The following is a 111,726-nucleotide window of genomic DNA, read 5'->3' as shown; positions in this document are numbered from 1 at the left end:
CTTGAGCTTCGCGTCGCGCGCGACGAGCCATGCCTTGATCGCTTCGCGGGCGGCGGCGTTGAGGGGCGCGAGCCGTTCCTTGCCGCCCTTGCCGCGCACGATCAGATAGGCGGGGTCGCGCCGAACGGCCTCGACTTTGAGCCCCAACAGTTCGGACACCCGCAGGCCGGAGGCGTAGGCCATCTCGACCAGAGCGACCAGGCGCAGGCCCGCCGCCGCGTCGCGTGCGGTCGAGGCGGCCAGCAGGGCGTCGATCTCGGCGCGGCTCAACACCTTGGGCAGGGACCGGCCCTGTTTGGGGGCGTCGAGGCGGCGCGAAGGGTCGCCGGTGCGCCACCCCTCGGCCAGGGCGAAGCGGTAGAACTGGCGCGTGGACGAGCGGCGACGGGCTGCGGTGGCCGCCGACAGGCCGCGCCGCGACAGGTCCGCGAACCAGGCCTCGACCGCTTCGGCGTCGGCCTTCATCAATCCGCCGGCGTCCGACAACGCCATCTCCGCGTCCGCCAGATCGCGGCCATAGGCGGACAGCGTATGGGGCGAGGCGTCGCGTTCGACCGCCATCATCTCCAGAAAGGCCTCGATCTGGGGCGTCATGCGGCGATCCGCAGCCTGAACGACTGGCGCAAGGTCAGGCTTGGTGTAGAGGTTTTCTGGATCATGCCTGCCCGCGCCGCCGCCTTCGCCTTCCTCTCGACCGACCGTTCCGCCGGAGCCGCCGGATGAGGCGGCGCGCGAATCCGGGTCCGACCCGCACCATAGCCCTGGTCGGCCTGATGGGGGTGGGCAAATCGTCGGTCGGGCGTCGGCTGGCCAATCGGCTGCGGCTGCCGTTTGCGGATGGGGATGTGGAGATCGAATCGGCGGCCGGGATGACGGTGTCCGAAATCTTCGCCGCCCTGGGCGAGGCCGAGTTCCGCGCGGGCGAGGCGCGGGTGATCCGCCGCCTGTTGGAGGGCCCGCCCATCGTGCTGGCGACCGGCGGCGGGGCGATGATGAACCCGGAGACGCGGGCGCTGTTGAAGGCCAAGGCCGACACCGTCTGGCTGAGGGCCGATCTGGCGGTCATCGCGGAGCGGGTGGCGCGGCGCGACACGCGGCCCCTGCTGCGCGGCAAGGATCCGCTGGAGGTGCTGACCGGCCTGGCCGAAGCCCGCTATCCCATTTACGGCGAAGCCGATGTGACTGTGGACGTCGGGCAGGGCTCGCACGGCCAGGCCGTGGACGCCATTCACAAGAATCTGCGCCGACACTGGCGCCAGAGACGACGCACGGAGACCCCGCAATGACGATCATTCCGGTCAGCGGCGGGGCCTTTGCAGCCTATGACGTCGTGGTGGGACGCGGGTTGCTGGCGCAGGCCGGCGCACACATCGCGCCGCTGGCCAAGGGGCGGACGGTCATCGTCACTGACGAGACGGTTGCGGGCATCCACGCCCAGGCCCTGACCGCGTCGCTGACGGCGGCGGGCGTGACCAGCGAGATCGTGGCGGTGCCGGCAGGCGAGGGCTCCAAGTCCTTCGCCGAGCTGGAGCGCGTGCTGGACCGGCTGCTGGAGATCGGGCTGGACCGCAAGGATGTGGTGATCGCCTTGGGCGGCGGGGTCGTCGGCGATCTGGCCGGCCTGGCGGCGGCCCTGTTCATGCGCGGCATCGATTTCGTGCAGATTCCGACGACTTTGCTGGCCCAGGTCGACTCGTCCGTCGGCGGCAAGACGGCCATCGACACGCCGCGCGGAAAGAACTTGGTCGGCGCCTTTCATCAGCCGCGTCTGGTGCTGGCGGATATCGACGTGCTGGCCACGCTGCCGGAACGCCAGGTAAGGTCCGGCTGGGCCGAGGTGCTGAAGCACGGGCTGATCTGCGACGCGGCCTTCATCGACTGGCTGGCAGGCGAGGGGGCTGCGGGCGCCAGGGGCGATCCGGCGGCGCTGGAACGGGCGGTGATCCGCTCGGTGGAGATCAAGAGCGCGGTGGTCGGCGAGGACGAGAAGGAGGCGGGGCGACGCGCCCTGCTGAACCTGGGTCACACCTTCGGCCATGCGATCGAGACCGAGGTCGGCTTCGACGAAGGCGCGCTGGCGCACGGCGAGGCGGTGGCGCTCGGCTGCTGCATGGCCTTCCGCTATTCGGCGGGTGAGGACCTGTGTTCGGCGGACGACGTGGCGCGGGTCGAGACGGTGGTCGCGGCGGCTAGACTGCCGACGCGGCTGGATCAGGCGGGATCATTTGCAGCCGATCGTCTGCTGGCCTTGATGGCGGGAGACAAGAAGGCCGAGGGCGGGGCGCTGACCCTGATCCTGGCGCGCGGCATCGGCCAGGCCTTCGTCGCCAAGGGCGTGGATGCGGCCAAGGTGCGGGCCTTCCTGATCGAGGAAGGCGCGACCGCGTGATGCGAATCGGCATGGGGCCGCTGGAGGATCGGTTCGTGCGGCTGGAGCCGTTCGAGGACGGGTTGAAAGCCGAGGTCCGCGCGGCTCTGGATTGCGATCCCGACGCCTGGGAGATCATGGTGGCGCCCGCCTATGGCGATCATTTCGAGGCGTGGTGGAAGGCTGCGCTGGCGGCGATGCAGGCGCAGACGCGGATCGCCTATGCGGTGCGGCGGCCCTCGGACGGGGCGGTGGTCGGGACGACGAGCCTGTATGAGATCAACCCCGCCTATCGCCGCTGCGAGATCGGCTCGACCTTCTATCGGCCCGAGGCCCGGGGCGGGGCGATCAACCCGGCCTGCAAACGGCTGTTGATGGGGCATGCCTTCGACGCGGGCGCGGTGCGGGTCGAGATCATCACTGACGCCGTCAACGCCCAGAGCCAGGCCGCGATCCTGAAGCTGGGCGCCAAGGCCGAGGGCGTGCTGAGGAAGCACAAAATCAACCTGGACCGGCCGGGCGCGCGACACCGCCATGTTCGCCGTCATTGACGACGACTGGCCCGAGGTGCGCCGGGCGCTGGACCGACGGTTAGGGGCCTTGGCTTAGTCGACCGCGCGGCATTCCGTCGGCTGGCGACCTTCGACGGACCAGGTGGCGAGGACGCCCTTGCCGCGCAGTTCGACGTTGGAGGCGCGGTACCAGATGCCGTCGGCGGCGCGTTCCTGATACAGGTCGATGGCCTCACCGGACGAATTGCGGATTGTGGCCATCTGGCGCGGGTTGTCGAAATCGACCGACAGGCGCTCGCCGTTGTCGCACAGATAGACGGTGTGGACGACGCGGTTCAGGGTGCGGTCTTGGATTTCGGCGCCGGTGCGCTGGCGGGCGGTCTGGGCCTGGATGGCGCGTTCCTTGACCTCGTCGCCGGTGCGCGGAGCCTTGTCGGGATCGGCGCCGCAGGCGGTGAGGAGGGCCAAGGCGGCTAGGCCGCTGAACACGATCGACTGCGGCAGATCCGGCTTGAACAAGGTCTTTTCCCTCCACGGCCCCGCCCAACGGCGCAGCTTTTCGCGGCGTTCTAACGTGCGCCGCCTGTCGCCGTTCCCCGTCTTTGACGGAAGAAGGATTTGAGCAGCGACGACGCCTCGTCCGCCAGAAGGCCTGAGTCCGTAGTCGGGCGCCAGTGGCAGGTGGGTTGTTCGAACAGACGCGGGCCGTGGATGACGGCGCCGCCCTTGGGATCGTCGGCGGCCCAGACCACGCGGCCGATGCGGGCGTGGCTGATGGCCCCGGCGCACATGGCGCAGGGCTCCAGCGTCACATAGAGGGTCAGGCCGGTCAGGCGATAGTTGTCCAGCGCCGTCGCCGCGCGCCGCATGGCGACGATCTCGGCATGGGCGGTGGGGTCGTGGGCCGCAATCGGACCATTGGCGCCGGTCGAAATTACCTCACCTGAAGCAGGATCGACAAGAATTGCGCCTACGGGCACCTCTCCTGCGTCCGCCGCCGCTTGCGCTTGGTCCAGCGCCATGCGCATGAACCGCTCATCATGGTCCGCCATACAGACGACAACGACAAGAAGCCCCGCGCCCGTCAAGACGAACGGTCGCCCCGGCTCTTTAAATCCTCCGGTCCCCGCAAGAGCGGCGACGGGACGAGATCATTCGGCGACAAGCCGCGCGGCCCTCGCGAAGACGGCGCCAAGCGGTTCGGCGACAAGGCCGACCGCCCCCGCAGCGACAAGCCCCGCAGCGACCGGCCCCGCACCGACAAGCCGCGCAGCGAAGGGGGCGGCAAGGACGGCAAGTCCAAGACGACGGACACGCCTCTGCGCGCCGAGCGAATCGCCAAGACCATGGCCCGCGCCGGCATCGCCTCGCGCCGCGAGGTCGAACGGCTGATCGGTCTGGGCAAGGTGGCGGTCAACGGCCGCATCCTGGACACGCCCGCGACCCTGGTGACGCGCGACGACGTGATCACCGTGGACGGCAAGCCGATCGGTTCGACCCAGGCGACGCGCGTCTGGCGCTATCACAAGCCGGCGGGCCTTTTGACCAGCCACAGCGATCCGACGGGACGACCGACGGTGTTCGACGCCCTGCCGGCCGGTCTGCCGCGCGTGATTTCGGTCGGACGGCTCGACCTGGCGACCGAAGGCCTGCTTCTGCTGACCAACGATGGCGAGCTGAGCCGGGCGCTGGAGCTGCCATCGACCTCGCTTGTGCGTCAGTACCGGGCGCGGGCGCGGGGCAAGATCACCCAGGAGCAGTTGGACGCGCTGAAGGACGGCGTGGTCGTGGACGGCGTCTCTTATGGTCCCATCGAGGCCAAGCTGGACAAGGCCAAGGAGTCCAAGTCCGAGGACGGCAAGGCGCCGGCGAACCTGTGGATCTCGGTGTCGATCACCGAGGGCAAGAACCGCGAAGTCAGGAAGGTGCTGGAGTCTGTCGGCCTGACGGTCAATCGGCTGATCCGCCTGGCCTACGGCCCGTTCCGCCTGGACGTGCTGCCGGTCGGGTCGGTGGAAGAGGTCGGGCCGCGCGTGATCCGCGAGCTGCTGGCCGACTACATCCGGCCCGAGAACCTGCCGACCGGCAATACGGTCGAAACGCCCGCGCCCATCCCCGGCCGTCGGGTCTCGACGCCCATCGTCAAGGGCCGGTCGGGTTCGGCCATGTCGGACCCGTCGCGCAAGCCCAGCCGCGTCCGCGCCGCCGAGACGGCCCAGGCCGATGCGGTGGAACGCCGCGAGCGTCCGCCCAAGAAGGAAGGCTGGGCCAAGGCCGCGCCTAGGTTCGAGCATTCCAAGAGCTTCAAGCCGCGCGAACGCACCGCGCCCGCCGGCGACCGCCCGGCGCGTGAGGATGGCGACCGGCCCAAGCGCGCCTTCAAGCCGCGCGACGACCAGTTCATCGACGACCGGCGCGGCAAGCCCGGCGCCAAGCCGGCGGGACGCGCCGGTTCCGGCCCCCGCGCAGGCGGTCCCGGCGGAAAGCCGACCGGCGGCCGCGACTTCAAGCCTCGCACGGGCGGCGGCGGCAAGCCGGCCGGTCCGTCTGGAACGAGCGGACGCGGGCCAGGCGGCAAGCCGCGCACGCCCCGCTGAGGATCGCCGCCGGGGACTGAGCAATGACGATCTCGACAGGGCGCTGCCTGTGCGGCGCCGTCACCTTCACCGCGACGCCGAACGGCGGGATGCACGCCTGCCACTGCTCGACCTGTCGGCGGCAGTCGGGCGGCATCCTGTTCAGCGTCGATTGCGGCGACAGCGTGGAGGTCACGGGCGAGGTGGCGACCTATGTGTCGTCCGAATGGGCGACGCGGCAGTTCTGTCCCGCCTGCGGGACGGGCCTGTTCTGGCGATCCAACGACGGGGCGATCACCATGGTTTCGGCCCAGGCGTTCGACGATCCGTCGGTCTTCGCCCTTGAGGACGAGTTCTGCATCGAGAGCAAGCCGGCGACCTATGCGCTGGCGGGCGAACGGCCGCGCCTGACGACGGATGAGTTGTGGGCGCAGTTCGCGCCGCCGCAGGATTGACGACAAGGGTTGCGACAGGGGGAATGGCGATGACGACGACAGCGGACCTGAGCCCGGCGAAGGGCGATCACAGCCTGGAACGGCTGCTGCTGTTTTCGGACGGGGTGTTCGCCATCGCCATCACCCTGCTGGCCATCGAACTGCATGTGCCAGAAGGCTGGAACGGACAGTGGGCCAGCCTGTGGGCCGAGCGGTGGCCGATGTTCACCGCCTTTGCGCTGAGCTTCGCCATCATCGGCGTCTTCTGGAACACGCACCGGCGAGTGTTCGCCCGCATGGTTGGTTTCAGCAACGGGGTCATGATCTTCAACATGCTGGCCTTGGCCGGGGTGGTGCTGATGCCGTTCGCCACGACCCTGCTCTACGAACAGCCGCGCGACGGCGAGGGAGCCTGGATCTATCTGAGCCTGGTGGCGCTGGTCGGCGTGATGCACGCCGGCGCCTATGGCTGGGCCGCCTTCGTGACCGACGCGATCCGGCCGCGACCGCATTGGGCGGTGCGCGCCACGGTGATCGTGACCCATGCCCTGATGCCGGGACTGGCCTGCGCGCTGAGCTTCTTCCTGATGGCGCGGGGCGTCGGGCTGCTGGCGGCCGCGACGGCGCTGGCGTTGGGGCTGCTGATCGCCGGCCGGGTCTGGGTCGGTCGGTGCTTTGGCGGAGCCGCCTGATGCGGATCGTCGCCGGAAGCCTGAAGGGCCGGGCCATCGTCGCGCCGGAGGGGCACGGCACGCGCCCGACCTCGGACCGCGCGCGCCAGGCTGTGTTCAACGTGCTGGAACACGCTGCCTGGGGCGAGAGCCTGCAAGGCTTGCGGGTCATCGACCTGTACGCCGGCTCGGGCGCCCTGGGGTTCGAGGCAATCAGCCGGGGGGCGGGCTTCTGCCTGTTCGTCGAGACGGACGACGGGGCGCGGGGCGCGATCCGCGAGAACGCCGACGCCTATGGGCTGATGGGACGCACGCGGGTGCATCGCAGGAGCGCGACGGACCTGGGCGTGCGGCCCGGTCCGATCGCCGAGGCGTTCGACCTGGCGTTTCTGGACCCGCCCTACGGCAAGGGACTGGGGGAGCAGACGCTGGCGCGGCTGATCGAGGGAAACTGGCTCAAGCCCGGCGCCCTGGTGGTGTTCGAGCGCGGGTCGGACGAGCCGCAGATCGACACCCCTGGCTATCAGCGTCTGGACGCGCGCGACTATGGCGCAGCCAGAGTGCTGTTCCTGAAGGTTTCGCCGACATCAGAGTGAGGCGAAGCTGCCCGTCTCCCAACGGGAGAGGGGAGGGTTACAGTTTGGCGACCAGGCCGCGTGCGGCCGCCGTCACCTCGGCCCAGGTGATCTCGAACCCGTCGTCGTCGCCGAAATAGGGGTCGGCGACGGCCTGACCCTCGCGGCCGGGGACGTGGTCGAGCAGCAGGCTGAGCTCGGCGGTCGCATCGTCGGGCCGCAGACGGCGCAGGTTTTTCAGGTTCTCGTGGTCCAGGGCGATCACATGGGTGAAGCGGCGAAAGTCCGCCTGCGTCACCTGCCGCGCCTTCAACCCCGAAATCTCGACCCCATGCCGCCGCGCCGTCGCCTGCGCCCTCGGGTCCGGCGGCTCGCCCGCATGCCAGTCCCCGGTCCCGGCGGAATCGACGATCAGGTCGAGCCGGAGCCGCTCCGCCTCGGCGCGCAGAGCGGCCTCGGCGAGGGGCGAGCGACAGATGTTGCCGAGGCAGACGAAGAGGATGGAGGGCATGGGGTAATCTGAAGGTCCACTAAGTCGTTAGGGCATTGCAATCCAAAATTTGCATTTGCACACTTCAAGGATGTCCGATTCTAACTCCTTGCCGATCAATCCTTATGCTGAAATCTGGGCAGGCGATCTGTTTTCTCGCCAGAAGGATGCGACCATGCTGGCTGCTTACATCGAGAGCATTGCTGGTCGTCCCAACCTTCGCGAAGATCACAAAGGCTTCACAATCTCCGTTGATGCAGAATATGGAACAGGGAAATCATACTTCCTAAAACGTCTTTCGCGGCATCTCAGCGTGAAGCATCCGGTGGCATTTGTGGATGCTTGGGCTGACGATTTAGCTGATGATCCACTGACCGCTATTGCTGCCACGCTTTCAAAGGCATTAGGCCCGCTGACCGCCAAAGACCAAATGGTTGCGAACTCTATGGAGATCGTTACCGGAAAAGTTGGAACGATTGCGAAAATAGTCGGTAAAGGAATTGTAAAAAAAGCTGTAGCGCTCGCACTTACAGAATCTGTGTCTAACGAATTATTTGACGTTGTAAGTCCTGACGACGCGGAAAAATTTGAAGATACGCTGAAAGATGCGGGTAACATCATCGGTGACGGTTTAGTCGATGGTATTACGCAGAAGTCATCGACTAAATTGATGACTGAAAAAATTGCAAATTTTAAGGCAGGTCAAGGCGCTGTAGTCGAACTTAAGATAAGTTTAGAAGATCTTGTAAGATCAATAGACAAAACAAATTTGACCGCTCCAATAGTTGTTATAATTGATGAGTTAGATCGGTGCCGCCCGCCTTACGCCATAAAACTTCTTGAAGAGCTGAAGCATCTTTTCGATGTTTCTGGTATAGTCTTTGTTCTGGGGTTGAATTCCAGCCAACTCTCCAAAGCTATAAAGGCTGCGTATGGACCTGAATTTGACGGAGTGTCATATCTTCGTCGATTTATTGATCGTCAGTATACATTGGGAATGCCTGACCTTAAGCCGCTTGTGGCCCATGTTACACGCGAACTTTCATTAGACTCTTCTAGGCTTGAATGCTTGCAAACTAAAGAGCGCGGCAAGGTCGAAAGGCATGACGATCCTTCGCGGATGATTGCCCGGTACATGGAAATGTATGGCGTCAATGCCAGTTCAACATTCTCTGTCGGAGATATACTTCAGACTTGCCTTGCTGTGACTGCGCCCAATGAACTGTTTATGCCGGTTCTAATGCCGCACGTGATTGCAAAATCGCTCCACTTAAACCCCAGGCAACTGACAGTAGGTCCTGTTCCAAATTGGAATTATATTCTTTATTCTGAAGATTATGACAATAAATATGACGAAATGAGTCCAGAATCTTATTTCACTCAGGCAACAAAAATAGTCGGATCAAGTCAAAATGAAATGATGCATCTCATTAATAGTGGGAACCGAGTGGCCAGATCGTTGAGCAATTACATTTTCAATAAAAGCGCTCACGATTTATCTCATCCTGCAAATTATGCCAACCTCATGGAAGCGGTAGCCCGCTTCTCTTAACCAAATTCGCTTCACCGCCGCCCGAACAGCTTCTCCAGATCGTGCAGCTTCAGCTCCACATAGGTCGGACGGCCGTGGTTGCATTGGCCGGAGTGGGGGGTGGCTTCCATTTGGCGCAGCAGGGCGTTCATCTCCGGCGCCGAGAGGACGCGGCCTGAGCGGACGCTGCCGTGGCAGGCCATGGTGCCGCAGATGGCGGCGAGGCGTTCCTTGAGCGACAGGGCCTGGCCGTGTTCGGACAGATCGTCGGCGATGTCGCGGATCAGGCCCTGAACGTCCGTGTCGCCCAGCATGGCCGGGGTCTCGCGCACCAGGACGGCGCCGGCGCCGAAGGCCTCGACGATGAGGCCCATCTCGGCCAGTTCCTCGGCCCGCCCCGCGACGCGCTCGGCCTCGGCGGGGTCCAGATCGACCACCTCGGGCGTCAGCAAGGCCTGACGGGTCACGGCCCCCTCGGCCATCTGGGCCTTCATCCGCTCATAGACCAGCCGTTCATGCGCCGCATGCTGATCGACGATGACCAGGCCATCGCGGGTCTGGGCGACGATATAGTTGGCGTGGAGCTGACCCCGCGCGGCGCCCAGGGGGTAGTCGAGGGGGTCGTGCGGCTGAGTGGCGAGTGGCGAGTGGTGAGTGGCGAGGTCGCTGTCTTGGGCGGGTTGCGACGGCCATGAGGGGCCGTCCCATGACGGTTCGACGCGGGCGCTGCGTTCGTTGAGGCCGGGCAGGATCTGGGCGGCGGCGGCGGGCTGGGACCAGCCGGTCCAGCCGCTGAAGCCTTGCGCCGACGGGGCGCCGGGGCTGTAGGCGGGGCCGGATGCGACGCCGGTGTGGGGCTGGAAGCCGGACAGGGCGTCGGCGGCGACGGTCGTGCTGGCGCGGTGGCCGGCGGCGTGGAGCGCGTGCCGCAGGGCGCCGACGATCAGCCCGCGCACCAGCGCCGGATCGCGGAACCGGACCTCGGCCTTGGCCGGGTGGACGTTGACGTCGACATAGAGTGGGTCGATGTCGAGGAAGAGGACGGCGGCCGGATGCCGGTCGCGCGCCAGGAAGTCGGCGTAGGCGCCGCGCAGGGCCCCTTGCAGCAGCCGGTCCTTCACCGGGCGGCCGTTGACGAACAGATACTGATGCGCCGCATTGCCGCGCGAATAGGTGGGCAGGCCGGCGTATCCCGACAGGCGCACGCCGTCGCGCTCCTGATCGATCAACAGGGCGTTGGCCTCGAAGTCGCGGCCCAGCAGGGCGGACAGCCGCTTTAGACGGCCTTCGTCGCCCGGATGTTCGGCGGGCAGGCGCAGGGTGACCTTGCCGTCCAGCGACAGGGTGAAGGCGACGGCCTCGTGCGCCATGGCCTGGCGCTTGATCTCTTCGGAGATGGCCATGGCCTCGGACCGCTCGGACTTCATGAACTTGAGCCGGGCGGGGGTGGCGTAGAAGAGGTCGCGCACCTCGACCCGCGCGCCGTGCGGGCCGGGGAAGGGGGCGGGGGCCAAGGGCCGGGTCTCGCCGCCCTCGACCGTGATGGCCCAGGCGTCGGTCGCGTCACGCGAGCGGGTGGTGATCGACAGGCGGGCGACCGAGCCGATGGAGGGAAGAGCCTCGCCCCGGAAGCCCAGGGTGTGGATGCGCAGCAGGTCCACGTCGCCGGCGTCGTCAGGCTCAAGCTTGGATGTGGCGTGGCGTTCGATGGCCAGCGGCAGTTCCGCCCTGGGAATGCCCTTTCCGTCGTCGGCGATCAGGATGCGCGACAGGCCGCCGCCGTCGGCCTGGATCTCGATATTGCGGCCGCCGGCGTCCAGGGCGTTCTCCACCAGTTCCTTGATGGCGCTGGCCGGCCGCTCGACCACCTCGCCGGCGGCGATGCGGTTGACGGTTTCGGGGGAAAGGCGGCGGATGGGCATGAGCAGGCGAAGATAGGGCGCGGGGGGGATTCGCGCCATGAGGCTTCGTCTCCTCCCTACGCCACGGGGAGGAGACGTTGAACGTCAGTCTTCGGTCTTGGACTTGGCGGCCTTCTTCGCCGGAGCCTTCTTGGCGGCCGGTTTCTTGGCGGCGGCCTTTTTCGGGGCGGCGGCCTTCTTGGCGGGCGCTTTCTTCTTGGGCGCGGCGCCGGCCTTGGCGGCGAGAAGCGGCAGGGCGTCTTCCAGGGTCAGGTCTTCGGGCGCCGTGCCCTTCGGCAGGGTGGCGTTGATCTTGCCGGACTTGACGTAGGGCCCAAAGCGACCGGCCATAACGTGGATCGGCTCGCCCGTTTCCGGGTGGGCCCCCAGGTCCTTGAGCGGGGCCGTGGCGGCGCCACGACCGGGACGACCGGCGCGCTTCTCGGCCAGCAGGGCCACGGCGCGGTTCAGGCCGACCTCGAACACCTCGTCGATGTCCGAGACATTGGCGTAGGTGCCGGCGTGCAGGACGAAGGGTCCGTAACGACCCAGGCCCGCCGTGATCATCTTGCCGTCCTCGGGGTGGACCCCGACCTCGCGCGGCAGGGCCAGCAGGCGCAGCGCCTGGTCCAGCGTCAGGGAGGCCGGTGACCAGCCCTTGGGCAGGGACGAGCGTTTGGGCTTGTCGCCCTCGGGCGGCGTGATTTCGACGTAGGGGCCAAAACGGCCGATCTTCAGCTGGACCGGCTGGCCCGTTTCCGGATCGACGCCCAGTTCGCGGTCGCCGCTCTCGGCCGAGCCGTCCTCAGCCGACGGGCTGGCGACGGGGCGGGTGTATTTGCACTCGGGATAGCGGTCGCAGCCGATGAAGGCGCCGAAACGGCTGGTCTTCAGGCTGAGCTGGCCCTGGTGGCACAGGGGGCACTCGCGCGGATCGGTCCCATCCCCCTTGTCCGGGAAGATGTGGGCGCCGAGGCTTTCGTTAAGGGCGTCCAGGATCGCCGTGGTGCGCAGCTCGCCGGCGGCTTGCGTCGCGGCGTGGAAGTCCTGCCAGAAGTTACGCAGCAGCACCTTCCAGTCCAGCTGGCCGGCCGAGACCTCATCGAGCTGGGTCTCCAGCGCGGCGGTGAAGTCGTACTCGACCCACTTCCTGAAGAACTGCTCCAGGAAGGCCGTGACCAGCCGTCCCTTATCCTCGGGATAGAAGCGGTTCTTGTCGACGCGGACGTATTCGCGGTCGCGCAGGGTCGACAGGGTCGAGGCGTAGGTCGAGGGGCGGCCGATGCCCAGCTCTTCCAGCTTCTTGACCAGGGTGGCTTCCGAATAGCGCGGAGGCGGTTCGGTGAAATGCTGATCGGTGCGGATGGCGTCGACCTTGGCCTTGGCGCCTTCCTTGAGGGCGGGAAGGCGGCTGGTGTCGTCGCTCTCGTCGTCTTCGGCGCCCTTCTGCTTTTCGTCGCGGCCTTCCTCATAGACGGCGAGGAAGCCGTCGAAGGTGACGACCTGGCCGGTGGCGCGCAGACCCGTCTGGCCGTCGGCGGTCTCAATGTCGACGGTGGTGCGGTCCATCCGGGCCGCCTCCATCTGCGAGGCGACCATCCGCTTCCAGATCAGTTCATACAGGCGCTGAAGATCGGATTCGAGGCGCAGACTATCGGGATGGCGGGCGATGTTGGTCGGCCGGATGGCTTCGTGCGCTTCCTGAGCATTCTTGGCCTTGGTCTTGTAATAGCGCGCTTCTTGCGGGACGAAGGCCGGGCCGAACGCCTGGCTGATGACCTCGCGCGCCTGGGCGATGCCCTCGGGCGTGGTCTGGACACCGTCGGTCCGCATATAGGTGATCAGGCCGCCGGTCTCGTCGACTCCCTCATACAATTTCTGCGCCGCCTGCATGGTGCGTTGGGCCGAGAAGCCGAGCTTGCGCGCCGCCTCCTGTTGCAGGGTCGAGGTGGTGAAGGGCGGGGCCGGATTGCGGCGGACGGGCTTCTTCTCGACCGCATTGATGGTGAAGTCGCCGGCGGCGATGGCCGCGCGGGCGGCGGAAGCCGTGGCCTCGTCCTTGATGTCCAGACGCTGGATGCGCTTGCCGGCGTGCTTGACCAGGCGCGCGGTAAAGGGCGGGCTGTCGGCGTTCAGGTCGGCCTCGATGGACCAGTATTCCTGAGCCTTGAACTTCTCGATCTCCATCTCGCGATCGACGACGATGCGCAGCGCCACGGATTGGACCCGGCCGGCCGAACGCGCGCCCGGCAGCTTGCGCCACAGGACCGGCGAGAGGGTGAAGCCAACGAGGTAGTCCAGCGCGCGGCGGGCCAGATAGGCCTCGACCAGCTCCATGTCGATCTGACGCGGATTGGCCATGGCCTCGAGCACGGCGGACTTGGTGATGGCGTTGAAGGTGACGCGTTCGACGTGGGTGTCCTTCAGCGCCTTCTTCTTGTTCAGCACTTCCAGCACGTGCCAGCTGATGGCTTCCCCTTCGCGGTCGGGGTCGGTCGCCAGGATGACGCGGTCGGCGCGCTTGGCGGCCTCGGCGATTTCGGACAGGCGTTTGGCGCCCTTGGCGTCGGCCTCCCAATGCATGGAGAAGTCGTCGTCGGGCAGGACCGAGCCATCCTTGGACGGCAGATCGCGGACGTGGCCGTACGAGGCCAGGACCTCATAGTCCGAGCCCAGATACTTATTGATGGTCTTGGCCTTTGCGGGGCTCTCGACGATGACGAGGTTCATAACGGTCCGGTCTCGGGAAGGGGCGCGAACGTGGTTGGAGCGGAGCCGTGAGTCAATCGCACCTGTCGTCTTACACCCTAGGGTAGTTGTGTTTTAGTGTGGCCCGGTTAGATTGTGGTCCTGGCAACGGAGACGATCATGGCGACGGCGCAACCTCAATCGGCCTGCGAAACGGATCGCCAGGCGCATATCGAAGCGGCGGCCTTTCCGACGCGGGAATATATCGGCGCCATGGCGCTGGAAATGGCGCGGCTGGCGCGAGACGAGGGCGACGTGCGCCTGGCCGGCTTGCTGGAACAGGCGGCGAGCGTTGCAGGACATCCGCCAGCCTAGAGCGAAGCCAAGCCGCCGGGCAGGAGGTCGGCGCGGCCGGTCAGGCTAAGCTCCAGCAGAGCGGCGGCTACCTGGGACACCGGGGCATTCAGGGCGCGGGCGATCTCGTCGCGCGGCGTCGGGGTCGGCGACAGCAGTGCGGCCACGCGGTCGAGGAAGGCGTCGTCGATATCGCCGTCGAATCGCATCGGATCGGCAGGCGGCTCGCGCAGGGTTCGCAGGGTGTTGAAGGCGCGGTCAATATCCTCGATCCCCTCGCACAGGATGGCTCCCTGACGCAGCAGTTCGTTCGGCCCGCGCGCGCGGGGATCCAGAGGCGATCCGGGTACGGCGAACACATCGCGGCCCTGTTCGGCGGCGAGACGGGCGGTGATCAGGGAACCGGACCGGACCTCGGCCTCCACCACCACGACGCCGCGCGACAGGCCCGAGATGATGCGGTTGCGGCGTGGGAAGTCGCGCGCCTGGGCGCGAGCGCCGACCGGGCTTTCGGACACGACGCAGCCTTGTTCGGTCAGGCGGGCGTAGAGGTCGGCGTGTTCTGACGGATAGATGTCGTTCACTCCACCGCCCAGGACCGCGACAGTCCCGGTCGCCAGGGCGCCTTCGTGGGCGGCGGCGTCGATACCGCGCGCCATGCCCGAGACGACGACATGACCGGCCTGACCGAGTTGCTGCGCCAAACCGCGTGCGATCCGCTGACCGCCCGCCGAGGCGATGCGGGCGCCGACGACGGCGACCGAGGGCTGGTTCAGCAGATCGACGCGGCCGCGCGTCCACAGGATCGGCGGCGGCGGATCGAGCGCGGCCAGCATCTCGGGATAGTCGGGATCGCCCAGCACCAGCAGGCGGGCGCCGATGGCCTCGCCGGCGGCGATCTCGCGTTCGACCGTCTCTACGGGGGGCGGAACGGAGGCGGAGCCGGATTTGCGCACCAGATCGGGCAGGGCGTCCAGCGCACTGAGGGCCGAGCCGTAGCGGCCGATCAGTTGAGCGAAGGCGACGGGGCCGATGCGGTCGGTGCGGGCGAGCCGCAGCCGGGCGAAGCGTTCGGCCGGGTCCAGGCTCACGCCTTCTTGGCCCCGATGCGCGGTTCCTCGCCCTTCAGCAGCCGGGCGATGTTCTGGTGATGTCGAACCCAGATCAGAACGGCGGCGAAGACGGTCAGGGCGAGGATGGGAAGGCTGACCGGCAGGCCGACGACGGCGAGCGGCAGAAGCGCCAGCAGAGGCGCGGTCGCTGATGAGATGAGCGCCGCCAGCGACGAATAGCGGAACAGGAAGGCGCAGAGCAGCCAGACCGCGCCCGCCATCAGGCCCAGCGGCCAGGCGGCGGCCAGCAGCAGGCCGTAGAAGGTGGCGACGCCCTTGCCGCCCTTGAAGCCCAGCCAGACGGGAAACAGGTGGCCCAGGAAGGCCGCGCCGCCGGCGATGGCGCCGGCCAGTTCGCTGCTGAACAGATGACGGGCGATCAGCAGGGCGACCGCGCCCTTGCCGGCGTCCAGCAGCAGGGTGGCCAGGGCCAAATCCTTGCGGCCGGTGCGCAGGACGTTTGTCGCGCCGATATTGCCCGAGCCGATGTTGCGCACGTCGCCGGCGCCGGCTGCACGCGTGATCACCACGCCGAACGGAATCGAGCCGAGCAGATAGCCGCCCAGCGCCACCAGCGCCAAGGTCCCGAGAGCCGGGGCCACTAGATCCTGCACGTTGATTCGCTCCCCGCGTGTCGTTGCGGCAAAATGCGTCGCGGGGCGGCCGGGAGCAAGGGCGATCCGACCTCTTGACCCGATGATCGGCGCAGCGTTTGGTCCGCGCGTCTTTCCGGAGCCGATCCATGACCCGTATTTCCGCCGCCGCTGCGACCCTGCTGCTGCTTTCGACGACAGGTTGCGTGGGTGCGCCGCCGATGGCGCCTGCGCCGTCATCGGGGCCGGCGATGGCGTCCTATTTCGACTGCGTGCGGGACGGCGGCGTGGCGATCTCGGCGCACCGGGCGGTTTCAGCGCTGGACCAGCCCGAGAATTCCATCGCCGCCATCGAGGCGACAGGCCGAGCGATCCCCAATGCGATCCTGGAACTGGACGCCGTCCTGACCAAGGACCGGCAATTGGTTCTGATGCACGACGACACCATGGACCGGACGACCACGGGGCGCGGGCGGGTCGCGGACCTGACGCTGGCCCAGGTGAAACAGGCGCGGCTGAAGGCGTCGGACGGCGCCCTGACGCGCGCCGCGCCGCCGACGCTGGGCGAGGCGCTGGACGCCGCCGGACGCGTGGGGGCCATCGCCAGCATCGACCTGAAGCCCGCCGACGGCGAGACCACCGTCGATCTGGCGCGGGCGGTGATCGATCAGGTGCGACGGTCACGGGCCGGAAACCGGGTGATCCTGATCACCTATAATGACGCCGATGCGCGGGCGGTGGCGGCCATGGCGCCGGAGATGATGATCTCAGCCGGGCTAAGCGGTGTGGAGGATCTGAGCGGGCTGAACCCGGCGCAGATCCTGGCCTGGACCGGCACGCGCGAGGAGCGTCCTGCGCTTTGGCGCGCCCTGCGCGAGGCCGGCGTCGAGGTTCAGTTCGGCACACTGGGCGCCGAGGGCGTGCGCCGTGACGACCGCTACGCCGCCGACGGGGACGTATCGGAATACCGCGATCTGGTGCGCCAGGGCGTCACCGTGATCGCCACCGATACGCCGCTGGCCGTCAAATCGGTGCTGGGCGCCGAGGTGGCCAAGGCCGCGACGTGCGCGCGGCCGCGCTGATCTGTGCCTTAGAAGACCTTGCGACCGCCCACCCAGGTTCCGATCAGCTTGCCCTGAAGCCGGCGGCCGTCGAAGGGTGAGTTCTTGGATTTGGAGTGAAGGGCGTCGGCGTCGATGATGACGGGGGCCCCGGCGTCGAACAGGATGACGTCGGCCGGCGCGCCCTCGGCCAGGACGCCCGCGTCGAGGCCGAGCAGGGCGGCGGGGCCTTGGGTCAAGGGACGCAGGACGTCGAGCAGGTCCAGACCGTCTTCGTGATGCAGGGTCAGGGCGGCGGGCAGCAGGGTCTCCAAGCCGATGGCGCCGGGCGCGGCCTCGGCGAAGGGCCGGCGCTTGTCCTCGGCTGGGGCGGGGGCGTGTGCGGAGGTGATGACGTCGATCAGGCCTTCGCGCACGGCTTCGATCAGGGCCTGGCGGTCGGCCTCCGAGCGCAGCGGCGGGTCCAGCAGGTAGAAGGTGCGGTAATCGCCGATGTCCACCTCGTTGAAGCACAGGTGGTTGATCGAGACGCTGACGGCGACCTCCAGCCCCTTGGCGCGGGCGCGGGCCAGGGTGTCCAAGGCGCCCTCGGTCGAAATCTGATCCACCAGGAACCGCGCGCCGGTCTGTTCGACCAGGGCCAGGTCGCGCTCCAGCCCGATCCGCTCGGCGATGGCGGGGCTGCCGGACAGGCCCAGGCGCGTGGCCAGTTCGCCGGAGGCGGCGACCGCGCCTTCCGTCAGCCAGGGGTCGGCCGGGCGGCACGCGATCAGGGCGTTGAAGGCGGCGGCGTAGCTCATCACCCGTTGCAGGGTCCGGCTGTTGACGATGACCTTGTCGCCGTCGGTGAAATAAAGGGCGCCGGCCTCGTCCATCAGGCCGATCTCGGCCATGCGCTGGCCGTCCAGAGCCTTGGTCGCGGCGCCGGCGGCGCGGACGTTGACGAGGTTCAGGGCCGCGCCGCGCCGCTGGATGAAGTCGATCATGGCCGGGTCGTCGACGGCGGGATCGGTGTCGGGTTGGACCACGATGGTGGTCACGCCCCCAGCGGCGGCGGCCAGGCTGGCGGACTTCAGCGTCTCCTTGGGCTCGGCGCCGGGTTCGCCGGTCTTGACACGAATGTCGATCAGGCCGGGCGCGAGGCACAGCCCGTCGGCGTCGATGATCTGATCCGCCGCCAGGTCCGGCGTCGGGCCGTGGATCACGCGGCTGATGCGACCGTCTTGGATCAGCAGGCCGCCGGGGCCGTCGTAGTCCGTACCGGGGTCAAGCAGACGGGCGTTGATGATGGCGATGGTGGTCATCGAGCGTCTCCCCAACGGGCGGAGAGGGAGGCCAACACGGCCATACGGGCGGCGACGCCCATCTCGACCTGATCCTGGATCAGCGAGACGTCCAGGTCGTCGGCCACGTCGGAATCGATCTCGACGCCGCGGTTCATGGGCCCAGGATGCATGACCCGGGCGCCGGGATTGGCCCAGGCCAGCTTCTCGCGATCCAGGCCCCAGAAGCGGAAATATTCGCGCGTCGAGGGGACCAGGGCGCCGGCCATCCGCTCCAGCTGAAGCCGCAGCATCATGACCACGTCGCAGCCTTTCAGGCCCTCGCGCATGTCATGGAAGACCTCACAGCCCCAGCGGTCGGCGTCGCCGGGCACAAGGGTTGGCGGTCCGATCAGGCGGACGCGCGCCCCCATCATCTGCAACAGGGCGACGTTGGAGCGCGCCACGCGGCTGTGAGTGATGTCGCCACAGATGGCGACGGTCAGGCTGGTCACATCGCCGAATGCGCGGCGCATGGACAGCAAATCCAGCAAGGCCTGGGTCGGGTGTTCGTGGCGGCCGTCCCCGGCGTTGACGACGGCGCAGCCGACCTTCTGGCTCAGCAGTTCGGCCGCGCCCGAGGCCGAGTGGCGGATCACCAGGATGTCGGGCTTCATGGCGTTAAGGGTGACCGCCGTGTCGATCAGGGTCTCGCCCTTCTTCACCGAGGAGGCGGCGACCGGCATGGTGACGACGTCGGCGCCCAGCCGCTTGGCGGCGATCTCGAAAGAGGAGGAGGTTCGGGTCGAGTTCTCGAAGAACAGGTTCACGACCGTGCGCCCGTGCAGCAGGTCCAGGGCCTTGGACGACTGACGATTGAAATCGACGAAGGCGTCGCCCAGGTCCAGCAACTGCGGCGTCACATACGGATCGAGGTCCGATGCGGCCAGGAAGTGCGGTTTGGGGAACGGAACCAGCCGGTCGCGGATGGTCTGATCGGTGACTTGAGCGGGCTGGGTCATCGAGACGCGGCTATAGGCGTGACTCGCCCTGAACGCCAGTCAGGTGAAGTGGAACAGGGCCAGCAGGATAGGGATGACCACGGCGCTGCCCACGGTGGTCAGGGCGATGACGCCGGCGATCAGGGGCGCGTCGCCGCCCATTTGACGCGCCAAGATGTAGGAGGCGGCCGAGCCGGGCGCGGCGCCGCAGATCAAGGCGATGCCCTGCGCCAGGCTGTCGCCGCCCAGGGCCCAGGCGATGAACCACATAAGCGGCGGCATGACGCCCAGCTTGACCAGGCTGACAGCGGCGATGGTGGTGCGGCGGCGTTTGACCTCGGCGAAGGACAGACCCGCCCCGGCGACGATCAGGCCCAAGGGCAGGGCGGCGGCGCCCAGCAGGTCCATCGCATCCGACAGGCCAGGGATCAGCGGCACGCGCAACAGGTTAAGCGCCAGGCCGAGTAGGCAGGCCAGCAGGATCGGATTGGCCAGCATCGACTTGATCAGGCCGACGACCGACGGCTCGCGCCGCAGCGAACCCCATTTCGCCAGCACGGCGACGCAGGCGATGTTGGTGACGGGAATGATGAAGGCGATGGCGACCGCGGCCAGCGCCGTGCCTTCCGAACCATAGACCGACTGGATCACCGGCACGAAGACGAAGCTGTTCCAACGGATCACGCCCTGAAAGACGCTGGTGTAAGCCGGGCCGTCCAGGGTAATCAGGGGCTTGGACGCCAGGGTCGCGGCCGCCACGATCAGGGTCGCGCCCACCGCCGCAGCACCCGCCACGGTCGCGCCGCCGCCGGCGAGGTCGGCGTGCCAGATCGCGGGGATCAGGAAGCTGGGATAGAAGATATTGATCGACAGCTTCTCGATCGGCCGCCAGGCCTCGTCAGGCAGGAAGCCGGACTTTCGCAAGCCGTAGCCCAGGGCGATCATCAGAAAGACCGGCAGGACGCCGGCGATCAGGGCCGTCAAACCCAGGTCGCCTGATCCCGAACCCGGTCCAGCGCCCCTTGCAAAATCCAGGCGGCGGCGGTGCGGTCCACGACCTGGGCGCGGCGTTTGCGGTTCAGGTCCAGATCCTCAATCAGGAAGCGCTCGACGGCGCTGGTGGACAGCCGCTCGTCCCAGAAGGCGATGTTGACGGGCCGCAGCCGCTGCAGATTGCGGGCGAAGGCGCGGCACGACTGGGCGCGCGGGCCTTCAGTGCCGTCCATATTGGCGGGCAGGCCGATGACCAGGGCCGAAACCTTGCGATGCGCCATCAGCTTGAACAGGTGTTCGGCTTCCTGCGTGAACTTGGACTTGCGGATCAGCTCCAGCGGCGAGGCGATCAGCCGCGTGGAATCTGACACGGCGACGCCGATGGTCTTCTCACCCAGATCCAACCCCATCCACGGCGTGTCGGGCGGGCAAGCGGCGGGCAGATCGAGGAGGTCGAGGACGGGCACGGCCTGCGGTTAGGACTGGCGCGGGCCGAAGTCAAAGGCGATGGTGACGACGATCGACAGGAAGGACGATGACATGCGCACGGCGACAGCGGCGATGACGGCTTTTGGGCTTGTGCTGAGTGGGTGCGGACAGTCCGATGCGCCGGAGAAGAGCCAGACCGCGCAGGATACTCAGACCGCGGCAGCCGCGCCGACGCCGAGCGCGATCACGCGTGCGGCCACGCCACCGATCACCAAGTCGGTGGGGCCTGCCGAACGGCGCGCGGCTGCTGCACGCGAAGAGATCGGCACGGCGGCCGACGTGTCGCAGTTGCAGGCCCTGCCGGACCAGAACGCCAAGGTCTTCAGTCTGTCGGGAGGCGACCCGGCGGTGAATGGTCTGGTGACCTATTTCGCCCTGTTCGGCGGCCCGGCCGAGGGCTGGCGCGCCTATCCTTTGGGCGACTACGCCGAATGGAAGGTCGTCGAGGCGAGGGCTGGGCGCGTGGTCCTGGCGGTGCGTCAGGATACGGCGGGGGCGAACGGCGACATCCTGAAGGTGGAGCGCACGGTGCAGATCGACTTCCCCTCAAGCGGCGAGACGCCGCCGGACGCGGTGTCCGTCAGCACGTCGCAGTGAGATCAAGCCTGACGAGGGGCGGCTGATCCTTGTGAATCCCAGTGCGGGCGGCTAATCCGACCGCTTCGTTTTCATTTTGTGTGTTGGAGGGCCGCATGGCCATCGACGCTGCGACGGTGCGCAAGGTTGCGCATCTCGCCCGCATCAAGACCCCCGAGGACCGACTGGAGCCGCTGGCGAAGGAGCTGAACGGCATCCTGGCCTGGATCGAGCAGTTGGATCAGGTGGATGTCGAAGGCGTGGAGCCGATGACCTCGAACGTCGCCCAGCCGCTGCGCCTGCGCGACGACGTCGTCACCGACGGCGCCAAGGTCGATGCGGTGCTGTCGAATGCGCCCAAGTCGGCGGACGGCTTCTTCGTCGTGCCCAAGGTGGTCGAATAGTCATGAGCGACCTGACCAAACTGACCCTGAAGGGCGCCGTCGATGGGCTGAAGGCCAAGGACTTCACCTCGGCCGAAATCACCCAAGCCTTCCTGACCAATATCGAAGCCGCGAACCCCACGCTGAACGCCTATGTCGAGGTGACGGCGGACAAGGCCATGGACATGGCCCGCGCGTCCGACGCCCGCATCGCCTCCGGCCAGGGCGGGGCGCTGGAAGGCGCGCCGCTGGGGATCAAGGACCTGTTCTGCACCGAGGGCGTGCAGACCACGGCCGGGTCCAACATGCTGCGCGGCTTCGTGCCGCCCTATGAATCGACCGTGACCGCCAATCTCTGGCGCGATGGGGCGGTCATGCTGGGCAAGCTGAACATGGACGAGTTCGCCATGGGCTCGTCCAACGAGACCTCGGCCTTTGGCCCGGTGAAGAACCCGTGGAAGTCGACCGGCTCCAACGCAGATCTGACGCCGGGCGGATCGTCAGGCGGTTCCGCCTCGGCCGTGGCGGCCGACCTGTGCCTGGCCGCCACCGCATCGGACACCGGCGGTTCGATCCGCCAGCCCGCCGCCTTCACCGGCACGGTCGGGATCAAGCCCACCTATGGCCGCGCCAGCCGCTTCGGCATGGTGGCCTTTGCCTCGTCGCTGGACCAGGCCGGGCCGATCACCAAGACGGTCGAGGACGCGGCCCTGCTGCTGCAATCCATGTGCTCGTTCGACGCCAAGGATTCGACCAGTCTGGACATCGCCACGCCCGACTGGACCCAGTCGGTCGGCAAGTCGGTCAAGGGTCTGCGCATCGGCGTGCCGCGCGAATATGTCGTGGACGGAATGCCGGCCGAGATCCAGGCCCTGTGGGATCAAGGCGTGGCCTGGCTGAAGGACGCCGGCTGTGAGATCGTCGAGATCAGCCTGCCGCACACCAAATACGCCCTGCCGACCTACTATATCGTGGCGCCTGCCGAGGCCTCGTCGAACCTGGCTCGCTACGACGGGATGCGGTTCGGGCATCGGGCGGAGGACTTCAAGTCGCTGGACGACCTGTACGCGACCTCGCGCGCCGAGGGCTTCGGAAAGGAAGTCCAGCGTCGCCTGACCATCGGCGCCTATGTGCTGTCGGCCGGCTTCTACGACGCCTACTACGTCAAGGCGCTGAAGGTGCGTCGCCGCATCGCCGAGGACTTCGACAACGTCTGGGGCCAGGTGGACGCCATCCTGACGCCGTCGACGCCGTCGGCTGCGTTCGCGCTGGGCGACAAGCAGATCGACCCGCTGACCATGTATCTGAACGACGTCTTCACGGTGACGACCAACCTGGCCGGCCTACCGGGCATTTCGGTGCCGGCGGGCGTGGACGCCGGCGGTCTGCCGCTGGGTCTGCAGGTCATCGGCAAGGCGCTGGACGAGGCGACGGTCTTCCAGGTCGGCGCCGCGCTGGAACGGGCGGCGGGCTTCACGGCCAAGCCGGGCAAGTGGTGGTGAGGTGACGGACGACCATCCGAGGTTTCCTGAAACCCCGAGCCTTCATTCTACTTTGGGTTTCTGGTCACAGTTGACGAGAACAAGTCGACAGCGGGTGAAGCTGAAAGCGACGTACAAACCGGAAGAAAAATCTTACGATACGCTCGATGCCTATCTGTTCTTTTTCCTGTGTTTTTTCTCGCTAAGAGACTGGCTGGAAGCATACACGCCAGAAGCATTTGCCCTCTGGAAGGCGCGTTTTGAAGGGACATTAGAATGACGCATCTGTCGAGATGTCGCCAATAGTTTTAAACACTTGAAGCTGACGCAATCGTCCCTTGATGCTCCGCTAAAACTCATCAGAGAGTTCCATGCGGACGACGCCCATCGCGTGTCGATAATCGCCGAAGGCAGAATCATTCCGCTGTCCGAAATCGCGAATAAGCTGTGGAGCGAGTGTTGCAACTTTGTTCGAGAGGCAGAACCTCTTCTTCCGCCGCGCGGGCGCGGCGTCTCAGATGAACTTTCCGGCTGATGGAGCTTAAGTATTACAATGACCGACACCACGAACGCGTCCGCCAAAACCATCAAAGGCCGCACCGGCGATTGGGAAATCGTCATGGGCCTGGAAATCCACGCCCAGGTGGCGTCGAAGGCCAAGCTGTTTTCGGGCGCGGCCGTCGGCTTCGGCGCGGGACCGAACGAGCAGGTGTCGCTGGTCGATGCGGGCTTTCCCGGCATGCTGCCGACGCTGAACAAACACTGCGTCGAACAGGCGGTGAAGACGGGTCTGGGCCTGCGCGCGCAGATCAACCGCCGCAGCCAGTTCGACCGCAAGAACTACTTCTATCCCGACCTGCCGACCGGCTATCAGATCAGCCAGCTCTATTATCCCATCGTGGGGGAAGGCGTGGTCGAGGTGGAGGCCGAGGACGGCAGCTTCTTCAACGTCGGCATCGAGCGGCTGCACCTGGAGCAGGATGCGGGCAAGCTGATCCACGACCTGTCGCCGACCGAAAGCTACGTCGACCTGAACCGAGCCGGCACGGCGCTGATGGAGATCGTCTCGCGTCCCGACCTGCGCACGCCGGACGAGGCGGTGGCCTATGTGAAGAAGATCCGGACCATCCTGATCTATCTGGGCACCTGCGACGGCGACATGGAGAAGGGCAATCTGCGGGCCGATGTGAACGTGTCGGTTTGCCGGGCCGGAAACTACGACAAGTTCAAAGAGACGGGCGACTTCAGCTATCTGGGGACGCGCTGCGAGATCAAGAACGTCAACAGCTTCCGCTTCATTTCTCAGGCGATCCAGTATGAGGCGCGCCGCCAGATCGAAATTCTGGAGGACGGCGGTTCGATCACCCAGGAGACGCGCCTGTACGACCCGACAGCCGGCGAGACGCGCTCGATGCGGTCCAAGGAGGAGGCGCAGGACTATCGCTACTTCCCCGATCCCGACCTGCTGCCGCTGGACCTGGAAGAGGCCTGGATCGCCGAGATCAAGGCGTCACTGCCCGAGCTGCCGGACGACAAGCGCAAGCGTCTGATGGCCGACTATGGCCTGTCGCAATACGACGCCATCGTGCTGATCTCGGAACAGGCGAAGGCCGACTACTTCGAAGCCGCAGCCAAGGGTCGGGACGCCAAACTGGTCTCCAACTGGGTCACCAACGAGGTTTCGGCGCGCCTGGCGGCCGAGGGCAAGGACTTCAGCGAGAATACGCTGCCGGCAGCGCACGTCGCGCAGCTGGTGGAGTTGATCGAGACGAATGTCATTTCGTCCAAGATCGCCAAAGAGGTTTTCGATCACGTCTGGAACGGCGAAGGCTCGCCAGCCGAGGTGGTCGAGAAGCACGGCCTGAAACAGGTCACGGACACCGGCGCCATCGAAAAGGCCGTGGACGAAATCATCGCCGCGAACCCGGACAAGGCGGCGGCCGTGGCTGAAAAGCCCCAGGCCATCGGCTGGTTCGTGGGTCAGGTCATGAAGGCCACGGGCGGCAAGGCCAATCCGGCGGCGGTCAACGACATCCTGAAGGCCAAGCTGGGCCTGTAAGGCGAGGCGTCGGACGAAAAGCAAAGGCCCTGCGGATCGCTCCGCAGGGCCTTTTCAATTCTGTGTTTAGGCTGACGGCGCCGGCGGTGCAGGGGGAGCCGGAGGCGCAGGCGGGACGGGGGCGTCCGGGTCGGTCGGCGCTGGCGGAGCGGGCGGGGCAGGCGGCGGGGGCGGCGCAGACTCATCGACAGGAGGCGGCGCCGGGGGCGCAGGCACGGCGGGATCGACCGGCGGCGGGGCCGGGTGGTGCGGAGTCTGATGATCGACAGGCGGGGGCGGCGGAGGCGGCGCGCTGGGCGCTTGCTGGGCGGTTGCGGCGCCGGCCAGCAGCATTGAGGCGGCCAAGGCGGTCAGTGCGATCTTCATCGGGACATGTCCTTCGGTTGAAACGCCATCCGGAAACACTTCCGGACGTCATCGTGAATGGCGACGAAGACCAGCGTCGGAGCGCATCGCGGCCGATTTTCGTCCGGCGGGTCTCAAGTCGTTTCAAGCGCTGATTGCTGAAGCTGATCTCGGCTAAGCGGCGTTTGTGGCGCAGCTGAGGGCTTCGAATACCTGGCGATCGAGTGATGCCTGAAAAGATGTCGCATCAGGCCAAGGTCGCGCGAGGGTCACGGTTCGTAGTCCTTCAGCGAAGCGGAGTAATAAAAAAGCCCGACGGCGCGGGACCGTCGGGCGAAAGTTCAAAAACGTCAGGCCGCTACCAGCGCCAGGCGTCACGAATGACGTCGATAATATAGCCGTCGTATTCGTCGATCAGGTACAGGGTGTTGTCGACGGAAACCCAGCGCGTGCCCTCGGGCGGATAGCCCAGGCCGTAGGTGCGCCAGTCGTTCAACTGATAGCGCCAGAAGGCATCCGGCAGATACTGGCCGACCGACCACGACCGACCCCAGTAGGAGCGCGGCACGCTGTAGTAGCCCCAGCCCGGCGCGAAGTAGAAGCCGACGCGCACGCCGTTGTAACCCCTGAAGCGCCGATCATTGCGCCACCAGTCCGAGCGGTGGTTGCGATAGAAATCCCGCCGCCATTGATCGCCGTTGAAGCGCTGGCGGAACTCGCGGTGCTGACGGTCGCGGTCACGACCGTTGTTCCAGCCCGAGCCCGGACGGTTGGGACGGTTCCAGCCGTTTCCGGGACGGTCGGGGCGTTGACCGCCAGCATTTGGGCGGTCGGGCCGATCGGGTCGGTTCCAGCCGCCTTCGGGGCGGTCGGGACGCTGGCCGCCAGTGTTCGGACGATCAGGTCGGTTCCAGCCGCCTTCGGGCCGGTCGGGACGCTGGCCGCCGGTGTTCGGACGATCGGGCCGGTTCCAACCGCCTTCGGGGCGGTCGGGACGCTGGCCGCCTGTGTTCGGACCATCGGGCCGGTTCCAGCCGCCTTCGGGACGATCCGGACGCTGGCTGCCGGTGTTCGGGCGATCAGGGCGGTTCCAGCCGCCTTCCGGTCGGTCGGGACGCTGGCCGGCCGTGTTGGGGCGGTCAGGCCGAGACCATCCGCCTTCGGGACGATCCGGACGTTGGCCGCCAGCATTGGGACGTTCGCCACCCGACGGGCGCTCGGGACGAGGCGTATCGTTTGCGGGGCGGCTGGGACGTTCGGGGCGAGGTTCGCGCGGTCCGTCTTCACGACCCATCTGCGGGCGCTCGGGCCGGTTCATGCCGCGCGCGCGCCCTTCGCGCTGCGGCCGTTCCTGCTGAGCCTGGTCCTGTTCCTGGGCGAGGGCTTGCATCGGGACCGCAAGCGGGCCGGCGACGGCGGCGATGGCGGTGAAAGCCATCAGGAGGCGTTTCATGGTCTTTGGTTCCTGCACGCCGGGTCTCCGGCGGCTTGAGGCGATCATCGATCCGTGGCGATGAACCCAGGCTGAACACTGTTCGCAATCAAGGGGCTGTCGGAAAAAGCAGAACCCCGCAGGCAAGACCTGCGGGGTTCGATCGTCCGGTTATGACGGGGCTTAATAGACGCCCGAGAGGACGCTGGCGATCAGACCGCTGGCCACAGCGATCAACAGGATGTCGTTGCCGGCGTGGACGTAACGATAGCCGCGCGGGGCTTCGCGAAGGCCGTAAACATAGGGGTCACGGACGTAGTAGCTGCGATACTGCGCCGGCAGATAGCCGCCGGTGCGCCAGCGATAGCCGTTGTAGCGCGGCTCGACCCGGTAGTAGCCGTAGCTGGGCGCATACCAGTAGCCCGAGCGCGGACCGTTGTAGCCACGGAAGTCCGAGCGGCCGCGCCACCAGTTGCTGTTGTTGCGGTCCCAGCGGTCGTTGCGCCAATCGCGACGGTCGTCCCGGCGTTCCGCCCAGTAATCGCGGCGGTCGTCGCGGCGGTCACGACGATAGTCCTGGCGGCTGTCATAGCGACCGTCGCGCCAATCGCGGCGATCTTCACGGCGTTCCTGGCGGAAGTCGCGTCGGTCGTCACGGCGATCCTGACGATACTCGCGGCGGTCGCGGTCCTGGGCCTGGGCGAGCATCGGCACGGCCGTGGTCGACAGGGCGAGGGCGACGACGGCGGCCTTGGTGAGGCGGTTCATCTTCGTGCTCCATTCTGGGCCGCCGACGGATGTGCCGACCCGACCCGTTAATGATGAGCAAGGTCGGATTTCGCGCCTGAATGCCCGCTGAACGATCGCGTCAGGTTTGCGGAGCGCTCGCGGGCGCGTCGGCGAGGCGTGAACAAGAGATTTATCAGAGATTTCCGAGGTCTGAATCCCGTTGGAAGTATTCATTATTGCTTTACTGAAAAGTCCGGGCAGCCCCTTTCGCCGTTAACTTTAACTTCAAACCACCGGTATTTGATGGCGTCTCAGAGGCGGGTCCAGAATGGGGCCCGATCAGGAGATACGGTGATGAACGCGCAAGAAATGGCGCACGACCTGCAGGCCAGCGACGACGGTTTGCCGCTGCCGACCCCGGACATGTCCGGCGACGACCTGTTCAAACTGGGCATGATGTATTCGGCCGGATCGGGCGGTTGCCCGATGGACCGGGTGTCGGCCCACATGATCTTCAACCTGGCGGCCATGAAGGGTTCAATCGAGGCGCGCGTCTATCGCCGCGAGATGAGCCTGGAGATGGAACGCGAGGAGATCGCCGAGGCCCAGAAGGCCGCGCGGCGCTACATTGATCAGGGCGTCGTTCAGCTGGTCGCCTAAACGACCATCTAGAACTGGGCGTAGCCGTTGCCGTTCGATCCGTTGATCGAATAGCTGAAGCCGATGGGCAGGGCGGCGCGCACCTGGGTGAAGAAGGCCGCCAGTTCGCCCAGCGTCGAACGCGGCACGAAGACGATGTCGCCACGCCGCAAGGGCACGACCTCGCCGCGACGCGGACGCAAGTCCACCACACGCATCATGCGTGATCCGCCGGGACCGCGACGGATCAGGGCCACGCTGTCCTGACGCGACGTCGCGGCGAAACCACCGGCTTGGATTACCGCCTGATAGGCGTCCAGATCGCCGATCATTTCGAAGACGCCCGGGTTGCGCACCTCGCCGTCGACCCAAACGCGGATCGGGCCGGCCTGACGTAGGGCGACCTCGACAACAGGGCGCACCAGCTGGGCCGCATAGGCCGCAGAGACGACCTGCTGAAGCTGGGGCAGGGTGCGATCCGCCGCCATGACCGATCCGATCAGGGGCAGGGCGATACGGCCGTCGGGACCGACCTTGAGCGTGCGCGTCAGCTCCGAGGCGGTCGGCGTCGCCACCTCGATCTCGTCGCCGGGATACAGCAGATATTCCGGCTCCTGGTCCGTCCAGGGGGCGAAGGGCAGGCCGGTGAGCTCGTCGTAGGGCGACCGGTCGGCGCGCCGGGGATCGGGAACGCCGCTGGCGCCGCCGCAGGCCGCCAGCGAGGCGGCGATGGAGGCTGAACCGAGGGTCAGCAGAAACAGGCGGCGATCGGTCAGCATGGGAATCGGTCGGCCTCGACGAGGGATATCAGGCAACGTCGCCGGTTATGGGTAATCATCGGTTAACGCCGGTGGGCGAAGGGTGAGGACTACACGCCTTTCAAGGGATACGGCCCGCCCGATGCGCTCCACCGCACACGTCACCACAAGGCCGCGCTACGGCGTTCTGGACGTGATCGGCCTGTTGTTCCGCGAACTGCTGCTGATGATCGTCGTCTTCTTGGTGATTCTCGGGCTGGGGTTCGCCGCCGCCATGACGCTGAAGAAGAGCTACACCGCCACCGGCTCGGTCTTCGCAGGCGTGGGTCAGGAATACGTCTATCAGCCGCGCGTCGGCACGGCCGAGCGGGGGCAGGCGCCGCAGGGTGACGAGGTCGCCAACTCCGAAGCCGCCATCCTGGGCTCCAGCGCGGTGCGCCAGAAGGTGGTCGAGGCCCTGGGCCCCGCCGCCATCCTGGGCGAGCCGCCCAAGGGCAGTCCGCAGGCCGCGCGTTCCGCCGCGCTGAAGGCCGTCGGCGGCGGCTTGGGCGTCGCCACGGCGCCGGGCAGCGCGGTCATCCACCTGACCTACAAGGCCGACGATCCCGAACGGGCGGCTCGGGTCCTGAACACAATCATCGAGCAATATCTGATCTATCGCCGCGAAGTCTTCCAGGACAAGACGCCGGCCATCGCCAGCCAGCGTATCGCCTTCGAGGATGAACTCGGCAATGCCGACCGGGCCTATGAGGCCTTCCTGGCGTCGAACGACATCGGCGACTTTACGGCGGCCAAGGCGACGCTGGCGGCGACCTATCAGACGGTCTTCACCGATCGGATGTCGACGCAAAGCCAGCTGAACCAGACCGCCCAGCGCCTGAACACCCTGGTGGCGCAGCAGGCGGGAACACCGGCTGAGGTGGCGTTGCAGCAGGATCTGAACATCTCGGCCCAGGACCAGGTGCTGCAACTACGCACCGAGCGCGAGCAGCTGTTGTCGCGCTATCAGCCCGACGCCCAGCCGGTGAAGGACATCGAGGCGCGGATCAATCAGCTGCAAGCCTATGTCGCGACCGGCACGGCCGTCGGGGCGAAGGAGGTCCGCACCGGGCCGAACCCTGTCTGGACCGAGCTGGAAACCACGCGGATCAACACCCGGGCTGAGCGCGACTCGCTGGCGGCGCGTCTAGCGGTCCTGGATCGGCAACTGGCCGACATCCGTTCGCGGCAGGCGCGGTTGACCGCGCTGGAATCCGAGAACACGACCCTGGCCGGCAATCGCGAGGTGCTGAGCGCCTCCATCCGAGAGTTCCAGCAGCGCGAGACCCAGAGCCGCGCCGACAACGCCCTGGTCGCCGCCGGCGCCGACAACGTCACCGTCATCGAACGCGCCCAGCCGCCGGCGACGGGCAAGAGCCTGAAAATCCCACTGCTGGCGGCGGTCTTTCTGTTCGCGGGTTTCACCGCCCTGTGCGTCGGGTTGTTGCGCGTGTTCACGCGTCGCGGCTTCACGACCCCGGCCTCGGTCAGCCGCACGCTGGATATGCCGGTCCTGGCCGTCGCGCCGGCCAAGGCGGCCTAGCGAAACTCGTGCTAGGCTGAGGGCTTAGGGAGCGCCTTGGCGATTCGATGGTCGACCTGACTTCAGAAATGGCGGGCCTTTGGGCGGCGCTGGGACCGGCGCCGGCGCACCGCGCGCGCGTGATCCAGTTCGCCTCCGCTGCGACCGGCGAGGGCGTCTCGACCGTGGCGCGCGAGTTCGCCCGTCTGGCGGCGGTGCGGGCGCGCAAGCCCGTCTGGCTGATCGATGGCGATCTGGCGCAACAGGGACAGTTGGAGGCGGTGTCGGCTGAGCCGGATCGTTTCGGTCAGGTCGGCAAGGCCGCGCAAGGCTCGCCCGACGGATCAAGCTTCTACGCCGTGACGCCGCGCGTGACCGGGCGCGACGGCAAGCCTGTGCCGGATTCGCGGCTGTTGACCGCGCGTTCCTGTCTGGGCGGCCGCCTGTGGGTGACGCATTTCCACATGGAAGCGCTGCGGTCCGGGCACCGGGTCGAGGCGGTCGGAGAGCCCCGCTACTGGGAGGCGCTGCGGCCCCACGCCGACACCATCGTCATCGACGCGCCCGCCGCCGACCGCAACGACATGGCGATCATCCTGGCGCCCTTCGTGGACATGACGGTCTTGGTGATCGCGGCCGAAAGCACGGCCGCCCATGCCCCGGTCATCCTGCGCGACGAGATCGAGGCGGTGGGCGGCAAGATCGCCGGCGTGGTCATGAATCGCTCGACCTACAAGGAGCCGGGGTTCCTGCGGCGACTGATGGGCTAACGACGATCCGCTTACTATCTCGCCGCCGCGTGAGAATGACGCTATCGGCGACGTTGGGTCGGAGCGCCCTGTTTTCGATGGAGATCGGCGTTGTCTGACGGCTCAATCATAAATCGCATCGTCATCGTCGGGGGCGGCACGGCGGGGTGGATGGCGGCGGCGGCGCTGGCGCATGCGCTCGAGGGCGCCGGCAAGACCGTGGCGCTAATCGAGTCCGAGGCGATCGGCATCATCGGCGTCGGCGAGGCGACGATCCCGGAGATCCTGAAGTTCAACGCGCGCCTGGGGATCGACGAGGCGGACTTCCTGCGCGAGACGAAGGCCACCTTCAAGCTGGGGATCGAGTTCGACGGCTGGCGACGCGAGGGCGAGCGCTATTTCCATCCCTTCGGCGCCTTTGGGCTGGATATGGAAGGCATCGCCTTTCATCATTTCTGGTTGAAAGCCTGCGCCGAAGGCGGGTCGGAGCCGCTGGAAACCTACTCCATGGCTTGGCAGGCCGCGCGCCGTGGCCGTTTCGTGCACCCGCAGGGTGGGCCGCAGTCGCCGTTGTCCAGCCTGGGCTACGCCTATCATTTCGATGCGGCGCTCTATGCGGGCTTCCTGCGCCGCTTTGCGGAGGGCCTGGGGGTCGTCAGGCGCGAAGGGCGGGTGGTCGAGGTCCAGCAAGCGGCGGATGGCGACATCACGGGCGTAAGGCTTAACGACGGGCGGGTCGTCGAAGGCGACTTCTTCATCGATTGCACCGGCTTCGTCGGCCTTCTGATCGAGCAGGCGTTGAAGTCAGGCTACGAGGACTGGAGCAACTGGCTTCCATGTGACAGCGCTGTCGCCGTCCCGTGCGTGCGGGAGGAGGCGTTGTCCCCTTACACGCGATCGACGGCGCGCGAAGCCGGATGGCAGTGGCGCATCCCGCTGCAACACCGGGTGGGCAACGGCTACGTCTATTCCTCGGCGCACATCTCACATCAGGAGGCCGAGGACGCGTTGATGTCGCGGTTGGAGGGCACGGCTCTGGCCGAGCCGCGTCGCCTGCGGTTCGCCACGGGCAGGCGCAAGGACTGCTGGAAGCGCAACTGCGTGGCGGTCGGACTGTCGAGCGGATTCCTCGAGCCGCTTGAATCGACCAGCATTCACCTGATCCAGAGCGCCATCACCAAGCTGATCACCCTGTTTCCGTCGCACAAGAACAGCGAGGGCCTTCGCCGTGAGTTCAATGCGCTAATGGAGGAGGAATTCTTCACGGTCCGCGACTTCCTGATACTACATTACAAGGTCAATCAGCGAGCTGGACCGTTCTGGAGCCAGGTGCGCGACATGCCGATCCCGGACCGGCTGGCGGCCAAGATCGCCCTGTTCGAGGAGACGGGTCGGATCGTCAGGCGTGACCATGACATCTTTTCCGAATCGAGCTGGCTGGCGGTCGCGGTGGGGCAGGGACTGACGCCGCACGGGCGTCACCCGATTTCCGATGTCATCAATCATGACGCCAATCTGGGCCGGCTGTCGGCGATCCGTGACAGCATCTGGCGCACGGCCGACGCCCTGCCGACGCACGAAGGCATCCTGACGACGACGATGAATCGTAAGGCGTTTTGAGGCCGAGCCTGCCGTCTGCAAGCCGTGTCAGCAGACTGGCGTCCGTCGCAATGGTGCGCGCGCACCGCTTCTGAACCCGCCGATAGAAACGCGGCAAGTTTGGCGAGAGGCGTTGACATCGCTGTCAATAGGTAGTCCAACACGCTCGCGGACGGTCGATCAAGGCTGCCGAAACGATTGCGACGGGCTGAACCGTCCTCGGGGGGATCAGAAGTGAAGTCAGAGATGTTCCAAGCCGGCTATGCGCCCGCCGCTCGCGGGCTGCGCCGTTCCGTGTCCGCCCTGGCGTTGACGGTCGCCGTAGTCGGCGCAACCGCCGCCCACGCCCAATCGACGCCGGCGCCCCAGACCACGACCCCCGCCACGGACGATGCGGCGCAGGTCGACGACGTCGTCGTCACCGGCATCCGCGCGCGGATCGCATCCTCGCAGGCGATCAAGCGCGACTCCGACACCTTCGTCGATGCCGTGACCGCCGACGACATCGGCGCCCTGCCGGACAAGTCGGTCAACGAGGTGCTGCAGCGCATCCCCGGCGTGAATATCAACCGCTTCCAGGGGCCGACCGACCCCGACCACTTCTCGGTCGAAGGTTCCAACGTCATCATTCGCGGCCTGTCCTACGTCCGCTCGGAGTTCAACGGCCGCGACGCCTTCAGCGTGAACACGGGTCGCGCCCTGGGCTTCAACGACGTGTCGCCGGAACTGCTGTCGAGCGTGCAGGTGTTCAAGAATGCGACGGCCGACAGGATCGAAGGCGGCATCGCCGGGGTCGTCGATCTGCGCACCCGCAAGGCGTTCGACAGCCGCAAGTTCGTCTTCGGCGCGACGGTCGAAGGCTCTTATGGCGACCTGCGCGAAAAGGCCGGGCTAGGCTATTCGGCCTTGGTCAGCAACGTCTGGGACACCCAGCACGGTTCGTTCGGCGCCCTGCTGAGCTATGGCGAATCCGACCTCTATTCCGAAGCCTACGGCTCTCACCTGACCGACTTCGTTTATCGTCCCGACCTGTCGAACGGCGAGGACCGCCGCTATGTCCCGCGCGGCGGCGCCGTGCGGACCCAGCAGTTCGACCGCTCGCGCTCGACCCTGGACGGTTCGCTGCAATGGGAATCGAACGACGGCCGCGCCAAACTGACTGGCGAGTACATCCGGGCGGATTCGCGTTCCGGCTGGACCGAGCGTGTGATCGAGGTTGACCTGGGCAGCGGCGGCGATCCGACCCCCACCGCCGGCAATCCCTTCACCTATGGCTCCGACGGCGTCTTCACCAGCGGGCTTCTGGTCAACAACGCCCCGAACCTGCAAGTCGCGCCCAAGCGCGAGCGCGATCTCCAGACCCTGACGGAAGACTTCTCGCTGGCGGCGGAGTTCCACCCCACCGACCGTTTGTCGATCTGGCTGGACGCCCAGTACAGCAAGGCCTCGGCCGACGACGTGGACATGAGCATCTACGGCGCGATCACGCCGGTCTACACCCTGATCGGAGAAGGCCGTCACGGCGTGCCGGACATTCAGTTCGTCGACGCCTCGGGCCAGCCCTCGGCCCTGACCAACGATCCGGCCAACTTCTACTACCGCGCCGCCATGGATCACGTCGAACAATCCGAGGGCGACCAGAAGGCGTTCAAGGCCGACCTGAAATACGACTTCGACAACTCCTTCCTGCGCGCTATCCGCATGGGGGCCCGCTATTCGGATCGCGAGCAGACGCGCCGCTACAGCGCCTATAACTGGGGTGCGATTTCGGAAAGCTGGGCCGGCGGCGTTTCGCCCTTCCAGACCACCGGACCGCTGGCGGTCGCTCAATACGACTTCCCCAACTTCCAGCGCGGGCACAACCCGACGCCGATGAACAGCTATTATCCGACCGTCGGTCTGGCCTCGGCTTATCGCGATGGAACGTTGCAGGCGGCTTTGGCGGGCGTTCGCAGCCCGGGCGCCACGTGGAAGCCGTTGGATCAACGTGACGGTGTGGTTTCCGGTACGCCATTCTTGCCAGGCGAGACGAACATTTCGTCGGAACAGACGACATCCGCCTATGTTCGGTTCGACTTCGGTCGCGACGACATCTTTGGCGCAGACACGGCGCTTTCGGGTAATATCGGCCTCCGCTACGCCAAGACGGATTTCCAGACGCAGGGCTTCATTACGACCCCGAAATTGGGCGAGCAGTTCGGTGACGCCGACAGGAATGACCCGAGATTCCCAGGTCAGGGTATTCCTGTCACTCAAGCCAATGCAGCCGCCATTGCGCGTTATCGCTGCGGGCTGATTCAGCCTGGCCAGTCCGGGCCGGGCTATTGCCTGCTCTCCGACGCCCGGTTGAACGACCTGATCGCCTTCAGCGACGGTAGCACCCAGCCTGTGGAGCGGACCAACAGCTATGACGACTGGTTGCCCAGCCTGAACGTCAACCTGAAGTACAAGGAATGGGTCTTCCGCGGCGCCGTTTCGCGGGCCATGACCCGTCCAGACTTCGGCGTGACCGCCTTCTCGGCGGGCCTGTTCTACACCGACATGAATCAAATCCGGGCGAACGGCGGGGACGTCAATACGGCGCCCCTGCTCACCACCAACGGCGGGGGTTCGTTGCTCACGGGTGTTCGCGCTTGGAACTATGACCTCGGCGTGGAGTGGTATTTCAAGCCGGGCAGCTCGCTGACCTTCAACGCCTTCTACAAGGATCTGACGGACATCCTGGCTAGCGGCTCGTTCGTGCAGCCGTTCAGCAACGCGCAGGGCGTCTCGACGGACGTTCTGGTCAACCAGCAGGTCAATATCGGTTCCGGCTGGATCAAGGGCTTCGAGGTTGGCTATCAGCAGACCTACAGCTTCCTGCCGGGTCTGCTAAGCGGCTTGGGGATCGAGGCGAACTACACCTTCGTCGAGCCTTCGACCTTCCCCAACGCGGTGTCCGAGCCTCGCTATGCCGGGCTGGAGCTGCCGCTGCAGCAGCTGTCGGAGCACACCTACAACTTCTCGGTCTTCTACGAGCGGGATCGTCTGTCGGCGCGTCTGGCCTACAACTGGCGAAACGGCTTCCTGCTGACGCCGCGCGACGACGTGAACCCGTATTCGCCGATCTTCAACGACTCGACGGGTCAGCTTGATGGTTCGATCTTCTACACCCTGAGCGACAACTGGAAGATCGGTCTGTATGGCGCCAACCTGCTGGACGAGGTCACCGTCACGCAGCAACAGACGTCCTACAACCTGAACGGCGCGAACCAGGCGGGCCCGCTTGCTCCGCGCTCCTACTTCCGCAGCGACCGTCGCGTGACGCTGAGCCTGCGCTACACCTTCTGAGTCTTCTTCTCTGAGCGAAGACTTGGGGCGTCGATCATTTATCGACGCCCCTTTTTTTCGTTCTGGATCAGCCGCCTTCGCGCAGCCGTTCGATGAACTGAGAATGGGCGGGCAGAGCGGCCAAGGTCTGGTCAAAAGCCATGACCATTCGCCCCAACGAAGCCGTTGCGCCCTTGATGTCCAGACGGTCGGCCTGGATGTCATAACGGCGCGGCATCAGGCCAAGGCCGGCCATCAGCAGGGTCGAGTGCTGCGCGTCATAGGGATCGCCGTCCAGGCCGACGCCGGCGTTGCGAGACGTAAACTGAGCGATGCGACGCGCCAGGTCGTCGCCAGCCGGGGCCAGTCGATGGCCTTGCGAGCCGCACAGAAGGATCAGATGAAGTCGGTCCGCGCGGTGCGTGATGTCGCGAACCACCGCCTCATTATAGGCCTCGGCGCAGGCTGAAATCTGCTCGGACGCGCCCGGCAGCGATGCCACCAGTTGTGTCAGCTGTCGCTCCAGCGCGGCGCTATCCAGGCCCAAGGCGTCGCCAAAGCGCGCCGCCGCCGGACCAAGAGCAAGACGACGGCCGCTCCAGGGATGCGTATCCAGGCCGGGTGCGAGGGCGACGTCCAATAGGGCGGCGACGTCAATGTCGCCCAGCCAAGCCGCCAGCGCCGCCTTCGCAAGGTCAGCGGTCGTGCGAACTGCGGCATAGGCCAGGCTGGCGAAGCCGCCACTGGGCAGGGGGCTACGGCTCGCGAGCCCTTCTTCCAGGTTGGCCATATCCAGACGCGGCGCGTGATCGCCACCCGCGTAGCGCACGGTCAGACAGCGGTCGTAGCCCAGGCGCGCGCTCCAGTCGCCGTTGCCGTCAAACGCTTCGGGCGCTCGCGTGTCCAAGGTCATGAAGGGCGCGATCTCGCGGGCGTCGTTCACACCTTCTCGCACGCCGGCGCGCAGGGCGGTGTCCCGCAGTCGCGCCGTCAGAACGCGCGCGTCCAGCATCAGTCTGGGACGAAGAAGTGAGCGCGGCGACCGCCGATCCGGGCTGGGATGGGCGTAACGACCGGCCGCCATCACACGCGCCTGAAACTGCAGCGGCGCCAGAAGCGCGGCGTAGTCGGGCGCGTCGGGAGATTGACGGGCGGCGCGCAGCACGACGTCCGCCAACGCGACCCCATCGATCCCAGGCAGGGGCTCCTGCTCGACGACGGCGATGTCTCGCCCGTCGCGCCAGTTTCGCAGCAGCGAGCCGAGGAAGAAGCCGCCGTTGCCCTGAGCCAACAGGTCGGCGCCGTCCGACAACTGGACGAGCACGCCGTCCGGATCAGCGATCACGACCTCGGGCTCTTCACCAAGCGCGGGAGGAGCGGCGGCTTCGATCAGGACCGAATGACCAGATGGCAGGTGGCGGGCTAGCAGCGCAGCCGCCGCCCACGCCGCCAAGCCGCCACCCTGAATGACCCATATCTTTTCGGTCACGGTCATTGAAGGCCACCTGCGCGCTGGGCCGCTTGGCGGATGAAGGTCATGTGATCGGGCGTCCGATCGACGGTCGATCGGACGGCGTCACGCAGGGCTGCCAGCTTGTCGGACAGGACGTGCGGCTCCAGCCGGTCGACGCGCGGATCCCAGCCGTTCGGAACGATGTTCTGCCCCACCAGTACGGCGAGCCAGCTGGGCGGCAGGAAGACGCCGATGTCGTAGTCGGGCAGCAGGCCGCGCGACTTAAAGGCCTCGACCTTCGCCGACAGACTGTCCGGCCAGGCCATGTTTCGCATCTCGCGCCAGAACGGCTCGTCACGCTGGTTGGCGACATAGTGCAGGACGAGGAAGTCACGAATCCGATCGAACTCTAGCGCCATGATCCGATTGTATTCCTCGGCGTCCGCCGCCATCCCGACCCTGTCGGGAAACAGATCCAGCAAGGTCGTGATCCCCAACTGGATCAGGTAGATGCTGGTGGACTCCAGCGGCTCAAGGAAGCCGCCGGACAGACCGATCGCGACGACGTTTCGGCTCCACAGTTTGTGCCGACGCCCCGTCTTGAAACTCAACCGACGCGGCTCGGCCAGCGCTGGACCTTCCAGATTGGACATCAGGATTGTCACGGCGTCCTCATCCGAAATATGGGCCGATGAGAAGACGTGGCCGTTCCCAGTGCGGTGTTGCAGCGGAATGCGCCATTGCCAGCCTGCCGCACGGGCCGTCGCGCGGGTATAGGGGCCGACCGGCGCCGTCGTCTGGCACGGCACGGCGAAGGCGCTGTCGCAGGGCAGCCAATGGCTCCAGTCCTCGAACGTCGTCTCCAGCGCCTGATTGATCAGCCGTCCGCGAAAGCCCGAGCAATCGACGAACAGATCGCCCGAGATGCGGCGCCCGTCCGACAGGACGATGGCATCGACATCGCCCGTCGCGCCATTCAGGACATGATCGACAACTTTCCCTTCGGTGCGGACCACGCCGCGTCCGCACGACACCTGGCGCAGGAAAGCGGCGTAGAGACTCGCGTCGAACTGAAAGGCGTAGCTGAAGGTGGACAGCATCGAGCCGGGATCTGAAACCGGCCGCTGGAAGCGGTTCGCCTCGGCCGCCCTGACCGGATAACTGTAATCGCTGATGTCGGCTGCGTCGCCCATGGCGCGGCGTGCGGCCCAAACATGGTGGAAATCGATTCCCTCGATAGGTTCGCCATAGGCGCCGAAGGGATGGATATAGCTGTCGCCGGGTCGCCCCCAGTCCACGAACTGGATGCCCAGTTTGAACGTCGCCTGGGTCTGGTCGATCAACGTCTGTTCATCGATACCCATGGCCGTGTTGAAGGCGCGGATGTGGGGCAGGGTAGCCTCGCCCACGCCGACGATGCCGATCTCGTCGGACTCGACCAGTTCGATCGAGACGGCGCTGCCCGCCAGACGATGAGACAGGGCGGCGGCCGTCATCCAGCCGGCCGTCCCGCCGCCCAGTATGACGATTTTTCGGATTGGACCGGCATCGTTTTGGGTCATCATGTCGACTGTCTAGCAGACCATTTTTCGGCATGACAGCGATGGACAAGCCTGACCATAAGCTGTGTCAGCATCGCCTTTTCGAACGGGGATGTTAGAAGCGATCTGAGCGACGTTCAGGGGGGGCGGATTTTGGCGACGGTGACGATCTATGACGTGGCCGCGAAGGCGGGTGTGTCCATCAAGTCCGTGTCGCGCGTGCTCAACAACGAGCCGAACGTCAGCCCCACGCTGCGAACCAAGGTGGAGGAGGCGGCTGCGTCTCTGGGGTATCGACGCAGCCTGTCGGCGCGCAGTCTGGCGGGGGCGTCGTCGTCCCTGATCGCGGTCCTGGTTGACGCGGATCTGACCATCGAACACTGGAAGAGCGGGCGCGGAAGCGACTATCTGGGGCGTCTGGAGTTCGGCGCCCTGATGGAGGCGCGCCAGGTCGACTATCATCTGATGATCGAGCTGGTGGACCATAACTCGCCTGATCTCGAACGCGATCTGATGGCGCTGTTGAACTCCATCCGGCCCGAGGGCGTCATTCTGACCCCGCCGAACTCGGACAATACGGTGGTGATGGATGCCCTCGACGCGGCCGGTACGCCCTATGCCCGCATCGGACCGGAAGCGGCGTTTGATCGGGGCTTCTGCATCGAGATGGACGAACGGCGCGCCGCATTGGAGATGACACGTCATCTTATCGACCTCGGGCACACGCGGATCGCCTTCGTCACCGGGCCTGTCGCCTATGGCGCCAGCCGGCGCCGTCTGGCCGGTTACAGGGACGCCATGGCCGAGGCTGGCCTGGATGTGGCGCCGGCTTGGGTGGTGGAGGGCGACTTCACCTTCAACTCCGGGGCGCTGGCGATGGAGAAACTGCACGAGACCTCGCCCGACATCACTGCGATCTTCGCCAGTAACGACGATACGGCCCTTGGCGTCCTGCAATGTGCGGCGAGGCTGGGGCTGTCGGTGCCCGGCGACCTGTCGGTGGCCGGTTTCGACGATTCGCCCGGCGCGGGTTTCAGCACGCCGGATTTAAGCACCATCCGTCAGCCGGTAGCGGAGATGGCTGCCGCCGCCGCGCAACGCCTCATTCCGCCTCTTCGTCGTCTCTTGGACGGCGACGCCGCCGTGCGTGTCATCGTTCCGCATGATCTGATCGCGCGCCAGTCCACGGCTCGCATCAAGCATTGAAAGGCAAGCTCAGGCAGCTGTTGACAGCGCTGTCAGACGTTTGGCACAGTGGGTTTCGTCCGGGGCTGTTTCGGACATCCATATCGGCCTGAAGGCGCGTCTCCGGGGTTGGCTTGGGCGGCGTGGCGGCCGCAACGATCAGGTCTCCCTCCATGCGCATGGCCGCCACCGCCCTGGTGATCACCCTCATGTCGAGCGCCTGCGCCATCGACCCCGGCATGGCTCGGGCCGTTCCCGTTCAGGCCGTGACGCCCCAGGCCTCAATCGTAACCGACGCGGCCCGCGCCCATCCAGCGCTTTGGCCCCATGCGGCCTCACCGGCGGCGATGACCGATGCGGCGACGGAAGCCTTCGTCACCGACCTGATGAGCCGGATGACGCTGGAGGAGAAGGTCGGCCAGACGATCCAGGCCGACATCGGCTCGATCAAGCCTGACGACCTGCTGACGTATCCGCTGGGCTCGATCCTGGCGGGCGGCAACTCGTCGCCCGGCGGCGACGAGCGCGCGTCGGCACAGAAATGGGTCGAACTGGCCCGGGCCTTCCGCGCGGCGGCGGCCCAGCGTCCGGGCGCCAGGATCCCGCTGATTTACGGCATCGACGCCGTGCACGGTCACAACAACATCGTCGGCGCCACCATCTTTCCGCACAACATCGGCCTGGGCGCCGCTCGAGATCCCGATCTGATCCGCCGCATCGGCGAAGCGACGGCGCTGGAAGTCGCTGTGACCGGCGCCGACTGGACCTTTGGCCCGACCCTGGCCGTACCGCAGGACGACCGTTGGGGCCGGACGTATGAAGGCTATGCCGAGAACCCGGAAGTGGCGCAGAGCTACGCCGGCCCGATGACCCTTGGCCTTCAGGGGACGCTGTCGGCCGACCATCCGCTGGCGGCCGGCCACATCGCCGGCTCGGCCAAACACTTCCTGGCCGACGGCGGCACCACCGGCGGCAAAGACCAGGGTGACTTCGCCGGGTCCGAACAGGAGTTGATCCGCACCCATCTGTCCGGCTATCCCCAGGCCATCGACGCCGGCGTGCTGTCGATCATGGCCAGCTTCTCCAGCTGGAACGGCGTCAAACACTCGGGCAACGAGACCATTCTGACCGACGTGCTGCGCGGCCCGCTGGGCTTCGACGGCTTCGTGGTGTCGGATTGGAACGCCCATGGCCAACTGCCGGGCTGTTCGAACGAAAGCTGCGCCCTGGCCTTCAACGCCGGCATCGACATGTTCATGGCGCCGGACAGCTGGAAGCCGCTCTTCGCCTCGACCCTGGCCCAGGTGAAGTCGGGTGAAATCCCGATGGCGCGCCTGGACGAGGCGGTGCGCCGCATCTTGCGCGTCAAGGTCAAGACCGGCCTGTTCAACGACAGCCGACCGGTCGAAGGGCATCTGAACGAGCTGGGTTCGCCCGCCCACCGCGCCCTCGCGCGCGAGGCGGTGCGCAAGTCGCTGGTGCTGCTGAAGAATGAGGGCTCGGTCCTGCCGATCCGCTCGGGCGCGCGGGTGCTGGTCGCCGGTCACGCTGACGACATCGGCCAGGCCTCGGGCGGCTGGACCCTGACATGGCAGGGCACGGGCAACTCGAACGCCGACTTCCCCAACGGCCAGTCGATCTGGGGCGGCATCAAGGAGGCGGTCGCCGCCGGCGGCGGCCAAGCGACGCTCAGCGCCGACGGGGCCTTCACCCAGAAGCCCGACGTGGCCATCGTCGTCTTCGGCGAAACCCCGTACGCCGAGTTCCAGGGCGATGTGGACACGCTGGACTTCCTGCCGACCGGCCCGCTGGAGACGCTGAAGCGTCTGAAGGCGGCGGGCATTCCGACGGTGTCAGTCTTCCTGTCCGGCCGTCCGATGTGGACCAATCCCGAGATCAACCAATCCGACGCCTTCGTCGCCGCCTGGCTGCCGGGTACGGAAGGCGGCGGGATCGCCGATGTGCTGATCGGCGATGCGGCGGGCAAGCCGCGCAACGACTTCACAGGAACCCTGTCCTTCAGCTGGCCCAAGACCGCCAAGGGCGAACCCCTGAACGTCGGCCAGCCCGGCTATTACCCGCAGTTCGCCTATGGCTACGGCCTGACCTATGCGCGCAACGCCCGCGTCGGCCTGCTGTCGGAAGACAGCGGCGTCGCCAACGCGGGCGGCAGCCTGGATCGCTATTTCGTCGACGGTCGCTTCGTCGCCCCGTGGTCGCTGATGCTGCGCGATGCGGGAGGAGACTTCCGCATCGGCGCTGAAAAGAGCGGCGCCAGCCCGCGCGGCGGCGTGTCGGCACGCGCCACCGACGGCGCAGGCCAGGAGTCGGCGCGCGCCCTGACCTTCTCGCAGGGCGGCGGCCAAGCGATGATCGTGGCGCAGCCGGTGGATCTGACGCGCCAGTCGAACGGCGAGATGGCCATCGCCTTCCGCTACCGCGTGGACGCCCGTGCCGAGCGGCCCGTCTTCCTGACCCTGGGCGCCGGTTCGGTCGACATCTCCGGCCTGATCGGCGCAGCCCCCGTCGGCGAATGGCGCACGTTGAAGGTGCGCCTGTCGTGCCTGCGTGACCGTGGCGCCGACATCGCCGCCGTCGACCAACCCTGGGGCCTGCGCACCAACGCCGACTTCGCGGTCACGGTCGAGGATATCCGCCTGGCGTCGAACGAGGGCGACGCCGTCTGTCCGACGCAGTAGGCTGGCGCTCGCCAAGGGGGAACCGGCCGCATGACCAATGCTGAACTGAGCGTGGCCTTCTTCCTGCAGATGGCGACCATCATCGCCGCCTGCCGCCTCGTGGGTTGGCTGGCCAAACGCTACCTCGGCCAACCGCAGGTGGTGGGCGAGATGATCGCCGGAGTGGTCCTCGGGCCATCGCTGTTTGGCCTGTTGGCGCCCGATCTTCAGGCGGCCCTGTTCCCCAAGGAGTCGCGGTCGATCCTGTTCGTCGGCGCCCAGTTGGGCGTTGGCCTCTACATGTTCCTGGTCGGGCTTGGCTTCCGTCGCGACCACTTCAGGGCCAATGCGAAGAGCGCCGCCGCCGTGTCGCTGGCCGGCATGGCCGCGCCCTTCCTGGTCGCCGCCGCCATTGCGCCCTGGCTGGTCGCTGAGGGTTTGTTCGGGCAGGGCATCCAGACCTGGCAGGCCATGCTGTTCATGGGCGCGGCCATCTCGATCACGGCCTTTCCCATGCTGGCGCGCATCATCCATGAGCGGGGGCTCAGCGGCACGCGGCTGGGTTCGCTGTCCCTGGCGGCGGGCGCCATCGACGACGCCGGCGCCTGGTGCGTCTTGGCCATCGTTTTGGCCAGCTTCGGCGCCGGGCCGATGGTGGCGGTGACGGCCATCGCGGGGGGCGGCGCCTTCGCCCTGTTCATGCTGACGCTGGGGCCGAAGCTGCTGGCGCCGCTGGGCCGAATCGTCGAGCGGGAGGGGCGGCTAAGCCCGACCGTGCTGGGCATCGTGCTGATCCTGTTCATGCTCAGCGCCTGGGCCATGGACGCAGTCGGCATCCATGCTGTCTTCGGCGGGTTCATCCTGGGCGTCGCCATGCCGCGCGGTCTCTTGAGCGACGAGGTCAAGCGTCAGCTGGAGCCGTTTGCCGTGCTGGTGCTGCTGCCGATGTTCTTCACCTTCTCGGGGCTGAACACCCAGCTGACCATGGTCAACAGCCTGGGGCTGCTGGCCGTCACCGTCGTCATCCTGCTGGGCTCCATCCTGGCCAAGGGCGGGGCCTGCTGGGCGGCCGCGCGCCTGACGGGTCAGGACAACGCCACGGCCATGGGCATCGGCGCTCTGATGAACGCGCGCGGTCTGATGGAGCTGATCATCATCAACATCGGCCTGCAAAAAGGCGTCATCGGCCCGGCCCTGTTCTCCATCCTGGTGCTGATGGCCATCATCACCACCCTGATGGCCTCACCCCTGTTCGAGTGGCTTTACGGCCGGAAAGCGAGGGCGCGGGGCGAGCTGGGGCAGGTCAACGAGGCCGATCACGATCTGGCCCAGGCGTCCATTTTGGCGCCCAAGGCCTGAAGACCGAACGCCCGCCACGGAATCGGGCCGGGCGGCTCGGCGCCTCGATCTAGGCCATCGATCCCGTCAGTGATCGTCGATGAAGGCGGCGACCCAGACCAGGGGCGCGTTCCAGTTGATGGCCACTTCGTTCAGGGCATAGGCGTTGATGTCGTCGGCCCAGCATGTCTGGGCCGCGCACTTGCCGACCAGGGTCTTGGCCACGTCGTCGATCATGGCCTGATTGTTCGGCCCGCCCGACAGGGCGCCCGCCGGGGGCAGAGGATAGGCCGGGTCGGCCTGATGCGCCCAAAAGCGATGGTGCGGGTTCTGGACCGGACGATCACCGTAGCCGGTCACATAGGACCGATCCATGGGATTGCGGCCCAGAACATAATCTAGGGACCAGATCACCGCGTTGCGGAAGTTCCAGTCGCCAGTGTAGTCGAAGGCGGAACCTAGGATCACCGCCCGGCTCATCAAGGCGCCGTTCGAACCCCATTCGTATTTCTCGCCCGCGACCGGCAGGCCGTAGCCCTGACCATAGCCGGCATCGACGTATGCGCGGGCGGCCGCCACGATATTGGCGCGCACGGTGACCAGATCCTCTGGCGGCAGAACGTCCGGCACAGTCGCCAGCGTCAGCGATCCCAGCGACGCCGTCCAGGAAAAGCCCGGATCGCCAGTCGCGCTTTTGCCCGACAGCGGTCCGCCCAGATAGTAGGGCGAGGTCTTCAGCGCGGTCAGATAGGCCGGATTGCGCGTGGTGGCCAAAAGCTCGGCCGTGGCCCAATAGAATTCGTCCGAGAAGTCGTTGTCGCCATAGGCGCCGCCGCCGGCGAAATTCTCTCCGGCCCGAACGTCGCGATTGCGCAGCGCCGCGCGGAAAGCGCGCTGCGACGCCGTCAGACACTGGCGCGCGAACGCCGGGTCGATGTCACGCCAGATCCGCGCGCATTGGGCGCCGACCGCGGCGAGATTGAGCGTCGCGGCTGTGCTGGGCGGATAGAGAAGGCGCGGCTGGGGATCGTCCGCCGGGGCCATCGGCAGGCCCGTCCACTGCGCATCATGCACCTTGTGATGGACCATGCCGCCGGCGTCGATCTCGGTCAGGGTTAGCGGCTGACCCGGCGCCTGGGCGCCGACCGGGACCTTCAGCTTCACGCCGTCGGCAATCTGCATCTTCAGCAGGAACTCGATCTCGTAACGCGCCTCGTCCAGCAGATCGTTGACGCCGTTTCCGGCCTCGGGAATGTCGACCTTGCCGTCCGCGAAGGCGCTTGCGCGGGGGCCGCTCTTGGTCATGGCGCGTTCATAGGCGTTCAACAACATCCAGATCGAGATGCCGCCGTTCACGACATATTTTCCGTGGTCGCCGGCGTCATACCAGCCGCCAGTGACGTCTAGCGTATAGTCGCATCCGGGCCAGACCACGCCGGCCGTATCCGCGCCCGAGAAACAGGCCGCGACCTCGTGCGCGTGCCCGGCCGCGCGCGCCAGATCCGGCCGCGCGACATGATCCGCGAGGATCGGCACGCCCGCCCGGTTCTGATAAAAATAGGCCAGGGCGTCGTACTTCAGCCGGGCGTGAGGATGCTGTTGGATCGAGAAGGGGCGGCTTTCGTGCGATCCCACGATCAGGCGGTAGCCTTCGCCGTCGGTCTGCAACGACTGAAAGTCGACCGTGTGGACGCTCTGCCCAGAGGCGGCGTCCTGGCCGAAGACTTTTGACGCGCCTTGGGCGACGACGGCGCCGGAGAGATCGACGATCCGCCAGGGCAGGGGCCGCGCAGCGTGATCTTCAACCGTCGCCGTCTTTGGGCCTTGAGTCTCGAACCCGACCTGGCTCATGCGGACCGCAACGGCCGCAGGCTCCGCGTGGGCGGCGCCGAATGCGGCTGTTAGGGCCAAGACTGCTACGGTCGTCACCAATCTCTTGTTCACCCTAACCTCCCTCACGGCTTCGTTGGTTCTTAGACGGCGCAGTTTGCGAAGACGTGCGCTTCGCTCTAGAACAGAAGTATCTGACAGCGTTGTCAAGAAAGGCTTTGGACGCCTTCGTCTATCCCTACCCAGGCCGAAGGATTGCGCTGGAACGCACTTCGGTGGTCGTGTCATAGAGGCGTAGGTCGTTCGATGGAGGAGGGCGAAGTTTCAAGTTTTTCCCATCCCCGCCGTACACGACTGATCGTTGCAGCGTACTTGGTGCTGTTTCTGGCCGCCTTCATTGGCTTGGCGCCCCTTTTCCAGATCATCGCCCCGCTTCATGCGGCTGGGCTGGATACGGATTCCAAAACGGAAATCCTGAGCCGTGCGATGTTCTGGGGCGCCATTACGGCTGCTGGCGCCAACGTCGTCATGGGGACCATCAGCGATCGAACCACATCACGGTTCGGGCGTCGAAGGCCTTGGATTGCGTTGGGCGCGCTCCTAACGGTTCTGAGCTATGTGGGGATATGGCGGTCGTCGACGCCGGCTGAGTTCGTCTGGGCCTTGATCGGCTTTCAGCTGGCTTTCAACGTTCTGGTGGCGCCGCTTTCAGCGGTGTTCGCAGATCGCGTGCCGATCGCCTTGAGAAGCACCGTTTCTGCGATGCTGGGACTGTCTTATCCGCTCGCCGTGGCGCTGGGGTCCAGCCTGATGGCGCTCGGTCCTCAATATGAGCCCGGACGATTAGCGCTCCTTGCCGGCATTCTTCTTGCCGCAGCCCTTATCTTCTTGATCGTTTACGACGAGCCGCGCTCCTTTGAGCGATCAGAGACGGCGCCGTCTTCTGTTCCCAGCGGGATAGGCGCGTTCCTCGCGCCATTCAGATCACGAAACTTCGTCGTGGTCTGGACCGGCCGCCTTTTCATCGCAACAGGTTATGCCCTGGTCAGCATGTATCTGCTGTACTTCCTCACGGATGCGGTCGGATGGCCCGGCCGCTCTCCCGAAAGAGCGCATGCCTTTTTGACGGGGATCGCATTTGTGGGCGTCATGGTCGTCGCCGGGGCCGTTGCCCTGTTCGGGCGGCGCATGATTTGGCGACAGCCCCTCGCGCTGACGGGAGCGCTGTTGCTTTGTGCAGCGACCTCCATTTTGGCGATCGCACCATCCTGGACAACGGCGGTGTTCGCCCTCGCGGTCTATGGCTTGGGCCAGGGCGCCTATGGGGCCGTGGAGATGGGGTTGATGGCGGATGCTCTACCCACCCAGCACAATCGCGGGAGAGACATGGGCTTGAACAATCTGGCTGTCGCCTTGCCTCAGGCGATGGCACCGGTCGCCGCTTTCATTCTCCAGCGTTCGGGCGCCGATGTGCGAGGCCTCTATGTCGCAGCGGCGGCGTGTTTTGCGGTTTCCTTTGTTGTGATGAGCCTATTTCGAACAGGTCGAGCGTCGCAGAGCACAAACTAGCGCTTTGACATCTATTTCAAGGCCGATCTGTCGCGCGGCCTTTTCAAGATGAAGTCAGACGTCCGACCGCGACAGCATCGCCGCACCGTAGAGTTTCGGCTCGAACCCCTTGGTCCAGAAGAGCTTGCCGAGACCGCGTGCGCAGCGGTCGTAGACGTTTGCGCGGTCAGGACGCCGCAGGATCGCACAAAGGACGGACGCGGCGCCCCAGACGCCGGTCTGGGCCACACCGACCAGCATCCATTTGATGACGCCGGGCCAGTCGCGGCGGTCCGCGGCCATCTGGGTCGGGCTCTGGCCATAGGCGAAGGCGCGGGTCAGGGCGTATTTCAGGGTGGCGCGGTGGGGCGGAGCGAACTCGTCCGCCCAGGCTTCGGCGGCCCAGCCGAACCGGCCGCCGCGCGCCGACAGGGCGGTGAACAGCCGGTCGTCCTCGCCGCCGGTTTCGTTCATGGCGACATCGAAGGGGGCGTCGCCGGGCAGGGCGGTTGCGCGCACCATCAAACTGTTGCCGCAGCCGTGGATGTCGTCGGTCAGGCCGGTCTCGCGTGGGCCGTCGCGGCCGAAGAACCGCTCCAGATAGGCGGTGGTCCAACCGGTGTTAGCCGGCACCCGCCCGCGAATGGGGCCGAAGACCACATCGGCGCCGGTCTGCGTTTGGGCGCTCAGCAGGGCGGCGAGCCAGCCGGGAGAAGCGGCTTCGTCGTCGTCCAGAAAGGCGATCAGGGGCGCGTCGGTGGCGGACAGGCCGATGTTGCGCGCCGTCGCCACGCCGGGGGTGGGGGCGTGGGCATAGGTCAGGGGCACGGGCGCCTCGGCGCGCAGCCGCGCGATCAGGGCGGCGGCGGAGCCTTGCGGGTCGTTGTCGGCGACGACGATGGCGGCGACGCGATGCAGCGATCCGGTCTGGGCGAAGACGGAGCGCATAGCTCGCTCCAGACTGTCTGGGCGGCGCAGGGTCGGGATGATGACGGCGACGTCGCGCATGGTCAGACGGCGTCCGCATAGACGGCGGCGCGGTAGAGCCTGAGCGCGAAGGCGCGGGCCTTGACCGGCAGGGCCGTCGTCAAGGCGGCCTGTTTCATCAGGCGACGCGCCAGAGGCAGGGCGGGCAGGCGTTTCAGGGCGCGCGCGGCCTTGTAGCTGGGATAGGTCTGGACGATGGCGGGGTGCAGGGCGACGACGCGGGCGAAGTTGTCGGCGCCCTGATCGAACTTGCGCACCAGATCCTCGACCGTGTCCAGGCCCATATGGGTGGCGGGATTGTCGATATGGACGACGGGAAAGCGGCGCGAGACACGCATGGCCCACTCCACGTCCTCCCAGCCCCAGCCACTGAAACCGGGATCGAAGGATTCGGCGGCGAACACGTCGCGGCGCACCAAGAGGTTGGAGGTGTAGACGTATTTTTCGGGCGTCAGGGCGCGCTGGGACGCGGGCAGGCATTCCGAGGCGCCCGACAGGGCGCGGTGGACGGTGAACCGCGCGTTGGTCGGGGCCTGATCCAGCGAGAAGCCGCCGAAGGCGACGGCAGGCGCGTCCTCAGTCGTTAGCCGCAGCCAGTTTTGCAGGAAGACGGGCGTATCAGGCCGCATGTCGCTGTCGAGGAACAGATAGGCCTCGCCCCGAGCGGCGGTGGTCAGGCGGTTGCGGCCCCTGGCGCGGCCCTCGTTGGCCGCCAGGGTGATCAGGCGGACGGGCAGATGCAGGGCGTCGATGGTCGCCTGAAGCCGGGTCGTCAGATCAGCGTCGGCGGTGCCATCGTCCAGCAGGATCAGCTCGACCGCGCCGGACAGGGCGGCGGCCTCGCTGTCCAGTTGACGCAGCAGTTCTTGCGGATCGTCGCGCAGGAAGGGGATCAAGACCGAGATCGTTGGCGTCTCCCGAGACCAGGCGACGCTATCGTGGATATGGGCGCTCATGCCGTCACGCTCCCGCGCGCGCGGATCTGGCGCAGCAGCACGTCACGCACCCCGACGGCGTTCAGCGTCAGGGCGACGACCGCATAGACGAGACCACCCACACCGGCATTCAGCATCAGCTCCAAAAAACCGCCCAGCGGCGGCAGTAACCAGACGACCCCGGCCATGGCGGCGGAGGCGATCCCGCAACGGATCAGCGCCTCCCACGGCATCGGCAGGGCGATGGCGCGGCGGCTCAGCAGGATGCAGGCGATCAGGCCGATGGCGAAGCTGGCGGCGGTCGAGACGGCCGCGCCCGTCACACCCATGCGGGGGATCAGCACCAGGTTCAGGGCGACGTTGCAAAGGGCCGGAATCGCCATCGTCACCAGCAGCAGGCCGGTCTTCTTTCCGAGCGTGAAGCCGAAGCCGAAGTAATAGGCGATCATCCCAGACAGGAAGGACGAGGCGGCGATCCACGGCGTCACCAGCGCAGCGGCGGCGCGCAGATCCTGGCCGATCATCAGCTCCGCCAGCGGTCGCGCGACCAGCGACAGGCCCACGGCGGCGGGCAGGCCGATCAGGATCAGGGTCGAACCCTGCTCGATGGCCGTCTGACGCAGCGCCTCGCGCCCGCCGCGCTCCAGCGCCATCACCATGGCCGGCGCCCCGGCCGCGCCCAGCCAGATGAAGATGACGTCCAGCGTCCGGTTCGCCAGGCTGTAGCTGGCGTGATAGGCGCCGACCGCCGCCGCATCCATGAAGGCCGCCAGCAGAAACCGATCCGTCGACGCCAGCACCAGCGCCAAGGTCAGCGAGGCCGCGATGGGATAGCCGTAGAGGGCATAGGCCTTCAGCCGCGTGCGATCCACCGCGCCGCCGCTGGTCTGACGCAACTCGCCCGGCAGGATGAAGGGCAGGGCGAACAGGGGGGCGATGGCCAGGCCCAGCAGGGGGGAGGCCGCGCCGGCGCCGGCCAAGGCGAACCCGGCGCCGACCAGAAAGCCGAGGATGGCGACGCCGATGTCCACGGCGGCGGATTTCGATACCTCGCCCGCCGCCCGATACCGCTCCTGCGCCAGCTTCGCGAGGTTGCGCACGGGCGCGCCGGCCAGGCCGAAGGCGACGGCTATTTTGAACGCGGGCGTCAGCGGCGCCAGCCACACGATCAGGGCTGCGATCGGGGTGAACACGGCGATGATGGTGAAGGACGTGCGGTACAGACTGGCGAAATGGGTCGCCATTCCCTCAGGCGTGCGCTCGGCCGCCCAGAAGCGCGCCATCGACGCTTCCAGCCAGGTGAAGGTCACAGTGTGGGCCAGGGTCGTCACCGAAAACGCCAGGGCGTAATGGCCGAAGTCGTCGGTGCTGAGAAGGCGCGTGAAGACGAAGATGGTCAGGAAACCGACCAAGCCCTGGACGATCTGGGCCGGCAGATAGCCCCAGACGCCGCGCCAGAACATGCGCTTCTCGCTCAACGCACGGCCGCCCGGTCGCCCAGTAGGACGGGGATGGTGACGGCGATGACCCACAGGTCCAGCCAGAAGGACTGGCGCTCGATATATTCGATGTCCAGCTGGACGCGTTCGCGCACCTGGGCCTCGGTATCGACCGGTCCGCGCGAGCCCTTGATGGCGGCCCAGCCGGTCATGCCGGGCTTGATGCGGTGGCGATGGGCGTATTCGGCGACCAGCAGGGCGGATTCGGTCTCGCCGGTCTTCATTCCGATGGCGTGGGGGCGGGGGCCGACGAGGGACATCTCGCCGGACAGGACGTTGAAGATCTGCGGCAGTTCATCCAGGCTGGTGGCGCGGATAAAGCGGCCGACACGGGTCACGCGGTCGTCGTCGGCGCAGACTTGGCGGCTTGCGGTCGCATCGGCGGCGGCGTGGCGCATGGAGCGGAACTTCCACACGACAATGGTCTCGTGATTGAAGCCATGACGGCGCTGGCGGAAGAAGACGGGGCCGGGACTATCCAGCCGCACGGCCAGAGCCACCAGGGCCATGATGGGCGCAGCGACGACCAGGGCTGCGGCGCCAATCACCAGGTCCTGCATCCGCTTGTTGAAGGCGCGGCGGTCCGGGTTGGCAGGACCATCCAGAGGCGCGAGCGGCGCATTGGCCAGCCTGTTCAGCAGTCCATCGCGACCCAGTTCTGAATCAACCAGGACCGTCAGCGGATTGGGCAGGGCGTTCAAGGTCTGCGTCAGGTCGCGCACGCGCTGGCCGGCCTCGGGATCTATAGCCAGCACTATCCGGTCGACATAGGGCGTCAGCCGGTGGGTCAACAGAGCCTTGGCAGTCCCCAGCACCGGCACGCCGGCCAAGCTGTCCGGCGATCTGGCCAAGCGGTCGTCGAACACGCCCAGCACATTCATGTCGCGCCGCTCCAGCGCCTGTTCGATCAGACGTCGCGCGTTTCGGGTCGCGCCGACGATGACGATGTTCGGCGAGAGCACGCCCAGTCGACGCCACCGCGCAATGACGACCAGCCACAGGCCGTGCAACAGCGCCAAGGCGGCCGTCGTCGTCAGCGCCCAGGGCGCGATGACGTCCAGCGCCGGCCGGTCCATCAGCCAACCCAGCACCAACGCGACTCCTGCCGAGACGACGCCCACGCCTACCACGCCTGCCATGTGCAGAGGCCAGGGCGTGTCGCGCCCGAATCGATAAAGCTGAAGCGCGCGCATCAGCACGAGCACCAAAACGGCGCCGACGACCACGGGCGCGGCGTCGCCGACCGTGATCGAGGCCAAGCCCGTCGGCTGGATCGCCAGGACCGCGCCGAACGCCAGGCCGCAAACCATCAGCACGTCGATCAGCCGGAAATAGTGCGCAGACAACCGCACGGACGATCGCTCGCGCGCATTCAGCCAGATCTCCGGGCGGAACGGCCCGCGCGACGGCCGGCTCTTCAGCGGCGTGTCGGCGGCGAGACTGGCGGGACGGTCGAGCAACAGGCGATCCAGCAGCTATCCGGGGGGGCGAATGATGGCCGCGATACTGCCGCTTCGGCCTCTATGTCGCGTTAACGTGGACGCTTTCTCTCGAACCGGATTGCGCGACGCATCAGCCTCCGCTATCGACGCCCTCACAGGAGACGTGGCCGAGTGGCTGAAGGCAACGGTTTGCTAAATCGTCGTACCCCGTAAGGGGTACCGAGGGTTCGAATCCCTCCGTCTCCGCCATTCCTCTCAGAATTTTGGCTGATCAGCAGCCGCGACGGGTCGGCGGGGCAGAGGCTTCGTGCATCATGTCGCCGTTGAAAACGACCACCGGGGACGCCTAGCTGAACAAACTCCACCAGGGCTTCCAGGGGGTCAGATGGTGTTCGTGGTGGCGGCCGAAGTGGAAGCAGGTGAGCAACGACAGGACCGGGCCGAAGGGGCTGGTGCGGGCGTTGTGGTGGTCGGGGAAAGCGTCGTCGGTATGCCTGTGAGGCAGCCAGGTTCCGAATGTGAAAAGCTGTAGCGCCGATAGCAGGGCGGGCGCGGCCCAAAAGGCCAGAAGATTGGGCACGCGGGCGCCGAGGATCAGCACCGCAACGGCCACGAGCACCGTCAGAACGGCCAGTTCTCGCCAGCCGAAATAGGTGCGGAAAAAGCCGTAGAACCAGGGCAGGAAAGCGCGCGGGGCGTCGGCGTGAAAGTCGGGATCGTCCGCCGTACCAGGCGCAGCGTGATGGGCGTGGTGTGCGATCTTCAAAGGCGCGAACCGAAATCCGGCGTAGAGGGCCAGCGCCAGGCTGCCGATCGCCGTGTTCAGCCGTGGGCGTCCCGGGGCCAGCGAGCCGTGCATGGCGTCGTGGGCGACGATGAACAGGCCGACGGATAGCCAGGTCTGGACGGCGACGATCAGCGGAACGGTCAGGATGCTCCAGATCGTCCAGCGATGAAAATAGACGCCGTAGATGTGCAGGGTCAGCCAGACCGCGGCGATCAGGCCAGCCAGCGTCAGGCCGATCAGGGCCTGGTTCGGGACGACCCGTGACATTGGCGTGACGGCGAACATGGCGCGACACTTAGCGCATCGCGGCCCCGTAAGCATCCTGTTCGCTTGCCGCATGCGTCGTCGCGTGCCACCTGTCTGGAATGCAGGTCGACGCCTCTGAAACTTCCGCGCCGGACCTTGTGATGGTCGGCGGCGGCCTGGCCAATGGCCTGCTGGCGCTGCGGCTGTCGCAGCTGCGGCCCGATCTGGACGTGCGGATCGTCGAGGCGGCGCAGACCCTGGGCGGGGTCCACACCTGGTCTTTCTTCGACAGCGACCTGACGCAGGCGCAGCGCGACTGGATCGCGCCCTTGGTCGTGCATCGCTGGCCGGGATACAGCGTCCGTTTTCCCCAGTTCAAGCGCGCGCTGTCGACGCCCTATTGCAGCGTCACGGCCGAACGGTTCGCGGCGGTGGTCGAGGCGGCCTTGCCCGGAAAGGTCATGCTGGGCGCGCCGGTCGCCTCGGTGTCGCCGACCGAAGCGGTGCTGGCCGATGGACGGCGTCTGAGCGCCAAGGCGGTGATCGATGGGCGCGGGCCGACCGCGACGCCGGATCTGGCGCTGGGTTTCCAGAAATTCGTCGGGCTGGAGGTTCGGCTTGCAGCGCCGCACGGCCTGACAACACCCATCGTCATGGACGCCTGCGTCGATCAGGCCGGGGGCTACCGGTTTCTTTACACCCTGCCGTTCGATGATCGCACGCTGCTGATCGAGGATACGCGCTACACCGACGGCGATGCGCTGGATCGCGCGGCGTTCCGGCAGGGCGTGCTGGATTACGCCCGCGCGCAGGGCTGGGAGATCGAGACGATCTTCCGCGAAGAGGACGGCGTCCTGCCCGTGGCGCTTGATGGGGACATCGGCGCGCATTTGTCGCGAATGGGGCCGACAGCGCTCAGCGGTCTGCGCGCCGGGCTGTTTCACCCGACCACCGGCTATTCGCTGCCTGACGCGGTGCGCCTGGCCGACCGGTTGGTGCGGGATTTCGAGCCGGCGACCGTCGCCGAAGACATCCGCCGCCATGCGCATGACGTATGGGCCGGACGAGGCTTTTATCGGTTGCTGAACCGGATGCTATTCCGTGCGGCGCGGCCCGATGAGCGATACAAGGTGCTGGAGCGGTTCTATCGTCTACCCCAGCCTTTGGTCGAACGCTTCTACGCTGCGGGACCCACACTCGCCGACAAGGCGCGGATCCTGAGCGGAAAACCCCCGGTGCCGATCGGCGCCGCACTGACCTGTCTGGTCGAAAGAGGACGTGCGTGATGCGGGCTGCTGTAATCGGATCGGGCTTCGGGGGCTTGTCGCTGGCCATACGGCTGCAGTCGGCGGGCATTCAGACCACGGTGTTCGAGGCCCGCGATCTGGAGGGCGGCCGGGCCTATGTGTTCAAGGACAAGGGCTATACCTTCGACGCCGGTCCCACTGTCATCACCGACCCGTCGGCGCTGGAGGAACTGTTCGAGGCCAGTGGGCGCAAGCTGTCGGACTATGTCGAACTGTTGCCGGTCGCGCCCTTCTATCGGCTGTGCTGGGAAGACGGCGACGTCTTCGACTACGTCAACGATCAGGACGAGCTGGACCGCCAGATCGTGGCGCGCAATCCGGCCGACAAGGAAGGCTATCGCAGGTTCCTGGCCTATTCGCAGGACCTGCTGAAGGAAGGCTATCTGAAGCTGGGGGCCGTGCCGTTCCTGGACTTCGCCAGCATGGTCAAGGCGGCGCCGGAGCTGATGCGGCTTCAGGCCTGGCGGTCGGTCTATGACAAGGTCGCCAGCTATATTCAGGACGAGCACCTGCGCCAGGCGTTCAGCTTTCACTCCCTGCTGGTCGGCGGCAATCCGTTCGCGACCTCGTCGATTTATGCGCTGATCCATGCGCTGGAGCGGCGCTGGGGCGTGTGGTTCCCGCGCGGTGGCACTGGCGCCCTGATCCAGGCCATGGTGCGTCTGCTCAAGGATCTGGGCGGGGAAGTTCGGCTGAACAGCCCGGCCGAGCGCATCACCATGGCGAACGGTCGTGCGACCGGCGTGGTGGTGAACGGCGAGACGTTGGCCTTCGACATGGTCGCCTCCAACGCCGACGTGGTTCACACCTATCAGCGCCTGTTGGGTCAGGAGCCGCGCGGTCAAAAGGAGGGCGCCAAGCTGGCGTCGCGGCGTCACTCCATGTCGCTGTTCGTCATCTATTTCGGCCTGAAACGCGTCCACCCGGAGGTGCGCCACCACACGGTGCTGTTCGGGCCGCGCTATCGCGAGCTGATCGCCGAAATCTTCAAGGGGCCGGACCTGCCCGATGACTTCTCGCTGTATCTGCACGCGCCGACGCGGACCGATCCATCACTGGCGCCGGAAGGCTGCGACGCCTTCTATGTGCTGGCGCCCGTGCCGCATCTGGCCTCGGCCGACATCGACTGGGAGGTCGAGGGGCCGCGCTATCGCGACCGGATCCTGGCCTATCTGGAAGAACGCTACATCCCCGGTTTGACGGCGGACCTGGATACCTGCCGCATCTTCACGCCGGTCGATTTCCGCGACCAGCTGAACGCGCACCAGGGTTCGGCCTTCTCGCTGGAGCCCATCCTGACCCAGAGCGCCTGGTTCCGGGTGCATAACCGCGACGACCAGATCCCCAACCTCTATTTCGTGGGCGCCGGCACCCATCCCGGCGCGGGCGTGCCAGGCGTAGTCGGATCGGCCAAGGCCACCGCCGCCCTGATGATCGAGGACGCGAGGCAGCCGGCATGACTGACGCCGTCCTGGATCACAGCCGCCAGTCGATGGAGCAGGGGTCCAAGAGCTTCGCCGCCGCTGCGCGCCTTTTTCCGGCGGCGATCCGGGATGACGCCTGGATGTTGTATTCCTGGTGCCGGCACTGCGACGACGAGATCGACGGACAGGTGTTGGGCCACGGCGCGGTTGGTATCGATCCGGTGCTGGCCGGCGAGAAACTAGACGAACTGCGTTTGCGCACCGCCGCCGCCCTGGCCGGTGAGCCGCAGACGGACCCGGTCTTCACCGCCTTCCAACGCGTGGCCATGCGTCATGGCATTCCGGCTGACGAAGCGATGGACCTGTTGCAGGGGTTCGAGATGGACGTGGTCGGCCGGCGTTACGATACGTTGGAGGACACGCTGGACTATGCCTATCACGTCGCCGGCGTCGTCGGGGTGATGATGGCGCGGATCATGGGGGTGGACGATGCGCCGACCTTGCGACGCGCTCAAGATTTGGGGCTCGCGTTCCAGCTGACGAACATCGCTCGCGACGTGGTCGAGGATGCTAAGGGTGGACGGGTCTATCTGCCCGGTGCCTGGCTGGACGAGGCGGGCGTGCCGCGCGATCAGGTCGATCAGCCCCAGCACCGCGCCGCCGTGGCGCGCACGGCCCAGCGCCTGGTCGCGGCGGCCGAACCCTTCTACGCCTCGGCCCGGTGGGGTTTGCGCGATCTGAACCCGCGCTCGGCCTGGGCCATCGCTACGGCGCGCGGCGTCTATCGTTCGATCGGCCGCCATGTGTCGCGCGCCGGCGTGAGCGCCTGGGACGGACGGACGTCGGTCGACAAGGCGGGCAAGCTGATGCTGTTGGGGCGGGGTGGTCTGATCGCCCTGTGGTGCAAGACGCTGGACGCTTGGCGCGAGCCGCCGCCGCGCCCGGCGCTGTGGACCCACGTCTGACGATCAGCGAGCCGCGCGCCGCCTCTCCAACATCAGGGCGACCACGAGACCCCCTGCGCCAAGACCGGCCATGACCGCCCAGGCTGCGATGACGGTCGAGGTGAACTCGCCGCGCCAGATCACGGCCTGATAGGCCTCGATGGCCCAGGCGTGGGGCGTAATCCAGCCGAGATCGCGGAAGGCCTCGGGCATCAAAAAGCGCGGCGCCATCGATCCCCCCAGAGCGGCCAGAAGCAGGACGACGAAGGTCGTCAACGGCTGGGCCTGTTCGCGCGATCGACACGCTGCTGTCAGAGCCAGGGCCAGACCGGCGGCGCAGGAGCCGACCGCAAAGGCGGTGACCGCCGTCGCCGCCATCTGCCAGGGGGCCAGGTCAGGCAACTTGACCCAGGCGGCGACGAAGACAGCCGCCGACTGCATCAGGCCCACAGCAGTCAGCCAGACGGCCCGCCCGCCAAGGATGGGCGCAAGGCCGCCGCGCGCCAGGGCCAGGCGTGACTGAAGACCGGATCGCCGCTCGTCAAGCCCGCCCATGGCCCCGTGCATGGCGGCGAAGAAGACGAACATGACGCTGACCGCGCCCGCATAATAGGTCGCCTGCACATCACCCTGGGGACCGATCTGCAGGGTTTGAACGCGCGGTGCGGGTCGTGCGCCCTGACCCGACAGCGCGGCGGCCATCGGCTCCAGCCGCGCCTGAAGCGCCGACGCCGCCACATCCCTGCCGGCGGCGGAAAAGATCACCAGCTTCGGCGGTCCCTGCGTCGAGGGACGGATCAGTATGCCCGCGTCAGCGCGACCGTCGATGACGGCGCGGTCGAAGGCCTCGCGATCGTCGACGACACGAAGACGATCGCCTATGTCCTTCGACACCGCCTCGCGGATCGCTGCCGTCGCGGGCGTGCGCGACGCGTCGTGCAGCACGACGGTGGTGTCGATGTCGCCGCGCGCGCCCGCGCCGAAGATCGCTGCGAACAGCAGATAGACCAGGGGTGGCAACAGTAGGGTCAGGATCACGCCGGCGCGGTCGCGCCAAAACCCTCTCGCCCAGGCGCCCGCCACCGCCATCATGACGGCGTCTGCGACAGCTGTGCGACCAGATCGTCCAGGCCGGGGCGGCGCACGGCGACCTCGCCATCCTCGCCATCGACGACGGCGGCCAGCATCTGGGCGATGGCCAGCGCGTCATCGCAAAGCCGCCGCCACTCCAGCCCGTCCTCGGACGCGGTCAGCCCCGCCTGGGCGAACCATTGGGCGGCGGGATCCGACGCGGGTCGGGTCAGGCGAATGCTGAGCAGCCGGGCTGAGCCGAACGCGCGATGAAGCAGGGCGTTCGGGGCGCCTTCCGCCAGAAGTCGCCCTTGGGCCAGGACACCGATCCGGTCGGCCGTATCGGCGACGAAGATGGCGTCATGGCTGATCAGCAGACAGCCGGCGCCCGCCTTTGCGGTTTCGCTCAGGGCGACGGACAGGACGCTTCGGGTCGCCGCATCCACCCCTTCCGTCGGTTCGTCGGCGATCAGCAGGCGCGGTTGTCCGACCAGGGCGGCGCTGAGGTTGGCGCGCCGCTTCCAGCCGCCGGACAGGGTGCGCACCGGCTGGTCCGCGCGCGGGCCGCAGCCGGTCAGGTCGAGCGCGCGGTTCACGGCGGCGCCGCGATCTCGCTTGGGCACGCCGCATAGCCGCGCCGTCACATCGACGTTCTCGCGCGGCGACAGGGCCGGGAATAGGGCGCTGTCCTGCGGCGCAAACCCGATGCGGCCGCGTGGTCCGCCGCCTTCGCCCAGGACGACACGCCCGCGCTGCGCGGGCAGCAGACCCGAGGCGACACGCGCCACCGTGGACTTGCCCGCGCCGTTCGCCCCGAGCAGGGCATAGACCTCGCCCACAGCGATGCTCAGGCTGAAGTCACGCAGCACGGGTCGGCCGTCGTAGCCCGCATTGATCCCGCTCAGCGACAAGGCCGGCGTGACCTCAGACCCCAAGTTCGGCCTGCTGGAATAGGTCCAGAACGTAGAGGGCCAGGGGGCTGTCATGGCCAACCGCCTCGACCGCCTTGGCCAAGGATTGCCGCACCGCCGCGCGAGTCCGGCATTCGCCCCACAGATCGACGAAGGTGGTGGTGTCGTCGTCCTGACCCACGTCCTTGCCGACCGCATCGACGGTCGAACAGACATCCAGCAGATCGTCGCAGAGCTGGAAGGCGAAGCCGATCGCCTCGCCGAAAATCGACAGCCGCGCCAGATCCTGCGCATCGCCGCCGCCGAGCAGACCGCCGCCGCGCACGGTGGCCACGAACAGGGCGCCGGTTTTCAGATCGTTGATCTGGCGCAAGGCGGTTTCGTCGCGATCCCTCGCGTCGTCGCGCAGGTCGCGCATCTGACCCTCGGACAAACCGTCGAATCCGATCGCCTGCGTCAAAAGGTCCAGGGCGGCCAGACGCGTTTCAGCCGGCGCCGGGGTCCGCAGCACCAAACGCGTCGCATGGTTCAACAGGGCCACGGCCGCCAGAACCGCCGTATCCTCGCCGTGGCGACGGTGCAGGGTCGGCTGGCCCCGACGCAACGAGGCGTCGTCCATGCACGGCAGATCGTCCAGAACCAGCGACGCGGCATGAACCATCTCCAGCGCGCAGGCATAGTCCAGGGCGTCTTCCGGATCTCCGCCGACATGCGCCGCCGCCAGCATGGCCAGCACCGGCCGGACCCGCTTTCCCTGTCCCAGCAAGGCCTCGCGGGCCGCTGTGGACAGCAGGCCGCCATGCGCGGGCGCGACCTCGGCCAGGTGCGCCTGAACCTGCAGACGCAGATCGTCGGGGTCGCACGATGCGTCCGCCAGGGGCGGTTGGCGCCGGATGCCGACGATCGCCATACAGATCTCCCATACTCGCCGGCGTCGCGTTGCGACCACGCGCCGAACCTTTATGATGCCATACGGCATCACGACCGCGTCGGATGCAACCCGCCAGGAGCCGTTTGCGATGTCCACCGACGCCGATGCCTTGATCCGGCGCAAGGACGAACACATCGACCACGTGCGGGCCGGGCGAGGCCTCAGCCAGACGACATCGGGTCTCGACGCCGTCCGTTTCGTTCACGACGCCCTGCCGGATATCGATCACGGTGCGATCGATCTGGCGACGCGCTTTCTGGGGCGACCGATCGCCTTGCCGTTCCTGATCAGTTCGATGACCGGCGGGCCGTCGCGGGCCGAGGCGATCAATGCGCGGCTGGCGGAGGCCGCCCAGGCTCTAGGCGTCGTTCTGGCGGTCGGCTCGCAGCGTGTGGCGCTGGAGACGGACGGCGGTTTGGGTCTAGGACTGGATCTGCGACGCCGGGCTCCGGATGCGATGATCCTGGCCAATCTGGGCGCCGTGCAGTTCGCGTTGGGCTATGGTGTGGACGAGGCGCGGCGGGCCATGGAGATGATCGGCGCCGACGCCCTGATCCTGCATCTGAACCCTTTGCAGGAAGGCGTTCAGCCCGAGGGCGATCGCGACTGGCGTGGCGTGGCGCGAGGCATCGAACGGGTCGCGGAGGCTTTCCCGGGCCGTCTGATCGTCAAGGAGACCGGCGCCGGCCTGTCGGGCGCGGTGGCGCGCCGTCTGGCGGACATGGGCGTCGTCGCGCTGGACGTGGCCGGGGCGGGGGGCACCAACTGGGGCCTGATCGAAGGCGCGCGAGCCACGGGCGGTCGGGCGGAAGCGCTGGCCGCGCCCTTCGCCGGCTGGGGCGTACCGACGGCGCGCAGCCTGCTAGATTGCGCCCAGGCCGCGCCGGAACTGGATCTGATCGGGTCGGGCGGCATCCGCGACGGGCTGGATGCGGCGCGCGCGATCCGGCTGGGCGCCTGTCTGGTCGGCCAGGCGGCCGGGGTGCTGGAGGCGGCGCTGACTTCGACCGAGGCGGTGGTCGATCATCTGGATCTGATGGCGGCTCAGCTGAGACTGGCCTGTTTCTGCACCGGGTCGTCGGACCTCGCCGCCCTGGCTCAGGCGCCGTTGCTGGAAGCGCCGCGCTTCTGAGACAGTTCGGCCTTCAGCGCGCGCGCCGACCGCACCCACAGGAAGCCGAACGACACGCAGCCCTCACGCGTCCGCACCGCGTGATGCAGCCGGTGGGCCTGAATGCGCCGCGTCCAGAACCCTGAGCGGCCAGCGATTCCCGTCGGGAACCGGCGATGCACCAGCCCGTCGTGGAAGAAGAAATAGACCAGTCCATAGGCCGTGACGCCCAGGCCGATCGGCAGCGCCCAAGGCCACAGATGCAGGCCCAAGGCGACGAGGATGATGGCCGGGGCGGCGAACACCACGGCGAACAGGTCGTTCTTTTCCAGCACGTCGTCGTGCGGCTCATGGTGGCTACGGTGCCAGGTCCACAGCAGGCCGTGCATGACATAGCGATGCATCGCCCAGGCGAAGACCTCCATCCCCAGGAAGGTGGCGAAGAACAGCAGGATCATCGTCGGCCAAGACATGACCCCATCATAGGCGCTTTACGGACCGCGCGTCACGACTTGACCCGGCGCGACGTTTCGCCGTCTGTGCGCCCATGTTGAAGGACCTGTTCGTCACCACCCTCGCGCTCAGCCTGATCATCGGCGTGCGCTATCTGCTGGTCGGCGTCGTGACCCATGGCTTGCTGTGGGGCGGAGCGGGACGGGGGCGTCAGCTGAACCACAGGCCGCCGGCGGCGAAACGCATCCGCGCCGAAGTCGTAGCGTCCCTGATCGCCTGCCCGATCTACGGCTTGCCGGCCGCATTCGTCATCGAACTCTGGAAGCGCGGCGGGACGGCGATCTACAATGACATCCATGCCTGGCCGCTGTGGTGGCTGCCCGTCAGCTTTATCGTCTACATGCTGGCCCACGACGCCTTCTACTATTGGGTCCACCGCGGGCTGCACCACCCGCGCATCTTCCCCTGGGCCCACGCCGAACATCATCGGTCGCGCGATCCCAGCGCCTTCGCCTCCTTCGCCTTCGATCCGGCCGAAGCGATCGCCACAGCCTGGTTCCTGCCGGCCCTGACCCTCTTCATCCCCATTCATTGGGGCGTAGCGCTGGCGCTGCTGACTCTGATGACCGCCACGGCCGTGCTGAATCATGCGGGTCGGGAGGTCTGGCCCGCGTCCTGGCTGAAACGCGCCCCCCTGCGCTGGATGATCACCGCCACCCACCACGACGCGCACCACAAACGCTTCAACGGCAACTACGGCCTGTATTTCCAGATGTGGGACCGATGGGCAGGCAGCGAGATTTCTTCCGCTCGAAGGAAGAGAGGCTGAGACGCCACCGCTTTGAACCAGGATTGTCGGGCGTTCTCAGCGGAAGTCAGCGGGCTTTAGGCCATGCCGCTGCAGTTTGTCGTACAGCGTCTTTCTCGGAACCTGCATTTCGGCGAGCACTGCCGATATGTACCCACGATGGGACTGTAGCGCGTCGCGCAGCAGTTCGGCTTCGAATCTGTTGACGCGGTCGGGAAGGCTCAAGCCTTCATCGGGCGGGCGGATCGTGTCGTCGAGCGACAAGGCGACCCGTTCGGCGAAATGCGCCAGTTCGCGGATATTGCCGGGCCAGTCGGCCTCGACCAACAGGCGTCTTACGCTGTCGCTTATAGAGGGGGTGTCGACGCCGTGGCGGTCCGCAGCGCGACGCAGGAAGTGGGCGAACAGCAGGGGAATGTCTTCTCGCCGTTCGCGCAGAGGCGGTACGCGGAGCCGCACGACGTTCAGACGGTAATAGAGGTCTTCGCGAAAGGCGCCGGCTCGAGCGGCCTCGCCCAAATCGATCTTTGACGACGCCATGACACGCAAATCCAAGGCGCGGGGCTCGTTGGCTCCGATGGGATGGACCTCGCGTTCCTCTAGGACACGCAGAATCTTGACCTGAACGGCCAGAGGCATGCTCTCGACCTCGTCCAGAAACAATGAGCCGTTGTGCGCTCGTTCGACGTGCCCGACTCGGCGGCGCAAGGCTCCGGCGAAGGCGCCGAGTTCATGGCCAAACAGTTCGCTCTCGATCAGCCCGTCGGGCAGCGCGCCACAGTTGACGGCGACGAAAGGCGCCAATCGTCGCCGGCCGCCGTTGTGCAGGGCGCGCGCAACGGCCTCCTTTCCTGTCCCGGTTTCGCCTTCGATCAGCACGTCCATCCGGGCGTCGGCGATCTGAGTGATGGTGGCGCGGAGCGCGGTGATGGCGCGAGATGATCCCGCCAGGGGAAGTTCCTGTCCGCTGTCCGAGGCCATAGCCAGCAAGCGACGGTTTTCCAGCACCAGGCCGCGTTTTTCCAGCGCGCGGTTCAAGCTGTCTTGAAGGCGCTCAAACGGAAAGGGCTTGGCGACAAAGTCGTAGGCGCCGTCCTTCATCGCTGCGACGGCGTCGGCGATATCGCCATGGCCAGTGATCATGATGATCGGCAGGGCCGCGTCCAATGCCTGCAGGCGGCTGAGCAACTGGCGGCCATCAAGGCCGGGCATCCGCAGGTCGGTGATCACAACGCCCGGGAAATCGGCGTCGATCGCTCTCAATGCAGGTTCGGCCCCCGGAAAAGGGCGGACGTCGTAACCTTCCAAGGTCAGGCGCTCGACCAAGGCATGGCGGAAATCGGCGTCGTCCTCGATCAGGGCGACGGCAGTGGGGCGGGCAAACTCCATCATGCGATCCTCAACGTGGCGACAAAGGTCGCTCCGACGTCCTCGTCGACCAAGTCGAGCTCGCCGCCGAAACCGGCGATCAGATCTCGACAGATGACCAAACCCAAGCCGAGGCCATTTGCGCGTGTGGTGACAAAGGGCGTGAACAGTTGGGCGCGCACAGCGGGCGTGACGCCGGGACCATTGTCGGAAACGCTCAATCGAACACGGTCCTTATCGCGCGAGACTTTCAGCGTTAGTCGCGGCCGATCGCAGCCTTCCAGCGCTTCTGAGGCGTTCTTGACCAGATTGACGATCACCTGTTCCAGGCGAAAACGATCGGCGCGCACTTTCACGTTGGTGTCGCCCTCACGGATCAGCTCGACGCCGCCCTCGTCCAATCGGCCGCGCGTCAGCAGCAGGGCGCCGTGGATCGCGTCCTCCAGACGGACGATGCCGATTTTGGGATCTGACTTTCTGGAAAAGACCCTCAGGCCTTCGGTGATGGCGCCGATGCGCTGTGTCAGGTCGCTGATCCGCGCCAACGCGCCACGCGCCTTGGCGGGGTCGTCGCGGTCAAGCAGAACGCCGGCAGTCTCTGCCTGTGTCTGGATAGCGGCGACGGGTTGATTGATCTCGTGCGCCACGCTGGCGACGATCTGCCCCAGGGCGGCGAGTTTGCTGGCCTGAACCAATTCGTCCCGTAACAATTCTCGGGCGGTTTCTGCGCGGCGGCGTTCTTGAATCTGACGACTCAAAGCGGCGTTTGCATCTCGAAGTTCGCGAGTGCGCTCGTCGATGCGCCGTTCAAGGTCCAAACGTGCAGCTTCTTCCGCGCGCGCCCTCGCCAGGGCCTGCTGACGTCGGCGAAGCAGAAACGCGATCACCCCGCCCAAAACGACGAGAATGAGCGCAGCAAGCGTGCGGGCGGTCGTCACGGCTCCGTCGATCGCACCGCGCACCGGCGACAGCAAATGCAGGGTCCAGTTCGGCGTCGCGGTCGAGACCGCCGCATGCATCCAGGTCTGGTCTGTGCCATCGACAGTCATGCGCAACAATCGCGGGCGGTCGCCCGGAGGCGTGACGAAGGGAAGGGGATGCAGGGCCTCAGGTTCAAGCGTCTGGTCCGTCAACGTCAGCCGTCGACGGCCTTCGTCCAACGGTCTTATCGTGCGAAAGCGCCAGGTCGAATTGCTGGTGACCAGGACCACGCCGCCTGGGTCGACGACAAAAGCCGATTCGCCAGACGCCCGCCATTCGGCCTCCAATGCAGTGAACTCGACCTTCACGACCACCACGCCGAGCGCTCGACCATCCGGCTGATCGATGCGGCGCGCCAGATAGAGGCCAGGGCGCCGCGAAACCGTTCCTAGGGCGAAGAACTCGGCCTGTCCGTTCTCCATGGCGTTGATGAAGTAGGGCCTGAATCCATAGTCGGTGCCGACGAAACTGGTGGGCAGACGCCAGTTGCTGGCGGCGCGCGTGATGCCGTCGCTTCCAATGACGTAGATGGCTGCTGCGCGTGTCTGGCGAGCCAGCTCCTCCAGCCTACGATTGACGACGGCGCTGTTGGGCTGAGGACGGTCTGAAAGCAGGGTTGCTATGTCTGGGTCGCCCACAAGGGCCGCCGGCAACGAGCGATGTTTCTCGAGCTCGCTGCGCAACACCGCGGCATGAAGCGCCGCGGACGCCTCGGCCTGTCGCGCCAGTTCTTGCGTCATATCTCTTCGGGCGGTTTCGCCTACCCCGAAAGAAACGATCGCGACAATAAGCGCCCAGCCCGCGATCAGGGCAGGCCAAAGCCGCCCCGAGCGTTTGAAGAAGCCGGCAGCAAGGGAGAACGTCGCCATTCGGCTATTGTGCGGATTATCGCACTATCCGGCTACAGTTTTGAGTGGAGAACCGCACAAACGGGGTCGCCGGCTGACGTTGGTACATAAGAATAGAACGGAAACTCAATAGGATGAGCTGAATTGGAGGCGCGATTTTTTTTAACGGCGATTGGGCGGATGGTTGTCGAAGGGACTGCGACGAAGATCGCACCCGTCGAGGAAACCGCGAGATTCAGGTCTCGCTCATCAGGAGCCTATCGTGATCCAGATATCGTCAGAGGCCGCGCCGGTGGTCCGCAAGCCCTTCTACCGGCATCTCTATTTCCAGGTTCTGTTGGCGATCCTCGCCGGCGGCCTGATCGGGCATTTCTGGCCGACGTTCGGCGAGAGCCTGAAGCCGCTGGGCGACGCCTTCATCAAACTGGTGAAGATGATCATCGCGCCGGTGATCTTCCTGACTATCGTCACGGGCATCGCAGGGATGCGCGACATCGGCCGGGTCGGCCGCGTCGCCGCTAAGGCCTTCGCCTACTTCCTGACCTTTTCGACCCTGGCCCTGATCATCGGCATGATCGTGGCCAATCTGGTCCAACCGGGCCACGGCCTGAACATCGACCCCGCAAGCCTGGATGCGAGCGCAGTCACCAAATATTCCGACCAGGCGCATGAGACGACCATCGTCGGCTTTCTGACTGGCATAATCCCCGACACCTTCGTCAGCGCCTTCTCCGAGGGCAATATCCTGCAGGTGCTGTTCGTCTCGGTCCTGTTCGGGCTTGCGCTGGCCATGGTCGGCGACGTGGGCAAGCCGGTGCTGAGCTTCTTGGAGTCGATTAGCGTCGCCTTCTTCAAGCTAGTCGCCATTCTGATGAAGGCCGCGCCTATCGGCGCCTTCGGCGCCTTCGCCTTCACAATCGGCAAATACGGCATCGGTTCGATCGCCAATCTGGCCGCCCTGGTCGCCACCTTCTATGTGACCGCCGCCATCTTCGTGGTCGGGGTTCTGGGCCTGGTCGGCTGGGCCAACGGCTTCAACATTCTGAAGCTGATCCGCTATCTGAAGGAAGAACTGTTGCTGGTGCTGGGCACCTCGTCGTCCGAAGCCGCCCTGCCAAGCCTGCTGCAGAAGATGGAGCGCGCCGGCGCCGCGAAATCCGTGGTCGGTCTGGTCGTGCCTACCGGCTATTCGTTCAATCTGGACGGCACCAATATCTATATGACGATGGCCGCCCTGTTCATCGCCCAGGCGCTGAACATCGACCTGAGCCTGCAGGATCAGATCGTGCTTCTGCTGGTCGCCATGCTTAGCTCAAAAGGCGCGGCGGGCATCACCGGCGCCGGCTTCATCACTCTGGCTGCCACCCTGTCTGTGGTCCCGGCCGTGCCGGTCGCGGGCATGGCGCTGATCCTCGGCATCGACCGCTTCATGAGCGAGTGCCGCGCCCTGACAAACTTCATCGGCAATGCGGTCGCCACCATTGTCGTGGCCCGTTGGGAAGGCGAATTGGACCGCGATGCGCTGAAGGCCGCGCTGAACGGCGAGCCTCGCCCGCTGGCGGCGCTGCCCGACCCGGCGGCCGGTCCCGGCGATAAGGCCGTTCTGGCCGCCGACTGATCGTGTCTGGAAGAGCAGGGGGTTCGAATGCCGCCTGTCTTTCCTTCAGCCAATGAAGCCTCGTTAGGCTCATCCGGAAATCGCGCATTTCAGGTGCATCAAATGACCCTTCTCCGTTCGCTCGCAGCGGGTGTCGGCTTGGCCGCGCTCGCCTCCTCAGCCTTCGCCCAGTCGGCTCCTTCCACCGAAGAAGTGGCGACCTTGCGCGCCCAGGTTCAGGCCCTTTCGGCCCGTCTCGAGCAGCTTGAGGCCCAGTCTCGGGCATCGGCTGCCGCGCTTGTGGCTCCCGTCGTCGCAGGAACACCCTCCAGCGTCGCGGCGCCGATGCCGGTCCAGACCGCGGCTGCAACCACGCCCGCCCCAGCCGCGCCCGCCGCGGTCGATTGGGCCACAGGCCTGCCCGAGATGCGCAGCCCCGACGGCGGCTTCACCTTCAAGCCTCGCATCCGCGTCACGGCCGACCTGTCCACCACCTTCGGTTCGGACGACGACAGCCGCAACTTGACCACCACGGAACTGCGCGGGCTACGGCTCGGCGCCCAAGGCAAGACGCCTGGCGGCTTCAGCTACTGGATCGAAGGCGATATCGCCGACAATGCGGTCAGCGTCGCCAATGCCTTCATCGCCTATAGCCGCAAGCTGGGTGGTCGCGATCTGGAGATCTCCGCCGGTCAGCGCCTGAACGATCGCGGCGTCGAGGGCGGCACGGCGGAGGACCAGACGCCCTTCCTGGAGCGCAGTTTGATGGCCAGCACTGTCGGCCCCGAGCGCGGCGCCTACGGGGTGGGGGTCACTTCGAAACTGGTCGGCAACGTCTGGCACGGCTCTCTGTCCGTCACCGGGGACGCAATCAGCAGCGGCACGACCAATGACTCGGTTACTGTCATGGCCCGCACCCACTGGTCGCCGTTCAAGACGGAGGCCGGCCATCTGCATCTGGGCGGCTGGGGTTTTGTCGAAGACCTGACGCCCAACGCCGTCGTCGCATCGCGCAGCCTGGTGGTCTCGTCGCGCGGCAACGACAATCTGCGGCTTTTGGCCGGCGCCTATGCTGATCCCAAGGGCAGCAAGGGCCTGGGCCTGGAACTGGGCGGAGTCCAAGGCTCAGGATGGCTGATGGTCGAGGGCGGCCGACGCGTGCTGGAGACGGCGGCGCGAAACTATGACCAGGACGCATACAGCGTCTCGGCGGGGCTCTTCCTGACGGGTGAAAAGCCTCCGCTCTCGACCAAAACCGGCACATGGGGGCGTCCCAAGGTGCTGAACCCGCTCGGCGCCGACGGCTACGGCGCTGTGGAGATCGTCGGTCGTTACGACACCGCCGACTACAGCGACAACCCGACTGGAGGCGAGGGCGAAACCTGGCTGTTGGGTATCAACTGGTATCCGACCAACAACACCCGCGTCTCAACCCACTGGAGCGCCTGGTCGATCAACAACCGAAGTGGAGCCATCCTCGGCGGCGACAGCGGCGACACCGTGACCCTGCGCGTTCAAACCGCCTTCTAGAACGAAACGAACTTCCGCGGTGGTCGCATAAGCGGCCTTCTCGCCGCCGTAACGACAAACGGCCCGCAGGAGACTGCGGGCCGTATTCTTATTGTGCCTGTTGATCCTGGATCAGGCCGTCTTGGCGCGATCCTTGTCGGAGGAGCTGCGGGCCAATTCGCGGTTCAGCCATAGGGCCACGAGGGTGCAGATGGCGCCCGACAGCAGATAGGCGCCGGCGGCGATCAGGCCGAACTGGCTGGAGATCCACAGGGCCGCGAGGGGCGCAAAGCCCGCGCCGAACAGCCAGGCCAGGTCCGAAGTCAGGGCCGACGAGGTATAGCGGTTGGTCAGGCTGAAGCTGGAGGCCACCGGGCCCGAGGCCTGGCCAAACGACAGACCCAGCAGGATGAAGCCGGAGATCATGAAGGTCAGCTCGCCGACCGGGCCGCCGTTCAGCAGTTGCGGCGCAAAGCCGGAGAAGGCGGCGATGCCGGCGGCGGTAATCGCCAGCAAGGTGCGGCGGCCGTAGCGGTCGGCCAGAATGCCCGAGGCCAGGATGGCCAGCAGACCGAAGACCGCGCCCACCATCTCGATCAGCAGGAAGCGCACCGGCGTTTCCTTGGTGAACAGGAACACCCAAGACAGCGGGAAGACGGTGACCATGTGGAACATGGCGAAGCTGGCCAGCGGGGCGAAGGCGCCGATGGCGATCTTGGGGCCTTCGTCGCGCAGGGCCTGGCTGATCGGCGTGGGTTGCAGTTCGCGCGTTTCGAATAGCTTCTGGAAGGCTGGCGTCACCACGATGCGCAGGCGCGCGAACAGGGCCACGACGTTGATGGCGAAGGCGACGAAGAACGGATAGCGCCAGCCCCAATCCAGGAAGTCAGGGGCCGAGAGCGTGTTCAGGAAGAAGGCGAACAGGGCCGAGGCCACCAGCAGGCCGATGGGCGCGCCGAGTTGCGGGATCATGGCGTACCAGCCGCGCTTCTTCTCGGGCGCGTTCAGCGCGAGCAGCGAGGCCAGACCGTCCCAGGTGCCGCCCAGCGCGACGCCCTGGCCGATACGGGTCAGGGCCAGCAGCACCGGCGCCCACATGCCAATGCTCTCATATCCCGGGATGAAGGCCACCGACACGGTCGAGGTCCCCAGCAGCAGCAGGGCGGTCGTCAGCTTGGCGCCGCGCCCGAACTTGCGGTCGATGGCGATGAACAGGACGGTCCCCAGCGGCCGAGCCAGGAAAGCCAGGGCGAAGACAGCGAATGAGAGCAGGGTGCCGCCCACCGCGCCCGCATAGGGGAAGATCAACTGCGGGAAAACGACCACCGAAGCGATGGCGTAAACAAAGAAGTCGAAAAACTCGGAAGTTCGGCCGATAATGACGCCGATGGCGATCTCGCCGGCGTCAACCTTGCCATGGCCCGTGTGAAGGGCGGCGGCGTCGCGTTCCAGCGACTCTGACGAAGGGGTCGTCGAGGCGGACATGGGCTTGGTCGCTCCGTGTGAGACTGAATTATCGGCCGTACGGCAGGTCGCCGCATTATGACCGGGCGCCCTTTGCGATGAAAGCGGCCTCGTGAGGATAGGACATATTGCCCAATGTCGTTCCTGATTGAAGCTGAGTATCCCGCCGCCTACGAACGCCAACCGTCGCGGCGCCTCCCCTTCGCCCGACGCTTTTCGATTGGATCCGCCTTGCGCCGTCTGCGCCTTCTTTTGCTCGCGCCCATCGTGGCCCTGCTGTCGGCCTGCAACCTGGTCGTCCTCAACCCTGCCGGCGACGTCGCGTCCCAGCAGGGCGATCTGCTGATGATCTCGACCCTGCTGATGCTGATCATCATCGTGCCGGTGATGGGTCTGATCGTCTTCTTCGCCTGGAAGTATCGGGCGTCGAACAAGGAGGCCGAGGCTGACTACCGTCCCGACTGGGATCACTCCACGTCGCTCGAGCTGGTCATCTGGGCCGCGCCGCTGATGATCATCATCTGCCTGGGCGCCCTGACCTGGGCCGGCACGCACCTGCTGGACCCCTATCGTCCGATCGACCGGATCAAGCCGGGCCAAGCCGTCGAGGAAAGCGTCGAGCCGTTGCAGGTCAATGTCGTCGCGCTCGACTGGAAGTGGATGTTCATCTACCCGCAGTACGGCGTCGCCACCGTCAATGAACTGGCCGCGCCGGTTGACCGTCCGATCCGTTTCCACATCACCTCGTCCTCGGTGATGAACAGCTTCTACATTCCCGCCCTGGCCGGTCAGATCTACGCCATGCCGGGCATGGAGACGAAGCTTCACGCCGTCATCAACCGTCCGGGCGAATACGAAGGCTTCTCGGCCAACTATTCCGGCGACGGCTTCTCGCACATGCGCTTCGCCTTCCACGGCCTGGATCAGTCCGGGTTCGACCAATGGATCGCCGGCGTGCGCCAGGGCGGCCAGACGCTGGACCGCGATCGCTATCTGGAGCTGGAAAAGCCCAGCGAGAAGGTGCCGGTCATGCGCTTCGGCGCCGTGGACGGCGCGCTGTGGGACGCGATCCTCAACATGTGCGTCGAGCCGGGCAAGATGTGTATGGGCGAGATGATGGCCATCGACAAACAGGGCGGCCTGTCCATGGCGTCGGTGCGCAACACCATGCCGCTGGTCTATGACAAATACGCCGGTCGCGGAAAATCGCCCGCCTATTTTGGCTCCAACGACAGCTACGTCATGACGATCTGCACCCCGCTGCAGGCCGAAGCGGCGGCCGCCGACCGCATGCGCCGCGCCGAACTGGATACGGTCGCCGGACCGACCAGCCTGGAGCGCCTGACCGGGCAGGGGTTGTCGCCCGGTCAGACACCGATGGCCTCGCTGACGACGCTGGCCCGCAATCCCTTCGCCACGGGGCCGGTTCCGACCGACGTCCGTTCCGCCCCCAACGCCTGAGCGAACACAGTCGATGAACGCTGATCAACTCATTCCGCTAATCTTCGGGCGCCTCACGCTTGAGGCTCTGCCGTTGCACGAGCCGATCCTGGTCGTGACAATGTCGGTCGTGCTGCTGGGCGGTCTCGCCCTGTTCGGCGCCCTGACCTATTTCAAGCTGTGGGGCTATCTCTGGAAGGAATGGTTCACCACGGTGGACCACAAGAAGATCGGGATCATGTACATGATCCTGGGTCTGATCATGTTCGTGCGCGGCTTCGCCGACGCCATCATGATGCGCCTGCAACAGGCGATGGCCTTCGGCGGGTCCGAAGGTTATCTGAACGCGCACCACTATGATCAGATATTCACCGCCCACGGCGTGATCATGATCTTCTTCGTGGCCATGCCGCTGGTGACGGGCATCATGAACTATGTCGTGCCGCTGCAGATCGGCGCGCGCGACGTGTCCTTCCCCTTCCTGAACAACTTCAGCTTCTGGATGACCACGGCCGGCGCCATCATCGTCATGGCCTCGCTGTTCGTGGGCGAGTTCGCGCGCACCGGCTGGCTGGCCTATCCGCCGCTGTCGGGCATCGGTTACAGTCCCGGCGTCGGCGTCGACTATTACATATGGGCGTTGCAGATCGCGGGGGTCGGGACCACGCTGTCCGGCATCAACCTGATCGCGACGATCGTGAAGATGCGCGCGCCCGGCATGGGTATGATGAAGATGCCGGTCTTCACCTGGACCTCGCTGTGCACCAACGTGCTGATCGTGGCGTCCTTCCCGGTCCTGACCGCCGTCCTGGCCCTGCTGACGCTGGACCGTTACGTCGGCACCAACTTCTTCACGAACGACTTCGGCGGCAACCCGATGATGTACGTGAACCTGATCTGGATCTGGGGTCACCCCGAGGTCTACATCCTGATCCTGCCGCTGTTCGGCGTCTTCTCGGAGATCGCCTCGACCTTCTCGGGCAAGAAGCTGTTCGGCTATACCTCCATGGTCTACGCCACCGTCGTCATCACGATCCTGTCCTACCTGGTCTGGCTGCACCACTTCTTCACCATGGGCTCGGGCGCCTCGGTGAACAGCTTCTTCGGCATCACGACGATGATCATCTCGATCCCGACGGGCGCGAAGATCTTCAACTGGCTGTTCACGATGTACCGTGGGCGCATCCGGTTCGAACTGCCGATGATGTGGCTGGTCGCCTTCATGCTGACCTTCGTGATCGGCGGGATGACAGGCGTGCTGCTGGCGGTGCCGCCGGCCGACTTCGTGCTGCACAACTCGCTGTTCCTGGTCGCCCACTTCCACAACGTCATCATCGGCGGCGTGCTGTTCGGCCTGTTCGCGGCCATCAACTTCTGGTGGCCCAAAGCCTTCGGCTTTAAGCTGGACAAGACGTGGGGCCTGATCAGCTTCTGGTGCTGGGTGCCCGGCTTCTGGCTGGCCTTCCTGCCGCTGTATGTCCTGGGCCTGATGGGCGTGACGCGCCGGATGCGGGTGTTCGACGATCCGTCGCTGCAGATATGGTTCGTGATCGCCGCCATCGGCGCGGGCGTCATCGCCGTGGGCATCGCCGCCATGTTCATCCAGTTCGCCGTGTCGATCATCAACCGCGACAAGCTGCGCGACACGACGGGCGACCCGTGGGGCGGCCGCACGCTGGAGTGGGCGACTTCGTCGCCGCCGCCAGCCTACAATTTCGCCGCCACGCCCTACGTCCATGACGCCGACGCCTGGTGGGACATGAAGAAGCAGGGCTATCAGCGTCCGCTGAGCGGCTACAAGGCGATCCACATGCCCTCGAACACGGGGGCGGGGATCATCATCTCGGGCCTGTGCCTGGTGATGGGTCTGGCCTTGATCTGGTACATCTGGTGGCTGGCCGCCATCAGCTTCATCGGGGTGCTGGCCGTCTCGATCGGCCATACCTTCAACTACAAGCGCGACTATTACATCCCCGAGGATGAGGTCCGCGCGACAGAAGAGGCGCGCACCCGCGCCCTGGCCGGAACGGAGGCCTGATCATGAGCGCGACTGCGACCGAGATCGACCGGACCGTCTTCCACCTGGAAGAGGAGCCGCACCACGAGGAAGGCTCCAGCACCATGCTGGGCTTCTGGCTCTATCTGATGAGCGACTGCCTCATCTTTGCGATGCTGTTCGCCGTGTTCGGCGTGCTGGGCGGCAACTACGCCGCCGGGCCGGGGCCCAAGGAGCTGTTCGACCTGGAGCTGGTGGCGATCAACACCGCCATGCTGCTGTTCTCGTCGATCACCTATGGCTTCGCCATGCTGGCGATGGATCGGAACAACCAGCGTCAGACGCTGGTCTGGCTGGCGATCACCGGCCTGTTCGGCCTGGCGTTCCTGGGGATCGAACTCTACGAGTTCGCGCACCTGATCCATGAGGGCGCGACTCCGCAACGCAGCGCCTTCCTGTCGGCCTTCTTCACCCTGGTGGGCACCCACGGCCTGCACGTCACCTTCGGCATCATCTGGCTGGTGACGCTGATGGTTCAGGTCAGCATGAAGGGCCTGATCCCCGCCAACAAACGCCGCCTGATGTGCCTGTCGATGTTCTGGCACTTCCTTGACGTCATCTGGATCGGCGTTTTCACCTTCGTCTATCTGCTGGGCATGCTGCGATGAGCGCCGACATGAACGACCATTCGCCGGAGTCTCACGAGACCGACCGCCTGGGCCACGAGGGGCACAATCACGGCTCCTTCAAGAGCTACATGATCGGCTTCGTGCTGTCAGTGATCCTGACGGCCATCCCGTTCGCCCTGGTCATGACCGGCGTCCTGCCGACCCAGGCGACGGCCCTGATCGTCATGGGCTTCGCCGTGGTGCAGATCGTGGTCCACATGATCTACTTCCTGCACATGAACTCCAAGTCCGAGGGCGGCTGGATCATGCTGGCGCTGATCTTCACCATCATCGTGGTTGTCATCGCCCTGTCGGGTTCGCTGTGGGTCATGTACCACTTGAACACCAACATGATGCCCATGACGCACGACATGGCGCAGATGGGCGGCTGAGGTCGAGATCACGGATCCATCCTCAGTCCCGGCCGGCGGCAAGGCCAGACGTTCGCGATCCGTCCGCATGGCGGTCGTGGTCGTGGGCGTGGCGTTGTTTGTCGGCTTTCTGGCGCTGGGCGGGTGGCAGGTTCAGCGCCTGGCCTGGAAGACTAATCTGATCGCCCAGGTGGATGCGCGCGTTCACGCGGCCGCCGTCCCAGCGCCTCGCCCGACCCAATGGGCCGGCGTGACGCGCGACAAGGATCAGTACCGCCGCGTCACGGTTCACGGTCGACTCCTGCATGACAAGGAAACCCTGGTTCAGGCGGTGACCGACGCCGGCGGTGGCTTCTGGGTCATGACGCCCCTGGTTGACGACCGGGGCTTCACCGTCCTGATCAATCGGGGCTTCGTGCCGGCAGGCCGACGGGATCCGGCCGTGCGCGCCGATGGTCAGGTCGACGGGCCGCAGAGTGTGACGGGACTGCTCCGGATCACCGAGCCGAAGGGCGGCTTCCTGCGCGCCAATGATCCCGTCGGTGATCGCTGGCGCTCTCGTGACGTCGCGGCGATCGCTGCGCGGCGCGGCCTGTCGACCGTCGCGCCCTATTTCATTGATGCGGACGCCAGTCCGAACCCAGGCGGATGGCCGCGCGGAGGGCTGACGGTGATCCGGTTCGCCAACAGCCATCTCGTCTATGCCTTGACCTGGTTCGGCATGGCGCTGCTGACCCTGGTCGGTCTGTGGCTGTTCCTGCGCGACGGCAGGGGCAACAGGTCGTGACGACGACAACTTTACAAAGGCTACTGGGCCTGGGGCTCAGAGGTGGTGTCGCGACCCACGGCGGGGCCAACCGCCGCAACATGCTGCTGCTGATCCAGTTGCGCTGGCTGGCGGTCGCCGGGCAGGTGGCGACGATCCTGCTGGTCCAGTACGTGATGCGGATCCCGCTGCCGGTGCTGTGGTTGCTGGCGGCGCCGGCGGGTTTGGTGCTGGTCAATCTGGTCAGCGCGCCGTTGACCGTTCGCACGCAGGAGGTCGAGGACCAGGCGCTGATGATCGCCCTTCTGGCGGATGTGGCGGCCCTGACCTGGCTGCTTTTCCTGACCGGGGGCGCGGCCAATCCGTTCGTGGCGCTGTATCTGCTGCAAGTCGTTCTTGGGGCCGTGCTGCTGGCGCCGGTCTATGCCTGGGCGCTGATCGCCATCACCAGCCTGTGTTTCGCCGGGCTGGGCCTGCATTCCCGCCCGCTGAACCTGCCGCCGGCGCGCGAGGATTCGCTGCTCAGCCTCTATCTTCAGGGCAGTTTGATCTGTTTCGTGCTGATGGCCGTGCTGCTGGTGCTGTTCGTCACCCGGATCAGCCAGAACCTGCGCGAGCGCGACGCCTCTATGGCCGCCCTGCGACAACAGACGGCAGAGCATGATCATATCGTCCGCATGGGCCTGCTGGCGTCGGGCGCAGCGCATGAGCTGGGAACACCGTTGGCTTCGCTGTCGGTGATCCTCAGCGACTGGAAGCGGATGCCGGCCCTGACCCAGGACGCCGACCTGGCCCAGGACATGACGGTGATGCGGGCCGAGGTCGAACGCTGCAAGGCCATCGTCACCGGCATTCTGATGTCGGCCGGCGAGGCGAGGGGACAGGCGCCTGAGCGCACCACCTTGCGCGCCTTCGTCGCCGATGTGGTGGCCAGCTGGAGCGGCGACGGTGTGGCGGTGCAGATCCGCGACGAGCTGGCCCAGAACCCATCAATCATCGCCGACCCGGCCCTGCGTCAGGTGCTGGGCGTGCTGTTCGACAATGCGGTCGAGGCCGGAGCGAGCCGCATCACCGTGACCACGACACGCACGGACGAGGATTTCGGCATCGCGGTCCGCGACGACGGACCGGGCTTCCCGCCGGCGATCCTTCAGGCTTGGGGCAAGCCTTACAACTCGACCAAGCCCAGGCCCGGCGCCGGTCTTGGCCTCTTTCTGCTCATGAATGTGATCCGGTCGCTGGGCGGACGGGTAGAAGCCTCCAATCCCCCGGCGGGCGGCGCAGAAGTGCGTCTGACCCTACCGCTTTCGGCGTTGGCTCCGACGGACGAGATCGCGCATGACCGATGACGCCAGATTGCTGCTGATCGTCGAGGACGACGAGTCGTTTTCGACCACCCTGCGACGCTCGTTCGAACGGCGTGGCTATACGGTCGTCAGCGCCGCCAGTCCCGACCAGATGACCGAGGTTCTGAAGACGCATCGCCCCGGCTATGCGGTCGTCGATTTGAAGCTGGGTGGCCATTCCGGCCTGACCTGCGTCGAGGCTCTTCACGCCTTCGACCCCGAGATGAACATCGTCGTCCTGACCGGCTTCGCCAGCATCGCTACGGCGGTCGAGGCGATCAAGCTGGGCGCCCGGCACTATTTGGCCAAGCCCGCCAGCACCGATGACATCGAAACCGCGTTCGGCCGGGCGGACGGCGACGCCGAGACGCCGCTGGGCACGCGCCCCACTTCGATCAAGACGTTGGAGTGGGAGCGGATCCACGAGACGCTGGTGGAGACCGACTTCAACATCTCAGAGGCGGCGCGCCGGCTGGGCATGCACCGCCGCACCCTGGCGCGAAAGCTGGAAAAGCGCCGCGTCACCTAGTCCAGTTCGGCCGCGATCCGGTCGGCCAGCGCTTGCAACGTCGCCGTATCCGCCATCGGCGCATGGCCGTGACCCTTCATCTCGCGATCGGCCCAGCGCGGCACGATGTGGAAATGCAGATGGAAGACCGTCTGTCCGCCCGCCTCGCCGTTGAACTGCAGGATCGACAGGCCTTCAGGCTTCAGCGCTTTCTCGACCGCCTTGGCCGTGCGTTGCAGGGCGGCGGTCACGCGGGCCAGCAGTTCGGGCGCGATCTCCAGCAGATTACGCGCCTGGGACTGTTTGGCGATGATCAGGATGTGGCCTTCCGATTGGGGAAACACGTCCATGAAGGCCAGGACGTGGTCGTCCTCCCACACCTTCACCGACGGAATGTCGCCGCGCAGGATCTTGGCGAAGATGTTGTTGGTGTCATAGGCGCCGTGCAGGCTCATGGGCGGTCTCCGTGCGGTTCGGACCTTCGATAGCAGCGCCGTCTGCTAAGGGGGAGCCTTCGTCCACCTCGTGCATTATGGTCACGCTTGAACGTAACGAGGGCCGTCATGATCCGTTTCATCATCCAAGCGCTGGTCACCATGGCGGGCCTTTGGCTGTCCGCCCAGATCGTGCCGGGCGTCGATTTCACCAGCACCGGATCGCTGATCGCGGCCGCTATCATTCTGGGCCTGGTCAACGCCTTTGTGCGGCCGATCCTGGTCGTGCTGACCTTCCCGATTACCGTCGTGACCCTTGGACTGTTCCTGCTGGTCGTGAACGCCGCAATGATCGGGCTGACCTCCATCTTGCTGGACGGCTTCCGCGTCGACGGCCTGTGGGCCGGCATCGGTGCGGCCATCGTGACCGGCGTCGTCAGCTGGATCGCCGGCGCCTTCATCGGCGGCGGTGAAGAGGCGCGGGGCTGATAGACGAAGCTTGTTGGGCTGCCAAAGCCTAGGTCGTGGGCGCCCTGTAGGACGCCGCCGTCTCGATGATGAGGACCAAGCTGAGCATGTCCTTTGCGATCAGCCGAAGGCCACTGTGACCATTGCAGCATGGGGGCGGTATCGGGGTTCCGATCGCAGTCACCGTCCAACCCGCACGAGTGAACGCCGCAGTCGACTGGATGACGATGCGAGGCGGTCGCGACAAGGTACAGGTTAAGGGCGCGATTGGCTCGCCGTCGACTGAAGGCGGGGCAAGGCCTTCTGGCCAAGGCCCGACCTGATCATATTGACGAATGCCCGGAAGCATTGGCCCCATTTGAAGCTTCAGGGCTTGCGGCAGAGACTGGCAATATTGATCCGTCAGGGGCGGGCCGCTTGCTCTTGAGAATCTCAGATAGGCGACGGGCTTCCCAGCTTCCTCATATTCGCAATAAGCCCCCTCCGCTGTGGCGTCGCCCGGTGCGCCAAGACGAGATGCTGATAGGGTCGCATCGGGTATGCGCGACGGACAAAAGAAGCCGGAAGTTGCATGCCGAAGGCCGCCGTCTTCGACCACGAAGGCGTCGGACACCGTGTTGTCCACGGTGGCCTGTGCCGATATCGCGCTGAGTATCAGGGCGGACAGCAACGCTGCAGACATTTATCCCACCTTCACTCGCGTCGCCGCTTCCGGCAGGTCCTCGCCGAAGGCGCGCTGGTAGAACTCGGCGATGGTCGGGCGTTCCAGTTCGTCGCACTTGTTCAGGAAGGTCAGGCGGAAGCTGAGGCCCAGGTCGTCGTTGAAGATCTGGGCGTTCTGGGCCCAGGTGATGACGGTGCGGGGCGACATGACGGTCGAGATGTCGCCATTCATGAAGGCGTTGCGGGTCATGTCGGCGACGCGGACCATGGCGGCGATGCGGCGGCGGCCCTCGGCGTCCTTCCACTCGGGCACCTTGGCGGCGACGATCTCGGCCTCCACGTCGTGATCGAGATAGTTCAGCGTGGTGACGATGTTCCAGCGGTCCAGCTGGGCCTGATTGATCTGTTGCGCGCCGTGATACAGGCCCGTGGTGTCGCCCAGGCCGATGGTGTTGGTCGTGGCGAACAGGCGGAAATAGCGGTTCGGGCGGATGACGCGGTTCTGGTCCAGCAAGGTCAGGCGACCCTGGGCCTCGAGCACGCGCTGGATCACGAACATCACGTCGGGCCGGCCGGCGTCGTATTCGTCGAACACCAGGGCGATGGGGCGTTGCAGCGACCAGGGGAGGATGCCCTCGCGGAACTCGGTGATCTGCTTGCCGTCCTTCAGGACGATGGCGTCCTTGCCGATCAGGTCGATCCGGCTAACGTGGCTGTCCAGGTTCACACGCACCAGGGGCCAGTTCAGGCGGGCGGCGACCTGTTCGATATGGGTCGACTTGCCGGTGCCGTGATAGCCCTGGACCATGACGCGACGGTCGAAGGCGAAGCCGGCGCAGATGGCGATCGTCGTCTGGGGATCGAAGCGATAGGCCTCGTCGATCTCGGGCACATGGCTGTCGCGCTCGTCGAAGGCGGGCACGGTCATGTCGCTGTCCACGCCGAAGGCTTCGCGCAGGGTCACGCGGCGATGCGGTTCGAGCGTCAGCAGGGGATCGGGGGAGGCGTCGAGCGGGGAGGTCATGGACCTCATCTAGAGGCGCCGCGCGCGCGGCTCAACACGCGCGCGGCCCTTGGCGTCGGTTATTTCGCGCTCAGGCGAACATCGACGTTGTTGCGGGTGGCGTTGGAGTAGGGGCAGACCTGGTGCGCCTTCTCGATCAGGTCGTCGATGACGGCCTGCTCTAGGCCGTGGTCGGTCACGGTCAGGTCGACATCCAGGTTGAAGCCATCGCCCTTGGTGTTCTTGCCGAAGCCGACGCCGGCGGTGACCTTGGTGTCGGGGCTGACGGGCGTGCCGGCCTTGCCGCTGACCAGACGCAGGGCGCCGAGGTAGCAGGCGGCGTATCCGGTCGCGAAGAGCTGCTCCGGGTTGGTGCCGTCGCCGCCCTTGCCGCCCATCTCGGTCGGCGTCGACAGTTTGACGTCGATCTTACCGTCATCGGTGGCGGATCGACCGTCCTCACGGCCTCCGCCCGATGCCGTCGATTGGGCGCGATACAGAACTTCCATGGCAGGCTCCTTGGGTTGGGATGCTTGAGATGGGAGCTTAACGGCGGACGGGAAGGGGGCGTTGCATCGCGGCTAGAGCCTGATCCGCTTGAGTTGAAGCGCTTCGCGCTTCGACGTAGCGGTGAATCAGGCTCCAGGTTCAAGCGAGACCTTGATTCACGGCTTCAACGGAATCGCGGAGCGATTCCTCCCCAGCCGATCAAGGTCTAGCCATCGGCGGGCGACGCGGGCTAAAGCACCTGCTGGGGCGCGTCGTCGGAGTACGCAGTGAACATTGCCGAACGCTGGTTCGTGTGGGCGGGCATGGTTCTGCTGGGCGGCATCGCCCTGGCGGGGTTGGTCGTCGCCGTCTATGCCGCGTGGCTGTTCCACGACCTGCCTGATGCGTCGGAGCTGGCGGACTATCGCCCGCCGACCGCGACGCGCGTCTATGCCGGCGACGGCACCCTGATCGGCGAGTTTTCGGATGAGCGCCGGATTTATGTCTCCTACGACCAGATTCCCCAGCCGGTGATCCACGCCTTCCTGGCGGCCGAAGATCGCAACTTCTTCCAGCATGGCGGCATCGACGTGGGCGGCATCGGCCGCGCGTCGCTGAAGAACGTCTTCAATCTGGCGTCGGGACGCCGGCTGGAAGGCGGCTCGACCATCACCCAGCAGGTGGCCAAGAACGTCCTGCTGACCAACGAATCCAGCCTGAACCGCAAGCTGAAGGAAGCCATCCTGGCCAATCGCCTGGAGGCGACCCTGTCCAAGGAACAGATCCTCGAGCTGTATCTGAACGAAATCTTCCTGGGCTATCGCTCGTTCGGCATCGCGTCGGCGGCCTACAACTATTTCGGCAAGTCGCTGGCGCAGCTGTCGCCCGACGAAGCCGCCTTCCTGGCGTCCCTGCCCAAGGGGCCGAACAACTATCACCCCAAGCGTCGCCCCGGGGCGGCCAAGGGCCGTCGTGACTGGGTGCTGGGCGAGATGGAGCAGAGCGGCTGGCTGACGCCTGAGCAGTTGGTCGAGGCGCGCGCCAAGCCTCTAGTCACGCGCGATGCGCCGCAACGGTCGGATTACAAGGACGCCGACTTCTTCGTCGAGGAGGCGCGCCGCCAGGCCGCAGCCAATCCCCAGTTCGGCGAGCAGCTGCGCGCCGGCGGCTTCTATATGCGCACGACCCTGGACCCGACGCTGCAGACGGCGGCGCGCCGGGCTCTGATGCAGGGGCTTGAGAACTACGACCGTCGTCACGGCTGGCGCGGCGGGTGGGGCACGACCGACTTCGCCGACGGCTGGCAGGCGGTCGCGCTGAAGGAACAGGCGCCGCCCGAGCGCCGCAGCTGGCAGGCCGCCGCCATCGAAAGCGTCAGCGGCAACACGGTCCGCATCCGCACCGCCCGTGACGACAAGTCCGGCACGCTGCTGGCGTCGGACGCGGCCTGGGCCAACGCCAATCGTCAGCTGAAACGCGGCGAACTGATCTTCGTGGAGCCGCAGGGCGGCCAGTTCGCCCTGAAGCAGGTGCCGCGCGTCAACGGGGCGCTGGTCGCCATCGAGCCGCAGTCCGGCCGCGTGCTGGCGATGGTCGGCGGCTATTCCTACGCGCTGTCCAGCTTTAACCGGGCGACTCAGGCGCGCCGCCAACCGGGTTCCGCCTTCAAACCCTTCGTCTATGCGACGGCGCTGGAGGGCGACTTCACCCCCGCCTCGATCGTGCTGGATGCACCGATCAGCTTCGCCGGCGGTCCCAACGGCACGCGCTGGACGCCCGAGAACTATAGCCGCCAATACTATGGACCTCAGACGCTGCGGCGCGGGCTGGAACTGTCGCGCAACGTGATGACGGTGCGGTTGGCCCAGTCGGTCGGGATGAAGAAGATCGTCGATCAGTCGGCCAAGATGGGTCTGCCGGGCATGACGCCGAACCTGTCGGTGTCGCTGGGCGCCGGTGAGGTCACGCCGCTTGAGATCACGGCCGCCTATTCCGCCTTCGCCAACGGCGGGCGGCGGGTGACGCCCTATCTGATCGACTATGTGCAGGACCGCGACGGCGAGACCATCTTCCGCGCCGACAACCGCAGCTGCCGCGAATGTGGACGGGGCTTCTCCGGCCAGGAGTCGCCGCGCCTGCAGCAGCGCGGAACCCAGGTCATCGACCCGATCACCGCCTATCAGATGAGCTCCATGCTGGAAGGCGTGGTTCAGCGCGGCACGGCCGCCAGCGCGCGCGGCCTGGGTCCGTGGGTCGCGGGCAAGACCGGCACGACCAACGAATATCGCTCGGCCTGGTTCGTGGGCTTCACCACCGACATCGTGGTCGGCGTCTTCATCGGCTTTGATGACAACCGCTCTCTGGGATCCGGAGAAGCCGGCGCCTCGGCCGCCGTGCCGGTCTTCACGGAGTTCATGCAGACGGCGTTGAAGGAAAGGCCGGCTCGCCCGTTCGTGCGGCCCAAGAACGCCATCTTCCGGACCGTCAACGGCATCGAGGAGGCCTTCCGCCCCGGCACCGAACGCCAGGCCCCGCCGCCGCGCCCGACCGGCCCGGCCCAGCCCGTCGGACCGCAGAACTACTATGAGGTGATCCGCCGCGAGCAGGAGGCCGCCAGCGGCGCGCCCGCCTCGTCGCCCGCGCCCACCGCGCCGCCGCCGCCCAAGAAGGCGCCGGCCGAGGACTTGAGCGGATTGTACTGAAGCTCTAGGTAGGGCTTTCGAACGGCGCGTCCTCGTGGCGCGCCGTTTTCCATTAATCCTGCCCTGTCGCGCGGCTGCGGGTCGCGCTGCTTAAGGGCGTTGTGTCGCGGAGATTGCGATGAGACCGGATGTCGAGGCCATGAAGGCCGACATCGAGCAGAGCGTCGCTCTGCTCAGGAGGCGTCTTTGACTGGGATGTCGCTCTAAGAAAGCTCGATGAGCTGAACGCGCGGGTCGAGGATCCGACACTGTGGGACAAGCCTGACGAGGCCCAGGCCGTCAGCCGCGAACGCTCGCAGCTGGAAGGCAAGATCAACACCGTCAAGGCGATGGAGCAGGACCTCGAAGACGGGGTGATGCTGGCCGAGATGGCGGACGAGGAAGGCGACGAGGGCGCGCTGGAAGACGCTCGCGCGTCGCTGCGCGGCATCAAGGAACGCGCCGCCCGCGCCGAGCTGGAAGCCCTGCTGTCCGGCGAGGCCGACGGCAACGACGCCTATCTGGAAGTGAACTCCGGCGCCGGCGGCACCGAATCGAACGACTGGGCCGGCATGCTGCTGCGCATGTACTCCCGCTGGGCCAAGGCGCACGGCTATGAGGTCACGATCGAGGCGCACGAAGAGGGCGAGCAGGCGGGGGTCAAATCGGCCACCATCCTGATTGAAGGCCCCAACGCCTATGGCTGGCTGAAGTCGGAGTCGGGCGTGCACCGCCTGGTCCGCATCAGCCCCTATGACGCGGCGGCCAAGCGCCACACCAGCTTCGCCTCCATCGGGGTGTCGCCGGTCGTGGACGACGCGATCGAGATCGACATCAACCCCTCGGACGTGCGCACCGACACCTATCGCGCCTCGGGCGCCGGCGGTCAGCACATCAACAAGACCGACTCGGCCGTGCGCCTGACGCACACCCCGACCAACACCGTCGTGGCCTGCCAGGCCGGCCGGTCGCAGCACCAGAACCGCGAAATGGCGTGGAAGATGCTGCGCGCGCGCCTGTACGAGTTGGAACTGCAGAAGCGTGAGGCGGCGGCTCAGGCGCTGGCCGACGCCAAGACCGACATCGGGTGGGGCCACCAGATCCGCTCCTATGTCCTGCAGCCCTATCAGATGGTGAAGGACCTGCGGACCGAAGTTGAGACCTCGGACACCCAAGGCGTGCTGGACGGCGACCTGGACGCCTTCATGGGCGCGGCCCTGGCCCAGCGGGTCGGCGAGACCCGCGGATCGAGCGTGGACTGACGGAAAAGGGCGGCTCCAACGAGCCGCCCTTTTTGTTTTGGGCTTCCGGCTTTGCGGCCGTTCGCATTCGACGCGGTCAGGCGGCGGTCTTGTCAGCCTTGTCGGCCTTCGGCGCGGGGGCTTCCAGCATGGCGGCGCCGGGGGTGTCGCGCTTGGCCTGGTTGCAGCGGCCCTGGAACCAGGCGCCCTGGTCGATGGCGAGCTGTTCCTGGGTGATGTCGCCCTCGACACGGGCAGTGGCGTGAAGCTTGACCTGCTTCGCAACGATGGCGCCCGAGACGCGGCCGCGCACGTCAAGGACGTCGGCATGGACCGTGCCCTCGACCGAGCCGCCTTCGCCGATCACGACGCGCGAGACGCGGACGTCGCCCTTCAAAGAACCGTCGACCTGGAGCTCGCCGGCGCCGGAGATGTTGCCTTCGTATTTCACGCCGGCCGACAGGGTCGACAGATTGCTGGACCGGGCCGCCGGACGGGCCGGTTCGGGCGCGCGCGGCGCAGGCGTCGTCGCGGGCAGCGACGGCGTGCTCGCAGCCGTCGGCGTAGGCGTGGTCGGTTCGGGCGCCGGGGGGATGCCCAGGCCGTTCGATCCGCTGTCGTAGGATTTGCTCTTGGTGAACATGGTGCGCTCCGCATCTGCCAGCCAAGGCCGGCCAAGCCCCTATTAGCCCCGACGCCCACTAGGCCGTGGAGGAGGGGCCAAGGTCAAGCATCGCTTCCGAACGGCGCTCGCTGATCACAGGCCCTGGCAGCCTCCAGCACGGCGGCGGCGTGGTCGGCGACCTTCACATTGCGCCAGGCCTTGGCGACGCGGCCCTCGGCGTCGATCAGAAAGGTGGCCCGCTCGATGCCCATATATTCGCGGCCATAGAGCTTCTTCTGCACCCAGACGCCCCAAGCCTCGCAGGCGGCGCCGTCCTCGTCGGAGGCGAGGGTGACGGCAAGATCGTATTTGGCCTTGAACCTGTCGTGCTTCTTCACCGTGTCCTTGGACACGCCGATAACCGGAACGCCCAGCGCGGCGAATTCAGAGGCCCGGGCGGTGAAGTCCTGGGCCTCACGCGTGCAGCCAGTCGTGTCGTCCTTGGGGTAGAAATAGACGACGGCAGGCTTGCCGTTGAGGGCGGCGAGGGTGACGCGGCCGCCGCCGTCCGTGGGCAGGTCGAGAGCGGGGGCGGGCTGGCCTTCGGCGGCGGACATCAGACGGGCCTCACCAGAACGATCTTTTTCTTGCCGGCCGCCAGTTTGATGACGCCGTCCTTGAGGTCGGCCTCGGTCAGCAGTTGGGCGCCGTCGGACACCGCGGCGTCGTTCAGACGCAGGCCGCCGCCCTGGGCCAGGCGACGGGCCTCACCGTTGGACGCCGTCAGGCCGGCCTTTGTCACGACGGCGGCGATCATGGCGCCGTAGACCTCTGCCAACGGCAGTTCGACGGTCGGCAGGTCGGCGGACAGCTGGCCTTTTTCGAAGTTGCTTTCGGCGGCGGCGCGCGCCTTTGCGGCCTCGTCCGCGCCATGCAGGAGTGTGGTTGCGGCGTCGGCGAGGGCCTTCTTGGCGTCATTGATGGCCGCGCCTTCCAGCGCTTCGTATTCTGCGATCTGTTCCAGGCTCAGGTCCGTGAACAGGCGCATGAAGCGGCCGACGTCGGCGTCCTCGGCGTTACGCCAGAACTGCCAGTAGTCGTAGGGGCTGAGTTGTTCGGCGTTCAGCCAGATGGCGCCCTGAGCGGTCTTGCCCATCTTGCCGCCGGATGCCGTGGTCAGCAGCGGCGTGGTCAGGCCGAAGGCGGCCTTCTGATCCACGCGGCGCACCAGATCCACGCCCGAAGTGATGTTGCCCCACTGATCCGAGCCGCCCATTTGCAGGGTGACCTTGTGGCTGCGGTTTAGCTCCAGAAAGTCCACCGACTGCATCAGCATGTAGTTGAACTCAAGGAAGGTCATGGGCTGCTCACGCTCCAGCCGCAGCTTGACCGAGTCGAAGGCCAGCATCCGGTTGACGGTGAAGTGGGTCCCGAAGTCGCGCAGAAACTGGATGTAGCCGTAGCCGGACAGCCAGTCGTCATTGTTGACCATGACCGCATCGGTCGGGCCGTCGCCGAACGTCAGGAACTTGGCGAAGACCGTCGTGATGGTATCGATGTTCGACTGGATCGTCTCTTCGGTCAGTTGCGGACGCGACGTATCCTTGCCGGTGGGGTCGCCGACCTTGGTCGTGCCGCCGCCCATCAAGACGATGGGCTTGCCGCCCGCCTGCTGAAGCCGGCGCAACATCATGATCTGGATCAGGCTGCCGACGTGCAGTGACGGCGCAGTGGCGTCGAAGCCGATATAGCCCGGCACCACGCCCGCAGCGGCCGCCTCATCCAATTCGACGGGGTGGGTGATCTGATGGATGTAGCCGCGCGCCTGAAGCGTGCGCAGGAAGTCGGATTTGAAGGCGTGTTCGGTCATGGTGAGGCTGGGTTAGCAGGGATGACGAGGGTCGTCTTCCCCTAGTCGAGGCGGCGTCGGCTGTTCAGACGATGCGGATGAAAAACACCGTCTAAAGTGTCTAATTCGTCTAATCTCGGTCGGCGCGAAATTGCACTGCACCGCGAAAACGCGTGCAAAATGCAAGATGGTGGAGTTCAGGCGGAGCGGCTTTGGGCATGGCGCGCCCATTGTACAACCGTTTTGCAGAGTGACAGGGTGAGCGCTGCTGCTTCATCTCAACACGTTGTTTTGTTGGGATATATCTGGCGGAAATACTATGGTTAGCGTGACTTTCGAGCGTGGCCGCTACTTCAATCCGTCCTGCGCCAACGTGTAGGCGACCACGGCGTTGGCGTGGCCGTGGCCCATGCCGTGCGCATCCTTGAGAATGGCGACCAACTCCATATGCCGGGCGGGATAGCCGTCGCGCACTATCTGCTGCCAATGGGAAATAGGATGGCCGTAGGTCTTCTCGATTGAGGGGAAGTATGACGCCGGACCCCTCACGGGATTGTCGGTCATGAGGTTCTCCCTTTTTCCGAACCGATACTATCGCAACGCGCGGTGAGCGTCACGGCGATGTATGAGCGTTGACCGTGCGCGTTGCTTCGATACGAAGGCCCTATGCGTCTGCCCCTGATCCCGCACCCGACATCCAGCCCTGCGGGACTGACTCTGGAGGTCGAGGCGCAGCGAGCCGGGCGGGTGCTGAGCCTGGAGTATGTGCTAGCCGGACCGGTGGAGGGGGTGTGGCGGCCGGAGGCGGCGGCGCGGGTGCGGACGGATGGGCTGTGGCAGGCGACCTGTTTCGAGGCCTTCGTGCGGACGGCGGGCGGCTATGTCGAATACAATCTGTCGCCGTCGGGGGCGTGGGCGGCCTATCGATTCGACGGCTATCGCGAGGGGATGCGGGAGCTGGAGATGCCCGCGCCCTTCATCGTGACGCGGTCGGCGCCCGGACAATCCGTGCTGACGGCGGACGTGACCTTGCCGGAGGATGCGGCCGGGGCGGCGGGTTTGGCGGCGGTGATCCGGGGCGTGGACGGGGCGATCGGCTATTGGGCGCTGGCGCATCCTTCGGATAAGCCGGACTTTCATCATCCCGACTCGTTCGCGCTGGACCTGACATGAACTTCGGCCTCGACCGCCTTTTGTCCGACGACACCCTGAGGGCGCAGCTGATGGGACGGCGCGTGGCCTTGCTGGCGCATCCGGCGTCGGTGACGAAGGATTTGACCCACGCGGTGGACGCGCTGGCCGCCTGTCCCGAGATCAGTCTGACCGCCGCCTTTGGCCCGCAGCACGGGATGAAGGGCGATCTGCAGGACAATATGATGGAGAGCCAGGATTATCGCGATCCGGTGCACGGCTTTCCCGTCTTCAGCCTTTACGGCGAGGTGCGGCGCCCGCGCGACGAATGGATGGCCGAGTTCGACGTGCTTCTGGTCGATCTGCAGGACCTGGGCTGCCGCATCTATACCTATGTGACGACGCTTCTGTACGTGCTGGAGGCGGCGGCGAAACACGGCAAGTCGGTCTGGGTGCTGGATCGGCCCAATCCGGCGGGACGGCCGGTGGAGGGGATGACGCTGAAGCCCGGCTGGGAAAGCTTCGTCGGGGCCGGGCCGATGCCGATGCGCCACGGCATGACGATGGGCGAACTGGGCCTGTGGTTCATCGACCAGTTCAAGCTGGATGTGGATTATCGGGTGGTGGAGATGCAGGGCTGGGCGCCCGAGGCGGGGCCGGGCTTCGGCTGGCCGCTGCTGGACCGGTCGTGGGTCAATCCCAGCCCGAATGCGCCGAACCTGTCGATGGCGCGCGCCTATGCGGGCACGGTGATGCTGGAAGGCGCGACCTTGTCGGAAGGGCGGGGGACGACACGGCCGCTGGAGCTGTTCGGGGCGCCGGACATCGATGCGCGGGCGGTGATCGCGGAAATGCACGCCTTGGCGCCGGAATGGCTGGGCGGTTGTGTCTTGCGCGACATGTGGTTCGAGCCGACCTTCCATAAGCACGTCGGAAAGCTGTGCAGCGGGGTGCAGATCCACGTCGATCACCCTGGCTACGACCATGCGGCCTTCAAGCCGTGGCGGGTTCAAGCCCTGGGCTTCAAGGCGATCCGTCGGCTGTATCCCAACTACGATCTGTGGCGGGATTTTCCGTATGAATATGCGTTCGGGAAACTGCCCATCGACGTGATCAACGGCGGGCCGGGCCTGCGGGAATGGGTGGACGACGCGGGGGCTGAGGCGGCTGACCTTGAAGCCGCCGTTGGGCCTGACGAACGGGCCTGGGCGCAAGAAAGAAAACGCTTCCTGCTGTACTGATTTCCAGGGTCATCCGGTTCGATCGACTGCCGTCAAGGTGCGTTCGATGATGTCGAAGCCGACAATGCCTTTCTCATTTCGTACGAACTGGATCTGAACTACCGGATCGTTGGCGAAGTCAAAGAGGTCGCCATCATGTGGCGTCAGGAGGCGGGGCGCTCTGCCATCGCGCTGATAGATCAGGCGCTCCCCTTCTACGCGTATCTCGATTCCATCGTACCGTCCGGCGTAGTTCGATAGGGGCGACGCGGCGCGTCTGTCGGGCGTCGTAGCCCAGCTTCGCTTCCCGACCGGGTCCATCACGATCGTCATTTGGCGCAGAAGGTGGAGGCCCACATTCACCCTCTGACCGTAGAATTGTAGTTCAGGATCCGTGATGACGAGTGGGCCGACACGAATAGCGCCCTTCATACGAGCCCCATAGATGGGTTGAGTGCCGCCGACCGAAGTGGCCGCGCCAATCACGGTCGGCGCTTTCTCAAGCGGAAGCGACGCCGCCATGGCGAGCGGCAGCGTCAAGCTGCCTGTGTGCCCCGTGTCCATAAGACCCAGGACGCTAAAACCAGGTCCCTCGACCGTAATGCCCGGCCGCTCGTCCGGGAGGTAGGGGTAGGATGCGCCGGTTGGCAGGGTGAAGCGAGATTTGTCACGAACCCGAAGTCGATCATGCGACAACTCAAGACATACAAGCCTGTCGCCAAAAATGTAGGGACCGACAATTCCAGCTTCGTTGGGCGAAGGATGCGAATAGACGGCGAAATCCTGATCGCCGACGGCGATGCCTCCCAAATTGACGTCCGGCAATGTCGTCAAGAATCGATCTTCAAGAGGTTTGCCAGTGGCGCCGTCGATGGTGATTGCATCTCCGGTCTTTTGTAAATTAAGGGCTGTCACATAGGGAGTATCGATCGCCGATCCACTCGTTCCTGTATCGAAGATCATGGGCGCGGCGATCCCGTTTGCGATCCGCGCTATGATCAATAATCGGTCAAGCGAAACGAATAGTGACGCCATTTCGCTACGCGGGCGTACGTTTTGGACATCTAATGCGAGGGCGGCCTTCGGATGGGCCGCCACAAGCGAAAGGGCGGCAGGCGTGAGCAGAACGGAGCGGCGCGTTAACATGAGGTCTTGTCCAAGCTTCAATAGTGCTAATCGTACCGTTGGAGGCGAGGGTCGCAAGTGAAATTGTCGTCAGAACCGCTCACGGAACTGGAAGGCGCGTTGATGGTGGAGATTCACCATCGTGGGATGACGACCGCTTTCAAAGTGCGGCGGGCGTTCCAGTTATCGATGTCTTCGGAATGGAGCGGCAGCGCCGGCGCCGTGAGTCCGGCTATACGTCGCCTAGAGGCTGCCGGGCTGCTCAAGATGGGCGAACCTGAAGGTGCAAGGCGGGCGCGTCAGCTGTCACTCACGCCGTTGGGTGAAGCAAAGCTGAAAGCCTGGAGTCTGGATGCGGAAAAGGCGAGCAACATCGGTCTGGACCCATTCCGAATTCGGGCTGGCCTATGGGCTATGTTGCCTGAAGTTGAGCGTAGCGCGCTATTTGAAGCACTTAGGAGGACGACGGAGGCGCAACTGGCTTCGTTGCCAGCCTATGGTCGTGATAGAGATGAAACGGAGCGTGTGGCGATTGGCATCGTCCACGAAACCTTGAAAGTGCGTCTGGCATGGCTGGACGGGTTCGAAAGCGACCGCAAGGCCTGAGATTTGGCAGCGCTTCGGCTTCCGCGCGCTTGCTTCGCCAGAAGTGTTTTCAGTTCGTCGCGGATGACGATGCATTTCTGGCTACGCAATGTCGTGAACACATGACGTAAGGTCTCAGAGATTGTATAAGGAAAATTTATCACGTATCCGCAAATAAGTGATTGGGCTTATTTGGTGCAGTGCGGTAGGGAGAGCGCCTCCCAACCACCTTGCATTGGATTTTGCGCATGGCCCTCATCAACACGACCATCAAACCCTTTACGGCCGAAGCCTATAAGGGCGGCAAGTTCCTGACGGTCACGGACGCCGACGTCGCGGGCAAGTGGGCGATCTTCTTCTTCTATCCGGCCGACTTTACCTTCGTGTGCCCGACCGAACTGGAAGACTTGGCCGACCACTACGCCGAGTTCCAGAAGCTGGGCGTCGAGATCTATTCGGTGTCGACCGACACCCACTTCTCGCACAAGGCCTGGCACGACTCGTCGCCGGCGATCGGCAAGATCGAATACACGATGCTGGGCGATCCGTCGGGCCTGGTGACCAACAACTTCGACGCCATGCGTCCCGGCGTGGGCCTGGCCGACCGCGCGACCTTCCTGGTCGATCCGGACGGCGTGATCCAGTTCACCGAGACGACCTCGGAAGGCATCGGCCGCAACGCCGCTGAACTGCTGCGCAAGGTCAAGGCCGCCCAGTATGTGCGCTCGCACCCGGGTGAAGTCTGCCCGGCCAAGTGGGAAGAAGGCGAAGCCACCCTGGCCCCGTCGCTCGACCTCGTCGGCAAGATCTAAGACTGACTACGCCTATCGGGTCCGGCCTTCGGGTCGGACCCACCCGACCGCCTCCCAAATGCGGGACGCGGACCTTATCGCGCAGGCCTCGCCGGGATCGGCTCGAAGGCGGCGCGTTACCCTGAAATTCGAGGAGCATCCGATGCTAGACGCCAATCTGAAATCCCAGCTCGAAGCCTACCTCAAGAACATCGTCCATCCCGTCGAACTGGTCGCCTCGCTGGGCGCAGGGCCGAAATCGATCGAGCTGAAGACCCTGCTGGAGGAGATCGTCTCGGTCTCGCACGGCAAGGTCGAGATGGGCCGCGACTATGACGACGAGCGTCAGCCCAGCTTCCTGATCCGGCGCAAGGGCACGGACATCGGGGTGCGGTTCGCGGGCATTCCGCTGGGCCACGAGTTCACCTCGCTGGTGCTGGCCCTGCTGCACGTCGGCGGCCATCCCTCCAAGGCGGCGCAGGAGGTGATCCAGCAGGTCAGGGACCTGGACGGCGACTATGTGTTCGAGACCTATTTCTCGCTGTCTTGCCAGAACTGCCCGGACGTGGTGCAGGCGCTGAACCTGATGAGCGTGATCAATCCGCGCATCAAACACGTCGCCATCGAGGGCGGCCTGTTCAAGGACGAGGTCGAGGAACGCAAGATCATGGCCGTGCCGACGGTCTTCCTGAACGGCGAGCTGTTCGGTCAGGGCCGGATGGAGCTGGAGCAGATCGTCGCCAAGCTGGATTCCGGCGCCGAAGCCCGCGCGGCCGAGCGTCTGAAGTCCAAGGATCCGTTCGAGGTTCTGGTGGTCGGCGGCGGTCCAGCCGGGGCGGCGGCCGCCATCTATACGGCGCGCAAGGGCATTCGCACGGGCGTCGTCGCCGAACGCTTCGGCGGACAGGTGCTGGACACGATGGCGATCGAGAACTTCGTCTCGGTCCCCTATACCGAGGGGCCAAAGCTGGCGGCCCATCTGGAGCAACACGTCCGCGAGTATGAAGTGGACCTGATGAACCTGCAGAAGGCGGCCAAGCTGGTCCCGGCCAAGGTTGCGGGCGGCCTGCATGAGGTGGTGCTGGAGAACGGCGCATCGCTGAAATCGCGCACCGTGATCCTGTCGACCGGCGCGCGCTGGCGCCAGATGAACGTGCCGGGCGAGGAGCAGTACAAGAACAAGGGCGTGGCCTATTGCCCGCACTGCGACGGGCCGCTGTTCAAGGGCAAGCGGGTGGCGGTGATCGGCGGCGGCAACTCCGGCGTCGAGGCGGCGATCGACCTGGCGGGCATCGTGGCCCATGTGACCCTGATCGAATACGACAGCGAACTGCGGGCCGATGCGGTGCTGCAGCGCAAGCTGGCGACCCTGCCGAACGTGCGGATCGTGACCTCGGCCCTGACGACCCAGGTGCAGGGCGACGGCGAGAAGGTGACGGGCCTGTCCTACAAGGACCGCAACTCCGACGCCCATCACGACGTCGATCTGGAAGGCATCTTCGTGCAGATCGGTCTGGTCCCGAACACCGAATGGCTGCACGGCGCGGTGGGCCTGACCCCGCGCGGCGAGATCGAGGTGGATCACCGCGGCGAGACCTCGCAGCCAGGCATCTTTGCGGCGGGCGACGCGACGACCGTGCCCTACAAGCAGATCGTCATCGCCATGGGCGAAGGGTCCAAGGCAGGTCTGTCGGCCTTCGACTACATGATCCGCACCGAGCCGGCGAAAGAAGCGGTGGTCGAACCGGCGTGATCGCTTAACGGTGAGGGCAACCGGGCCAGCAGCAGGGGCGGCGTTTGCCGTCGCTTAAGCTCGCCCGGCCCCAATCCAGTCGTTTGCGCCGGGTTTCCGACTTCTTGGCGGACTCGATCCAGCAGATCCATTCGTTGCGGGCCAGGGGTGTGATGTCGCGCCAGGTCGCCAAGGCTTCAGGCGCGGCGACCAGCGATGCGCGCAGGTCGTGCGGCAAGTCGTGAACCACGCCGCCGGGGATGTCGGTCGCATCGGCCATGCCCATTTGTCGCAGCGACACGTCTGATCCGCAACGGCGATCTAGAACCGTCGTGCAAGACCGACGCCGAACTCCACATCCGGACTGTCGTCGTTCAGGCCGAAGTTGAGGCCGAAATCCACCTGGGCGTCGGGCAGGGACGGGGCGACCAGACGGCGGTCAGGTCGAAGGTCGAGGGCGTGGTCGGGGCGACGGGATCATCGTCGCGGCTGATCCAGACCTCGGCGCCCAGGTCCCATTGGCCAAAACCGCGTCCGACGCCGGCGACCATCGTATAGGCGCCATGGCGGCCGTCGCCGTCCGCATCCGAGACCCAGTCGATCTCGGGCGACAGGCTCAGGCTCCAGTCGTCGTTCAGCGGGATGGAGACCGGCAGGATGACGCCGCCCTCGACACCGTCGGCGCGAATGCCACGCGCACCCGTGGGCGCGGTGATGAAGCCGGAAATCGCGACGGACAGGCCCGAGCCATCCGGGTTTTTCAGAGAATGGCGCAGGCCGAGACTGAGATCGCCGACGCCTTCGTTCACATCACGATCGCCGGTCGCGCGGTCGAGAATGCGTTCGTGGTTCCAGGTCGTCAGGCCGAGTTGAAGCTCAGTCAGGCCGGTCAGGCCATAGCGCACGAACAGGTCACCGGCGTCCCAGGTGTCAGTCCGTGTCGTACCGTCCGTTTGGCGCGCGCCGTCGAACAGGCCGAGTTCGACCTGCCAGCGGCCCTTGTCGAGGATGCAGGTCGGAGTGCCCTTGCCGGGGCGATCGGCGCAGAAATCGCGCTCTGGTGCGGGAGTCGACTGAGCCGCAACGGCCGTGGGCAAGGCCAGAGAGGCGATCAAGGCGATCAGAAGGGGCGGACGCATGGCGGATCTCGCAGCGATGTTTCGCCCGATCATGCCGCCCGCGCCTTAATCAGCCGTGACGCCAAGCTGAATATCAGGCCGGCTTTTCTTCCAGACGCTTGTCCAAATAGGCGCCGACGCGGGTTTCGACCGCGCTCATGTGGTCCTGCCAGAAGTGGCTGGCGCCCTCTTCCAGTTCGTAGTCGATGATGATGCCCTTTTGGGTGCGCAGCTTGTTGACCACGCGTTCGACCTCGACCGGCGGGACGATGGTGTCGGCCGTGCCGTGCAGGAACAGGCCGGACGCCGGGCAGGGCGCCAGGAAGCTGAAGTCATACATGTTCGACGGCGGCGAGACCGAGATGAAGCCGTCCGTCTCGGGGCGACGCATCAGAAGCTGCATGCCGATGTAGGCGCCGAACTGATAGCCGGCGACCCAGGTCTGGCTGGCGCCGGGATTGTTGGCCTGGAGCCAGTCGAGGGCGGTGGCGGCGTCGGCCAGCTCGCCGATGCCCGAATCGAACTCGCCCTGCGACTTGCCGACGCCGCGCGAGTTGTAGCGCAGGGTCGCAAAGCCACGCTGCTGGAACAGCTGGTGCAGGGTGACCGCGACCGGGTTGTTCATATGTCCGCCCGCCTTCGGGTGCGGATGCAGGATCAGCGCGATCGGGGCGTTCGGGCGCTTGCCCGGGGAATAGCGGCCTTCGATGCGACCGGAGGCGCCGGGCAGGATGACTTCAGGCATAGGGGCTCTGGAATCCGTTCAACTGTCATTTCGCGAGTGCGTAATACTTGACCGCGGAGGTGGGACTTTCTAAGTCCCTCCGCAAGCGCGCCGCCTTTGCGAAGGCGCGGGTTCTAGCACAGGAGCCCCGAAAAGCGCGCAATTTTTGAAGGTGCGAAATGCGTCTATCGACCAAGGGACGATACGCCGTGATGGCGATGGCCGATCTGGCGAAGAATGGACGCGGCGAGAGCGGTGAAATCCGGGCGGTTTCGCTGGCCGAGATCGCCGCGCGCCAGGAGATTTCGCTGAGCTATCTGGAGCAACTGTTCGCCCGTCTGAGGAAGAGCGAACTGGTCAAGAGCGTGCGCGGACCGGGCGGCGGATACCGTCTGGCCAAGGCGGCGCATGAGACGGTGGTCGCCGAGATCGTGCTGGCGGTGGATGAACCGATCCGGGCGACGCGGTGCGTGGCGCATGGCTCGCCCAAGGGCTGCATGCTGGCCGGCGAACGCTGCATCACCCACAATCTCTGGGAAGACCTGGGCGACGAAATCCATCGCTATCTGGCGGGCGTGTCGCTGGAGGATGTGGTGATGAACCGCACGGGCCAGCGTCGTCGCAATGTCGAGGCCTCGGCCGTGGGGGTCGCGGCATGAGCGGCGTCTATCTGGACTATAACGCCTCGGGCCTGGTGCGACCGGAGGTGCTGGAGATCGTGGCCAGGGCCCTGGCCGACAACGGCAATCCGTCGGCGGTCCATGCGGCCGGCCGGCGGGCGCGGGCGCGGGTCGAGACCGCGCGGGCGCAGGTCGCGGACCTGGTCGGGGCCGATCCGACGGCGGTGGTGTTCAACTCGGGCGGCACCGAAGCCAATGCCCAGGGCATCGCCAGCGCCCTTGCCGCCGGATGCGAGCGGCTGATCGTTTCAGCGACGGAACATCCGTGCGTGGCCGAGACGGCGGCGAATGCGGGGGCGCCGGTCGAGGTGCTGACGGTCGATGCGAACGGCGTGGTCGATCTGGACTGGCTGGCGCAGGCGTTGAGCCGTCCGGGCCGGGCCGTGGTCGCCATCCATCATGCGAACAACGAAAGCGGCGTCATTCAGCCGATCGCCGAGGCGGCGGCTCTGGTGCGGGCGGCGGGCGGCTGGCTGCATGTCGACGCCATCCAGTCGGCGGGCAAGATCGCGGTCGATATGCGCGCGCTGGACGCGGACACTTTGACTCTGTCGGCGCACAAGCTGGGCGGGGCGCAGGGCGTGGGCGCCCTGATCTTCAAGGCAGGCCTGTCGGGCGTGCGCATCCTGCACGGCGCGGGGCAGGAGCGGGGCCTGCGCGCCGGGACCGAGAACGTGCCGGGCATCGCCGGGTTCGGCGTCGCAGCGGATTGCGCCGCGCGGGATCTGGAGACGATGGCCTCGCACGTCGCCTGGCGCGATGCGGCCGAGGCGAAGGTCAAGGCCGCAGGCGCGACCATCATCGGCGGCGGCGTGGCGCGGCTGCCCAACACCCTGTTCATGGCCGTCGAGGGCTGGGACAGTCCGCAGCAGCTGATCACCCTGGACCTGACGGGCGTCATGGTGTCGGCCGGCTCGGCCTGCTCGTCGGGCAAGGTCAAGCCATCCAAGGCCATCAGCGCCATGGGGCTGAACAGCCTGGCGACCGGGGGCGTTCGCGTGTCCGGCGGCTGGGGCACGGTCGAGAGCGACTGGGCGCGGTTCGCCGACGCCTGGGTTGCCGCCTTCAACAAGCACAAGACGCGCGCCGCCGAGCGCGTGAGAGAGGTCGCCTGATGGCCGCCGTCAAGGAAACCATCGACGCCGTCGCCGCGCTGGAGAAGTACGAGCACGGCTTCACATCCGACATCGAGACGGAATATGCGCCCAAGGGTCTGAGCGCCGAGATCGTGCGCTTCATTTCCGAAAAGAAGGGCGAGCCGGAATGGATGCTGGAATGGCGTCTGGCCGCCTATGAGCGCTGGCTGGCGATGGAGGAGCCGACCTGGGCGGCGGTCCGTTACGAGCCCGTCGATTATCAGGACCTGTTCTACTATGCGGCGCCCAAGGCGAAGGAGGGGCCCAAGTCGCTGGACGAGGTCGACCCCGAAATCCTGGAAATCTACAAGAAGCTGGGCATCCCGCTGAAGGAGCAGGAGGTGCTGGCCGGGGTGCAGGGCGCGCCCAAGGTCGCCGTGGACGCCGTGTTCGACAGCGTGTCGGTGGTCACGACCTTCAAGGAAGAACTGGCCAAGGTGGGCGTGATTTTCATGCCGATTTCCGAGGCCTTGCGCGAATATCCTGATCTGGTGCGGCAATATCTGGGGTCGGTGGTTCCGGTCTCGGACAACTATTTCGCAGCGCTGAACAGCGCGGTCTTTTCGGACGGGTCATTTGTCTACATCCCGCCGGGCGTCAAATGCCCGATGGAGCTGTCGACCTATTTCCGCATCAACGCCAGCCAGACCGGCCAGTTCGAGCGGACCCTGATCATCGCCGACAAGGGGGCTTACGTTTCCTACCTCGAGGGCTGCACCGCGCCGATGCGCGACGAGAACCAGCTGCACGCGGCCGTGGTCGAGATCGTTGCGCTGGACGACGCCGAGGTGAAATATTCAACGGTCCAGAACTGGTATCCGGGCGATGCCGAGGGCAAGGGCGGCATCTACAACTTCGTGACCAAGCGCGCCGACTGCCGGGGCGATCGGTCCAAGGTGTCGTGGACGCAGGTCGAGACCGGCTCGGCTGTGACCTGGAAATATCCGTCCTGCATCCTGAAGGGCGAGGAATCGTCCGGCGAGTTCTATTCCATCGCCATCACCAACGGGCATCAGCAGGCCGACACCGGCACCAAGATGATCCACCTGGGCAAGAATTCGAAATCTCGGATCATCGCCAAGGCGGTGTCGGCGGGTCGGTCGGATTCGACCTATCGCGGTCTGGTCTCGGTGCATCCGAAGGCGACAGGGGTGCGCAACTTCACCCAGTGCGACAGCCTGCTGATCGGCAAGGACTGCGGCTCGCACACCATTCCCTATATCGAGGCGCGCAACGGCTCGGCCCAGCTGGAGCATGAGGCGACGACGACGCGCCTGTCGGACGACCAGCTATTCTACGCCCAGCAGCGCGGGCTGTCGCAGGAGGAGGCCGTGGCCCTGCTGGTCAACGGCTTCGTCCGCGACGTGATGCAGAAACTGCCGATGGAGTTCGCCGTCGAGGCGCAGAAGCTGGTGGCGATCAGCCTTGAAGGCTCGGTTGGATAATCAAGAAGAAACAATGCTTAATATCAACAACCTCCACGTCTCTGTCGGCGAAAAGCCGATCCTGAAGGGCCTGACGCTCAACGTTCCAGCGGGCGAGGTGCACGCCATCATGGGGCCGAACGGCGCGGGCAAGTCGACGCTGGGTTACGCCCTGTCGGGACGGCCGGGCTATGAGGCGACGGAAGGGTCTGTCGAATGGGCGGGCGAGGACCTGCTGGCGCTGGATCCGGCCGAACGGGCGGCCAAGGGGGTGTTTCTGTCGTTCCAGTATCCGATCGAGATCCCCGGCGTGCCGGCCCTGACCTTCGTGCGGACGGCGCTGAATGCGCAGAAGCGTGCGCGGGGCGAGGAGGAGGTGGCGGCGCCGGCCTTTCTGAAGCTGGTCCGTGAAGCGTCCAAGGCGCTGAAGATGGACTTCGACATGCTGAAGCGGCCGCTGAATGTCGGCTTCTCCGGTGGCGAGAAGAAACGGATGGAGATCCTGCAGATGGCCCTGCTGGAGCCGTCGCTGCTGATCCTGGACGAGACGGATTCGGGTTTGGACATCGACGCCCTGCGCATCGTGTCGGAGGGCGTGAACGCGCTGCGTTCGCCCGACCGCGCCATGTTGGTCATCACCCACTATCAGCGCCTGCTCGACTACATCAAACCGGACCGGGTGCATGTGCTGGCCGGCGGTCGGATCGTGGCCTCGGGCGGGCCGGAGCTGGCTCTGGAACTGGAGGCGGAAGGGTACGACAAGTATCTGCCGCCAGTTCTGCAGGGGGCCGCATGAGCGCGGCCTTCGCCATCGACCTGACCGACGCCGACACCTATCCGTCGCGACGCACGGAGGCGTGGAAATACAGCGACCTGAAGCGGTATCTTCGCGCCGCGCCGCAGCCGTCGGGTACGGCCGAGGTCGGGCCGCCGGGACCCTTTTATGATCTGGGCGGTGAGGCGATCGTCTTCGCGAACGGGCGCGCCGTGGGCGTGACCGACTTCATCGCCTCGGGCGAGCGGACGCTGCGGCTGCGCTATGTGTCGGACGCCGTCGGCACGGGCCACACGGCCAGCGCGCGGGTGTCGGCGCGCGCCGGCGCCAAGCTGCTGCTGCTGGAAACGCACGAGGGCGCGGGCTCGGCCTACGTCGCGCACAATACGCTGGAACTGGACGTGGCGGCCGGGGCCGAGGTGACGCGCGTCGTCCTGGTCGAGGAGCCGGAAGACGCCATTTCCATCGCCGAGGCCCATGTGAAGGTCGAGGCGGGCGGCATCTATCGCCAGACCATCGTCACGACCGGCGCCAAGCTGCAGCGGATCGAGACGCGCATCACTCACTATGCCCAGGGCGCGCAGGTTCAGGCCGACGGTCTGTATCTGCTGAACGGATCGCGTCATGCAGACCTAACCAGCGTGGTGCGTCATGTGGAACACGACGGCGCGACCTCGCAACTGATCAAGGGCGTGGCCCGCGATACGGCGCGCGGCGTTTTCCAGGGCAAGATCGTGGTCGAGCGCGGCGCCGACGGCACCGATGCGCGGATGGGCCACCACGCCCTGATCGCCTCCGAGCGGGCCGAGATCGACGCCAAGCCGGAACTGATCATCTATGCCGACGACGTGCAGTGCGCGCACGGCAATACGGTGGGGACGCTGGACGAGAGCGCCCTGTTCTACATGCAGCAGCGCGGCATCCCGGCCGAGGAGGCCCGCGCCCTGCTGACCCAGGCCTTCCTGATCGAGGTCATCGACCGGATCCAGCACGAGGGCGCGAGAGAGGTGGCGCGGGAATGGCTGACGGCGCGGTTGTGAACACCTTCGATCCCTACGCCGTGCGGGCGCAGTTCCCGATCCTGTCGCGACAGGTGAACGGCAAGCCTCTGGTCTATCTGGACAATGCGGCCTCGGCCCAGAAGCCGCGCGCGGTGATCGACGCCCTGGTGGAGACGATGGAGGGCGGCTACGCCAACGTCCACCGGGGCCTGCACACCCTGTCGAACGAGGCGACCGAGGCCTTCGAAAAGGCGCGCGAGATCGTCGCCCGCTTCCTGAACGCCGAGAGCGCCGAACAGGTGGTCTGGACCAAGGGCGGGACCGAGGCGATCAATCTGGTGGCCAACGGGCTGGGCCTGTCGATCCAGCCGGGCGACGAGATCATCGTCTCGGAGATGGAGCATCACTCCAACATCGTGCCCTGGCATCTGCTGCGGGAACGCCGCGGGGCGGTGATCAAGTGGATTCCGGTCAAGGACGACGGGTCGCTGGACATGGCGGCCTATTCCGACCTGCTGGGGCCCAGGACGCGGATGGTCGCGGTCACCCACATGTCCAACGTGCTGGGGACCATCAATCCGGTCGCCGAGATCAGCCGCCTGGCCCATGCGGCCGGGGCTCAGGTGCTGATCGACGGCTGCCAGGGGGCGGTCCATGCGACGCCGGACGTGCAGGCCATCGGCTGCGACTTCTACGTTCTGACCGGGCACAAGCTTTTCGCGCCCACCGGCATCGGCGCCCTGTACGGCAAGGCCGAGGCGCTGGAGGCGCTGCCGCCCTATCAGGGCGGGGGCGAGATGATCGAGACGGTCGAGCAGGACCGCGTGACCTATGCCCGGCCGCCTCACCGGTTCGAGGCGGGGACGCCCCCGATCCTGGAGGCCATCGGCCTGGGCGCGGCCTTGGAATGGCTGGGGCAATACGACCGGGCGGCCGTGCAGGCGCATGAGCATGCCCTTTATCAGCACGCTGTTGACCGACTTCAGGGACAGACCTGGCTGCGGATTCTGGGCGAGGCCGAAGGCAAGGGCGCGATCCTGACCTTTGCCGTCGAGGGCGCGCATGCCCATGACGTCGCCCAGATCATGGACCGCTACGGAGTCGCGGTGCGCGCGGGTCTGCACTGCGCCGAGCCGCTGGCGAAAAGAATGGGGGTGACGTCGAGCACCCGCGCCTCCTTCGCCCTATATAATACCGTGGAGGATGCCGACGCCTTCGTGGATGCGCTGATCAAGGCGCGGAACTTCTTCGTGTAAGCTGATGACAGATCAACCGATTCAAGACAGCGACGCCTTCAAGGACGCCTGGGACGAACCCCAAAAGAGCGCCCTGTCGCAGGCCGAGCTGGACACCCTGACCGATCAGCTGATCGAGGCGCTGAAGTCGGTCTATGACCCGGAAATCCCGGTCGACATCTATGAGCTAGGCCTGATCTACCGCGTGGACGTCAACGATGACCGCGATGTGGTGGTGGACATGACGCTGACGGCGCCGGGCTGTCCGGTCGCCGGCGAAATGCCGGGCTGGGTCGAGACGGCGGTGGAGAAGGTCGAGGGCGTGCGCAGCGCCAAGGCCAATCTGGTTTTCGATCCGCCGTGGGACGCCTCCAAGATGAGCGACGAGGCCAAGCTGGCCCTGAATATGTTCTGATGGGCATGTTCTGATGAGCGAGCTTCAAGCCACATCCCGTCCACGTCGCCCGCGCCCCAAGGCCGTCACCCTGACGGATGCGGCCGCCGAGCGGGTGCGTGAGATCCTGGACAATGCCGAGAACGATCACATCGGCCTGCGCATCGGCGTCAAGAATGGCGGTTGCGCGGGGCAGGAATACACCTTCGCCTATGCCGACGAGATCGGGCCGATGGACGAGGTGGTCGAGGACAAGGGCGTCACCATCCTGATCGAGCCCCGGGCCGTGCTGTTCCTGATCGGCACCGAGATCGACTATGAGACGACGCGTCTGGCGTCCAAGTTCGTGTTCAACAATCCGAACCAGACCGACGCCTGCGGCTGCGGCGAGAGCGTGACCATCGTGCCGGTCGCCGCCGACTGAGATGGCCCGGGTCTGATGGCCTACGACCCCGACTTCGGCGAATGGGTGCGCGAGCATTTCCACGCGCGCGGCCGCCTGGAGATCAAGCGCATGTTCGGCGGGGCAGGGATCTATGCCTCCGGCGTCATGTTCGCCCTGCTGGACGACGGCGTGGTCTGGCTGAAGGGCGACGAGGCGCTGGGCGAGGCCTTCGTCGATGCCGGTTCGCGTCAGTTCACCTATCCGACCAAGGACGGCCGCACGATAAGCATGGGCTACTGGACCCTGCCCGAAGCGGCTCTGGACGATCCCGACGAGGCTGTCGCCTGGGCGCGGCGGTCGCTGGATGTGGCGGTCAAGGAGGCGTCGGGAAAGAAGCGTTAGGCCGTATCGGGTCGAACCATCCGAACCGAGTGCCCTGGATGCGCCTCGGCCTCCGCTCTGGCGCATCGGACGGCGCTTTTGGCGTCGGTGAAGACGCCTTCGAACAGGCCGTCGCTTGAGGTGATGCGCCAGCGATCGCCGACGGGCTGGATCGTCAGGGTTTCGACGGCGGGTGGTGAGGCAAGGGGCGTTATCATTGTGTGAGGCGATGTTGGTCGCGGTTCAGGCGGTCGGCCTCGGCCTGAAGTCGGGCGGCGAGGCGTTCGGCCGAGATGCGATCAGGCAGGGGGCGGGTGCAGGCGTTGTTGACCGCCACGGCCCAACCGCTGGCGCGAGGCACGACCCGATAGCGTCGGGGAGGGGCGGCGCGCGTCACGCCGCCCTCGATGTGGCCCTGCATCATCGCGCGCGGCCCTTGCGGATCGGGGCGCCGAACAGGGCGCCGATGAAGGTCATCGCCATCTGAAGGGTTGTCGGCGCTGGGGCTGGACGTTTCAGTGTCTCGGCCAACAGGTGCGAACGGCTCATGGTCATCTCCTTGGATCCGCAGAAGACGCCCGATCCCCGTAAAGCGGCCATGTCGAAAGCGTCGCCGGGCGTAATGCGGACCTAAAGCGGCGCGATCGGCGGCCTTACCGCCACACAGATGTGGGCCGTTCCGCGGTCACGCTTGAACCGCGGGTCTTTCAAACCACATACTCATCCGAACGCCGTCGGAATCGACGGGCCGTCATGCGCCGGTCGGGCCTCTTGCCCGGCGGACCTTGGCGGCGGGCCGGAGATGATCAATGGCCCAGGAGTACGCATCATGACTGAACCAAAAATCCTGCCCGTCCTGCCGCTGAGAGACATCGTCGTCTTCCCGCACATGGTCGTGCCGCTCTTCGTCGGACGCGAGAAGTCGGTGAAGGCGCTGGACGAGATCATGAAGGGCGAAAAGCAGATCCTGCTGGCGACTCAGAAGAACAGCGTCGACGACGATCCGTCGCCGGACGCCATCTATCCCATCGGCGTGCTGGCCTCGGTGCTGCAGCTTCTGAAACTGCCCGACGGCACGGTGAAGGTGCTGGTCGAGGGCAAGGGCCGCGCGCGCCTGACCCGCTTCACCGACCGTGAGGAGTATTTCGAGGCTGAGGCCGTCGAGATCGAAGACGAAGCCGGCGACGCCTCGCAGGCCGAGGCCATGCTGCGCGCCGTGGTCGAACAGTTCGAAAACTATGTGAAGCTGAACAAGAAGGTTCCGCCCGAGGCCCTCAGCTCCATCCCCCAGATCACCGACGCCTCCAAGCTGGCCGACTCGGTCGCGGCCCATCTGTCGGTCAAGATCGCCGACAAGCAGGGTCTGCTGGAAAGCTTCGACGTGCCCAAGCGGCTAGAGAAGGTCTATGGGCTGATGGAGGGCGAGATCTCGGTCCTTCAGGTCGAGAAGAAGATCCGCTCGCGCGTGAAGCGCCAGATGGAAAAGACCCAGCGCGAATATTATCTGAACGAGCAGATGAAGGCGATCCAGCGCGAGCTGGGCGAGACCGATGACGCGCGCGACGAGATCATGGATCTGGAGAAGCGCATCCGTAAGACGCGCCTGTCCAAGGAGGCGCGCACCAAGGCCGAGGCCGAGGTCAAGAAACTGCGGAATATGTCGCCGATGTCGGCGGAATCGACGGTCGTGCGCAACTATCTCGACTGGCTGCTGTCCGTGCCGTGGGGCAAGGCCAAGCAGAAGCCGATCGACTTGGCCAAGGCCGAGGACATCCTGGAAGAGGATCACTTCGGCTTGGAAAAGGTCAAGGAACGGATCATCGAGTATCTGGCGGTCCAGGCCCGCACCGGCAGCCTGAAAGGGCCGATCCTGTGCCTGGTCGGCCCTCCCGGTGTCGGCAAGACCTCGCTGGCCAAGTCCATCGCCAAGGCGACAGGGCGTGAATACGTCCGCATGTCGCTGGGCGGCGTGCGCGACGAGAGCGAGATCCGAGGTCACCGGCGGACCTATATCGGCTCAATGCCTGGCAAGATCATCCAGTCGATGAAGAAGGCCAAGACCACCAACGCCTTCGTCCTGCTGGACGAGATCGACAAGCTGGGATCTGACTGGCGCGGCGATCCGTCGTCGGCCCTGCTGGAGGTGTTGGACCCGGCCCAGAACTCGACCTTCGGCGACCACTATTTGGAAGTGGACTACGACCTGTCCCAGGTGATGTTCGTGACGACCGCGAACAGCCTGAACATGCCGCAGCCGCTGATGGACCGGATGGAGATCATTCGGGTGTCGGGCTACACTGAGGATGAGAAGGTCGAGATCGCCAAGCGCCACGTCCTGCCCAAGCAGTTGGCGGACCACGGTCTGAAGGACGGCGAGCTGATCGTGCCGGAAGACACGATCCGCGAGCTGATCCGCTATTACACTCGCGAGGCCGGGGTCCGTTCGCTGGAACGCGCTCTGGGCGGTCTGGCCCGCAAGGCCGTGCGCGAGATGGCCAAGACGGGCGCCAAGTCGATCACGGTCGATGAGGCCAAGCTGGCCGACTATGCGGGCGTGAAGAAGTTCCGCTACGGCGAGACGGACGAGGAGGATCAGGTCGGCATCGTTACGGGTCTGGCCTGGACTGAGTTCGGCGGCGACATTCTGACCATCGAGGCGATCAAGATGCCGGGCCGCGGGCGCATGACCGTGACCGGCAATCTGAAGGACGTGATGAAGGAGTCGATCTCGGCTGCGGCGTCCTACGTTCGCTCGCGGGCCCTGGCCTTCGGCGTCAAGCCGCCGGTGTTCGAGAAGACCGACATCCACGTCCACGTGCCGGACGGCGCTACGCCCAAGGACGGCCCGTCCGCCGGCGTGGCCATGACCGTGGCGATGGTTTCGGTTCTGACCGGCATCCCGATCCGTAAGGATATCGCCATGACCGGCGAGATCACTTTGCGCGGCCGGGTCACCGCCATCGGCGGTCTGAAGGAGAAGCTGCTTGCGGCTCTGCGCTCCGGCGTCAAGACGGTGCTGATCCCGCAGGAGAACGAGAAGGATCTCGCTGACGTGCCGGACAATGTGAAGTCGGCGCTGGAGATCGTGCCGATCTCCACGGCGGACGAGGCGCTGAAGTGGGCGCTTGTCGGCACCCTGACGCCGGTGGAGTGGGACGAGGCGGCCGAACCCCTGCCGGCCCCGGTCGCGGCTCCGGAAGGGCCGGCGGCGGCGGTCAGCCACTAACGCCGAGTTGAACAGCGAACGCCGCCGGTGACCCCACCGGCGGCGTTTTCGTTTTTGACGCAACCGCCGATCTGTCCTTTAGTGATTCGTTCTGGAGGGGGACGGATGACCAAGGCGGAATTGATCGGCCGGATGGCCAGCGCGGCGAACATCAGCCGCGACCAGGCCAAGACGGCGTTGGAGGCTTTTACCGACGGCGTGACCGAGTCGCTGACGCGGGGTGCGGACGTGAAGCTGATCGGCTTCGGCAGTTTTGTCGCCGTGGACCGCAAGGCGGGCGTCGCGCGCAATCCGCAGACCGGCGCGGCGGTCGCACGCCCGGCCTCGCGCACCGCGCGCTTTCGCCCAGGCGAAGGTTTGAAAAGCGCCTTGAACGGTTGAGGCGCGACGGGCATAAGCCCGTCTCTGCCCTTTGGGGGCGGCTAGCTCAGCTGGTCAGAGCATCTCGTTTACACCGAGAGGGTCGGCGGTTCGAACCCGTCGCCGCCTACCAAAAAGGCCGCCGGATCGCTCCGGCGGCCTTTCGTTTGTTTGGATCGGGCTGCGATCAGAAGCGGAAGCTGGCCCGCAGCAGCAGCGAGTAGCGGACGTAGTCTTCCAGCAGCTCGGCGTCGCCGGTCAGCGACAGCATGCCCAATTCGTTGCCGAAGTTCAGGCGGAAGCCCAGGATCGGCCCGCCGCCTTCGATGGCGTCCGGCGACAGGATGAAGTCTGGGCCGCCGCTGGCGAAGCGGGCGATGGTTTCGCCGGCGTCCACCGAGATGTTCTGACGATAGCCGACGCGCAGTTCCGGACGGATCCAGCCGTTGCGGCCAAAGCCATAGCCGACGTTCATCGCCGCCACCGCCGAGAAGATGTGGCTGTCGCGCGAATTGATGTCGAGATCGAAGCCGTCGCCGCCGCCCTTCTCGCTGCGCGAGCCCTCCGACAGGCTGAAATACTCGCCATAGATTTCGGGGCGGATGTTCAGGCGGCCGAAGTTACGCTCGTAGGAGGCGCCGCCGGCGACCGCCGCCGTCCAGCCGTGCCAGTCGGACTTGTTGTTCAGATAGACGCCCGTGGCGACCAGCGAGCGATCGGCGCTGAAGGAGGCATAGCCGCCGGCCGCACGGGCCCAGGTCGTCCAGTACTGGCCCTGAGCGCGCCAGTAGAGGCCCAGCTCCAGCAGGTTGGCCGACAGGACCTCTTCGGCCTCGGCCTCGGGGTCCTTGATGTCGGACGAGGTAAACGCGGCCGAGATGCCGACGGCGCCCAGGCTGGTGCCCTTTTCGACGCCGCCGGCGACGCCGAAGCCTTCGGACCGGAAGCCGTAGGAGTCGGTCTTGTCCTTGTCGGCGTAGAAGTTGATCTCCTGGACCCAGGCGCTGGTTTCACCTGGCGCAGCGGCAGCGTTTCGTCCGGTCAGCGCGCGGGTGACCGCGTCCACGCCGGCCGAAAGCGACATCAGCGGCCCGCCGGAGTGGTCGGGCAGCATTTGCTCGTAGGCGTCGATGAAGCCGTCGCGCGACGTTTGCGACAGGAACAGGTTGCGCAGCGCCTCATTCGATCCCAGCGCGCCATAGACGGCGTCGTAGGCGGACGCCTCGACCGGGATCAGCCCGGCCTCGGAAGCGGTGCGGCGACGGGCGTCGACATAGACGGTGTTGCCGGCGACGCCGCCTTCGACGACGTAGAGATAGGGCGAGTTGTCGGATAGCAGGGTCTGGTTGATCTGACCGGCGCTCAACGTGCCGGCGGTGATGACGTTGAACCGCTCAGGTCCGTCGATCAGCGAAGCGAAGCGTACGCCCAAGGTCGAGCCTGTCGCCAGGGTCGCATTGCCGCTGACGTTGAAGCCGCCGGCACGGTCGTTGGCCGGATCGAGATTGACCAGGAGCGTCCCTTCCGAGCCGATGTTGAGGCTCGAAATCGCCGTCGCACCGGTTTGGGTCGCATTCAGGGTGCCTTTCGACACGTTGATATCAAGCAGACCGTCGTCGTTCTTGATTGCGCCGGAAACGACGGCGCCACCGCTGATGCTCAGTCGGTCCGCACCTGAGCCAAAATCGATATCACCGGACACAACACCGTTTTCGATGTTGAACGTGTCGGCACCTGAGCCAAACTTGATCGCGCCCACGATGGCAGGTTCGTTGCTGTCCGGCACACCGTCCTTGTCAGTGTCGGTCGCCGTGCTGCCAGCTGGCGCCAGAACGCCGTACTGACGCAGAGTGGCGCCGGTTGTATTCGCGGACAGGTCAATCGCGATTGCTGTTCCGTCAACTGCAGTCGTGTCGTTGCTATTCGGGACAAATGAGCCAACGATCGAGCCCGCATTGCTCAACTGGGTCAGCGAACCGGACTGATCCCGGATAGCTACCGCCGAGCCATGGTTTCCGGTGTAAGAGGCGACGATGTTGCCCGTGTTCGTTAGAGACCCAACGTTCGCACCGGCCCCAATGAGAATACCAGTCGAGACTTCCGCGCCCTTGCCGGAGGAAATCGCTTGGATGTTGCTGGCGTTACTGATCATCGGCGTGGTGACGCCGGAGCCGACCCAGAGGCTCGTGGCGTTGGCGTCCACCGCAGTGGAAGTAATCCCGCCTTCGTTGCGAACGCCGCCAACTATACTGACTGCTTGGCCGCCGGTTACTCCCAGCTGAACCGCACGCGCTTCCACGCCGGAATATAGACCCGACCCTGTGATTGTGCCGCGGTTAATCAATCCATAGGCCACGTCGCCGGTCCCAACCGCGCCTAACGTGACGGAGTTGGAGGTGGAACCAATCAACAGTGCAGGCGCGCCGCCCAGCGATGTGATGGAGGCCGTCGTCTGGCTGGCGTCGGGAATGCCGTTGCCGTCGCGATCGGTGTCGTCGCGGTTCTTGACGCCGTCGCCATCATCGTCCTCGTCGCCGTTTTTGACGCCGTCCTTGTCGTCGTCGCCCTCGATGCCGGCCTCGGAATAAGCAAGGGCCTTATCAAATAAGACCCCGCCAGCGACGTTGGCACCAACGCGTACGGCGGGGCCGCCCTGCAGCAGATCGTCCGCGTCGAGTTCGTCGAGGAACAGCGTTGCGGCATTGTCGAACGTGCCGGTTGTCGGACGTGCGGGCGGAGGCGTGGTGTATCGATAACCTGTCGCCACGACCGTAGAGTGAATCTTAAGCGCACCGCCGACATCGCCTTCGATCGACACGCCCGTTGCATTGGCTCCCAGCGCCGAGATGGAGCCGGCAAGATCGACATTGCCGGAAATCGGTCCCGTTGTGCGGATGGCGGCGCTGTCGTTACCGGTCACACGGACCGTTCCCAGGCTCTGAAGCTTGCCGTTCAGGGCGGATTCGACGGACAGGCCGTAGGAGTTGTTGCCCTCGACCGCGATCGCGCCGGTACCCTCGACCAGGATGTTGCCGGTGAAGGGCGATGCGCCGGTGACCCGCACGCCGTAGCGGCCGGTTCCGGTGGCGAACGGACCGTCCAGGTCGCCGTCGCCGTCGGTGTCCTTGATGTCCGCAGCTTCCAGCGTGTCGTTGACGGTGATGGAGCCGCCGACGATCACCGAGCCGTTGTTGCCGCCGTTGACCAGAAGACCCGTCGAGCCGTCGGCCGACTTGTCCATCGTGATGGAGCCGCCGCTGTCCAGATCGACCGTGTTGTTGCTGTTGAGCGTGACCGCCGCGCCCGAGGCGACGGCGACGCTGCCGCCGCTGGCGATGCGGATGTTGTCGGCGGCCGTGCCTGTCGCATTGGACGTCTGGATGGGCGTGGTCCGGGCGTTCGAGATGACGATCTCGGCCTGGGATCCGGTGGCGACCATCAAGGGGGCGATCGCCACGGCGGTCGCGAGCAAAATACGCATTCGGTAGAAACCCCTGGTGGTCACGCGTCACGTTACGGGAGACCCCTTAGCAGGGTCCGCGCCAGCGTTCCAAGTTTATCGAATTTGAGGCGAATGCAAGGCCGTGGTGGTCCTTAGGCGATCCTGCAAGGCGACCCGCGTTCGCTCGTCGATGCCTCATAGGCCGAATGCGGAGGAAATCGCGACGGCGCGCACTTGAGCTTTGCCGCGCCCGGGTTTACGGGCGTCGAACGGTCCAAAGGCCGCGTCCCGTGGACGCATCCATCGAACCCCTCCGGCGTTCGACAGCCCAGACCAGGCGAGAACACTCCATGAGCATGACAGACCTCGACGTCCAGGAAAGCGAGCTCCGGCTGATTCCGGGGTTGGACGTGGAAGTCGCCGATACGCTGCGGGCCCTGAAGGCGGCGGCGATGGACGAGCGGCCCCGGCTGGTGGACACCACAATGCTCTATGCGCCGCGCTCAGGCGGGGTGAAGCGCTATATCCTGTCCAAGAAAGCGTGGATCGAGGCCAATCGGCCGGGGGTCAGTCACTCGCTGATCGTGCCCGGCGCGCGTCACAAGGCGAGGGCCGACGGCATCGTGCAACTGCGGGCGACCAAGCTGCCGTTCGGCGACGGCTATCGTTGGCCCAGCTCGGTGAAGCGCTGGAGCGCCTGGGTGGCGGCGATGAAGCCGTCGATCATCGAGGCCGGCGACCCTTACACGCCGGGGCAGGGGGCTTTGGAGGCCGGCCAGCGGGTCGGATGCCCGGTCGTCGGCTTCTGCCACTCTGATCCGGCCGGGCTGGCGGCGTTGCATTTCGGCGAATGGGCCAAGAAGCCGGTGGAGAAGCGCTGGGCGAAGCTGTTTTCACAGTTTGATCGGGTCGTGTCGCCCAGCCGCTTTATCGCACGGCGCCTGGAAGAGGCCGGTGTGAACAACATCGTCATTCGACCTCTGGGCGTGGAGATCGACACCTTCCGGCCGGAACGTCGTGATCGGCAGTGGCTGCTGAAACAGCTGGGTCTGGGCGATGACGCGCGGCTGCTGTGCTTCGCCGGTCGTCCGGCCAAGGAAAAGAACGTCGATGTGCTGATCGAGGCGGTCCAGAAGCTGGGGGCGCCCTATCATCTGGTTCTTGTAGGCGCAGGCGCGGGGATGCCTGAAGAGGATCGCGTCATCTCCATGCCCTATGAAAGCGATCCCAAGGCAGTCGCAAAGATCATCGCCAGCTGCGACGCCTTCGTTCACGCCAATGATAAAGAGCCGTTCGGGCTGATCGTGCTGGAGGCCATGGCCTGCGGCCGGCCCGTCGTCGGGGTCAACGCGGGCGGGGTAGCCGAAACCGTCGACGAAAGCGTGGGGCAACTGGCCGCCAGCGCGGACGCCGACGATTACGCCCAGGCGGTCGAGGCCCTGTTCACGCGCGACATCGAAGCGATCGGTCGGGCGGCGCGCGAGAAGGCGGTCAGCCAGTTCGCCTGGAACCGCGTCTTCGAAGACCTCTGCGTGGTCTATGGCGAGCTGACGGGTGAAGCGGCGTTCGTGAACCCGGATATTGCATTGCCGCTGCACTGAGCGGCCAGGGTCCCGACGCGTTCGAATGGCGCGTTTCCGAAAACGGGAGCGCGCCACTTCTTTTATCGATGTCTTGAAAAGAAGTGGCGCGAGTGACGGGGCTCGAACCCGCGACCTCCGGCGTGACAGGCCGGCACTCTAACCAACTGAGCTACACCCGCGTATCAGGTCGAAACTTTTGAGCTGTTTCGAAAGCTTTTTGGGAAGGCGGTGTGCGCCACTCTTCTATTTCTAGAAAGAGTGGCGCGAGTGACGGGGCTCGAACCCGCGACCTCCGGCGTGACAGGCCGGCACTCTAACCAACTG

General features: G+C 66.0%; 104 protein-coding genes and 3 tRNA genes (1 of these 107 only partly in view). 60 read left to right on the top strand and 47 right to left on the bottom strand.

Annotation, left to right across the window (positions count from 1 at the left end):
• Positions 1–594: the 5' portion of a site-specific tyrosine recombinase XerD gene (locus BVE01S_RS08905; RefSeq protein ID WP_066626638.1), read on the bottom strand. The gene continues 327 nt to the left of window position 1, outside the view; 594 of the gene's 921 nt are visible here — the first part of the coding sequence; its start codon is at positions 592–594; its stop codon lies off the left edge, out of view.
• Between the two features lie 125 nt (positions 595–719).
• Here BVE01S_RS08905 and BVE01S_RS08900 point away from each other — a divergent pair, with 125 nt between their 5' ends.
• Genes BVE01S_RS08900 through BVE01S_RS08890 form a run of 3 tightly spaced genes read left to right on the top strand, consistent with a single transcriptional unit; the run spans position 720 to position 2,919 of the window.
• Positions 720–1,286, top strand: a complete 567-nt coding sequence (locus BVE01S_RS08900) for a shikimate kinase (protein ID WP_066626636.1) — start codon at positions 720–722, stop codon at positions 1,284–1,286.
• Positions 1,283–2,389: a 3-dehydroquinate synthase gene (aroB, locus tag BVE01S_RS08895; protein ID WP_066626631.1), complete on the top strand. Its 1,107-nt coding sequence runs from the start codon at positions 1,283–1,285 to the stop codon at positions 2,387–2,389. Before BVE01S_RS08900 ends, aroB begins: the two co-directional genes overlap by 4 nt.
• Positions 2,389–2,919, top strand: coding sequence for a GNAT family N-acetyltransferase (locus tag BVE01S_RS08890; protein WP_306301764.1), 531 nt, complete (start codon positions 2,389–2,391; stop codon positions 2,917–2,919). Before aroB ends, BVE01S_RS08890 begins: the two co-directional genes overlap by 1 nt.
• Before the next feature lie 54 nt (positions 2,920–2,973).
• Here BVE01S_RS08890 and BVE01S_RS08885 read toward each other — a convergent pair whose 3' ends face one another.
• Together BVE01S_RS08885 and tadA are read right to left on the bottom strand one after the other, a co-directional pair.
• Complete coding sequence (locus tag BVE01S_RS08885) at positions 2,974–3,399, bottom strand: MliC family protein (protein ID WP_082464998.1); 426 nt, start codon at positions 3,397–3,399, stop codon at positions 2,974–2,976.
• 50 nt (positions 3,400–3,449) lie between these two features.
• Positions 3,450–3,908, bottom strand: coding sequence for a tRNA adenosine(34) deaminase TadA (gene tadA, locus BVE01S_RS08880; protein WP_066626629.1), 459 nt, complete (start codon positions 3,906–3,908; stop codon positions 3,450–3,452).
• A gap of 12 nt (positions 3,909–3,920) precedes the next feature.
• On the opposite strand from tadA, the gene BVE01S_RS08875 reads away from it, so the two are divergent.
• From BVE01S_RS08875 to rsmD, 4 genes are read left to right on the top strand one after another with little or no spacing between them, the layout of a single operon-like run.
• Positions 3,921–5,477: a pseudouridine synthase gene (locus BVE01S_RS08875; protein ID WP_066626628.1), complete on the top strand. Its 1,557-nt coding sequence runs from the start codon at positions 3,921–3,923 to the stop codon at positions 5,475–5,477.
• A gap of 23 nt (positions 5,478–5,500) precedes the next feature.
• Entirely contained in the window at positions 5,501–5,911 is a 411-nt protein-coding gene (locus tag BVE01S_RS08870) for a GFA family protein (RefSeq protein ID WP_240612106.1), read from the top strand.
• A 29-nt stretch (positions 5,912–5,940) separates the two neighbouring features.
• Positions 5,941–6,582 carry a TMEM175 family protein gene (locus BVE01S_RS08865; protein WP_167544754.1) on the top strand — a complete coding sequence of 214 codons (642 nt, stop codon included), beginning with the start codon at positions 5,941–5,943 and terminating at the stop codon, positions 6,580–6,582.
• Positions 6,582–7,157 (top strand): 16S rRNA (guanine(966)-N(2))-methyltransferase RsmD, encoded by a 576-nt coding sequence (gene rsmD / locus BVE01S_RS08860; RefSeq protein WP_066626625.1) that lies wholly within the window; start codon positions 6,582–6,584, stop codon positions 7,155–7,157. The genes BVE01S_RS08865 and rsmD overlap by 1 nt, the downstream gene beginning before the upstream one ends.
• A gap of 37 nt (positions 7,158–7,194) precedes the next feature.
• On the opposite strand, the gene BVE01S_RS08855 is transcribed toward rsmD, so the two are convergent.
• Entirely contained in the window at positions 7,195–7,647 is a 453-nt protein-coding gene (locus tag BVE01S_RS08855) for a low molecular weight protein-tyrosine-phosphatase (RefSeq protein WP_066626623.1), read from the bottom strand.
• A gap of 70 nt (positions 7,648–7,717) precedes the next feature.
• On the opposite strand from BVE01S_RS08855, the gene BVE01S_RS16555 reads away from it, so the two are divergent.
• Positions 7,718–9,178 (top strand): KAP family P-loop NTPase fold protein, encoded by a 1,461-nt coding sequence (locus tag BVE01S_RS16555; RefSeq protein ID WP_084375361.1) that lies wholly within the window; start codon positions 7,718–7,720, stop codon positions 9,176–9,178.
• Between the two features lie 11 nt (positions 9,179–9,189).
• On the opposite strand, the gene mutL is transcribed toward BVE01S_RS16555, so the two are convergent.
• On the bottom strand, positions 9,190–11,079 hold the full coding sequence (mutL, locus tag BVE01S_RS08850; protein ID WP_066626730.1) for a DNA mismatch repair endonuclease MutL: 1,890 nt from the start codon (positions 11,077–11,079) through the stop codon (positions 9,190–9,192).
• An 84-nt stretch (positions 11,080–11,163) separates the two neighbouring features.
• Positions 11,164–13,788: a type I DNA topoisomerase gene (gene topA / locus BVE01S_RS08845; protein WP_066626620.1), complete on the bottom strand. Its 2,625-nt coding sequence runs from the start codon at positions 13,786–13,788 to the stop codon at positions 11,164–11,166.
• Between the two features lie 138 nt (positions 13,789–13,926).
• Between topA and BVE01S_RS08840 the strand changes: the two genes are divergently transcribed.
• On the top strand, positions 13,927–14,121 hold the full coding sequence (locus BVE01S_RS08840; protein WP_066626618.1) for a hypothetical protein: 195 nt from the start codon (positions 13,927–13,929) through the stop codon (positions 14,119–14,121).
• Here BVE01S_RS08840 and dprA read toward each other — a convergent pair.
• On the bottom strand, positions 14,118–15,191 hold the full coding sequence (gene dprA, locus BVE01S_RS08835; protein ID WP_066626616.1) for a DNA-processing protein DprA: 1,074 nt from the start codon (positions 15,189–15,191) through the stop codon (positions 14,118–14,120). The two genes, BVE01S_RS08840 and dprA, sit on opposite strands and share 4 nt — an antisense overlap.
• Positions 15,188–15,826: a glycerol-3-phosphate 1-O-acyltransferase PlsY gene (gene plsY, locus BVE01S_RS08830; protein WP_066626614.1), complete on the bottom strand. Its 639-nt coding sequence runs from the start codon at positions 15,824–15,826 to the stop codon at positions 15,188–15,190. The genes dprA and plsY overlap by 4 nt, the downstream gene beginning before the upstream one ends.
• Before the next feature lie 128 nt (positions 15,827–15,954).
• Between plsY and BVE01S_RS08825 the strand changes: the two genes are divergently transcribed.
• Entirely contained in the window at positions 15,955–16,887 is a 933-nt protein-coding gene (locus tag BVE01S_RS08825; RefSeq protein WP_066626613.1) for a glycerophosphodiester phosphodiesterase family protein, read from the top strand.
• A gap of 8 nt (positions 16,888–16,895) precedes the next feature.
• Here BVE01S_RS08825 and pyrC read toward each other — a convergent pair whose 3' ends face one another.
• From pyrC to ruvX, 4 genes are read right to left on the bottom strand one after another with little or no spacing between them, the layout of a single operon-like run.
• Positions 16,896–18,170: a dihydroorotase gene (pyrC, locus tag BVE01S_RS08820; protein WP_066626612.1), complete on the bottom strand. Its 1,275-nt coding sequence runs from the start codon at positions 18,168–18,170 to the stop codon at positions 16,896–16,898.
• Positions 18,167–19,150, bottom strand: coding sequence for an aspartate carbamoyltransferase catalytic subunit (locus BVE01S_RS08815; RefSeq protein ID WP_026108614.1), 984 nt, complete (start codon positions 19,148–19,150; stop codon positions 18,167–18,169). Before BVE01S_RS08815 ends, pyrC begins: the two co-directional genes overlap by 4 nt.
• A 39-nt stretch (positions 19,151–19,189) precedes the next feature.
• On the bottom strand, positions 19,190–20,113 hold the full coding sequence (locus BVE01S_RS08810) for an AEC family transporter (protein WP_066626610.1): 924 nt from the start codon (positions 20,111–20,113) through the stop codon (positions 19,190–19,192).
• Positions 20,110–20,589, bottom strand: coding sequence for a Holliday junction resolvase RuvX (ruvX, locus tag BVE01S_RS08805; RefSeq protein ID WP_066626608.1), 480 nt, complete (start codon positions 20,587–20,589; stop codon positions 20,110–20,112). The genes BVE01S_RS08810 and ruvX overlap by 4 nt, the downstream gene beginning before the upstream one ends.
• A 73-nt stretch (positions 20,590–20,662) precedes the next feature.
• Here ruvX and BVE01S_RS08800 point away from each other — a divergent pair, with 73 nt between their 5' ends.
• The 5 genes from BVE01S_RS08800 (at position 20,663) to gatB (ending at position 25,110) form a co-directional block, all read left to right on the top strand.
• A complete protein-coding gene (locus BVE01S_RS08800) occupies positions 20,663–21,208 on the top strand; it encodes a hypothetical protein (RefSeq protein WP_146111965.1) in 546 nt (181 codons plus the stop codon).
• Positions 21,209–21,303: 95 nt separating this feature from the next.
• Positions 21,304–21,591: an Asp-tRNA(Asn)/Glu-tRNA(Gln) amidotransferase subunit GatC gene (gene gatC, locus BVE01S_RS08795; RefSeq protein ID WP_066626604.1), complete on the top strand. Its 288-nt coding sequence runs from the start codon at positions 21,304–21,306 to the stop codon at positions 21,589–21,591.
• Between the two features lie 2 nt (positions 21,592–21,593).
• Positions 21,594–23,072, top strand: coding sequence for an Asp-tRNA(Asn)/Glu-tRNA(Gln) amidotransferase subunit GatA (gatA, locus tag BVE01S_RS08790; protein ID WP_066626602.1), 1,479 nt, complete (start codon positions 21,594–21,596; stop codon positions 23,070–23,072).
• Position 23,073: 1 nt separating this feature from the next.
• On the top strand, positions 23,074–23,331 hold the full coding sequence (locus BVE01S_RS16800; protein ID WP_157076449.1) for a hypothetical protein: 258 nt from the start codon (positions 23,074–23,076) through the stop codon (positions 23,329–23,331).
• Between the two features lie 273 nt (positions 23,332–23,604).
• On the top strand, positions 23,605–25,110 hold the full coding sequence (gene gatB, locus BVE01S_RS08785; RefSeq protein WP_066626600.1) for an Asp-tRNA(Asn)/Glu-tRNA(Gln) amidotransferase subunit GatB: 1,506 nt from the start codon (positions 23,605–23,607) through the stop codon (positions 25,108–25,110).
• Positions 25,111–25,176: 66 nt separating this feature from the next.
• Here gatB and BVE01S_RS17120 read toward each other — a convergent pair whose 3' ends face one another.
• From BVE01S_RS17120 to BVE01S_RS08775, 3 genes are all read right to left on the bottom strand, one after another.
• Positions 25,177–25,476 carry a hypothetical protein gene (locus BVE01S_RS17120; RefSeq protein WP_088582160.1) on the bottom strand — a complete coding sequence of 100 codons (300 nt, stop codon included), beginning with the start codon at positions 25,474–25,476 and terminating at the stop codon, positions 25,177–25,179.
• Positions 25,477–25,813: 337 nt separating this feature from the next.
• Complete coding sequence (locus BVE01S_RS17285) at positions 25,814–26,908, bottom strand: RcnB family protein (protein ID WP_240612105.1); 1,095 nt, start codon at positions 26,906–26,908, stop codon at positions 25,814–25,816.
• A gap of 162 nt (positions 26,909–27,070) precedes the next feature.
• Complete coding sequence (locus BVE01S_RS08775) at positions 27,071–27,655, bottom strand: RcnB family protein (protein ID WP_066626598.1); 585 nt, start codon at positions 27,653–27,655, stop codon at positions 27,071–27,073.
• A 315-nt stretch (positions 27,656–27,970) separates the two neighbouring features.
• On the opposite strand from BVE01S_RS08775, the gene BVE01S_RS08770 reads away from it, so the two are divergent.
• Complete coding sequence (locus tag BVE01S_RS08770) at positions 27,971–28,276, top strand: hypothetical protein (protein ID WP_066626596.1); 306 nt, start codon at positions 27,971–27,973, stop codon at positions 28,274–28,276.
• An 8-nt stretch (positions 28,277–28,284) separates the two neighbouring features.
• Here BVE01S_RS08770 and BVE01S_RS08765 read toward each other — a convergent pair whose 3' ends face one another.
• Positions 28,285–29,034 carry a polysaccharide biosynthesis/export family protein gene (locus tag BVE01S_RS08765; protein WP_066626594.1) on the bottom strand — a complete coding sequence of 250 codons (750 nt, stop codon included), beginning with the start codon at positions 29,032–29,034 and terminating at the stop codon, positions 28,285–28,287.
• A 121-nt stretch (positions 29,035–29,155) separates the two neighbouring features.
• On the opposite strand from BVE01S_RS08765, the gene BVE01S_RS08760 reads away from it, so the two are divergent.
• The 4 genes from BVE01S_RS08760 (at position 29,156) to BVE01S_RS08745 (ending at position 36,252) form a co-directional block, all read left to right on the top strand.
• On the top strand, positions 29,156–30,595 hold the full coding sequence (locus tag BVE01S_RS08760; RefSeq protein WP_066626592.1) for a GumC family protein: 1,440 nt from the start codon (positions 29,156–29,158) through the stop codon (positions 30,593–30,595).
• A gap of 47 nt (positions 30,596–30,642) precedes the next feature.
• Positions 30,643–31,344 (top strand): P-loop NTPase family protein, encoded by a 702-nt coding sequence (locus BVE01S_RS08755; protein ID WP_066626590.1) that lies wholly within the window; start codon positions 30,643–30,645, stop codon positions 31,342–31,344.
• 90 nt (positions 31,345–31,434) lie between these two features.
• Complete coding sequence (locus BVE01S_RS08750) at positions 31,435–32,943, top strand: tryptophan halogenase family protein (protein WP_084375360.1); 1,509 nt, start codon at positions 31,435–31,437, stop codon at positions 32,941–32,943.
• 225 nt (positions 32,944–33,168) lie between these two features.
• Positions 33,169–36,252 carry a TonB-dependent receptor gene (locus BVE01S_RS08745; RefSeq protein ID WP_066626588.1) on the top strand — a complete coding sequence of 1,028 codons (3,084 nt, stop codon included), beginning with the start codon at positions 33,169–33,171 and terminating at the stop codon, positions 36,250–36,252.
• A gap of 67 nt (positions 36,253–36,319) precedes the next feature.
• Here BVE01S_RS08745 and BVE01S_RS08740 read toward each other — a convergent pair whose 3' ends face one another.
• Together BVE01S_RS08740 and BVE01S_RS08735 are read right to left on the bottom strand one after the other, a co-directional pair.
• Positions 36,320–37,726 (bottom strand): tryptophan 7-halogenase, encoded by a 1,407-nt coding sequence (locus tag BVE01S_RS08740; protein ID WP_066626586.1) that lies wholly within the window; start codon positions 37,724–37,726, stop codon positions 36,320–36,322.
• The gene (locus BVE01S_RS08735) at positions 37,723–39,249 is read right to left on the bottom strand and encodes a tryptophan halogenase family protein (protein ID WP_084375359.1); all 1,527 of its coding nucleotides are present in this window, start codon (positions 39,247–39,249) and stop codon (positions 37,723–37,725) included. Before BVE01S_RS08735 ends, BVE01S_RS08740 begins: the two co-directional genes overlap by 4 nt.
• A 129-nt stretch (positions 39,250–39,378) precedes the next feature.
• Between BVE01S_RS08735 and BVE01S_RS08730 the strand changes: the two genes are divergently transcribed.
• The 3 genes from BVE01S_RS08730 to BVE01S_RS08720 all read left to right on the top strand — a co-directional run bounded on the left by BVE01S_RS08730 (position 39,379) and on the right by BVE01S_RS08720 (position 44,447).
• Positions 39,379–40,431 carry a LacI family DNA-binding transcriptional regulator gene (locus BVE01S_RS08730; RefSeq protein WP_066626584.1) on the top strand — a complete coding sequence of 351 codons (1,053 nt, stop codon included), beginning with the start codon at positions 39,379–39,381 and terminating at the stop codon, positions 40,429–40,431.
• Positions 40,432–40,583: 152 nt separating this feature from the next.
• Positions 40,584–43,109, top strand: coding sequence for a glycoside hydrolase family 3 protein (locus BVE01S_RS08725; protein ID WP_066626581.1), 2,526 nt, complete (start codon positions 40,584–40,586; stop codon positions 43,107–43,109).
• Positions 43,110–43,139: 30 nt separating this feature from the next.
• On the top strand, positions 43,140–44,447 hold the full coding sequence (locus BVE01S_RS08720; RefSeq protein WP_066626578.1) for a cation:proton antiporter: 1,308 nt from the start codon (positions 43,140–43,142) through the stop codon (positions 44,445–44,447).
• 66 nt (positions 44,448–44,513) lie between these two features.
• Here the strand turns inward: BVE01S_RS08720 and BVE01S_RS08715 are convergent, their stop codons facing one another.
• On the bottom strand, positions 44,514–46,370 hold the full coding sequence (locus BVE01S_RS08715; RefSeq protein WP_218015924.1) for a glycoside hydrolase family 9 protein: 1,857 nt from the start codon (positions 46,368–46,370) through the stop codon (positions 44,514–44,516).
• Positions 46,371–46,562: 192 nt separating this feature from the next.
• On the opposite strand from BVE01S_RS08715, the gene BVE01S_RS08710 reads away from it, so the two are divergent.
• The gene (locus BVE01S_RS08710; protein ID WP_084375358.1) at positions 46,563–47,825 is read left to right on the top strand and encodes an MFS transporter; all 1,263 of its coding nucleotides are present in this window, start codon (positions 46,563–46,565) and stop codon (positions 47,823–47,825) included.
• Between the two features lie 54 nt (positions 47,826–47,879).
• Here BVE01S_RS08710 and BVE01S_RS08705 read toward each other — a convergent pair whose 3' ends face one another.
• Genes BVE01S_RS08705 through BVE01S_RS08690 form a run of 4 tightly spaced genes read right to left on the bottom strand, consistent with a single transcriptional unit; the run spans position 47,880 to position 52,685 of the window.
• A complete protein-coding gene (locus tag BVE01S_RS08705; RefSeq protein ID WP_066626575.1) occupies positions 47,880–48,812 on the bottom strand; it encodes a glycosyltransferase family 2 protein in 933 nt (310 codons plus the stop codon).
• Between the two features lie 2 nt (positions 48,813–48,814).
• Positions 48,815–49,747 (bottom strand): glycosyltransferase family 2 protein, encoded by a 933-nt coding sequence (locus tag BVE01S_RS08700; RefSeq protein WP_066626574.1) that lies wholly within the window; start codon positions 49,745–49,747, stop codon positions 48,815–48,817.
• Positions 49,744–51,189, bottom strand: a complete 1,446-nt coding sequence (locus tag BVE01S_RS08695; RefSeq protein ID WP_066626573.1) for an oligosaccharide flippase family protein — start codon at positions 51,187–51,189, stop codon at positions 49,744–49,746. Before BVE01S_RS08695 ends, BVE01S_RS08700 begins: the two co-directional genes overlap by 4 nt.
• A gap of 11 nt (positions 51,190–51,200) precedes the next feature.
• The gene (locus BVE01S_RS08690) at positions 51,201–52,685 is read right to left on the bottom strand and encodes an exopolysaccharide biosynthesis polyprenyl glycosylphosphotransferase (RefSeq protein ID WP_066626571.1); all 1,485 of its coding nucleotides are present in this window, start codon (positions 52,683–52,685) and stop codon (positions 51,201–51,203) included.
• 139 nt (positions 52,686–52,824) lie between these two features.
• Between BVE01S_RS08690 and BVE01S_RS08685 the strand changes: the two genes are divergently transcribed.
• Positions 52,825–52,916 (top strand) — tRNA-Ser (locus BVE01S_RS08685).
• Between the two features lie 97 nt (positions 52,917–53,013).
• On the opposite strand, the gene BVE01S_RS08680 is transcribed toward BVE01S_RS08685, so the two are convergent.
• On the bottom strand, positions 53,014–53,739 hold the full coding sequence (locus tag BVE01S_RS08680) for a fatty acid desaturase (RefSeq protein ID WP_244878372.1): 726 nt from the start codon (positions 53,737–53,739) through the stop codon (positions 53,014–53,016).
• A 122-nt stretch (positions 53,740–53,861) separates the two neighbouring features.
• Between BVE01S_RS08680 and crtY the strand changes: the two genes are divergently transcribed.
• Genes crtY through BVE01S_RS08665 form a run of 3 tightly spaced genes read left to right on the top strand, consistent with a single transcriptional unit; the run spans position 53,862 to position 57,396 of the window.
• Entirely contained in the window at positions 53,862–54,986 is a 1,125-nt protein-coding gene (gene crtY, locus BVE01S_RS08675) for a lycopene beta-cyclase CrtY (RefSeq protein ID WP_240612102.1), read from the top strand.
• Positions 54,986–56,467 (top strand): phytoene desaturase, encoded by a 1,482-nt coding sequence (locus BVE01S_RS08670; RefSeq protein WP_066626566.1) that lies wholly within the window; start codon positions 54,986–54,988, stop codon positions 56,465–56,467. The genes crtY and BVE01S_RS08670 overlap by 1 nt, the downstream gene beginning before the upstream one ends.
• The gene (locus BVE01S_RS08665; protein ID WP_066626564.1) at positions 56,464–57,396 is read left to right on the top strand and encodes a phytoene/squalene synthase family protein; all 933 of its coding nucleotides are present in this window, start codon (positions 56,464–56,466) and stop codon (positions 57,394–57,396) included. The genes BVE01S_RS08670 and BVE01S_RS08665 overlap by 4 nt, the downstream gene beginning before the upstream one ends.
• A 3-nt stretch (positions 57,397–57,399) precedes the next feature.
• Here BVE01S_RS08665 and BVE01S_RS08660 read toward each other — a convergent pair whose 3' ends face one another.
• From BVE01S_RS08660 to BVE01S_RS08650, 3 genes are read right to left on the bottom strand one after another with little or no spacing between them, the layout of a single operon-like run.
• Positions 57,400–58,467, bottom strand: coding sequence for an ABC transporter permease (locus BVE01S_RS08660; protein WP_066626563.1), 1,068 nt, complete (start codon positions 58,465–58,467; stop codon positions 57,400–57,402).
• Positions 58,464–59,432, bottom strand: a complete 969-nt coding sequence (locus BVE01S_RS08655) for an ABC transporter ATP-binding protein (protein WP_167544750.1) — start codon at positions 59,430–59,432, stop codon at positions 58,464–58,466. Before BVE01S_RS08655 ends, BVE01S_RS08660 begins: the two co-directional genes overlap by 4 nt.
• A complete protein-coding gene (locus tag BVE01S_RS08650; protein ID WP_066626558.1) occupies positions 59,371–60,267 on the bottom strand; it encodes a polyprenyl synthetase family protein in 897 nt (298 codons plus the stop codon). Before BVE01S_RS08650 ends, BVE01S_RS08655 begins: the two co-directional genes overlap by 62 nt.
• Before the next feature lie 109 nt (positions 60,268–60,376).
• On the opposite strand from BVE01S_RS08650, the gene fni reads away from it, so the two are divergent.
• Positions 60,377–61,420 carry a type 2 isopentenyl-diphosphate Delta-isomerase gene (gene fni, locus BVE01S_RS08645; protein WP_066626721.1) on the top strand — a complete coding sequence of 348 codons (1,044 nt, stop codon included), beginning with the start codon at positions 60,377–60,379 and terminating at the stop codon, positions 61,418–61,420.
• Here the strand turns inward: fni and BVE01S_RS08640 are convergent.
• Positions 61,387–61,872, bottom strand: a complete 486-nt coding sequence (locus tag BVE01S_RS08640) for a sterol desaturase family protein (protein WP_066626552.1) — start codon at positions 61,870–61,872, stop codon at positions 61,387–61,389. The genes fni and BVE01S_RS08640 overlap by 34 nt on opposite strands.
• Before the next feature lie 74 nt (positions 61,873–61,946).
• Between BVE01S_RS08640 and BVE01S_RS08635 the strand changes: the two genes are divergently transcribed.
• Positions 61,947–62,681, top strand: coding sequence for a sterol desaturase family protein (locus BVE01S_RS08635; protein ID WP_066626550.1), 735 nt, complete (start codon positions 61,947–61,949; stop codon positions 62,679–62,681).
• Between the two features lie 36 nt (positions 62,682–62,717).
• Here the strand turns inward: BVE01S_RS08635 and BVE01S_RS08630 are convergent, their stop codons facing one another.
• A complete protein-coding gene (locus BVE01S_RS08630) occupies positions 62,718–64,049 on the bottom strand; it encodes a sigma-54-dependent transcriptional regulator (protein WP_066626548.1) in 1,332 nt (443 codons plus the stop codon).
• Entirely contained in the window at positions 64,049–65,749 is a 1,701-nt protein-coding gene (locus tag BVE01S_RS08625; protein ID WP_244878371.1) for a sensor histidine kinase, read from the bottom strand. Before BVE01S_RS08625 ends, BVE01S_RS08630 begins: the two co-directional genes overlap by 1 nt.
• 370 nt (positions 65,750–66,119) lie before the next feature.
• Here BVE01S_RS08625 and BVE01S_RS08620 point away from each other — a divergent pair, with 370 nt between their 5' ends.
• The gene (locus BVE01S_RS08620) at positions 66,120–67,475 is read left to right on the top strand and encodes a dicarboxylate/amino acid:cation symporter (protein ID WP_088582140.1); all 1,356 of its coding nucleotides are present in this window, start codon (positions 66,120–66,122) and stop codon (positions 67,473–67,475) included.
• A gap of 102 nt (positions 67,476–67,577) precedes the next feature.
• Positions 67,578–68,984, top strand: coding sequence for an OprO/OprP family phosphate-selective porin (locus BVE01S_RS08615; protein WP_066626546.1), 1,407 nt, complete (start codon positions 67,578–67,580; stop codon positions 68,982–68,984).
• Between the two features lie 111 nt (positions 68,985–69,095).
• Here the strand turns inward: BVE01S_RS08615 and BVE01S_RS08610 are convergent, their stop codons facing one another.
• Complete coding sequence (locus BVE01S_RS08610) at positions 69,096–70,448, bottom strand: MFS transporter (RefSeq protein ID WP_055804843.1); 1,353 nt, start codon at positions 70,446–70,448, stop codon at positions 69,096–69,098.
• Positions 70,449–70,658: 210 nt separating this feature from the next.
• Between BVE01S_RS08610 and cyoA the strand changes: the two genes are divergently transcribed.
• The 7 genes from cyoA (at position 70,659) to BVE01S_RS08575 (ending at position 77,543) form a co-directional block, all read left to right on the top strand.
• Positions 70,659–71,888, top strand: a complete 1,230-nt coding sequence (gene cyoA / locus BVE01S_RS08605; RefSeq protein WP_066626715.1) for a ubiquinol oxidase subunit II — start codon at positions 70,659–70,661, stop codon at positions 71,886–71,888.
• A gap of 13 nt (positions 71,889–71,901) precedes the next feature.
• A complete protein-coding gene (gene cyoB / locus BVE01S_RS08600) occupies positions 71,902–73,905 on the top strand; it encodes a cytochrome o ubiquinol oxidase subunit I (RefSeq protein ID WP_066626539.1) in 2,004 nt (667 codons plus the stop codon).
• Positions 73,906–73,907: 2 nt separating this feature from the next.
• The gene (gene cyoC, locus BVE01S_RS08595; protein ID WP_039248366.1) at positions 73,908–74,531 is read left to right on the top strand and encodes a cytochrome o ubiquinol oxidase subunit III; all 624 of its coding nucleotides are present in this window, start codon (positions 73,908–73,910) and stop codon (positions 74,529–74,531) included.
• Positions 74,528–74,923: a cytochrome o ubiquinol oxidase subunit IV gene (gene cyoD / locus BVE01S_RS08590; RefSeq protein ID WP_084375354.1), complete on the top strand. Its 396-nt coding sequence runs from the start codon at positions 74,528–74,530 to the stop codon at positions 74,921–74,923. The genes cyoC and cyoD overlap by 4 nt, the downstream gene beginning before the upstream one ends.
• Positions 74,924–74,990: 67 nt before the next feature.
• A complete protein-coding gene (locus BVE01S_RS08585; protein WP_066626537.1) occupies positions 74,991–75,689 on the top strand; it encodes an SURF1 family protein in 699 nt (232 codons plus the stop codon).
• Positions 75,686–77,017 (top strand): ATP-binding protein, encoded by a 1,332-nt coding sequence (locus tag BVE01S_RS08580; protein WP_084375353.1) that lies wholly within the window; start codon positions 75,686–75,688, stop codon positions 77,015–77,017. Before BVE01S_RS08585 ends, BVE01S_RS08580 begins: the two co-directional genes overlap by 4 nt.
• Complete coding sequence (locus BVE01S_RS08575) at positions 77,007–77,543, top strand: response regulator transcription factor (RefSeq protein ID WP_066626535.1); 537 nt, start codon at positions 77,007–77,009, stop codon at positions 77,541–77,543. The genes BVE01S_RS08580 and BVE01S_RS08575 overlap by 11 nt, the downstream gene beginning before the upstream one ends.
• Here BVE01S_RS08575 and BVE01S_RS08570 read toward each other — a convergent pair.
• Positions 77,540–77,977 carry an HIT family protein gene (locus tag BVE01S_RS08570; protein ID WP_066626533.1) on the bottom strand — a complete coding sequence of 146 codons (438 nt, stop codon included), beginning with the start codon at positions 77,975–77,977 and terminating at the stop codon, positions 77,540–77,542. The two genes, BVE01S_RS08575 and BVE01S_RS08570, sit on opposite strands and share 4 nt — an antisense overlap.
• 108 nt (positions 77,978–78,085) lie before the next feature.
• Between BVE01S_RS08570 and BVE01S_RS08565 the strand changes: the two genes are divergently transcribed.
• Positions 78,086–78,445: a phage holin family protein gene (locus BVE01S_RS08565; RefSeq protein ID WP_066626531.1), complete on the top strand. Its 360-nt coding sequence runs from the start codon at positions 78,086–78,088 to the stop codon at positions 78,443–78,445.
• A gap of 661 nt (positions 78,446–79,106) precedes the next feature.
• On the opposite strand, the gene cobS is transcribed toward BVE01S_RS08565, so the two are convergent.
• Both cobS and BVE01S_RS08555 read right to left on the bottom strand, forming a co-directional pair.
• On the bottom strand, positions 79,107–80,111 hold the full coding sequence (gene cobS / locus BVE01S_RS08560; protein ID WP_055753459.1) for a cobaltochelatase subunit CobS: 1,005 nt from the start codon (positions 80,109–80,111) through the stop codon (positions 79,107–79,109).
• Between the two features lie 59 nt (positions 80,112–80,170).
• Positions 80,171–80,599 (bottom strand): organic hydroperoxide resistance protein, encoded by a 429-nt coding sequence (locus tag BVE01S_RS08555; RefSeq protein ID WP_066626529.1) that lies wholly within the window; start codon positions 80,597–80,599, stop codon positions 80,171–80,173.
• 267 nt (positions 80,600–80,866) lie between these two features.
• Here BVE01S_RS08555 and BVE01S_RS08550 point away from each other — a divergent pair, with 267 nt between their 5' ends.
• Positions 80,867–83,281, top strand: a complete 2,415-nt coding sequence (locus tag BVE01S_RS08550; protein ID WP_084375352.1) for a penicillin-binding protein 1A — start codon at positions 80,867–80,869, stop codon at positions 83,279–83,281.
• Positions 83,282–83,399: 118 nt separating this feature from the next.
• A protein-coding gene (gene prfB / locus BVE01S_RS08545; RefSeq protein ID WP_099052186.1) for a peptide chain release factor 2 occupies positions 83,400–84,522 on the top strand; the annotation gives its coding sequence in 2 pieces (ribosomal slippage) (positions 83,400–83,468 and positions 83,470–84,522; 1,122 coding nt in all).
• A gap of 76 nt (positions 84,523–84,598) precedes the next feature.
• On the opposite strand, the gene BVE01S_RS08540 is transcribed toward prfB, so the two are convergent.
• The 4 genes from BVE01S_RS08540 to BVE01S_RS08525 all read right to left on the bottom strand — a co-directional run bounded on the left by BVE01S_RS08540 (position 84,599) and on the right by BVE01S_RS08525 (position 87,518).
• The gene (locus BVE01S_RS08540; protein WP_082465003.1) at positions 84,599–85,144 is read right to left on the bottom strand and encodes a bactofilin family protein; all 546 of its coding nucleotides are present in this window, start codon (positions 85,142–85,144) and stop codon (positions 84,599–84,601) included.
• Positions 85,145–85,227: 83 nt separating this feature from the next.
• Positions 85,228–85,722, bottom strand: a complete 495-nt coding sequence (locus BVE01S_RS08535; RefSeq protein ID WP_066626527.1) for a peroxiredoxin — start codon at positions 85,720–85,722, stop codon at positions 85,228–85,230.
• Entirely contained in the window at positions 85,722–86,975 is a 1,254-nt protein-coding gene (tyrS, locus tag BVE01S_RS08530; protein ID WP_066626525.1) for a tyrosine--tRNA ligase, read from the bottom strand. The genes BVE01S_RS08535 and tyrS overlap by 1 nt, the downstream gene beginning before the upstream one ends.
• A 327-nt stretch (positions 86,976–87,302) precedes the next feature.
• Positions 87,303–87,518, bottom strand: a complete 216-nt coding sequence (locus BVE01S_RS08525; RefSeq protein ID WP_066626524.1) for a DUF4287 domain-containing protein — start codon at positions 87,516–87,518, stop codon at positions 87,303–87,305.
• 102 nt (positions 87,519–87,620) lie between these two features.
• On the opposite strand from BVE01S_RS08525, the gene BVE01S_RS08520 reads away from it, so the two are divergent.
• Together BVE01S_RS08520 and BVE01S_RS08515 are read left to right on the top strand one after the other, a co-directional pair.
• Positions 87,621–88,127, top strand: a complete 507-nt coding sequence (locus BVE01S_RS08520; RefSeq protein WP_066626523.1) for a DOMON-like domain-containing protein — start codon at positions 87,621–87,623, stop codon at positions 88,125–88,127.
• The gene (locus BVE01S_RS08515; RefSeq protein WP_066626522.1) at positions 88,124–89,326 is read left to right on the top strand and encodes an exo-beta-N-acetylmuramidase NamZ family protein; all 1,203 of its coding nucleotides are present in this window, start codon (positions 88,124–88,126) and stop codon (positions 89,324–89,326) included. Before BVE01S_RS08520 ends, BVE01S_RS08515 begins: the two co-directional genes overlap by 4 nt.
• A gap of 9 nt (positions 89,327–89,335) precedes the next feature.
• Here the strand turns inward: BVE01S_RS08515 and BVE01S_RS08510 are convergent, their stop codons facing one another.
• Entirely contained in the window at positions 89,336–90,451 is a 1,116-nt protein-coding gene (locus BVE01S_RS08510) for an aspartyl protease family protein (RefSeq protein WP_088582137.1), read from the bottom strand.
• 102 nt (positions 90,452–90,553) lie between these two features.
• Between BVE01S_RS08510 and BVE01S_RS08505 the strand changes: the two genes are divergently transcribed.
• The 3 genes from BVE01S_RS08505 (at position 90,554) to ahpF (ending at position 93,559) form a co-directional block, all read left to right on the top strand.
• Positions 90,554–91,036 (top strand): MarR family transcriptional regulator, encoded by a 483-nt coding sequence (locus BVE01S_RS08505; RefSeq protein WP_066626519.1) that lies wholly within the window; start codon positions 90,554–90,556, stop codon positions 91,034–91,036.
• Positions 91,037–91,263: 227 nt separating this feature from the next.
• Positions 91,264–91,827 (top strand): alkyl hydroperoxide reductase subunit C, encoded by a 564-nt coding sequence (gene ahpC / locus BVE01S_RS08500; protein ID WP_017504020.1) that lies wholly within the window; start codon positions 91,264–91,266, stop codon positions 91,825–91,827.
• A 142-nt stretch (positions 91,828–91,969) separates the two neighbouring features.
• Entirely contained in the window at positions 91,970–93,559 is a 1,590-nt protein-coding gene (gene ahpF, locus BVE01S_RS08495) for an alkyl hydroperoxide reductase subunit F (RefSeq protein ID WP_066626518.1), read from the top strand.
• A gap of 4 nt (positions 93,560–93,563) precedes the next feature.
• Here ahpF and BVE01S_RS08490 read toward each other — a convergent pair whose 3' ends face one another.
• From BVE01S_RS08490 to BVE01S_RS08480, 3 genes are all read right to left on the bottom strand, one after another.
• Complete coding sequence (locus BVE01S_RS08490) at positions 93,564–93,839, bottom strand: YdeI/OmpD-associated family protein (RefSeq protein ID WP_240612099.1); 276 nt, start codon at positions 93,837–93,839, stop codon at positions 93,564–93,566.
• Between the two features lie 73 nt (positions 93,840–93,912).
• On the bottom strand, positions 93,913–94,677 hold the full coding sequence (locus BVE01S_RS08485; RefSeq protein WP_066626517.1) for a transporter: 765 nt from the start codon (positions 94,675–94,677) through the stop codon (positions 93,913–93,915).
• Positions 94,678–94,750: 73 nt separating this feature from the next.
• A complete protein-coding gene (locus tag BVE01S_RS08480) occupies positions 94,751–95,401 on the bottom strand; it encodes an alpha/beta hydrolase (protein WP_017504016.1) in 651 nt (216 codons plus the stop codon).
• A 158-nt stretch (positions 95,402–95,559) separates the two neighbouring features.
• Between BVE01S_RS08480 and BVE01S_RS08475 the strand changes: the two genes are divergently transcribed.
• The 9 genes from BVE01S_RS08475 to BVE01S_RS08435 are packed head-to-tail and all read left to right on the top strand — an operon-like array spanning position 95,560 to position 102,812.
• Entirely contained in the window at positions 95,560–96,039 is a 480-nt protein-coding gene (locus BVE01S_RS08475) for an Rrf2 family transcriptional regulator (RefSeq protein WP_017504015.1), read from the top strand.
• Entirely contained in the window at positions 96,036–97,175 is a 1,140-nt protein-coding gene (locus BVE01S_RS08470; RefSeq protein WP_066626516.1) for a cysteine desulfurase family protein, read from the top strand. Before BVE01S_RS08475 ends, BVE01S_RS08470 begins: the two co-directional genes overlap by 4 nt.
• Complete coding sequence (gene sufB / locus BVE01S_RS08465; protein ID WP_066626515.1) at positions 97,175–98,641, top strand: Fe-S cluster assembly protein SufB; 1,467 nt, start codon at positions 97,175–97,177, stop codon at positions 98,639–98,641. The genes BVE01S_RS08470 and sufB overlap by 1 nt, the downstream gene beginning before the upstream one ends.
• 13 nt (positions 98,642–98,654) lie before the next feature.
• Positions 98,655–99,416, top strand: coding sequence for a Fe-S cluster assembly ATPase SufC (gene sufC, locus BVE01S_RS08460; protein WP_066626514.1), 762 nt, complete (start codon positions 98,655–98,657; stop codon positions 99,414–99,416).
• Positions 99,413–100,435, top strand: coding sequence for a Fe-S cluster assembly protein SufD (sufD, locus tag BVE01S_RS08455; protein WP_066626513.1), 1,023 nt, complete (start codon positions 99,413–99,415; stop codon positions 100,433–100,435). Before sufC ends, sufD begins: the two co-directional genes overlap by 4 nt.
• Positions 100,414–101,652 carry an aminotransferase class V-fold PLP-dependent enzyme gene (locus tag BVE01S_RS08450; protein ID WP_066626512.1) on the top strand — a complete coding sequence of 413 codons (1,239 nt, stop codon included), beginning with the start codon at positions 100,414–100,416 and terminating at the stop codon, positions 101,650–101,652. Before sufD ends, BVE01S_RS08450 begins: the two co-directional genes overlap by 22 nt.
• Before the next feature lie 4 nt (positions 101,653–101,656).
• Positions 101,657–102,046, top strand: a complete 390-nt coding sequence (locus BVE01S_RS08445; protein WP_017504008.1) for an SUF system Fe-S cluster assembly protein — start codon at positions 101,657–101,659, stop codon at positions 102,044–102,046.
• A gap of 13 nt (positions 102,047–102,059) precedes the next feature.
• Positions 102,060–102,449: a HesB/IscA family protein gene (locus BVE01S_RS08440; RefSeq protein ID WP_066551375.1), complete on the top strand. Its 390-nt coding sequence runs from the start codon at positions 102,060–102,062 to the stop codon at positions 102,447–102,449.
• A gap of 15 nt (positions 102,450–102,464) precedes the next feature.
• The gene (locus BVE01S_RS08435; RefSeq protein WP_066626511.1) at positions 102,465–102,812 is read left to right on the top strand and encodes a TfoX/Sxy family protein; all 348 of its coding nucleotides are present in this window, start codon (positions 102,465–102,467) and stop codon (positions 102,810–102,812) included.
• On the opposite strand, the gene BVE01S_RS08430 is transcribed toward BVE01S_RS08435, so the two are convergent.
• The 3 genes from BVE01S_RS08430 to BVE01S_RS17385 are packed head-to-tail and all read right to left on the bottom strand — an operon-like array spanning position 102,809 to position 103,340.
• Complete coding sequence (locus BVE01S_RS08430; RefSeq protein ID WP_066626509.1) at positions 102,809–103,009, bottom strand: hypothetical protein; 201 nt, start codon at positions 103,007–103,009, stop codon at positions 102,809–102,811. The genes BVE01S_RS08435 and BVE01S_RS08430 overlap by 4 nt on opposite strands.
• The gene (locus BVE01S_RS08425) at positions 103,006–103,215 is read right to left on the bottom strand and encodes a hypothetical protein (protein ID WP_105625157.1); all 210 of its coding nucleotides are present in this window, start codon (positions 103,213–103,215) and stop codon (positions 103,006–103,008) included. The genes BVE01S_RS08430 and BVE01S_RS08425 overlap by 4 nt, the downstream gene beginning before the upstream one ends.
• On the bottom strand, positions 103,212–103,340 hold the full coding sequence (locus BVE01S_RS17385; protein ID WP_255353885.1) for a hypothetical protein: 129 nt from the start codon (positions 103,338–103,340) through the stop codon (positions 103,212–103,214). Before BVE01S_RS17385 ends, BVE01S_RS08425 begins: the two co-directional genes overlap by 4 nt.
• Before the next feature lie 280 nt (positions 103,341–103,620).
• Here BVE01S_RS17385 and lon point away from each other — a divergent pair, with 280 nt between their 5' ends.
• The 3 genes from lon to BVE01S_RS08410 all read left to right on the top strand — a co-directional run bounded on the left by lon (position 103,621) and on the right by BVE01S_RS08410 (position 106,510).
• Entirely contained in the window at positions 103,621–106,017 is a 2,397-nt protein-coding gene (gene lon / locus BVE01S_RS08420) for an endopeptidase La (protein WP_066626506.1), read from the top strand.
• 105 nt (positions 106,018–106,122) lie between these two features.
• Positions 106,123–106,398, top strand: coding sequence for an HU family DNA-binding protein (locus BVE01S_RS08415; protein WP_017504003.1), 276 nt, complete (start codon positions 106,123–106,125; stop codon positions 106,396–106,398).
• Positions 106,399–106,433: 35 nt separating this feature from the next.
• Positions 106,434–106,510, top strand: a tRNA-Val gene (locus tag BVE01S_RS08410).
• Between the two features lie 54 nt (positions 106,511–106,564).
• Here the strand turns inward: BVE01S_RS08410 and BVE01S_RS08405 are convergent.
• The gene (locus tag BVE01S_RS08405) at positions 106,565–109,858 is read right to left on the bottom strand and encodes an autotransporter outer membrane beta-barrel domain-containing protein (RefSeq protein ID WP_066626504.1); all 3,294 of its coding nucleotides are present in this window, start codon (positions 109,856–109,858) and stop codon (positions 106,565–106,567) included.
• 311 nt (positions 109,859–110,169) lie between these two features.
• Here BVE01S_RS08405 and BVE01S_RS08400 point away from each other — a divergent pair, with 311 nt between their 5' ends.
• Positions 110,170–111,420, top strand: a complete 1,251-nt coding sequence (locus tag BVE01S_RS08400; RefSeq protein WP_084375350.1) for a glycosyltransferase — start codon at positions 110,170–110,172, stop codon at positions 111,418–111,420.
• A gap of 84 nt (positions 111,421–111,504) precedes the next feature.
• Here the strand turns inward: BVE01S_RS08400 and BVE01S_RS08395 are convergent.
• Positions 111,505–111,581, bottom strand: a tRNA-Asp gene (locus BVE01S_RS08395).
• Between the last annotated feature and the right edge of the window lie 145 nt (positions 111,582–111,726).

The sequence above is a fragment of the Brevundimonas vesicularis NBRC 12165 genome, assembly GCF_001592205.1.
GTDB classification, from domain to species: Bacteria; Pseudomonadota; Alphaproteobacteria; order Caulobacterales; family Caulobacteraceae; genus Brevundimonas; species Brevundimonas vesicularis.
The sequence above is the reverse complement of the archived record's forward strand: the minus strand, read 5'-3'. Positions and strand labels throughout refer to the sequence as shown.

Bases quoted from the DNA above. Each gene is read 5' to 3' on its own strand.
- BVE01S_RS08700 (WP_066626574.1), bottom strand. From the start codon at position 49,747: ATGAGCGCCCATATCCACGATAGCGTCGCCTGGTCTCGGGAGACGCCA.
- BVE01S_RS08855 (WP_066626623.1), bottom strand. From the start codon at position 7,647: ATGCCCTCCATCCTCTTCGTCTGCCTCGGCAACATCTGTCGCTCGCCC.
- sufD (WP_066626513.1), top strand. From the start codon at position 99,413: ATGAGCGCGGCCTTCGCCATCGACCTGACCGACGCCGACACCTATCCG.
- BVE01S_RS08670 (WP_066626566.1), top strand. From the start codon at position 54,986: ATGCGGGCTGCTGTAATCGGATCGGGCTTCGGGGGCTTGTCGCTGGCC.
- crtY (WP_240612102.1), top strand. From the start codon at position 53,862: ATGGTCGGCGGCGGCCTGGCCAATGGCCTGCTGGCGCTGCGGCTGTCG.
- BVE01S_RS08655 (WP_167544750.1), bottom strand. From the start codon at position 59,432: ATGACAGCCCCCTGGCCCTCTACGTTCTGGACCTATTCCAGCAGGCCG.
- BVE01S_RS08435 (WP_066626511.1), top strand. From the start codon at position 102,465: ATGGCCTACGACCCCGACTTCGGCGAATGGGTGCGCGAGCATTTCCAC.
- BVE01S_RS08540 (WP_082465003.1), bottom strand. From the start codon at position 85,144: ATGTTCACCAAGAGCAAATCCTACGACAGCGGATCGAACGGCCTGGGC.
- BVE01S_RS08745 (WP_066626588.1), top strand. From the start codon at position 33,169: ATGTTCCAAGCCGGCTATGCGCCCGCCGCTCGCGGGCTGCGCCGTTCC.
- BVE01S_RS08415 (WP_017504003.1), top strand. From the start codon at position 106,123: ATGACCAAGGCGGAATTGATCGGCCGGATGGCCAGCGCGGCGAACATC.
- BVE01S_RS08425 (WP_105625157.1), bottom strand. From the start codon at position 103,215: ATGATGCAGGGCCACATCGAGGGCGGCGTGACGCGCGCCGCCCCTCCC.
- BVE01S_RS08770 (WP_066626596.1), top strand. From the start codon at position 27,971: ATGAACGCGCAAGAAATGGCGCACGACCTGCAGGCCAGCGACGACGGT.
- BVE01S_RS08825 (WP_066626613.1), top strand. From the start codon at position 15,955: ATGACCCGTATTTCCGCCGCCGCTGCGACCCTGCTGCTGCTTTCGACG.
- BVE01S_RS08625 (WP_244878371.1), bottom strand. From the start codon at position 65,749: ATGACGCAAGAACTGGCGCGACAGGCCGAGGCGTCCGCGGCGCTTCAT.
- rsmD (WP_066626625.1), top strand. From the start codon at position 6,582: ATGCGGATCGTCGCCGGAAGCCTGAAGGGCCGGGCCATCGTCGCGCCG.
- BVE01S_RS08505 (WP_066626519.1), top strand. From the start codon at position 90,554: ATGGTGGAGATTCACCATCGTGGGATGACGACCGCTTTCAAAGTGCGG.
- BVE01S_RS08635 (WP_066626550.1), top strand. From the start codon at position 61,947: ATGTTGAAGGACCTGTTCGTCACCACCCTCGCGCTCAGCCTGATCATC.
- BVE01S_RS08525 (WP_066626524.1), bottom strand. From the start codon at position 87,518: ATGACCGACAATCCCGTGAGGGGTCCGGCGTCATACTTCCCCTCAATC.
- gatC (WP_066626604.1), top strand. From the start codon at position 21,304: ATGGCCATCGACGCTGCGACGGTGCGCAAGGTTGCGCATCTCGCCCGC.
- ahpC (WP_017504020.1), top strand. From the start codon at position 91,264: ATGGCCCTCATCAACACGACCATCAAACCCTTTACGGCCGAAGCCTAT.
- BVE01S_RS08555 (WP_066626529.1), bottom strand. From the start codon at position 80,599: ATGGAAGTTCTGTATCGCGCCCAATCGACGGCATCGGGCGGAGGCCGT.
- BVE01S_RS08640 (WP_066626552.1), bottom strand. From the start codon at position 61,872: ATGTCTTGGCCGACGATGATCCTGCTGTTCTTCGCCACCTTCCTGGGG.
- BVE01S_RS08900 (WP_066626636.1), top strand. From the start codon at position 720: ATGAGGCGGCGCGCGAATCCGGGTCCGACCCGCACCATAGCCCTGGTC.
- BVE01S_RS17120 (WP_088582160.1), bottom strand. From the start codon at position 25,476: ATGAAGATCGCACTGACCGCCTTGGCCGCCTCAATGCTGCTGGCCGGC.
- topA (WP_066626620.1), bottom strand. From the start codon at position 13,788: ATGAACCTCGTCATCGTCGAGAGCCCCGCAAAGGCCAAGACCATCAAT.
- gatA (WP_066626602.1), top strand. From the start codon at position 21,594: ATGAGCGACCTGACCAAACTGACCCTGAAGGGCGCCGTCGATGGGCTG.
- BVE01S_RS17385 (WP_255353885.1), bottom strand. From the start codon at position 103,340: ATGAGCCGTTCGCACCTGTTGGCCGAGACACTGAAACGTCCAGCCCCA.
- BVE01S_RS08760 (WP_066626592.1), top strand. From the start codon at position 29,156: ATGCGCTCCACCGCACACGTCACCACAAGGCCGCGCTACGGCGTTCTG.
- sufB (WP_066626515.1), top strand. From the start codon at position 97,175: ATGGCCGCCGTCAAGGAAACCATCGACGCCGTCGCCGCGCTGGAGAAG.
- fni (WP_066626721.1), top strand. From the start codon at position 60,377: ATGTCCACCGACGCCGATGCCTTGATCCGGCGCAAGGACGAACACATC.
- BVE01S_RS08450 (WP_066626512.1), top strand. From the start codon at position 100,414: ATGGCTGACGGCGCGGTTGTGAACACCTTCGATCCCTACGCCGTGCGG.
- BVE01S_RS08440 (WP_066551375.1), top strand. From the start codon at position 102,060: ATGAGCGAGCTTCAAGCCACATCCCGTCCACGTCGCCCGCGCCCCAAG.
- BVE01S_RS08815 (WP_026108614.1), bottom strand. From the start codon at position 19,150: ATGACCCAGCCCGCTCAAGTCACCGATCAGACCATCCGCGACCGGCTG.
- BVE01S_RS08565 (WP_066626531.1), top strand. From the start codon at position 78,086: ATGATCCGTTTCATCATCCAAGCGCTGGTCACCATGGCGGGCCTTTGG.
- BVE01S_RS08650 (WP_066626558.1), bottom strand. From the start codon at position 60,267: ATGGCGATCGTCGGCATCCGGCGCCAACCGCCCCTGGCGGACGCATCG.
- BVE01S_RS08765 (WP_066626594.1), bottom strand. From the start codon at position 29,034: ATGCTGACCGATCGCCGCCTGTTTCTGCTGACCCTCGGTTCAGCCTCC.
- BVE01S_RS08660 (WP_066626563.1), bottom strand. From the start codon at position 58,467: ATGATGGCGGTGGCGGGCGCCTGGGCGAGAGGGTTTTGGCGCGACCGC.
- BVE01S_RS08535 (WP_066626527.1), bottom strand. From the start codon at position 85,722: ATGTCCGCCGCCGAAGGCCAGCCCGCCCCCGCTCTCGACCTGCCCACG.
- aroB (WP_066626631.1), top strand. From the start codon at position 1,283: ATGACGATCATTCCGGTCAGCGGCGGGGCCTTTGCAGCCTATGACGTC.
- BVE01S_RS08480 (WP_017504016.1), bottom strand. From the start codon at position 95,401: ATGCCTGAAGTCATCCTGCCCGGCGCCTCCGGTCGCATCGAAGGCCGC.
- pyrC (WP_066626612.1), bottom strand. From the start codon at position 18,170: ATGACCACCATCGCCATCATCAACGCCCGTCTGCTTGACCCCGGTACG.
- BVE01S_RS08870 (WP_240612106.1), top strand. From the start codon at position 5,501: ATGACGATCTCGACAGGGCGCTGCCTGTGCGGCGCCGTCACCTTCACC.
- BVE01S_RS08875 (WP_066626628.1), top strand. From the start codon at position 3,921: ATGGTCCGCCATACAGACGACAACGACAAGAAGCCCCGCGCCCGTCAA.
- BVE01S_RS08400 (WP_084375350.1), top strand. From the start codon at position 110,170: ATGAGCATGACAGACCTCGACGTCCAGGAAAGCGAGCTCCGGCTGATT.
- BVE01S_RS08800 (WP_146111965.1), top strand. From the start codon at position 20,663: ATGCGCACGGCGACAGCGGCGATGACGGCTTTTGGGCTTGTGCTGAGT.
- BVE01S_RS08865 (WP_167544754.1), top strand. From the start codon at position 5,941: ATGACGACGACAGCGGACCTGAGCCCGGCGAAGGGCGATCACAGCCTG.
- cobS (WP_055753459.1), bottom strand. From the start codon at position 80,111: ATGACCTCCCCGCTCGACGCCTCCCCCGATCCCCTGCTGACGCTCGAA.
- BVE01S_RS08405 (WP_066626504.1), bottom strand. From the start codon at position 109,858: ATGCGTATTTTGCTCGCGACCGCCGTGGCGATCGCCCCCTTGATGGTC.
- BVE01S_RS08520 (WP_066626523.1), top strand. From the start codon at position 87,621: ATGCGTCTGCCCCTGATCCCGCACCCGACATCCAGCCCTGCGGGACTG.
- tyrS (WP_066626525.1), bottom strand. From the start codon at position 86,975: ATGACCGAACACGCCTTCAAATCCGACTTCCTGCGCACGCTTCAGGCG.
- tadA (WP_066626629.1), bottom strand. From the start codon at position 3,908: ATGCGCATGGCGCTGGACCAAGCGCAAGCGGCGGCGGACGCAGGAGAG.
- BVE01S_RS08720 (WP_066626578.1), top strand. From the start codon at position 43,140: ATGACCAATGCTGAACTGAGCGTGGCCTTCTTCCTGCAGATGGCGACC.
- gatB (WP_066626600.1), top strand. From the start codon at position 23,605: ATGACCGACACCACGAACGCGTCCGCCAAAACCATCAAAGGCCGCACC.
- cyoB (WP_066626539.1), top strand. From the start codon at position 71,902: ATGAACGCTGATCAACTCATTCCGCTAATCTTCGGGCGCCTCACGCTT.
- BVE01S_RS08630 (WP_066626548.1), bottom strand. From the start codon at position 64,049: ATGGAGTTTGCCCGCCCCACTGCCGTCGCCCTGATCGAGGACGACGCC.
- cyoC (WP_039248366.1), top strand. From the start codon at position 73,908: ATGAGCGCGACTGCGACCGAGATCGACCGGACCGTCTTCCACCTGGAA.
- BVE01S_RS08585 (WP_066626537.1), top strand. From the start codon at position 74,991: ATGGCGGTCGTGGTCGTGGGCGTGGCGTTGTTTGTCGGCTTTCTGGCG.
- BVE01S_RS08775 (WP_066626598.1), bottom strand. From the start codon at position 27,655: ATGAACCGCCTCACCAAGGCCGCCGTCGTCGCCCTCGCCCTGTCGACC.
- BVE01S_RS08430 (WP_066626509.1), bottom strand. From the start codon at position 103,009: ATGATAACGCCCCTTGCCTCACCACCCGCCGTCGAAACCCTGACGATC.
- BVE01S_RS08470 (WP_066626516.1), top strand. From the start codon at position 96,036: ATGAGCGGCGTCTATCTGGACTATAACGCCTCGGGCCTGGTGCGACCG.
- BVE01S_RS17285 (WP_240612105.1), bottom strand. From the start codon at position 26,908: ATGAAACGCCTCCTGATGGCTTTCACCGCCATCGCCGCCGTCGCCGGC.
- lon (WP_066626506.1), top strand. From the start codon at position 103,621: ATGACTGAACCAAAAATCCTGCCCGTCCTGCCGCTGAGAGACATCGTC.
- BVE01S_RS08665 (WP_066626564.1), top strand. From the start codon at position 56,464: ATGACTGACGCCGTCCTGGATCACAGCCGCCAGTCGATGGAGCAGGGG.
- BVE01S_RS16555 (WP_084375361.1), top strand. From the start codon at position 7,718: ATGTCCGATTCTAACTCCTTGCCGATCAATCCTTATGCTGAAATCTGG.
- BVE01S_RS08755 (WP_066626590.1), top strand. From the start codon at position 30,643: ATGGTCGACCTGACTTCAGAAATGGCGGGCCTTTGGGCGGCGCTGGGA.
- BVE01S_RS08710 (WP_084375358.1), top strand. From the start codon at position 46,563: ATGGAGGAGGGCGAAGTTTCAAGTTTTTCCCATCCCCGCCGTACACGA.
- sufC (WP_066626514.1), top strand. From the start codon at position 98,655: ATGCTTAATATCAACAACCTCCACGTCTCTGTCGGCGAAAAGCCGATC.
- BVE01S_RS08575 (WP_066626535.1), top strand. From the start codon at position 77,007: ATGACCGATGACGCCAGATTGCTGCTGATCGTCGAGGACGACGAGTCG.
- BVE01S_RS08475 (WP_017504015.1), top strand. From the start codon at position 95,560: ATGCGTCTATCGACCAAGGGACGATACGCCGTGATGGCGATGGCCGAT.
- BVE01S_RS08695 (WP_066626573.1), bottom strand. From the start codon at position 51,189: ATGTTCTGGCGCGGCGTCTGGGGCTATCTGCCGGCCCAGATCGTCCAG.
- mutL (WP_066626730.1), bottom strand. From the start codon at position 11,079: ATGCCCATCCGCCGCCTTTCCCCCGAAACCGTCAACCGCATCGCCGCC.
- BVE01S_RS08610 (WP_055804843.1), bottom strand. From the start codon at position 70,448: ATGTCCGCCTCGACGACCCCTTCGTCAGAGTCGCTGGAACGCGACGCC.
- BVE01S_RS08705 (WP_066626575.1), bottom strand. From the start codon at position 48,812: ATGCGCGACGTCGCCGTCATCATCCCGACCCTGCGCCGCCCAGACAGT.
- ahpF (WP_066626518.1), top strand. From the start codon at position 91,970: ATGCTAGACGCCAATCTGAAATCCCAGCTCGAAGCCTACCTCAAGAAC.
- BVE01S_RS08740 (WP_066626586.1), bottom strand. From the start codon at position 37,726: ATGACCGTGACCGAAAAGATATGGGTCATTCAGGGTGGCGGCTTGGCG.
- BVE01S_RS08680 (WP_244878372.1), bottom strand. From the start codon at position 53,739: ATGTTCGCCGTCACGCCAATGTCACGGGTCGTCCCGAACCAGGCCCTG.
- BVE01S_RS08735 (WP_084375359.1), bottom strand. From the start codon at position 39,249: ATGATGACCCAAAACGATGCCGGTCCAATCCGAAAAATCGTCATACTG.
- BVE01S_RS08615 (WP_066626546.1), top strand. From the start codon at position 67,578: ATGACCCTTCTCCGTTCGCTCGCAGCGGGTGTCGGCTTGGCCGCGCTC.
- BVE01S_RS08570 (WP_066626533.1), bottom strand. From the start codon at position 77,977: ATGAGCCTGCACGGCGCCTATGACACCAACAACATCTTCGCCAAGATC.
- BVE01S_RS08890 (WP_306301764.1), top strand. From the start codon at position 2,389: ATGCGAATCGGCATGGGGCCGCTGGAGGATCGGTTCGTGCGGCTGGAG.
- BVE01S_RS08485 (WP_066626517.1), bottom strand. From the start codon at position 94,677: ATGCGTCCGCCCCTTCTGATCGCCTTGATCGCCTCTCTGGCCTTGCCC.
- BVE01S_RS08840 (WP_066626618.1), top strand. From the start codon at position 13,927: ATGGCGACGGCGCAACCTCAATCGGCCTGCGAAACGGATCGCCAGGCG.
- BVE01S_RS08515 (WP_066626522.1), top strand. From the start codon at position 88,124: ATGAACTTCGGCCTCGACCGCCTTTTGTCCGACGACACCCTGAGGGCG.
- BVE01S_RS08445 (WP_017504008.1), top strand. From the start codon at position 101,657: ATGACAGATCAACCGATTCAAGACAGCGACGCCTTCAAGGACGCCTGG.
- BVE01S_RS08510 (WP_088582137.1), bottom strand. From the start codon at position 90,451: ATGTTAACGCGCCGCTCCGTTCTGCTCACGCCTGCCGCCCTTTCGCTT.
- BVE01S_RS08725 (WP_066626581.1), top strand. From the start codon at position 40,584: ATGCGCATGGCCGCCACCGCCCTGGTGATCACCCTCATGTCGAGCGCC.
- cyoD (WP_084375354.1), top strand. From the start codon at position 74,528: ATGAGCGCCGACATGAACGACCATTCGCCGGAGTCTCACGAGACCGAC.